The 115,343-nt window shown below is 43.2% G+C and carries 81 protein-coding genes and 3 tRNA genes (2 of these 84 running past the window's edge); 55 read left to right on the top strand and 29 right to left on the bottom strand.

All coding sequences use genetic code 11. The annotated features are described in order from the left end of the window. Both PNK_RS01815 and PNK_RS01810 read right to left on the bottom strand, forming a co-directional pair. Positions 1–812: the 5' portion of a rod shape-determining protein gene (locus tag PNK_RS01815; RefSeq protein WP_032124987.1), read on the bottom strand. Its footprint begins 280 nt before the window's first position; only the first 812 of its 1,092 coding nucleotides appear in the window; the start codon lies at positions 810–812; its stop codon lies beyond the left edge, outside the window. Positions 813–879: 67 nt separating this feature from the next. Further along, complete coding sequence (locus PNK_RS01810; RefSeq protein WP_059059925.1) at positions 880–4,371, bottom strand: DEAD/DEAH box helicase; 3,492 nt, start codon at positions 4,369–4,371, stop codon at positions 880–882. Positions 4,372–4,945: 574 nt separating this feature from the next. Here PNK_RS01810 and PNK_RS01805 point away from each other — a divergent pair. The 7 genes from PNK_RS01805 (at position 4,946) to PNK_RS01780 (ending at position 10,368) form a co-directional block, all read left to right on the top strand. Further along, positions 4,946–5,018: transfer RNA gene (locus tag PNK_RS01805), tRNA-Gly, on the top strand. 66 nt (positions 5,019–5,084) lie between these two features. Further along, positions 5,085–5,156: transfer RNA gene (locus PNK_RS01800), tRNA-Gly, on the top strand. An 89-nt stretch (positions 5,157–5,245) separates the two neighbouring features. After that, positions 5,246–5,317: transfer RNA gene (locus PNK_RS01795), tRNA-Gly, on the top strand. 32 nt (positions 5,318–5,349) lie between these two features. Continuing rightward, positions 5,350–6,666, top strand: coding sequence for a trigger factor (gene tig, locus PNK_RS12960; protein ID WP_158021665.1), 1,317 nt, complete (start codon positions 5,350–5,352; stop codon positions 6,664–6,666). Positions 6,667–6,989: 323 nt separating this feature from the next. Further along, positions 6,990–7,583 carry an ATP-dependent Clp protease proteolytic subunit gene (locus PNK_RS01790; protein ID WP_032124984.1) on the top strand — a complete coding sequence of 198 codons (594 nt, stop codon included), beginning with the start codon at positions 6,990–6,992 and terminating at the stop codon, positions 7,581–7,583. Between the two features lie 422 nt (positions 7,584–8,005). Continuing rightward, positions 8,006–9,250: an ATP-dependent Clp protease ATP-binding subunit ClpX gene (clpX, locus tag PNK_RS01785; RefSeq protein ID WP_032124983.1), complete on the top strand. Its 1,245-nt coding sequence runs from the start codon at positions 8,006–8,008 to the stop codon at positions 9,248–9,250. Between the two features lie 200 nt (positions 9,251–9,450). After that, a complete protein-coding gene (locus tag PNK_RS01780; RefSeq protein ID WP_059059923.1) occupies positions 9,451–10,368 on the top strand; it encodes a GNAT family N-acetyltransferase in 918 nt (305 codons plus the stop codon). Between the two features lie 14 nt (positions 10,369–10,382). Here PNK_RS01780 and PNK_RS01775 read toward each other — a convergent pair whose 3' ends face one another. Then, on the bottom strand, positions 10,383–11,333 hold the full coding sequence (locus PNK_RS01775; protein ID WP_059059921.1) for a GNAT family N-acetyltransferase: 951 nt from the start codon (positions 11,331–11,333) through the stop codon (positions 10,383–10,385). A gap of 361 nt (positions 11,334–11,694) precedes the next feature. On the opposite strand from PNK_RS01775, the gene PNK_RS01770 reads away from it, so the two are divergent. The 26 genes from PNK_RS01770 to yidD all read left to right on the top strand — a co-directional run bounded on the left by PNK_RS01770 (position 11,695) and on the right by yidD (position 46,779). Next, a complete protein-coding gene (locus PNK_RS01770) occupies positions 11,695–14,637 on the top strand; it encodes a hypothetical protein (protein WP_059059919.1) in 2,943 nt (980 codons plus the stop codon). 98 nt (positions 14,638–14,735) lie between these two features. After that, on the top strand, positions 14,736–15,983 hold the full coding sequence (locus PNK_RS01765; RefSeq protein ID WP_032124979.1) for a hypothetical protein: 1,248 nt from the start codon (positions 14,736–14,738) through the stop codon (positions 15,981–15,983). A gap of 179 nt (positions 15,984–16,162) precedes the next feature. Beyond that, the gene (locus tag PNK_RS01760; RefSeq protein WP_059059918.1) at positions 16,163–17,611 is read left to right on the top strand and encodes a hypothetical protein; all 1,449 of its coding nucleotides are present in this window, start codon (positions 16,163–16,165) and stop codon (positions 17,609–17,611) included. A gap of 111 nt (positions 17,612–17,722) precedes the next feature. Then, on the top strand, positions 17,723–19,018 hold the full coding sequence (locus tag PNK_RS01755) for a hypothetical protein (protein ID WP_059059916.1): 1,296 nt from the start codon (positions 17,723–17,725) through the stop codon (positions 19,016–19,018). A 148-nt stretch (positions 19,019–19,166) separates the two neighbouring features. After that, on the top strand, positions 19,167–19,739 hold the full coding sequence (locus tag PNK_RS01750) for a SycD/LcrH family type III secretion system chaperone (RefSeq protein ID WP_032124976.1): 573 nt from the start codon (positions 19,167–19,169) through the stop codon (positions 19,737–19,739). Positions 19,740–19,845: 106 nt separating this feature from the next. Next, positions 19,846–22,227: a type III secretion system translocon subunit SseC family protein gene (gene sctE / locus PNK_RS01745; protein ID WP_059059914.1), complete on the top strand. Its 2,382-nt coding sequence runs from the start codon at positions 19,846–19,848 to the stop codon at positions 22,225–22,227. Positions 22,228–22,372: 145 nt separating this feature from the next. Then, positions 22,373–24,631, top strand: a complete 2,259-nt coding sequence (gene sctE, locus PNK_RS01740; RefSeq protein ID WP_059059912.1) for a type III secretion system translocon subunit SseC family protein — start codon at positions 22,373–22,375, stop codon at positions 24,629–24,631. Between the two features lie 9 nt (positions 24,632–24,640). Next, entirely contained in the window at positions 24,641–25,237 is a 597-nt protein-coding gene (locus tag PNK_RS01735) for a SycD/LcrH family type III secretion system chaperone (protein ID WP_032124973.1), read from the top strand. After that, the gene (locus tag PNK_RS01730; RefSeq protein WP_032124972.1) at positions 25,234–25,911 is read left to right on the top strand and encodes a hypothetical protein; all 678 of its coding nucleotides are present in this window, start codon (positions 25,234–25,236) and stop codon (positions 25,909–25,911) included. Before PNK_RS01735 ends, PNK_RS01730 begins: the two co-directional genes overlap by 4 nt. Before the next feature lie 27 nt (positions 25,912–25,938). Further along, positions 25,939–26,901: a hypothetical protein gene (locus PNK_RS01725; RefSeq protein ID WP_032124971.1), complete on the top strand. Its 963-nt coding sequence runs from the start codon at positions 25,939–25,941 to the stop codon at positions 26,899–26,901. A 45-nt stretch (positions 26,902–26,946) separates the two neighbouring features. After that, positions 26,947–28,242 (top strand): hypothetical protein, encoded by a 1,296-nt coding sequence (locus tag PNK_RS01720; RefSeq protein ID WP_059059910.1) that lies wholly within the window; start codon positions 26,947–26,949, stop codon positions 28,240–28,242. 117 nt (positions 28,243–28,359) lie between these two features. Then, the gene (locus tag PNK_RS01715; protein WP_032124969.1) at positions 28,360–28,746 is read left to right on the top strand and encodes a type III secretion system chaperone; all 387 of its coding nucleotides are present in this window, start codon (positions 28,360–28,362) and stop codon (positions 28,744–28,746) included. 199 nt (positions 28,747–28,945) lie between these two features. After that, complete coding sequence (gene sctD, locus PNK_RS01710) at positions 28,946–30,826, top strand: type III secretion system inner membrane ring subunit SctD (protein ID WP_059059908.1); 1,881 nt, start codon at positions 28,946–28,948, stop codon at positions 30,824–30,826. 111 nt (positions 30,827–30,937) lie between these two features. Beyond that, positions 30,938–31,180, top strand: coding sequence for a DUF5398 domain-containing protein (locus tag PNK_RS01705; protein WP_032124967.1), 243 nt, complete (start codon positions 30,938–30,940; stop codon positions 31,178–31,180). Between the two features lie 162 nt (positions 31,181–31,342). Beyond that, on the top strand, positions 31,343–31,813 hold the full coding sequence (locus tag PNK_RS01700; RefSeq protein WP_032124966.1) for a CdsG family type III secretion system protein: 471 nt from the start codon (positions 31,343–31,345) through the stop codon (positions 31,811–31,813). A 198-nt stretch (positions 31,814–32,011) separates the two neighbouring features. Continuing rightward, on the top strand, positions 32,012–32,707 hold the full coding sequence (locus PNK_RS01695) for a galactosyltransferase-related protein (RefSeq protein ID WP_059059906.1): 696 nt from the start codon (positions 32,012–32,014) through the stop codon (positions 32,705–32,707). A gap of 523 nt (positions 32,708–33,230) precedes the next feature. Further along, positions 33,231–33,527: a DUF5407 domain-containing protein gene (locus PNK_RS01690; protein ID WP_032124964.1), complete on the top strand. Its 297-nt coding sequence runs from the start codon at positions 33,231–33,233 to the stop codon at positions 33,525–33,527. Positions 33,528–33,676: 149 nt separating this feature from the next. Next, positions 33,677–34,528: a hypothetical protein gene (locus tag PNK_RS01685; RefSeq protein WP_059059904.1), complete on the top strand. Its 852-nt coding sequence runs from the start codon at positions 33,677–33,679 to the stop codon at positions 34,526–34,528. Between the two features lie 108 nt (positions 34,529–34,636). Further along, complete coding sequence (gene fliI / locus PNK_RS01680; protein WP_032124962.1) at positions 34,637–35,950, top strand: flagellar protein export ATPase FliI; 1,314 nt, start codon at positions 34,637–34,639, stop codon at positions 35,948–35,950. A gap of 13 nt (positions 35,951–35,963) precedes the next feature. Then, positions 35,964–36,467: a type III secretion T3S chaperone gene (locus PNK_RS01675; RefSeq protein WP_231909271.1), complete on the top strand. Its 504-nt coding sequence runs from the start codon at positions 35,964–35,966 to the stop codon at positions 36,465–36,467. A 30-nt stretch (positions 36,468–36,497) separates the two neighbouring features. Further along, positions 36,498–37,847, top strand: coding sequence for a hypothetical protein (locus PNK_RS01670; protein ID WP_059059902.1), 1,350 nt, complete (start codon positions 36,498–36,500; stop codon positions 37,845–37,847). A gap of 215 nt (positions 37,848–38,062) precedes the next feature. Then, the gene (gene sctQ / locus PNK_RS01665) at positions 38,063–39,379 is read left to right on the top strand and encodes a type III secretion system cytoplasmic ring protein SctQ (RefSeq protein WP_059059900.1); all 1,317 of its coding nucleotides are present in this window, start codon (positions 38,063–38,065) and stop codon (positions 39,377–39,379) included. A 290-nt stretch (positions 39,380–39,669) separates the two neighbouring features. Next, positions 39,670–41,259, top strand: coding sequence for a protein kinase domain-containing protein (locus PNK_RS01660; protein ID WP_059059898.1), 1,590 nt, complete (start codon positions 39,670–39,672; stop codon positions 41,257–41,259). 310 nt (positions 41,260–41,569) lie between these two features. Beyond that, positions 41,570–45,388, top strand: coding sequence for a hypothetical protein (locus tag PNK_RS13850; protein WP_059059897.1), 3,819 nt, complete (start codon positions 41,570–41,572; stop codon positions 45,386–45,388). Beyond that, positions 45,385–46,362 carry a tetratricopeptide repeat protein gene (locus tag PNK_RS01650; RefSeq protein WP_059059896.1) on the top strand — a complete coding sequence of 326 codons (978 nt, stop codon included), beginning with the start codon at positions 45,385–45,387 and terminating at the stop codon, positions 46,360–46,362. Before PNK_RS13850 ends, PNK_RS01650 begins: the two co-directional genes overlap by 4 nt. 24 nt (positions 46,363–46,386) lie before the next feature. Then, positions 46,387–46,779, top strand: a complete 393-nt coding sequence (yidD, locus tag PNK_RS01645) for a membrane protein insertion efficiency factor YidD (RefSeq protein WP_032124958.1) — start codon at positions 46,387–46,389, stop codon at positions 46,777–46,779. Between the two features lie 85 nt (positions 46,780–46,864). On the opposite strand, the gene PNK_RS01640 is transcribed toward yidD, so the two are convergent. Beyond that, on the bottom strand, positions 46,865–48,790 hold the full coding sequence (locus tag PNK_RS01640) for a SulP family inorganic anion transporter (RefSeq protein WP_079992755.1): 1,926 nt from the start codon (positions 48,788–48,790) through the stop codon (positions 46,865–46,867). Positions 48,791–49,068: 278 nt separating this feature from the next. Between PNK_RS01640 and der the strand changes: the two genes are divergently transcribed. The 4 genes from der to PNK_RS01620 all read left to right on the top strand — a co-directional run bounded on the left by der (position 49,069) and on the right by PNK_RS01620 (position 53,071). Continuing rightward, positions 49,069–50,541, top strand: coding sequence for a ribosome biogenesis GTPase Der (der, locus tag PNK_RS01635; protein WP_032124957.1), 1,473 nt, complete (start codon positions 49,069–49,071; stop codon positions 50,539–50,541). A gap of 19 nt (positions 50,542–50,560) precedes the next feature. Next, entirely contained in the window at positions 50,561–50,968 is a 408-nt protein-coding gene (locus PNK_RS01630; RefSeq protein WP_032124956.1) for a hypothetical protein, read from the top strand. A 74-nt stretch (positions 50,969–51,042) separates the two neighbouring features. Then, entirely contained in the window at positions 51,043–52,083 is a 1,041-nt protein-coding gene (locus PNK_RS01625) for a hemolysin family protein (RefSeq protein WP_032124955.1), read from the top strand. 397 nt (positions 52,084–52,480) lie between these two features. After that, the gene (locus PNK_RS01620; RefSeq protein ID WP_059059895.1) at positions 52,481–53,071 is read left to right on the top strand and encodes a hypothetical protein; all 591 of its coding nucleotides are present in this window, start codon (positions 52,481–52,483) and stop codon (positions 53,069–53,071) included. A 50-nt stretch (positions 53,072–53,121) separates the two neighbouring features. Here PNK_RS01620 and PNK_RS01615 read toward each other — a convergent pair whose 3' ends face one another. The 11 genes from PNK_RS01615 to smc form a co-directional block, all read right to left on the bottom strand. Continuing rightward, positions 53,122–54,120: an aminoglycoside phosphotransferase family protein gene (locus tag PNK_RS01615; RefSeq protein WP_059059894.1), complete on the bottom strand. Its 999-nt coding sequence runs from the start codon at positions 54,118–54,120 to the stop codon at positions 53,122–53,124. 28 nt (positions 54,121–54,148) lie between these two features. Beyond that, positions 54,149–55,213 (bottom strand): hypothetical protein, encoded by a 1,065-nt coding sequence (locus tag PNK_RS01610; RefSeq protein ID WP_158021664.1) that lies wholly within the window; start codon positions 55,211–55,213, stop codon positions 54,149–54,151. Positions 55,214–55,244: 31 nt separating this feature from the next. Further along, positions 55,245–56,240 (bottom strand): leucine-rich repeat domain-containing protein, encoded by a 996-nt coding sequence (locus PNK_RS01605; protein WP_059059892.1) that lies wholly within the window; start codon positions 56,238–56,240, stop codon positions 55,245–55,247. Between the two features lie 614 nt (positions 56,241–56,854). Then, positions 56,855–57,376 (bottom strand): hypothetical protein, encoded by a 522-nt coding sequence (locus PNK_RS01600; RefSeq protein ID WP_059059891.1) that lies wholly within the window; start codon positions 57,374–57,376, stop codon positions 56,855–56,857. Between the two features lie 16 nt (positions 57,377–57,392). Continuing rightward, positions 57,393–58,133 (bottom strand): hypothetical protein, encoded by a 741-nt coding sequence (locus PNK_RS01595; RefSeq protein ID WP_059059890.1) that lies wholly within the window; start codon positions 58,131–58,133, stop codon positions 57,393–57,395. 551 nt (positions 58,134–58,684) lie between these two features. Beyond that, the gene (locus tag PNK_RS01590) at positions 58,685–62,464 is read right to left on the bottom strand and encodes a DEAD/DEAH box helicase (protein ID WP_079992932.1); all 3,780 of its coding nucleotides are present in this window, start codon (positions 62,462–62,464) and stop codon (positions 58,685–58,687) included. Positions 62,465–62,704: 240 nt separating this feature from the next. Further along, positions 62,705–65,467, bottom strand: coding sequence for a hsp70 family protein (locus tag PNK_RS01585; protein ID WP_059059888.1), 2,763 nt, complete (start codon positions 65,465–65,467; stop codon positions 62,705–62,707). 281 nt (positions 65,468–65,748) lie between these two features. After that, the gene (ald, locus tag PNK_RS01580) at positions 65,749–66,861 is read right to left on the bottom strand and encodes an alanine dehydrogenase (RefSeq protein WP_059059887.1); all 1,113 of its coding nucleotides are present in this window, start codon (positions 66,859–66,861) and stop codon (positions 65,749–65,751) included. A 255-nt stretch (positions 66,862–67,116) separates the two neighbouring features. After that, a complete protein-coding gene (locus PNK_RS01575; RefSeq protein WP_059059886.1) occupies positions 67,117–67,806 on the bottom strand; it encodes a hypothetical protein in 690 nt (229 codons plus the stop codon). Positions 67,807–67,831: 25 nt separating this feature from the next. Further along, on the bottom strand, positions 67,832–68,518 hold the full coding sequence (locus PNK_RS01570) for a hypothetical protein (protein WP_059059885.1): 687 nt from the start codon (positions 68,516–68,518) through the stop codon (positions 67,832–67,834). A gap of 197 nt (positions 68,519–68,715) precedes the next feature. After that, positions 68,716–72,252 carry a chromosome segregation protein SMC gene (gene smc, locus PNK_RS01565; RefSeq protein WP_158021663.1) on the bottom strand — a complete coding sequence of 1,179 codons (3,537 nt, stop codon included), beginning with the start codon at positions 72,250–72,252 and terminating at the stop codon, positions 68,716–68,718. 480 nt (positions 72,253–72,732) lie between these two features. On the opposite strand from smc, the gene serS reads away from it, so the two are divergent. The 4 genes from serS to PNK_RS01540 all read left to right on the top strand — a co-directional run bounded on the left by serS (position 72,733) and on the right by PNK_RS01540 (position 78,142). After that, on the top strand, positions 72,733–74,010 hold the full coding sequence (serS, locus tag PNK_RS01555) for a serine--tRNA ligase (RefSeq protein WP_059059881.1): 1,278 nt from the start codon (positions 72,733–72,735) through the stop codon (positions 74,008–74,010). A 652-nt stretch (positions 74,011–74,662) separates the two neighbouring features. After that, positions 74,663–75,640 (top strand): autotransporter outer membrane beta-barrel domain-containing protein, encoded by a 978-nt coding sequence (locus PNK_RS01550; RefSeq protein WP_032124942.1) that lies wholly within the window; start codon positions 74,663–74,665, stop codon positions 75,638–75,640. Between the two features lie 139 nt (positions 75,641–75,779). Beyond that, a complete protein-coding gene (mnmH, locus tag PNK_RS01545) occupies positions 75,780–76,859 on the top strand; it encodes a tRNA 2-selenouridine(34) synthase MnmH (protein WP_059059879.1) in 1,080 nt (359 codons plus the stop codon). After that, positions 76,811–78,142, top strand: a complete 1,332-nt coding sequence (locus PNK_RS01540; RefSeq protein WP_231909270.1) for a M18 family aminopeptidase — start codon at positions 76,811–76,813, stop codon at positions 78,140–78,142. Before mnmH ends, PNK_RS01540 begins: the two co-directional genes overlap by 49 nt. Positions 78,143–78,263: 121 nt before the next feature. Here PNK_RS01540 and PNK_RS01535 read toward each other — a convergent pair whose 3' ends face one another. Together PNK_RS01535 and PNK_RS01530 are read right to left on the bottom strand one after the other, a co-directional pair. Beyond that, positions 78,264–79,649, bottom strand: coding sequence for a hypothetical protein (locus tag PNK_RS01535; protein WP_059059877.1), 1,386 nt, complete (start codon positions 79,647–79,649; stop codon positions 78,264–78,266). Between the two features lie 348 nt (positions 79,650–79,997). Further along, positions 79,998–80,525, bottom strand: coding sequence for a hypothetical protein (locus PNK_RS01530; RefSeq protein WP_059059875.1), 528 nt, complete (start codon positions 80,523–80,525; stop codon positions 79,998–80,000). Positions 80,526–80,935: 410 nt separating this feature from the next. Between PNK_RS01530 and PNK_RS01525 the strand changes: the two genes are divergently transcribed. The 6 genes from PNK_RS01525 (at position 80,936) to PNK_RS01500 (ending at position 91,987) form a co-directional block, all read left to right on the top strand. Further along, positions 80,936–84,016, top strand: a complete 3,081-nt coding sequence (locus PNK_RS01525) for an NAD-glutamate dehydrogenase domain-containing protein (protein WP_231909269.1) — start codon at positions 80,936–80,938, stop codon at positions 84,014–84,016. A 126-nt stretch (positions 84,017–84,142) separates the two neighbouring features. Then, entirely contained in the window at positions 84,143–85,309 is a 1,167-nt protein-coding gene (gene hrcA / locus PNK_RS01520) for a heat-inducible transcriptional repressor HrcA (RefSeq protein WP_032125885.1), read from the top strand. A 279-nt stretch (positions 85,310–85,588) separates the two neighbouring features. Beyond that, the gene (grpE, locus tag PNK_RS01515; RefSeq protein ID WP_079992753.1) at positions 85,589–86,215 is read left to right on the top strand and encodes a nucleotide exchange factor GrpE; all 627 of its coding nucleotides are present in this window, start codon (positions 85,589–85,591) and stop codon (positions 86,213–86,215) included. Between the two features lie 20 nt (positions 86,216–86,235). Next, positions 86,236–88,212 (top strand): molecular chaperone DnaK, encoded by a 1,977-nt coding sequence (gene dnaK / locus PNK_RS01510; protein WP_032124937.1) that lies wholly within the window; start codon positions 86,236–86,238, stop codon positions 88,210–88,212. A gap of 356 nt (positions 88,213–88,568) precedes the next feature. Next, positions 88,569–90,227, top strand: coding sequence for a hypothetical protein (locus PNK_RS01505; protein WP_158021662.1), 1,659 nt, complete (start codon positions 88,569–88,571; stop codon positions 90,225–90,227). Between the two features lie 92 nt (positions 90,228–90,319). Beyond that, positions 90,320–91,987, top strand: a complete 1,668-nt coding sequence (locus PNK_RS01500; RefSeq protein ID WP_059059871.1) for an alpha-keto acid decarboxylase family protein — start codon at positions 90,320–90,322, stop codon at positions 91,985–91,987. Between the two features lie 84 nt (positions 91,988–92,071). On the opposite strand, the gene PNK_RS01495 is transcribed toward PNK_RS01500, so the two are convergent. Both PNK_RS01495 and PNK_RS01490 read right to left on the bottom strand, forming a co-directional pair. Continuing rightward, positions 92,072–92,503: a cytidine deaminase gene (locus PNK_RS01495; RefSeq protein WP_032124934.1), complete on the bottom strand. Its 432-nt coding sequence runs from the start codon at positions 92,501–92,503 to the stop codon at positions 92,072–92,074. 9 nt (positions 92,504–92,512) lie between these two features. After that, entirely contained in the window at positions 92,513–93,325 is an 813-nt protein-coding gene (locus PNK_RS01490; protein ID WP_059059869.1) for a C40 family peptidase, read from the bottom strand. A 155-nt stretch (positions 93,326–93,480) separates the two neighbouring features. On the opposite strand from PNK_RS01490, the gene PNK_RS01485 reads away from it, so the two are divergent. Genes PNK_RS01485 through PNK_RS01465 form a run of 5 tightly spaced genes read left to right on the top strand, consistent with a single transcriptional unit; the run spans position 93,481 to position 98,845 of the window. Then, positions 93,481–95,073: a peptide ABC transporter substrate-binding protein gene (locus PNK_RS01485; RefSeq protein ID WP_059059867.1), complete on the top strand. Its 1,593-nt coding sequence runs from the start codon at positions 93,481–93,483 to the stop codon at positions 95,071–95,073. Between the two features lie 14 nt (positions 95,074–95,087). Beyond that, positions 95,088–96,020 carry an ABC transporter permease gene (locus tag PNK_RS01480; RefSeq protein WP_059059865.1) on the top strand — a complete coding sequence of 311 codons (933 nt, stop codon included), beginning with the start codon at positions 95,088–95,090 and terminating at the stop codon, positions 96,018–96,020. Position 96,021: 1 nt separating this feature from the next. After that, positions 96,022–96,933, top strand: coding sequence for an ABC transporter permease (locus tag PNK_RS01475; RefSeq protein WP_059059863.1), 912 nt, complete (start codon positions 96,022–96,024; stop codon positions 96,931–96,933). Next, entirely contained in the window at positions 96,930–97,907 is a 978-nt protein-coding gene (locus tag PNK_RS01470) for an ABC transporter ATP-binding protein (protein ID WP_059059861.1), read from the top strand. Before PNK_RS01475 ends, PNK_RS01470 begins: the two co-directional genes overlap by 4 nt. Further along, positions 97,904–98,845 carry an ABC transporter ATP-binding protein gene (locus tag PNK_RS01465; RefSeq protein WP_059059860.1) on the top strand — a complete coding sequence of 314 codons (942 nt, stop codon included), beginning with the start codon at positions 97,904–97,906 and terminating at the stop codon, positions 98,843–98,845. Before PNK_RS01470 ends, PNK_RS01465 begins: the two co-directional genes overlap by 4 nt. 31 nt (positions 98,846–98,876) lie before the next feature. Here PNK_RS01465 and PNK_RS01460 read toward each other — a convergent pair whose 3' ends face one another. The 7 genes from PNK_RS01460 to PNK_RS01425 all read right to left on the bottom strand — a co-directional run bounded on the left by PNK_RS01460 (position 98,877) and on the right by PNK_RS01425 (position 107,775). Continuing rightward, positions 98,877–99,347 (bottom strand): hypothetical protein, encoded by a 471-nt coding sequence (locus PNK_RS01460; RefSeq protein WP_059059859.1) that lies wholly within the window; start codon positions 99,345–99,347, stop codon positions 98,877–98,879. A 204-nt stretch (positions 99,348–99,551) separates the two neighbouring features. Next, entirely contained in the window at positions 99,552–99,806 is a 255-nt protein-coding gene (locus PNK_RS01455) for a hypothetical protein (RefSeq protein ID WP_059059858.1), read from the bottom strand. 266 nt (positions 99,807–100,072) lie between these two features. Next, positions 100,073–100,423 carry a hypothetical protein gene (locus PNK_RS01445; protein WP_059059855.1) on the bottom strand — a complete coding sequence of 117 codons (351 nt, stop codon included), beginning with the start codon at positions 100,421–100,423 and terminating at the stop codon, positions 100,073–100,075. Positions 100,424–100,433: 10 nt separating this feature from the next. Continuing rightward, positions 100,434–102,008 (bottom strand): protein kinase family protein, encoded by a 1,575-nt coding sequence (locus PNK_RS01440; RefSeq protein ID WP_059059853.1) that lies wholly within the window; start codon positions 102,006–102,008, stop codon positions 100,434–100,436. A gap of 249 nt (positions 102,009–102,257) precedes the next feature. Further along, the gene (locus tag PNK_RS01435; protein WP_059059850.1) at positions 102,258–104,069 is read right to left on the bottom strand and encodes a universal stress protein; all 1,812 of its coding nucleotides are present in this window, start codon (positions 104,067–104,069) and stop codon (positions 102,258–102,260) included. Positions 104,070–104,179: 110 nt separating this feature from the next. Further along, positions 104,180–105,985: an ABC transporter ATP-binding protein gene (locus tag PNK_RS01430; protein ID WP_059059848.1), complete on the bottom strand. Its 1,806-nt coding sequence runs from the start codon at positions 105,983–105,985 to the stop codon at positions 104,180–104,182. After that, positions 105,982–107,775 carry an ABC transporter ATP-binding protein gene (locus PNK_RS01425; protein WP_059059846.1) on the bottom strand — a complete coding sequence of 598 codons (1,794 nt, stop codon included), beginning with the start codon at positions 107,773–107,775 and terminating at the stop codon, positions 105,982–105,984. Before PNK_RS01425 ends, PNK_RS01430 begins: the two co-directional genes overlap by 4 nt. A gap of 347 nt (positions 107,776–108,122) precedes the next feature. On the opposite strand from PNK_RS01425, the gene PNK_RS01420 reads away from it, so the two are divergent. Next, the gene (locus tag PNK_RS01420) at positions 108,123–108,515 is read left to right on the top strand and encodes a hypothetical protein (protein ID WP_059059844.1); all 393 of its coding nucleotides are present in this window, start codon (positions 108,123–108,125) and stop codon (positions 108,513–108,515) included. A 74-nt stretch (positions 108,516–108,589) separates the two neighbouring features. Beyond that, positions 108,590–108,937 carry a hypothetical protein gene (locus tag PNK_RS01415; RefSeq protein ID WP_059059843.1) on the top strand — a complete coding sequence of 116 codons (348 nt, stop codon included), beginning with the start codon at positions 108,590–108,592 and terminating at the stop codon, positions 108,935–108,937. A 129-nt stretch (positions 108,938–109,066) separates the two neighbouring features. Here the strand turns inward: PNK_RS01415 and PNK_RS01410 are convergent, their stop codons facing one another. Together PNK_RS01410 and PNK_RS01405 are read right to left on the bottom strand one after the other, a co-directional pair. Continuing rightward, the gene (locus tag PNK_RS01410) at positions 109,067–111,028 is read right to left on the bottom strand and encodes a site-2 protease family protein (protein ID WP_059059841.1); all 1,962 of its coding nucleotides are present in this window, start codon (positions 111,026–111,028) and stop codon (positions 109,067–109,069) included. A gap of 18 nt (positions 111,029–111,046) precedes the next feature. Then, complete coding sequence (locus PNK_RS01405; RefSeq protein ID WP_059059839.1) at positions 111,047–112,198, bottom strand: 1-deoxy-D-xylulose-5-phosphate reductoisomerase; 1,152 nt, start codon at positions 112,196–112,198, stop codon at positions 111,047–111,049. 303 nt (positions 112,199–112,501) lie between these two features. On the opposite strand from PNK_RS01405, the gene PNK_RS01400 reads away from it, so the two are divergent. Further along, a complete protein-coding gene (locus PNK_RS01400; protein ID WP_059059838.1) occupies positions 112,502–114,241 on the top strand; it encodes a hypothetical protein in 1,740 nt (579 codons plus the stop codon). 76 nt (positions 114,242–114,317) lie between these two features. On the opposite strand, the gene PNK_RS01395 is transcribed toward PNK_RS01400, so the two are convergent. Further along, positions 114,318–115,343, bottom strand: the 3' portion of a protein-coding gene (locus PNK_RS01395; protein ID WP_059059837.1) for an F-box/LRR-repeat protein. The gene runs 12 nt beyond the window's last position; only the last 1,026 of its 1,038 coding nucleotides appear in the window; its start codon lies beyond the right edge, outside the window — the gene reads right to left on this strand; it ends in the stop codon at positions 114,318–114,320.

Here is a 115,343-nt window from a genome sequence, read left to right as displayed (position 1 = left end):
GAATTGATACGTTTCGTCACAGGAAGACCTGCCACCTGATCCCGGCCGCGCACCTCCATTTCAAGCTCGCTGCCGCCAAGAGGATAGGCAGATCCAATCGTAATCTTAATTTCTTCAGCTGTTCGCGGCCCAATCATCAAATTATAGGTGCGTCGCATGTAGTTGATGATGCATTCGTCGAATTCATCCCCTGCAATACGAAGAGAGCGAGACTCAACAATGCCACCTAAAGAGAGGATGGCAATTTCTGTTGTACCGCCGCCGATATCGATAATCATGCTCGCACAAGCTTCATGCACCGGCAAGTCAACTCCAATAGCCGCAGCCATGGGCTCTTCAATCAAAAAGACCTCTTGGGCTCCAGCATGCAGAGCCGAATCTTCGACGGCTCTTTTCTCCACCCCTGTAATGCCTGATGGAACGGCGATGAGGATCTTCGGTCTAAATAAGCTCCTTGAAGGTGTCACTCTTTTAATCAGAGCTTTGAGCATCCCTTCGGCAATTTCAAAATCCGCAATAACACCATCTTTCATCGGGCGGACAGCATGAATTTTGCGAGGAGTTTTACCAAGCATGGCTTTAGCCTTATGTCCAACCGCCAAGACCTCATTAGTCATGGAGTCGACGGCAACAACCGAAGGCTCAGCCAGAACGATTCCCTTGCCTCTCACAAAAACCAAGGTGTTGGCCGTTCCCAAGTCGATTCCAATATCGTTTGAAAAGACCCCCCTAAATTTATTGAGTTGCCCAAATGCCGAGCGATAAAGTTGATTGGCCATACCTTTAAAGCTGGCTTGATTTTTTTTACTCATCCTTCTCTCAAACGGGAATCCTCCCGCTCCTTTACATTAATTAGCCATTAAACTTATAGCGAATTGACTATGTTTGAAGCAGCTCTAACACCTCTTCCCACGTCAATTTTGCAATCATATCCTCATCTCGGCTAACCACTTCTTTTACTAAACTTTTCTTGCGGTTATGTAGATCCAATATTTTTTCCTCGATCGTATTTAAGGTAATGAGCTTATACGAGGAAACTGAATTTTTTTGCCCTAAACGATGGACGCGATCCGTTGCTTGATTTTCTACAGCTGGATTCCACCACATGTCATAATGAATGACAGTATCGGCTCCAACTAAGTTAAGTCCTGAGCCTCCAGCCTTTAAAGAAACCAAGAAAATAGGGATATTGTGATCTTCGTTGAATTTTTTAACAATACTAAGACGATTTTTACTTGAACCATCTAAATATTCGAAGCGAATCCCCTGCTTCTGTAAATCTTCCCGCATGATGTTCAACATGCGTGTATACTGGCTGAAAATGACCGTCTTATGCTTACTTTCCATTAAAGTCTGTAAGAGCTCTAATAACATCTCATACTTGGAAGAATCCCCGCTCTCAGGCTTATCTTTGGCAAAAATCGCTGGATGGCAGCAAATTTGTTTAAGCCGTGTCAAGGTAGCCAGCACGTGGATTTGCACGCGGTCAAACCCTTCTTTCTTAACCAGCTGAGACAATTCTTCACGAGCAGAGGCGGCATAAGAACGATAGAGCTCTTGCTGTACATCTGAGAGATGGCAGTGATAGACAATCTCGGAAACAGGCGGCAAATCATCTAAAACGTCGCGCTTCATGCGGCGTAAAATAAATGGAGCCACCTTTCGGCGAAGATTGTCGAGATTTTTGCCAGACTGCAGCGTTGCAGATTGCCTAATGTACTTTTCAACAAAGCGGTCATATGAACTTAAAAGTCCTGGCATGAGGAAGTCAAAAAGACTCCACAGCTCTTCCAGCGAATTCTCAATAGGCGTACCCGTCAAAATCAAGCGGTGGGCCGCTTGAATCATTTTAACCGATTGCGCATTGCGAGTCCCCCGGTTTTTGATGTGCTGAGCTTCGTCCAAAATGATATAGCCAAAAGGAACGGTCTTATAGAATTCGATATCTTTTTGCAAAAGCGTATAAGAGGTAATGATGATGTCATATTGATCAATATCACTCAAAAGCTTTTTGCGCTGACTTGGATTGCCGTCGACAGGCAAGACTCTGAGCTCTGGATTAAATTTGGCAAACTCTTCTTTCCAGTTGTAAACAAGAGATGTTGGACAAACCACGATTGAGGGCTGCTCCGGGTGATCCAGCTTATATTGCGTTAAAGTAATAATCGCCTGGAGAGTTTTACCAAGGCCCATGTCATCTGCCAAAATACCATTGAGATGCATGCCTCGTAAACGATCAAGCCATTTGATCCCCTCAACTTGATAGTTGCGCAATGAGGCTTGAATAACGGATGGAATATCTCTTGCCTTACAAGGAACATGTCCGAGCATTTGCTGCTGAATTTCTTGGAGTTTTTCTGTCATGGAAAACTCAACGGGAAGTCCGGAAAACTGCTCGACGTCTAAACTTGCCAAACTCCATAAAGGACGCTGTTCACTGTGAGCATCAAGGCGATTGATTCCCATTTCATCAAAAATTTGAACAACAGGTGCAAGTTTTTCCAAATCCAGGACTAAGATCTTATAAGGAGCCTTATTTTCTTCTACCTTAGTTTTGCGCTTACTCGTTTTTTTAGCTGATAGTTCTATGAAAGCGCGCTTAGAAGAAAGGCAGTCCCAAAGTAAATCAACCGTCACTCCATTTAAGTAACCATCGACTTTCACTTCTACTTCATACATATCAATTCGACTAGATTCTTTCAGACTCAAATAAAACGTCGAATCATCATAAATGAATTGATCAAGCAAATTTTCAGGACAATTGAATTTTACGCGGTGCTGATTAGCAGGAATGACCTCGGTCATAAATTCAACAATTTTCTTGTCATTCTTAGCACTGTAGATGCCTTGAGAAGGATCAAAAACAAAATCTTGGAAAAGATGGTCCGTGATCTTCTGTTCTTCAGTCAGATTGCGTGCCAAAATTCCCTCTGGAGTCACAAATGTCGATATATGCTCAACTGTTAACTGGGAAGTTGCAGCTGGTACCTTGACGCTGCCATAAACGAAGTTGAGAGACGCTTCTAATTCCCCATTCAAATAATGAATATCACATTCTGCACCAACCTTCTCAACAAAGGGAAGTGTTACAAAACGCTCAATGATGTCTTTATGTGCGATTTCTGCAAAACGCATTAATTCAGAGAGCGCATTCTCTACAAACGTTCCAAATAATGGCTCTGGAATGGTCATATCGCGAATAGCTGGCAAACTACGCAAATGCTTGCGCTTGATCAATGATTTGAATCGGTAATAAGTATTTTGATAAATCATTCCCGGCTTGGCGCACTCGAACAGTAGCGCTTCCTCGCAATCAATAATGTGCCGGTTCTGCAACACAATTTTTGGCTTAAGTAAAATCTTGGGGGCATTAACCTCTAAATAATCCAGCTCGAACCGTAGCATTGCCGTATTGATGGCCAATTTAAGCGGCTCCTCAATCGTGCTGCAATAAATACAAGGCATAGGATATAGCTCAGGGCCGTGGTCATTAAGAGGAGCTGACGAAGCGAATCGAGTCTCTGCAATGGCATAAGAAACGGCAAGCAGTGTTCCAAAAGCTTCGATATCAATATAGGCCGAACGCTGCTGCTTATCACCTTTATTATCGGTAAATCTTGCAAAGTCGATGATCAGCTTAAGAATTTCAGCACTCGCTTCGTCGAAAGAACTAATCGAGAAGAAATAACGCTTGCTGCCGATATAAAGCGCTTCATTATAGCGAATCGCATCAATGAAGGTCTTAATTTGCGAAATATTCAAGGACTTCGATCGAAAAGGCAAGCGAAGCGATAATTGGATTTCAATTTGATCGCACCCCTTTTGAGGCGGTGTAAAGACAACCGCCAACTCAGCCTTGTCTTGAGCAATTTCCTCTTCAGGATGAAAGAAAGAGGCTTGGCCAAGCAATTGAGAGGCATTAATATACTCTTCAAGCAATTCTTTTTGAAATTTTTTGTCTTGCCGAGCATGCTCTTTTGTTTCTGCTTCTTTAAACGTTTCCCTTAGGCGTTCTTTTTCTTGGTCATCAACGTGAGTAGCTTTTTCCAAATCGGTCTCTTTGGAATAGGCGACAAGAATTTGATTGTAGTGGGCTTCTAAGTAAAATAAGACAGCAGCCAAATGCTGGCAGTCGTATTTATACGTGCAGTCGCAATCTGAATCGATGATAACAGATTCATGCCGGTCTATTTCAAGCTCAGACTCGTAACAATTATCAAAACTTCCCATCACACGGCAGCTAAAGCGCACCATATCGGGTTTTAAGTTAATAATTTTGGAAGAAACGACCATCCCCTTATCATAGAGGGATTTACCCTCTTTAATGATTGTAGGTGAGAAATCGTGCTTAAGTTTTCGAAAATTTAACATTGTCTTATCTCAATCTCTTGGCGTTGATGGTAAAACAAACAGGCTTGGTTTGGTTGAAGACCGTTATTAGCGAAACCGCATTAATTATGCGAACAAAAATTTACTTTCTGAAAAATTCCTAATAATGAACTCTTTTTATTGAGCCGGCCGATCAATCTAAAAACCTTACACTCCTTGTTTGATCTGAATTTCAGCATTCATAGACACAAATCGCGGTTTCACAAATCTTTATAAAGACTCTTCCATCATTTAAGGCAAATCACCCACTGCTTTTGGCAAGATTTTCGCGCATGGCCCACCTTTTTTAACGCTTTTGGAAGAATAACTCAACAGAAACGACGCGTTGAATGAACCGGCAGACTGTTAAAGCAACTTAAACATTCCGAAATAGTGACTGCACAAAGGAAATGCAGGATGAAAAAACAATAACAAACAAAGTGTCAATCTTTTACCTCATTGAAAAGGCTGCTCAAAAAAGGAAATTTTCATCTCATTTTATTTAATGACGATTTTATACTTGCCGAAAAAACTACGTGCACTTTATATTATGCGTTCCACAAGACCAAAAAGTCTTGCGGGTGTAGCTCAGTTGGTAGAGCGTCACCTTCCCAAGGTGAATGTCGTGAGTTCGAATCTCATCACCCGCTAAAAAGTGGTATTAGGCTTTTCGCTTGATTGGCATTTTTTTGAGCGAAAAGTCTTGATAATTTTTTGCGGGTGTAGCTCAGCGGTAGAGCATCACGTTGCCAACGTGAGGGTCGTGAGTTCGAATCTCATCACCCGCTATAAGTCCAACGATACTTATCATTGAAACTGACTTCATTTTTTTGAAGCAAAGCCTGCTTAGACTTTGTTCACATCTATTCTGACCGATGCGGGTGTAGCTCAGCGGTAGAGCATCACGTTGCCAACGTGAGGGTCGTGAGTTCGAATCTCATCACCCGCTATTATAAGATCTATTTAGCAGAGAGGTTCTCCGTGTCAAATCATGAGACAGAAGTCGGTTCAAATACCGTTAGCAATGATAATCTTACCGTTCATGTAACAAAAAAGCCCCATTGTCAAATTAAGTTTGACATCACAGTCAAGCCTGAGGCGGTTGAAGCTGCCTACCAAAAAGCGCTTAAAGCCTTCAACAAACAAGTGAACGTTCCAGGCTTCCGCAAAGGAAAAGCTCCGGTGCAGTTCATTGCTGAAAAATATGCTTCCAGTATTCAAACAGAATGTGTCGATATTGTCCTGCAAACTGGTTTTAACGAAGCTCTCCAATTGACACATATCCATCCTTTGAAAGACGGACAAATTAAACGCCCTATCGTGCACGAATGCAGCCGTGAAAAAGGTGCTCACTTCATTTTAGAATTTGAAGCGCGCCCGACAATTCCTGCTATCCAGCCTGAAGAGTTGCATTTGAGCAAAATCGAATCAGCTCAAATAACAGACGACGAGCGTCAAAACGCCCTGCAGCAAGTTCTCTTGCAGTTCACGACATATGAGCCTATCGAAGACCGGGCAACTCAAGAAGGCGACTTTGTCGACTTAGATGTAACAATCTTAGAAGAGACGCCTCGCCAAATCATCAGCAACCAGCGCACCCAAGTAAATCAAAGCGGTCTTCCCGTTTGGATGAAAGCAAAAGTGATTGGATTGAAGGCTGGCGAAAGTGCAGAAGGGGAAACAGAGCAAAATCCGCAAGCACCAAACCCAGACTTCCAGCCTGTCCCTTTCCGCGTCACTGTCAATGCAATTTGGCAAGGAAAATCTCCGGCTGTTGATGATGAGCTGGCAAAGAAAGTTGGCTTGCAAACGGTTGATGAACTGCACAAGAAGATCGACGAACGTTTAGAGCAAGAAATTCAAGACGATGTTTACAAGCAGCAAATTCATCAATTGGAGAACCAGCTGGTAGAAAAATATCCGATCGATCTGCCGCACTCTTACATCGATGCTAACAAGCAAGCGCGTTTAGATGACTACCTCAAGCAGCTCGAAGAGCGGCAGCAAGGCGACCAAGCGCATGAAAACTATGGTGAAATCGAGAAAATGATTGAAGAGAGCACGATCCGCAGCCTCCAACTATTTTTCTTGCTACGTCGCGTAGCAGCCGATAGCCAATTAGAACCGACCGATGAAGAGATTTCTCAAGAGTTAGCGAAACAAATCGCGCTGATTCCAAGCGGACGTAGCCAAATCGACATCTACAGCGACAAACAAAAATTGCGCGAACAGCTTTACAATTTAGCCTTAGATCGCAAGATTAAGCAATTTCTGCTCGATCGCGCAACATGGGCCTAATCTAAAGTCATTAAAGCTTGCCAAAGGCAGATTTTCTTAACAGGAAATCTGCCTTTTTACTTTCAGACTCTTGGCTTAAATTAACGCAAGAGACAAGAAAGTCGAGATAGCGCAGAGCGAATTACAAGTCACCGACTCCCCTGCTCCACCCAATCCATTTATCTAATTCTTGATTCTAAGAAACGATCAGGAAATCTTTTTAAACGTCTGTCGGTTTTTCGGTTCTATCTTGATAAATTCGGAAGAATCATTTATCGTGAGACCAAAAATAATGATTTTAAGCGAGGATTGCTATGTCACACCCATCTCACTCAAGACCACAAATGTCTTTAACGCCTTATGTCATCGAAGATACGGGACGTGGAGAGCGCTCCATGGATATTTATTCCCGCCTGTTAAAAGATCGCATTATTTTTATCGGCACTGAAATCACAGATCAGGTGGCAAACGTCGTCGTCGCTCAGCTGCTGTTTTTGAAAATGGAAGATCCTAAAAAAGATGTGCACATTTACATTAACTCTTTAGGCGGCTATATTACATCGGGCCTAGCCATTTATGACACGATGCAGTATTTAGGCTGCGATATTAACACCTATTGTATTGGCCAAGCAGCTTCTATGGGAGCCTTGCTCTTAACTGCCGGAACAAAAGGCAAGCGCTTTGCGCTGCCTAATAGCCGTATTATGATCCACCAGCCATACGGTGGAGTAGGCGGAACTTCTGCCGATGTCGCTTTACAAGCCAAAGAAATCCTTGAATTGAAAAAGCGACTGAATGCAATCATGTCTGACAGCACGGGCCAGCCGATTGAAAAAATCGCAAGCGACTCAGAGAGAGATTTTTATATGAGCCCTGTCGAAGCTAAAGATTATGGCTTAATTGATGAAGTTGTCGTCCCCAAAAAAAAGACAACATGATACAATCATAAAAGCCCAAGTATTGAATTTGTCTCTAGACATTTACAACTTAGGTAATGAATAGTGCCATTTGAAAGCATTAACAAGCCATTTTAGAGACTGAAACTCTCTAAAATGGCTTAATCGGCTGAGCATGACACAACATTTCTGTTACTAAATCTCTTGTCTTATTGAGTCATTAAGGGATTATTTAAATCGCTTAATTTTCTTGGATGGCTTGTCATTGCGAATGGCAAGCTGAAAAGAGACGCTCAAGGCGAGGGCAGTTACATGGCCTCTGACAAGATCACCCCTTTAATAACACTAGAAGAAGCGGGTTATCAACTTTACTCTGCATTGGGCATCACCTGAATATCGATTCTTGGCAGAAACTGAGAGTAAAGTTTTTTATTTTTAAACCTTTTTGGAATAAGTAATGACTCATGAGTAAAAAGTCTTTAACAACAAAAGATCTTGCTAGTTGTTCTTTTTGTGGACGAACCGAAGAAGCGGTCGAAAAGCTCATTTCTGGTCCAAATGTTTATATTTGCGATAAATGCGTACGCTTATGCACTGGGATTTTAGACAAAAAAGCGCCCACAAACTATGAATTCAAAATTCTCAAGCCCAAAGAAATCAAGCAAAAGCTGGATGAATACATCATTGGTCAAGAAAATGCAAAAAAAACGATTTCTGTAGCGGTTTACAACCACTATAAGCGCATCCGCTCCAAAAGCAAAGAGACGGATGGAATCGAATTCAGCAAATCGAACGTCTTGCTATTTGGTCCTACAGGATCTGGCAAAACGCTCATCGCCAAGACTCTCGCTTCCATTCTCGACGTTCCCTTTACGATTGCCGATGCGACGACATTAACGGAAGCAGGTTATGTCGGAGAGGATGTCGAAAACATCATCTTGCGCCTGCTCCAAGCGGCCGATTACGATGTTGCCAAAGCAGAACAAGGCATCATTTACATCGACGAAATCGATAAGATCAACCGCACGACGGCTAACGTCTCTATTACACGCGATGTATCTGGCGAAGGCGTTCAGCAAGCCCTCCTCAAAATTGTAGAAGGAACAGTTGCCAATGTCCCTCCTAAAGGCGGACGCAAACACCCTAATCAGGAATATATCAAGGTCAATACAGAAAATATCCTGTTCATTGTGGGCGGGGCATTCGTCAACCTGGAAAAAATTATCGCTAAACGCCTAGGACGCAATACAATTGGATTTGACGGCAGCAACCGCGAAGTCATTGACCCCACTCAAAAGAGCCTGCTGCTCTCAAAAGTTGAGCCGGAAGATCTGATCCAATTCGGCATGATTCCAGAGTTTGTTGGCCGCTTTAACAGCATCGCCAACTGTAATGAATTAACCATGCCTGATTTGATTAACATCTTGACAGAGCCCAAAAATGCCTTCATTAAGCAGTTCATTGCCATGTTCGAAGCTGAAGGGGTAAAACTCCAGTTCACGGATGAAGCCTTGGCTGCCATTGCACAACAAGCCATCGAAGCAGGTACTGGAGCACGGGCCTTGCGTCTAATATTAGAGAATCTCATGCGCGAACACATGTTTGAAGTTCCATCGGATGATACAATCTCTGAAATTCTCATCGAGAAAGAAACAGTCTTAGACAAAAAGCCTCCCGTTATCAAACGCGACGATCAAAAAATCGCTTAATTGAGAGTTAGGCGTGCCATCAAAAGGCACGCCTAATTTTTCCCCCTCATCCACATTTGTATTACACTCCATTTCCCAAAACGAAAGTCAAAAAATTCGCGATAGGTTATACACTTTTAGTCTGAGTGGTGAATCGAATCACGCGCAACCTCAAGCCTAAGCCGCAATCCTAGGAAACAAGTGGAGTTAAAAGGATTCTCATGAATGACAAAATGCTCATCCTCAATCGTTTTTCCCTTCCAGATTATGATACTCAAGAGTTCAAAGCCTATGAACGTCTGATTCTCCCACAAGCTTTGGAACGTCTAAAAGAGCTGACTGCAGAAGAGGGATATTGGGTTGCAACCGAAGCCCGTTTAGACGGCGAACTCGTAGGGTGTGCAATGGCACAATACTTTTCTATCAATCAAACCGCCCAACTCTATTCACTGGTTGTTAAAGAAAACTATCGACAGCGGGGAATTGGACAGGCCCTTTTTCAATGCTTAGAAACCACTCTAAAGGAACAAGACCACATCTTCGCCTTAGGCTTCGAATATGAAAAAAACGATGCCTACGCACCAGCCATTGAAAAAATTTTAGCGCATCGGCAATGGAACCCTCCTAAGCTCTACCTCGTGCGGTGCCATTTCGATGCCTATGCCTTTAATCCTCGCTGGATTCATTTAGCGAACCGATTTCCTCCAGAAATGGAATTATTTAAGTGGAAAGATTTGACTGCAGAGGAAAGAAAGAGAATTGCCTTCATGAGGGATCAGGGAATGTTCCTCCCCTATTTATCGCCTTTTCGCGAAGAAAAGCAAATCGATCTTCCAACAAGCGTTGGGCTTCGCTACAAAAACCAAGTCATTGGCTGGAGCATTACCCACCGCCTGGATCCAGATACCCTCCGCTATTCGGCCCTGTATATCGATAAGGACTTCCAATTTTCAGGATATGGCATTCTGCTGTTGTCAGAATCGATTCGACTCCACAAACAATTGCCGATTCCACGTGCCATCTTTGAAATCAATCTGCAAGAAATTGATCTCTCATGGCGCCGATTTGTGAAAAAACGGTTAATTCCCATTTCAGATAGAGTAGAACGCATGAAATGGGCCATCCAGATCTACATTTGAATCCAGCGAGCAGCCTATAGAGGGATATTTTCATTAAAGAACTTTAACGCCCATTTCATTCTGTCTACTTTCGTCGAGTAAGGAACTAAGCGTCTTTCAACAAATCTTGTCCATGTTGCATTAATTTGGGACAAAACAATTTCAAATAAAGCTCTTGGAGCTGGATTATCGCCATGCATGAGGCGATCATGCTGACGGATAGATTCAATGAGAAGCTGAATGCCATAGCCCAATGCTTGAAGCTCTTTTTCAACGTAAAGAATCGAGTAGCGGATAGTATCTCCTAAACGATTGGTAATGCTCCAGCCAACAAGTTGATTGTCTCTGCGCAACCCGACACTAGTCAGAAGATCGATTGTGCTCTCTTCTCGAAACGGCCACAGGAGAGGATTCAACCCTTTTCCCTCTTTTATTTTCTGAAGATCCTCTCTATCTTGTGCCGTCAAATCCTGCCACTGAAAGAATTCCATATTGGCAGGCAAGTTAAAAGGCAGATAAAGCCACTTGGGATCAAAATGATAAGAGTCAAAATGACAGCGCAAAAGATAAACAGAAGGAATTGTCCAGTGATGATGAGCTAATATCTTCTCCATCGCCTGCGTATGAGGAGTCCCCTCTTCGTACTCAAGGCCAATGGCAAAAACCTTTTCTTCCTTAACCAAAAAATTTTGCATGCAAGTAAACAAGGCTTGCCCAATTCCCTGACCACGATACCCCTCTTCTACAAAGAGAAGATAAAATTGACCAGTCCGATTACTCGCAAATACCTCAGCCAAAACAAGTCCCACCAAATGCCCCTCAATTCTTGCTTCAAAGGCAACATAATGCTTGTTTTCTGTCTCCAAACTTTGTAAAACAGAGCGAACCGAGGAACTCCTCAGACTTTGAAAAAAGGCGTTTTGAAAAAATTTAATCTGGTCAACACTAGCAAAAGGAAAAGCGATTTTATTGAGCACGAAAGGCATTTAATCTAGACCCTGAATGGCGTTTAAAGGTAGACCCATTTCTTTCAAGCAATCCCTCCTTTGAATGATTGTCAAGAGAAATTGATTCCATCAAATGTCAATGTTTAAATCCGAGAGCCATAAAGTGTCAATGGTAAAATAAATTTAATTAATCCAATTTAAATGCCAATTGATACTGTAATTAAATAAAATCTATGCTAAAATAAGAATAAGGGCCTAGAGAAATTATTAATTTAACAATTAACGATTAATGATTTTTTCTGACACGTAAATGAGTGATTTATCTCGTTTGCAGATTTGATTGGCTTTTTTCCTGCTAGAAGCGAGATAAGTCTTAGACAATAGCACAAGGAGAATGGCCATGTCAGATATTACCAGCGTGGGTGGATCATCGAATCTTCAATCTTTCTCTTATATTCAAAGCCCTGTTTTTCAAAGTCTTCCACCAGCGATTCAAGATTCCCTAATACGTTCGTTCACAACAGACGAATTGAATGAGCGTTTTTCAGGGCCAACAGTAGGTGTGCCCACCTTACTGAGCCCTTCTATCACTTCTGGATCGATCAATGAATTTTTTAAAATTCTCAACGATGCCAAGGTAGAGCTCAACCAACAATTTCGCACCTCCGATTTTATTGACCAGGTCACGCGAAAAAAGGACAGCCGCGCTGCGGGTTTGCAAGCATTGGGATTAGTCGATCAATTTAGTATCCGTGCAGCAGCCATCATCGAATCGCAAAAAGAAGCCATGCAAAAAACTACGCAGCTGCAAACGCAGACAACAACGATGAAAAACCTAGTCGATGCGCAGAATAATCGCATTAACGACATGAACAATCAAAATAGCCAAGACCGGTCCAACTTCCAAAGTTTTAGGAATGCGTATAATGCCTATGTCCAAGCTTTGCAAGACAACGGAATTACAAAGAATGGCGATAATTTTACCGTTCCTAAGGGGAAAGAAGGCATTTATAATGCTTTGACAGAAGGATATCGAAACTCGGTCAATTGGATAAATGACTATTGGGCTGCAAGAGGGACGGCCATTAACAATTACAACAATGCAACAAATTCTTATAATCAAACTGTACAGCCAAACAATAATTGGGTGACCAACTTCATTAAAGACAACGATCTTCAAAGTTATTTAGACAAATATAGCATTACCGTTTCGAAGCAACAAAATGCTAATCAAGTCAATAACTCCGGCCTAAGTTCACGCCAAAGCGCTCCTGGGTATGTAAGTGGAGAAGGCCCTGTTACAGTTAATGTTCCTCCCCCTAACAGCTTCGCTGTGGATATGGCAAATGGCGCATATAATCGCAGCGTAAGCAATATTGCTACCATAACAGTTTTTGAAACCCAGTCAGTCGGCACTGTCATCGATGATAAAATGTATGAGAAGAACGTTTCCCCAATCGATTCAGTCATCTCTTTCAACGTCGAATATTGGGGTTTTTTGAGAATTCTGAGCATTTTTAATCCGAATGTTGATTACACTCCCGATCCTCTTTTAAACTTTAAACCGTTGAGTCGTAAAGTCATTCCAAACACGATCATCGACATTGCACAACCCATTGCGTCTAACAATACGCAAGGAGCGGGTACATTAGCCATTCAATCGATTGGCCTGGACAATCCCCATATCACAGCTATTTTAGGGCAAGCCGCTTTAGCCCAATCCATTCGCAATCTTAACTTAAACTTGACCGAGGATCAAATCGCAGAGGTGGCTAATCAAGTCCTCGTTTTATCGCTTGGACTCATCGGAAGAAATAGCTTAGACGCCTTATTGCCAAGCCTGGCTCCTGTTTTATCCGTACTCTCTTCATTGCCCCCCGATAGTCCCGCTTTAAGCTTACTGTTCGCGCTTTCATTTGCCAATCGCGTTCAAGAATTGGCTGGCCAAGGGCTTACGACTGATGCATTGCAAACCTTCCTGAATGGTATTCCTGCCTTGCAGAATTTAAGTCCAGCCGACTTAGAAGCCTTAACAGCAACTATTAATTTGGGATTATTACTTGTTTCCACAAAATTACTGGAATCCTCCTTGGGATTACCTGGGCTATCGGCCCAGTTATTGCTACCTCTATTGCCACCAGAATTAGCCGCTGCCATCTTAGGCCAAGCGTCCGCTACCTCTCAACTAAACAACACCGATTTGCAAGCTCAGCTGCAAGCCAACTTTATTGCACAGGGCTTTTCACAGGATGAGGCAGCCTTCTTGGCTGATCTTGGAGTCTCTCTTGTCAATCAAAACCTTTTGACACCTTCTTCTACATCAATTGCTCAAGATAGCATCAACCAGCAACTCTTAGTCGACTCGATCAAGGCGAGCTTAATTTTATCTGACTCAAGAGCCTTTGACCTAGCCCGTGCCGACGCCATTGCAAGAGAAGTCGTCTCTCGCACATTTGAAGATCTGGGAAATCAATCGACATCAGTTACCCAATTCAGAGCCGACCTACAATCCAATTTACAAGACCTAAATGTGCGTTCAGTGGTTGCCGATGAGGTTTTGCGCGATATCATCCTAACCTCTGCTCAAAATAGCTCCTTGCAACCCCCAGAGTTAACCAATAACGCCAATGTTGTACCACCTCCAAGTAACGTCAATGTTGCACCATCCCCAAATCCGACCATTCCTCAACAACCCTCTCAATCCATTCCTCAACAACCTTCTCAATCCAATGTCAATCGTCCATCGCAACCAGTCAATACAGACACACGGTCAGCAGATCCAGTCAATACAGATACACGGTCAGCAGATAACGTAACCATCCCTACCAGCACCACTTCAACCACCCGAACTAACACTTCCACCCCACAAACTAACAATAACGGACAGCCAGTTGATGATACCACGCCAAGTGTACCGCCAGCACCATTTACCCCATTGACTCAAGCACAACTAGTTGCCATTTTAGAACGAAGGGCTGCCGAACTATTGGTTCCTCAACTTGGAACTCAGCTCGCAAAACAAATCACCGAAGAAATTGCTCAAACTCTTTTTGGTACACCTAATCCGGATCCTCGTGATGAAGCGCAATTAAAATCGCCTTTATCATTAGTCAACACTGTCAGCAACCAAATTTATCATTTGAAGCTCGATCAAAATGAAGAATATGCCGAAGCGACAACAGAAGCGTTTAAAGAAACGATTGTGACAAGCAAAGACTTTTACGCCTTTTCCCTTAAGGTCATGGATCCCGCCTATTCGCTCATTTACTCGGCGGGTACCGGTATTATGTATGCAGGACATGAACCTTCGAATTGGAAAAAGTCGATCGATATTATTGTTTAGTAAAGATGCCTATTAATTTTATGCATGAAGGATTTTTATCAGATCGCCCCATTGAATGATCATCGATCGGATAAGAGTCAATCAAAAGGAGTGAATGTATGGAAGTGGCCATTATAGGAATAGGAGCCGCCTCTGTCAGCCTCACGGAATATTACAGTCTCAATGTATTGCAAAAATACACGGATCTGATTATTCCTCTGAAAAACATTTTTACAAAAGATCCCTCTACCCTGACAGCGACCGATTACGATATCATTTTAAACCAAATCGCAAGTCTTAAAGATTTGGCTAAAAATGGTGCGACCGATACCAATGGTGTCGAGACATTTAAGAGCTTCATGAATCAGGACATGGTCACTCATTTAAATGACATCATGCGGACTCTAGCGATCGTCAACATTCCTCCTGATCCGAATGCTCCCCCTCTTTCGACTGCCGATAAGGTTGCGACTCTTCAAAATTGGCAGTATCTGACCAATTTTCAAATTGATGTACTGGGCCCTTTAAATGCAGCCTTAGGTCTTCAATTAACGGCTTCACAATATACAGTCAAAATTACAAATCCAGGGACAGGTATCGTCTCGGATCTCACTGTCGCCGCCTCGCCCGGGCGAACGTTGCAAAGCATGCTGCAGCTCGAATACATTGGAGTCGCCAACGAGCAAATGGCTGGAAAACTCGGCTACTTGCAAGACGCATTAAGTTTGTCCCAACAAATTTTGCAGTCTCTGACAGCTATCCAAAATATCTCCAACCAGATCCAAGTATCCAATAAGTTTCCCGAATTCTCTCTGCCCAACCCAACTAACGACCTGGATGCCTATAAAAAAGCTTATAAGCAAGCTGCGAGCGCTTACTTCAACCAAATTTTTCCTTCCGCCGTTCCCGTTGCCAATGCCGCAGAGCAACTGCTCAACGCGAAACAAAAACTATGGAATCAGCTCCTAGCTCTCGAAGGGACTAGCCCTACAAACAATCGCAATGCCAGCGGCACGCTTGCCAATGCAGTCTTTCAAGTCATCAAAGATATTAGCGCCGCCTTTTCCGGCATTGCAATGACCGGCAATCCCAATTTGCAAAATCAGCTGTTTTCCGCTGTCAAGAAGTGGATCATGGATAGCCAAGATCAAAGAATCGATGAAACGGGAGGACAAGGAACTGCCGGGCAAATTCAAGATCGCATCTCCACCGCCCTCAAAACCGGACAAAACTTGGAGGAGGGGCAACGCGAAGATGTACGCAGATACCTATTTATTTTCCAAGAATTTTATAAATCAGCAGCCAGCATGCTTCAAGTATTAGGAAATATTTTTGATAAAATTAATCGTGGAATAACTAAACAATAATTTTAAAAAGCAATAACAGAGGGTTGATATTTAAAATTTAATTAATATAATATTATTAAGAGGATTTTAATCATTTTCAACGACTTTAACTCTTCGAAAGGTAGCTACTGGCTTGATATTTTGCCTCTCCTTCCGAACGCTTTCAGGTCGAAGCCGTTAAGAATTTTAAGGAGTATGGTATGGATTTAACTATTGATGGAATTGGAACGGTCCCCTCGAACCGAGCAGAGTACACGAGCGGATCCGTTTTAAAAAAGTATCTGGATAATATTGCCATTTTGAATGAGATCTTTAATCGGCGCAGTAGCAATTCAGATGCGAGTTCTACCCCCCTTTCAGCTGCCGATTTTGACAAATTGATCAATGCACTCAATCAATTGCGCGATTTGGCTAAAAACGGGGTAACGGATGGCAATCCTCCTTTGACGTTTTACATGACATCCGAAATGGCGACCAACTTGGAGTTTGTTCTCAAGTCTTTGAAGGCTGGCGGTATCATGTTGGATACCTCTTATCAAGCTGCCGATAAGGTCCCCCTATTAGAGAGCTGGCAAAGCCTGGCGGGATTCGGCGTTCAGCAAATCATGAATGCAGCCGGAAGCGTGTCGACAAGTTCAACTCGGACCTTACAGAGCATGGTGGAGCTCGAATACGTCAAACAGGGTAACGATTTGCTCGCCATTAAGTTCAAAAATCTCGAACAGAGTTTGAAAACGACGCAAGGGATCCTGGATTCGTTGACAATCATTCAAGGAATTTCCAACCAGATTACCGTGACCAACAGAGGCGACTTTGCTTTTCCTCCCGGCAACGATAACCAAATTCCTTCGGCAGCGGTTGCTCAAATCCAAAACGTATTCAACCAAATTACGAGTGGAAAAGCTGATTCTGATATGAATGGACTCGTCGGTCAGATGAGAAATTTCACCAATTCCTATAATACCAGCCGGAACGCAGCACTGAATACTGCTGCTAATAATCCGAATACGACCTTTAGCGCCGAAATGGCCAAGTTCGTCGGTGCTTCTAACATCATGAACAGCGTTTTGACAGCCGATTGGAGCTCATCATCAGGGAGCGGAAAAAGTAGCAGTACTCAAAACTTAACACTCGAGTACTACACGAGAGTTTACAAAGTTGTAGCCAGCGCCCAGTTCCGCCAAGTCTTTCCAACAGCGACCCCCACAAGCACGGCAGCAACTGAATTATTGGCCGCCAAACAAAAACTCTATCAACGCTTGCTCGATTTGGAACTCATTTCTCCAGAGAACTCGCGCTCTGTAGAAGGAACGCTTGCCAATTTTATTTATAAGGTGTGTAACGACATCAGCAACGCCTTTAAAAACCTGACGGCAACATCTAGTCCAGCCCAACTTAAGGCGGCTGTTTCTAAGTGGATCATAGATAATCAGGATCAAAAGGCAGGGGCCGGCTCATCAAATGACGCAGGAGCAATTCAAGACCGCATCACGCAAGCGATCAAAGCAGCGCAATCGTTGAATGATACAGAGAAGGAAAATGTGCGCAATTACCAATTCGTTTTCCAGCAGTTCTACCAATCAGCCGCAACTGTTTTGCAAAAAGTGACCCAAATCGTGGAAAAATTGGCGCAAGGAATTGCCCGTTAAGCACACTGGCATGTTTTTTGCAAAAGAACAAAAAATTATGGTTTAAGCCTTGGGGGCTGTTATAGATAATTAAGTGCTATTTCACCTCTCAAGTATTTCACGGAGAAAACTATGACTGACAATATAACCTTCGATGATGGTTTTCATCAGACGAGTTTTTTAAATGGTTTGCAGTACATACCGAATGCTATTCTGGGGAATGAAATTCCCCTGCCTTACTATCCTGCAAGTTTTTATAGCGATAACAATTTAAGTGCATTGCCAGATAGTGCGATTCCTTTTTATCTCTATGCTGCGAATACCTCATTGTCTGCCAGAACACAGGCAGAGCGCTTTAATCAATTTTTATCAGGCTATAGCATACCTAATATTCCAGGACCTACTGGACCATCTAAAAGCTTTACTAATTTTGCAAGCTTCCAGTCCGGTCTTTATACCGCACTGGGAATAGGGCAAAACGATGGGCTTTACCAGGGCTTAGTGCAAGAGTTTGCAGCGGCACTGAATATTCAAATTGACAGTAGCGGCAATGTCACTGGAGGCGATTGGCAGATTTTAACAACCCAACCTGCAGCTTCACCTCCTGTCAACTTTTTCAGTACGAACTCTAATAATCCCTTCATGAAGGCTTTTGCAGACTTCTTGAGCAAGTACCAGTATCCAGCCTCTACGCTTTCTGGCGATTTGGGCTTTTTAAAAAGCTTCCTCACGCAATGGCATCAATACTTATCCAATATTAGTTTATTGGTTGATCCATCGCCCTCTGCGCTTCCCGTCTTCCAAAATCTGACAACCTATCAAGCCATCTACAACGCCTATGCCAAAGACACTTCTATTAGTGCCTTTAAGGCCAGATTAAATCAGTTTTATCAAGAGCAGATGAACTCAAAAGGCTATTTTATGCCCAGCCAAATGTTAGCTGACTGGGTCGCAGCCATCCGCAATGAAAATGGCATTAACATGAATCTGGAGCTTGTCGGCTCTTCACTTGCCGGGAATAGTTCAGAAAAAGCGCTGGTTCTCAACCGCATCATCCTCCTTCTCATCTCGATTATTAAAACCTTGCAAGACGTGGGTATTGCACAGGCCAACCGCCTAACGTATCTGACCAAGTATCAAAACGTTTACACTGCCTTGCAAACCCAAATTCCCGTCTTTTTAAAAGACGGAAGTAATCCTTTGGGAAAAAGTAGTACTGAAGCTGGACAAACCCGTAACGACTTAAACTCCTCTTTCAATGGTATTTTAACCGACAACATGAGATCTCTCAGAGGTATTCAAGAGGATAATGCTAAAAAATTACAATCAAACGTTAATGCTACAAACGATGCTGTTAACCAACAAACCGACATGGCATCTACTTTTATTCAGCAGATGACCACGCTTTTGAGCACCATATTGCGTTAACAGGAATAAAAAAGGAGCAAGCAGACTTCAAACACCTAACCCAAGACAGCTTCTATGAATGGATGTTTATGCTAGCTTTACAGACGTTTAAAGGACTTTTTCATTTGAATAAAGAAATAATGATGACAAGAATTAGAAGGAGGCAGCTATGAAAGGTTCTCGGGGAACAAAAGGTCAAATGAAAAAAGAAGCCTTAGATTCATCCTTTCAAGAAGATGAAAAATTTCAAAAAGCCTACAGCGACATCATGAACCGCATGTTCAAAGATGGAATGACTCCAAAAGATGCGATGGGAGTCAATAGCAATGTATTGGAAAGCATTTATGCGCAAGCGTACCGGCTTTACAATACAGGCAAATACATCGAAGCCACTCATCTATTCCGCATCTTGATTATGATGAACGTGACGGAGCCTAAGTATACTCTAGGCCTTGCCGCTTGCTTTCACATGTTAAAAGAGTATAAAAATGCCATTCAGACTTATACGATGTGCAGCACAATAGATCCCAATACTCCCATTCCCTATTACCATTCATCTGATTGTTTCATTCAAATGAAGGACTATCTCTCAGCGATGCTGTGCTTGCAACTAGCCATTGACAAATCAGAGAACAGACCTGAATTTGCCAAAATTAAAGAGCGCGCGACGATGAGTTTAGAAAGCTTAAAACAGCAAAATCTGCCTTCCACTCCTGTGACAATGGAGGAAGAAGAGATTTAAACTTAACGCCTCGCTCATTGCTAAACGTCATTAGCACACAAGGTAAGTCTAATGATGAATTATTAAAACTCTCGGCTGTTCAGTCAGCCGAGTATTTGAGGTAAATATGCCAATTAATAGCGACTTTAGCAGCACAGCAACGACTGGCGATTTTGCCTTTAACTTTACCCTTACAAGCGACAAAACCGATAAAGCGTCAACCCCACAAGGAATAGGCACTATAGGCACACAAGCCTACGAAGATGTGCAAGATACAATCGGCGATTTTACATTTACTCCCCTGCATTTTGTTACTTTGCCGGCCTATCCATCACCCGCTCAATCGCCAACCTTGCCGCAACCAAATGCCGATACCCAAGATTTTACTCAACAGCAGCCCTATGGGGAAGTTGAGCAAAAGATGGTCACAGATTTTTTTGCACAAAATGTGACAAAACAGCTACAAGAGCTACCTTTATCCCCTCCACTCTCCACAGAACAAAAAAAAGCCGTCTTTGAAGCCATCATGAACGGAACAATGCCGGCCGATCCAGCGCTTGCATTCCTTGCCAAAACAATCGGGGACAAGGCAACTGCAACAACGCAAGAAGAAGGCAATCTGCCTAAAACTTGGACCATTACCTCTAAGCTAGCCAATGACTGGACTCCTGCCCCCATCCAGCCTTACAGCGCAGAGAAACAAGGCCAAATCAATGAATATTACGACCAAACGCTTCTGGACAAAGCCACGAATTATATCGAATCCAATCTTATTACGGGGAACGCCGAAGAAACGGCCATGCTCATAGAGGCCATTAAGACAGGCAAGGTGGCTCCTGAAATAGCCGATCTCTACCTCGAATTAACAGCCGAAGCCCGAGCCGAAACCCAGCAGGCTTTTGGCTTGTCAAGCACATGGTTTAAGGGATCGGAAAGCGTTGACGACTGGAAACCGATCAACGTAGGAATTATCACTCCGGCAAAGGTCTCTGAAGCCAAAATGAATGCAATGTTGAGCAACTCAGAGCAGCTATTTACCGAAACGCAAGACACCGCTAAAACATTCATGGATAGTCTACCGCCAAACGACCCCAACCGGGTTGCCTTGACAGAATTCCTTAAAGTAATCGGACAAGCCATTCGAGATCTTAAAGCCACTTTAAGGGAAATTCAAATCAAGGATGCCGAAAAAACAAAAGAGAATTCGAATGCCAAACTGGACCAATTGGCCGACAGGCGTTTGCGGGCAGACGAACAGTCAAAAAAAATGGATGACCTGCAAAAAAAGCAACGGTCGATGGGCGACATGGGTAAAGTCATGAAGGTCCTCGTGCCTGTCATTTCAGCGATTGCTATGGTGATTTCGACTATTGTATCGCTAATTGTCGGAATTGGTATCGCAGTTGGTACTTTTGGTATTGGTACAGCTGCCGGTATAGCCGTCATTATAGCTGGTGTATCAATTTCAGCGGCCATTGGAGCAGCCCTTTTGACTTATTCTGTTATGGACAGCACCATGGATGTCACCCAGAAGGCAGTCAAGCTGTTCGATAAAACCGTGCGCTCTATGCTACCCCCCGATGCTCCTGATTGGGCAGTCAATCTGGTCAAAGCAACGATTGTTATCGCTGCTGTCGCTGCATTGGCAGCCATCGCTATTTTGCTCATTGTAGCAAGCTTCGTTACGGGTTCAGGACCCGCTGCCGTAGCCAGTTCCACTGTACAAGCGGCTTTAATGGCCATCATGAAATCTCTCATGCAAGGAGCCTTGCAAATTACTCTCATGCTGGCAGCCCAACTTTTGATGGCAACCAAAGTAGTTCCAGACCTTATAAGCTCCATCTTAAAGGCTTCTGGAGTCGATAAAGAGACCATTAAAAATGTTGAAATTGCAGTCACGGTCATTCAGATGGTTGTCGTCATGGCTGCTGTGGTTGTCGCAGGAGCCGCTTCCGGAGCCGGCGCCAAGGCTGCCGCCAGCACAGCTACAGACACGGCTGGCAATATAGCACAAGCTGCTAAGACGCAAGCTCAGTCGGCAGCTAAGGGATTGATGGATTTGATTTTGGAACCTATCAAAAATCTGATCAATTCCATCAAGGAAATGGGAAATATTTTTAGCGAACTAAAAGGTGTTGCAAAAACGCTTGTTGAAGATGGGCTTAAAGCGGCAATGAAAGAATTTCTGATGATGGTTAAGGATCGGGCTCCAGACCTAGTCAATGCAATGGCCAAGAGTTTGCCTTTAGGGACTCAAATGGTTGGAGGATTCGTCACAGGGGCCTACCAGGTCCAAGCAAGCAAATTAACAAAAGATGTTGGTGAATTAAAATCACTGGAAGAGTCTATTGAAGGAATGATTCAAGCCTTAGAGAAATTATTGAAAAATATTCAATCGGGAATGGCCGGACGAGACGACTTTATAGCGCAACTGCAACAACTCTATTTGCAAATTTACAATTCAGCGACTAAAAGCCAAGCGAACCTATTCAATGCAGTGCAAGGATAAAAAAACTATTATTAATCGGATAAATTAATGGAAGCACATTCTAAAGCTCAACAGAGTGAATGGCTGATAAACCAATCTAATTTATCTCTTGACTCCAGCTGGCTAACCCTTGGATAGCCAGCTTAATCACACAATGAGGTTACTTATGGGAGAGAATATATCGGGCAATAGTTTCCAAGATCCAACCGTTAATTATTCATTTAACGCAGAGACCACCAACTCAGATGCGACTTATGTAACAGCAAAAAAAGAAGTCACTTATAGCTTTACAATAACAGCAGATACCATCGGAACGGACTTCAAACCTTTGCATTTTACTGAGAAAGGCGCTTACACATCCGAATCGCAAACCCCCACATTATTTCACCCTCAGACTGACGAGCAAAACAATCAGACCCAGCCATACGGCGAAACCGAGCAAAAAATGGTTAAACAGTTTTTTTCGGATAACGTGGTTACTGCACTAAAACAAAAGAATTTAACTCCGGAGGACGGTAAAAAAGTCTATGATGCCATCATGAACGGCACCACTCTTTCAGATCCCGAACTGCAAGAGATCGCAGTAACAATTGGAGCGGAGGCCACAGCTAAAACAATCGAAGAAGGCAATTTGCCCAGCACATGGACAGTGACTTCAACTAAGGCTCAAGATTGGACTCCAAAGCCCATCATCCCTTACAGCTCGGAACAGCAAGCGAACATCAATGAATACTACGATCAAGCCGTTTTGGATAAAGCGACGACTTACTTGCAAGATCATGCGCTCGAACTGGATCCAGATCAAGCCATTAAATTAATAAATGCCGTTAAAACAGGTGTCGTCTCTTCAGATATCGCCGACATCTATCTTCAGCTTACAAGCGAGGCACGAGTAGAAACGCAAGCAGCCTTCGGCCTACCAAACACCTGGTTTAAAGGTACACAATCTGTAGACGATTGGAAACCCATTAACGTTGGAATCATTACTCCGACAAAAGTAGCTGCTGCTCGTTTAGAAGGAATGCTTGGCAACGTCGAAACAATCTTTAACGATGTAAGCGCAGCAGCACAAAAACTGCTCGACGGACCTCCTCCACTCGCAGCAGATGATCCTAACAGAATTGCTTTGACTGAATTCTTAAAAATCATTGGTACGGCGATCAAAGATTTGAAAGCAACTTTACGTGAAATTCAAATCAGGGACGCTGAAAAATCCAAAGAAAATACCAAGTCCAAATTCAGCCAATTAGCCGACCGACGCCTTCGTGCCGAGGAACAGTCTAAAAAGCTCGAAGAGTCGTTGAAGAAACAAAGGCAAATGAAATCCATGGGGCTTTCCATGAAAATCATTGGGCCGATCATTGCAGCCTTAGCCACCATACTCGGGGCCTTAATTGCAATTGCAACTTTAGGTACGGCGACAGTCGCAGGTGTGGCTTTGATTGCAGCAGGTGTTGCGATCGGAATAGCCATGACTGCTTACTCCATAGCCGACAGTATAACCGGAGTCACACAAAAGATTGTCGAAGCCTTTAAAAATGCGCTTGAAAAAATGATGCCCAATGCCCCTGACTGGGCAAAAGCCTTGGTCAAAGCCTTAATTGTCGCTGTGATCGTAGCTATTTTAGCTGTCGTCATTGTGGCTGCAATGGCAACAGGAAGCGGAGCTGGCGCTGCTACCAATATTGCCAGTCAAGCCGTAGCACAAACTGTAAGAGCCGCTGTAGTGGAAACTGTTAAGCAGATTGCATTGCAAGCGATGATCATGGTCATTATGAGCAGTAACGCCTTACCAGAGCTTGTTGGCGGCATCCTTAAGGCTGCAGGTGTAGACAAGAAAACTCAACAAGCCATTGAAATGGTCGTCATGGCCATCACTTTAATTGTATGTATGGTTGTCATGGCGAAAGTTGGCGGTGCGGGTACAAAAGGAGCAGATGCTGCCAAAGATGCTGCCGAAAAATCAACCACTGAAGTAGCAAAAACTGTACAGGAAAGAGCAAGAGAGCTTCTAACAAGGCTCGGCGAACAAATGGATAAGTTAAAAGACAATGTGAAAAACCTTCCCGCTAATATCAAAGAAGAGTTTAAAGGCACGGTCGATGCATTTAGGAAACTTGATAAGTGGGATGTCTTAAATGCCGCAGCCCAAAGTGCTCCAGCTGCCGTCCAAGTGGTTGGAGGCGCAGTAACTGGGGCTATGACTATAAAAGCTGCTCGCTTACAAAAAGAAGTCGGAGAGATCAAATCTGCCGAAGAATTATTGGAAGGGATGATTCAAGCCCTCGAGCAATTGTTGAAAAACATACAAAGTGGTATGAGTAGTCGCGACGATTTCATCGCACAACTTCAACAGATTTACACCGATCTATACAAGGCCGCAGACAAGAGCTATGGTCAGCTTTTCAATTCAATACAAGGTTAAGGAGGAGCTATGACGAGTGCAAGAGAACAAGTTAAAACTGCCATTGATAAAGTTGATGCGGATATGCCAGCTAAAACTAGGCAAAGGGCGGAAGATGCCATTGTCAAAATCATGGAAGGCGCCCCTCCTGCAGATGCTCTTGGATTTACACCTGAAATGATGGAAACCATCTACAAGTATGGATATACTCAGTTCCAAGCTGGAAAATTCCAGGATGCTTTGAATGTATTCAGCTTCCTGCGCAAACTGGATGTTAGCAATTACCGCTACTCATTCGCCATAGCCGCCTGCCATCAATATCGTCATGAATATGAAGAGGCAGGAGCTAACTATATTATTTGTACTTATTTGGACCGGCTCAATCCCATTCCCAATTTCCATCTCTATGATTGCTTTGTCAAACTGAATAAACCCATGTCTGCTTTACAAGCCATAAAGGAAACGATTGCACTCGCTGAGCTAAACCCTCATTACGATGAACTCAAAGAAAAAGCCTTGCTCGAATACAAAAGCTTTAAGAAGGAGTTGAAAAAGTACATCAAAGAAAACTTTGATAAAGATCATCTTGATCAGGAGTTCATAGAAAAAGAAGGAGAAGAGTTATGAATGCTCCTCCAACAGGATATGGTTTTTCATCGAGCCCCACTTCACCCGACTATGTCGACTTAAATTCGACAGAAAAGTCGGAACAGCTCTCTAACACCCAAATGAAGCAAGGGGCTCCAACTAATCCTGGCGTTATCTTAACAACCGACAGCTTAGAGGTTCCTATCGAAGTCGCTTTTGGAATAAACTCCGACAAAGCGAGCTCAAGCAAGCCCTCTTTATTACCGCTCTTCCGCACGCGCTATGTTGAAGATCGGCAGACAGAAGATTTAAGCCTAAGCTACTATCAAGAGCGTCTCAACAGTCTAACCCTAGAGATGCAGCAAAGGCTAAATCTCGATAAATCGAAGCCTTTTGAAGAGCGCGATCCCGATCTGATCGCATTGGATAATAGCTTAAAATTTGAGGCCCATTTAATGGCTTTGGCAGGCAGTTCCTCCGTTCCAGGTTCTGCACCAGATGAATCGACGCTCATAGGCGCGCAGCAGTATCTGGGACTGCCTGACTTGGTCAAACAAGAATTATTAAATTATGGATTAATCGTTACCAACTTTTTAGACGATCATTTGACCACGATTGGACCCAATGACCCAAGTTACGACCTTCTATTGAATGTATCTAACCAGCTAAAGGAGGCCATGCAACTATTTCGTTCAAAAGTATCGCATGAGTAAAAAGATATAAAAAGGAGCCCGTTTGCAATGCCATCCAATTATCAGGCCAAACTCAAACGCTTAGAGCATCAGCTTTCGCTCACCGAAAACCTTCTCCAAACGCATCCATTGGTCAGCGAGCGCCTAACAATTTTGCAAACGATCTTGCACTACTTTACAAAGCAGGCTGAATGGTCGGCAGCAGGTCCCTTATCAAGACTTTCCATGACCTTCCATACGGCTTTGTGTGCACAAGAGACGAGGCAGTCCCAATCGGGCTTTATGGGACCTGCATTAATGCGGCTGCAAAAAGGATTAGCCAGCCTCATGCAGACTCTATTAAGTCCAACTGACAAAAAATTAACGGACTTACTCGTCTCCTTTACGCAAACGATGGCTATAGCTGTTATTTATTTACTTACACAGACGCTTGGGAACTGGAAAAAAGTCTTTCCTCCTGATGATCCAGGAGCCGCTAAGGCTGCAGGACTACTCTTAAGAGAATTAGGCATTGCTTTTGCTCTTGGATCAAGATTGCTCGAGACCCCTTTTTTGGCCCTCGGGCAGCAATTGAATTTGGATGAAAAACGACAAAAAAGGTTGAGCCATATAGGTTTGGGCTACTTGCTGATACTCGTTCTACTGGTCAACGAAGAAGATCAGCCCAACAACGAAGAGTTATTTGAACTCATCCAACGTTTTATGGACCCAACGCTTGGAGACATTGAGGAGATCATTCAAGAGGCTCAGAACCAGGGTGTGATTGAAAGAGAATATGCCTCAACAGCTTTGAGCCAATTGCAACTCATCCGAAGAGCTATTGACTCTTCCGATGCGGCGTCACTCAAATTAGCCTTATTAAGTAGCTTTGATGCTTTAGAATTACCTTACGGAGAGGTGAAAAAAGATTTAAGTACACTCATTGCGCTATGTAGACAAGTGAACGAGAGCTTTAAAAATATATTTTATCAATCAGAACTGTCGATGACAAGTATGACTCAATCCGCTTAACAGCTAGATCGATTGTCATCGTATCATTTAAAAAGGAGACACACTATGGGTGGTAATATTCCTAGTGGTGGAACAAACGATCCAACATTCAACCTTAATCTTCAATATGATCGTCCAGGCGTGGATAATGATGTTGATGTCAGCATACAAGGTAGTAGTGGACGAGTTTCTATTGATATTGTAAAAGGCGATCCGAATAAAGCCGATACGATCGAAACCTTCAATATATTAGAAGGGCAAAATTTCCGCATTACGGGTTCCTTTAGTACTTCTGCTTCAGCACCGGTTCTTGATCCTCCCCTTGCAGAAGCTATTAAACAAGCGGTGATGATCGCCCTTACTTTTTCGCTGCCAAAAGATGACAAAACTTCACAAGCCGTTTATGATGCCATCATCGACTATCAAACTAAAGTGGCGATGGCCAATTTGGGCATGAAAGATCCAAACGGCAAGACAGAAGGAACTTCTACCACGTCATCCACTCCCCCTCCAGGTGGGGGCGACCCTATCAAGCAATTGGCTTCCAACCCATTCTTTAACCCATCCTTTTTGGCTAACTTTTCAGCCATTATGGATGAACTGCTTAACCTCAAAAGAGACACAAGCTACTTGGAAGCCCAAGTCGAGCTTAAGGCACGCGAATTGACTATAGCCATTACGACCACTCAATCCGAATTAACCTTGATGATTGCCCAAGCCCAAGCGGCCGAAAAAATGGTTGAAGCCATCACCTCCTTCATTCAGGCTGGTGTCGCTGCCATTTCGCTTGCACAGACCTGGGGTAATGCAGCCACAGCACGCAAAGACGCTGAAAAAACCCTTGCCGCCGATAAAAAGATCGAACAGCAAAATCTCGATAAAGTAAAAGCCCAGAGAGATGAAATTGAGCAAAGATCGCCTGTCGTCAGCACCGATCCCAATGGAGTTCAAACTAGAAATCCTCCTCTTACACCAGCAGATGAAAAAAAATTAGCTCAGTACGATAAAGAAATTGCAGGGCATGAAAAATCGCTTCAAAACATGGATAGACCCGAGTACTTGAGACAGCTCATCAATACACGTACTCAGGAATTAAACCTTCAATCTGACCTCAAGCAACAAATAGTCAAGAACGTTGTTGCAGGTGCCGGTTCTGCAATCCAATCTGGAATCATTGCAGAAAGAGGCAGCCTCGAAGCCCTCAAGGTCATGAACGATGGTTACTTGGATCTGCTTAGAAAATATGGAGATTCAACAGCCAGATCTAAAGATCAGGAAAAAGCAGACTTCAAAGACTTAGTAGACTTCGTCAACAAAATCACTGACAGCGTATTCAAAGCACACTCTTTGAGTCCTGCATAAACGGAAGGGGTAATTTTTTAAAATTATTACTAGCTAAATAATTAATAAAGGATGTTAAAGTACATAGGTTCTTGATCCCTTGACTTTTTCATCCTTTTTTTATGAAGGAACCTATTTATGCTGGATAATTTCATTCGTCAACTAGGCCGAGAGCTCGAAATGGAAGATTTGATCATCGCTCCAGAACCTGGCCATTATACCGTTCCATTTGAAGATGAGATCCAAATAGATTTAATTCAAAGTCCTCATAGTTATCTATTCAAAGGGGTCATTGGAGCATGCCCTCAAGACAATCTCGATGCATTTTTATTTAAGGCAATGGAAGCCAATCTATTCGGACGAGGCACTCGAGGAGCTGCAATTGGGTTAAATGGAGAAGGGAATGTGTTGACGCTTTCGCTAGAGCTAGACTACAATAGTACCTATAAGGACTTCCGGGAAAAACTTGAAGATTTTGTGAGCATTTTAGATTTTTGGCGAAAAGAGACATTAAAACACCACTAATTATACCAATGCCATTCAAATGAGGTATAAGAGGTGTATTTTGCCTTAATCTAATCGACATAAGGCTGCTTGGCTAGAGTACCTCAATGTCTTGACAAGCAAACCAATCGAAGCGTTACAAAAGAAACCGCATGGATTTGCAATTTTTTTTCTGATAAATGATAATAGAATGTTTTTTCTTTAACTCAGTGGGTAAAATATGGTTGCGAGACTAGTAGCAGAAGAAGGAGACCTTAAGGGATTAATTCTTTCCCTAGAAAATGGCGATACATGGGTAATCGGAAGAGATCCCGATGAATGCCAGCTTGTCATCCAAGATCCACTTACTTCTCGCAAACACCTGGTTGCAAGACGCACACCCGAAGGGATTTCTGTTGAAAATTTGAGCTCGACTAATCCCATTCAAATCAATGAAGAAGAAATTGGCGAGCAGCCCCGCATTTTACAACAGGGTGATACAGTCAAAATTGGAAATGAGGTTTTCCGCTATTATACCGATACATCGGCCCATGTTCTAGACGAAGGCTCTCCCTCAGAAGTTAAAGAACCATCTGAGCAAACTCCCATAGAAATTGATGACCATCCCAATCCAGCCTCTGCCTATCCGCTTCATTCTCAAGACCGATCAGAATCGGAAGAGGAAAAAGAGAATGACACTATCTTTGACGAAGACGAAGAGTCTTTTTCTCCTTTAGCCGAGATTAATTTTGGCATCGCAGAAACTGGACGCTGGCTGCTAAAAGTCATCGGGGGCCCGAATAATGGGGCTGAATTTTACATGCAGGCCGGACATAGCTATATCCTGGGAACCGACCCGCACAGTTGCGACATCGTCTTTCAAGACACGAGCGTTTCGCGCCAACACGCCAAAATTATCGTCTCTCCAGAAGACAGTTTGGCCATTGAAGATTTAAAAAGCCGCAATGGCGTGCTGGTCAGCGGAGCTCCAGTCGAAGGCAAGCAAGCACTCATACCAAGCATGATTGTGACAATCGGAACGACCTCGTTTGTCGTTTATGATCGCGAAGGCGAAATGCAAACAATTATTTCCCCTCTTCTTCCATCCATCGTCAAAGTTTTACAACACGAAGAGGAAGCGCCTAAAATAGAAGAAGTTCCTCCTCCTGCGCCTGTGGAAGTGGAAGCAGCAGCGGCTACACCTCCTCCAGAGCCTGCCCACCATTTTGGTCCCTACATTCTACTCGCCATCATCATTGGCTTATTTGTATTAGCAGGCATTGGGACGACCGCCCTCTTTAAAAGCGAACCTGTCGTCACGCTGACTCAAGAAAATGCTCCCGAGCTCGTTCAACAAGCACTCGACTCTTTTCCTGCAGTGCGTCATTCGTATAACAAGACCAGCGGCAATTTACTCTTGCTCGGACACGTACGCAGCCAGGCAGAAAAAAATCAGCTCATGTATAACCTGCAAGGTTTGAAATTTATTAAAAACATCGACGATAGCGGTATCATTATCGATGAATTTGTTTGGCGTGAAATTAATTCGGTTCTCTCCAAAGATCCCGCCTGGAAAGGAATCACCATCCACTCTCCAGAAGCTGGCCAGTTTATCTTATCGGGCTACTTGGAGACCCGCAAGCAAGCTGAACAATTATCAGATTACATCAGCGTGAACTTCCCTTATTTAGATCTTTTAAAAAAACAGGTGGTTGTTGAAGAAGATGTCATCACTCAAATTAATGTCTGGCTCCAGACCTTCAATTTAAGAGGTGTCTCAGCAAAGATAGCCAATGGAGGCGAGGTCACACTCTCGGGCAATGCTCCGTCCGATAAGGCGGGAGAAATCACGCAGCTCATTGCAAAGATTAAAGGCATTTCAGGAGTGCGTCTTGTCAATAACTACATCAAATCTGAAGCACCAGAGATGGGCATTGTCAATCTATCCGACCGCTACGAAATTACGGGACAGTCTCGCCTAGGCACTCGCTACACGGTTGTCATCAATGGCCGTATTTTATCAGAAGGCGACAGCTTAGATAGCATGGTCATTACAAGTATTAAGCCCCATGCCGTCTTTTTGGAAAAAGATGGGACAAAATATCGCATTGATTATAAGTAATCATCATGCTTTAAGCTTTTATTTAACTACCCATCCGAGTCTGGGCTAACGCAAAGGTTTAGCTTTCGTTAACCCCCTCTCAGTTGGGTTATAAACTCAATGAGGTTTGAAATGTTTGGTTTAGAAAGTCAAAAAAAGAAAAAACCGGTTGAAGAGTTTGTCTTTGAATTGGAAACAGAACTAAAAAATTCTAAAAAGAATAAAGAGCTCCGTCAAAAAGTAGAAGAAAGGATCCAAAAAATCAAAGAAGCTCTACGCTCGGGAGAAAACCAGGAAGAATTTGACCGCTTCGGCCTGCTTCTTCATGGTTATACCTCCTTACTCAAAGTCATCTCGCGCTTCAATCCCAAATAAATTAACGTGTCATTGCGCGCAATTTGACTTTTTTCTACGATAAAAAATGAATTGATTTTGATACACAGACTACCTAAAAAAAGCTTCTTACACTTACAAGAGCTTGTTTTAAGATGTTTTGTGTACATCACACTATAATGATGGAAACAAAGGACTTGTGTTATGAATCAAGAAAAAATAGATGAATTTAAAGAAGACTTCGCCTTACTGATCGAGGCAGGCTTTGTAGCAGTTAAGCAGCTTGATGAAACAAGCTCTACTCGTATCTTTCATGCGGCTCAAGCTTTAAGCCCTCATAGCACAGCTCCTCAAATTGGGCTCGGCTATATTGCGCTTAATAAACTTGAACTCAAAGAAGCCACCCGCATTTTTGAATCTGTTTTACAAGTAGAACCTGAAAATTATCTAGCCCAAACCTTTTTGGGAATGTGTTTATTGCTGAATAAAGCTAAACGCAAGAAAGGTGAAAAACTCATCCAAGAAGCAATAGAAAAAACAACCGATCCAACGATTAAGAATCTGGGGACTATCTCTTTAGAATGGGCTGATAAAGATCTTTCCAAAACAGCCAAAGCACCATTTTTTGCTCAACAAGCCGGCCAAGCGGCTGATGAGGAAAAAGAAGAAAAATAATGCCTTGTGAGCGTACTAGGCAGTGAGAAACAAAATAACTTACCTAGCACGCTCACCCGATCCAAGCACGTTCGTAGGTTTCATCAAAACGGCCGAAAACACAATCAAGGACCGCAAATCGGCTCAAAAAACAATCCAAAAGCACACCACAGCAAGCAAAATAAAAATTTAAAACGACCCTTTAAGCGCTTTTAAACTATGATTGAATCTTGCACCACCTCCACAGCCATGCATAAAATGGCCCTCATCATCCCCTACCGCAATCGCGAAGAACACTTAGCAGAATTCCTGCATTCTTTTCCCCCTAAAATGAAAGAATTATGCCCCGCAGTCGATTATCACATTTTCATCATCGAACAAACACCTGGTAAATCGTTTAACAGAGGCAAACTGCTAAATGTAGGCTTTATCTTGACCCAAGGGGAATTCGACTACTTCTGCTTTCACGATGTCGATATGCTTCCAACATCTGCAGACTACTCTTTCCCAAACGTTCCCACACATCTGGCTGCCGATGTCAGTCAATTTAGAGAATGGATAGGTAAAGGGCTCGCTTACAAAAACTACTTTGGAGGAGTCGTCTTATTCAATAAAGCCGACTTTGAGAGGATTAATGGCTATTCGAACCAATACTGGGGCTATGGCATCGAAGATGATGATTTAATTGTCCGGGTTGTTGAAAGCGGGCTCTCCTGGATCAGACGCCCCGGCATCTATGAAAGTCTCTCTCATGACTATTCAGGGGGCACTCCCGAACACCACGCTAACAAGGCACGCTTTATCAACATTCTCAAAGAACTGGAAAGCGATCCATCAGGTCTATCCGACTTGGATTTTAAAGTCATCAAAAAAGAAACTTTTAGTAATTACTCCCATTACCTGATTGACATTTAATTAAAAAAGGCAAACAAAAACAGTGAAAAAGACCCGACATTGATTTTGTTAAGCAATTTACCAGATTAGTATCATTAATAATGTGACCATCAAAAATCAAACCATTAGTAAAAAACCTTAAAAACAAAGATTTTACAAATAATAATTTTAATAAAATTGAGACTATATTGATTTAATTAATCTGGTCTGCTATAATTAAAAATGAGAGGGAAGAGGATTTAAACAATCTTGTTAGGTCCTATGGTGATCATAGGAGAGCCCCTCAAATAAATTGAGCTGAAGGAGAAGTTAAGAAGTTACAAGAAGGAATCGAGTAGGTACAATAGAGTGAGTTCTTCTTAACTTGAGCAAAAAGAGTTTGGTTGAAGTGAAAAAAGTTTAAGTGTTGTAGCGTTTCAGAATCGAAGTCGTGAAAGAGACTCTAACTCTCTTGAAGGACTTCAGGAAGTGTAATTTCCCAAATCTGAATTCCCTACTGAGCTTATTATCTAACATTAATAAGATGAAGTAGTAGGAGGAGAATATGGCAAACGGTGCCGGATATACGACAGGTGGTGGAAGCGGTGCTGACTTTCAGGGTAACTATGTAGAACAAGGTTTTAAGGTTGACTTTTTGATTAGCATCGTCAACGACGCAACGGTGAGTGCTAAAAGAAAGCTGGAAATCTTAAAGGCAAGACGTAGTTCTATCAGTATTGCCGATATGTTCGACATGCAAATGTTGATGAACCACCTTTCTCAATTATCAGAGATGTCAACAGCTGTTGTGAGTGCATCGAACTCAGCGATCTCATCAATGGCTCGTAACGTTAAAGGATAATCGTCGGCTGGCTAAACCTTGGTTTAGCCCCGATTATGACCTCGGGTTGAGTTTGATCTTTACGATTTTGAATAAGAGTTGGAAGACTCGAATTCTTCCCGGGTCATTGGTTATTCTCTAAACACCTTAAAGGCAAAGGAAAGCTTGTCATGGCATTAGAACAAAAAGTCGAAGCAGTGAAAAAGGTTAGTGAAGCGCTTAGCAAGCAGCAGCCTGCCGCGGCTCATGAAGAGCTCGAACGTATGGCGCCTAATAAAGAGCACTTTCAAACTCTTTTAGACACTTCGCATACAGCCCAGCCAACTTTTCAAAGACTAGATGGAACAATGGTTGCTCCCGAGGGGATTCATCCTGTGGATAATCCAATTTTTGGAGACAACAACGTCACGGTCCAAAGTAATGGAACGGCAACGGATCAAGAGAACAAAAAGCGCCAGCATCGCGGTTCTGATGAGGTGGAGGGAATTTCGAGTGTTGATAAGAAGGCGACCCCATCTTCTTTAATGGAAGAGGTCAAGAAGCTCAACACAAAGGTCTCTAAAATCGCTCATTTGACTCCTGAGGAGCTCAAGAATCAGGCTCAAACGGTCATTGCACAAATCGATCAGGTCAAGACTCAATTAAATCAAGCACATACCGATATTAAGCCTTCGTATCAAACGCTTTTGCGCAATCGTTTGACACACATAGACGACAACTTAAAAATCGCTCTTTCCAAAGCAGGTGTTGAATACACGCCTCCTGTTGGACAAGCAACAGACATCAACAGTCCCAATCCCATTAAACGCTTCCTTGGTTATCTAACAAGCAGCCAATATCAACTCGAGCATTTAAGCCAAACGATTGAATATATGAACCTCACAAAGGTTCAAATGACTCCTGCAAGCATGCTGACTATTCAAATCAAAATGGGTTATGTACAGCAGCAGATTGAATTGTTCACTAGTTTGTTAAACAAGGCTTTAGAATCGACAAAAACGATCATGAACGTTCAAGTCTAAAGCAAAAAGCATCGTTAGTTTTTCATCTTTAATAAGGATACACTTGACACAAGATGTCAGTTGTCCTTATTTTCGCTATCTTCTATTCCAACTAAAGGTAAAACTCCCATGTTTAACGATCAAATTGACAAACTACTGGGCGATCTGGATGAACTGCAGCTCACTACGGTAAACGGACGCATTACAGAGATCGTCGGCATGCTGATCAAGGCTGTCGTTCCACAAGTTAAAATCGGTGAAGTATGTTTAATCAAGCGGGCTGGCGAACCTCTAAGAGCCGAAGTCGTGGGATTTACAAAAGATGAAGTTCTTTTGTCTCCTCTTGGAGAAATGACGGGGATTGGCCCCTCCTCTGAAGTTATTCCAACTCATTTACCCTTACACATCAAAGTTGGCCCTCAACTGTTAGGACGCATTCTCAATGGTTTAGGAGAGCCTTTAGACGAGGAAACTAAGGGTCCTCTGATTCTCGAAGAAACCTATCCAGTTATTCAAGCTCCACCAGATCCTGTCAAGAGAATGCCCATCCACAACCCCATTTCGGTCGGTGTAAGAGCCATCGATGGCGTTCTCACAACCGGACTTGGTCAGCGTGTTGGCATTTTTGCGGCAGCGGGCGGTGGTAAGTCGACATTGTTAGGCATGATTGCTCGCAATGCTGTCGCAGACGTCAATGTCATCAGCCTAATCGGTGAGCGGGGAAGAGAGCTTCGTGAATTTATTGAAAAAGATTTAGGCCCCGAAGGACTCAAACGTTCGGTGCTCATCGTTTCAACATCCGATCAAGCATCTCAACTGCGACTCAATGCTGCATACGTTGGAACAGCCATAGCGGAATACTTTAGGGATCAGGGAAAATCTGTCATTCTCATGATGGATTCTGTTACCCGTTTTGCCAGAGCCTTAAGGGAAGTTGGGCTCGCAGCTGGAGAACCTCCTGCTCGTGCAGGTTACACTCCTTCTGTCTTTTCAACCCTCCCCAAGCTTCTTGAACGCGCGGGCAACTCAGACAAAGGACATATTACAGCTTTTTACACCATCTTGGTAGCCGGGGACGACATGAACGAGCCGGTGGCAGACGAAGTACGCTCTATCTTGGATGGCCACATTATCTTATCCAGCGAATTAGCCCGTCAGTATCACTATCCAGCGATCGATGTTCTTTCTTCTGCAAGCCGTGTAATGAACGCAATTGTCCCTAAGGAACATTTACAGTTAGTTGGTAAGCTGAAAGAAGTGTTGGCAAACTATAAGAAAAACGAACTTTTAATTAAAATCGGTGAATATAAAAGAGGAGCAGATAAGGCGGGCGACTTTGCCATTGACTACATTGAAAAAGTTTTAAAGTTTTTAAAGCAGGGAGTCGATGAAAAGTGTTCTTTTCAAGAAACCGTGCAACTGTTGAAATCTCTTTTTAGATAAAATCGATTGAGGCATGATGAGCAAAATTGTTTATCCTTTAAAGCAAGTGATAGATGTAAAGCAAAAGAGGGTTGATGAGGCTGAAAAGGTCGTTAGAGAAAGACAGCTCGCCTTAGAAAAAGAAAAGGAAAAACTGGCTCAACGCGAAGCAGAAAGAGATAAGGTTAAAAAACACCATCGGGACAAACTTAACCAATTACGTGAAACCATAGACGAAGGAACCACAAGCCCTAAAATCATACAAATGAAGGCTTATATTAAGGTCGTCGATGAAAAATTGGTCATAGAAGAAAAAAAAGTTAAAGATCAGCAAGAACAAGTTAATCTTGCTCAAAAAAATTTAGATCAGGCTAAAGAAGAGTTGCGCATTAAGCGGCAAGAAGTAGACAAGCTCCTCAGTCATAAAAAAGACTGGGAAAAGGAGATGCGCAAGGAATTGGAGATTATTGAAGGACGCGAACAGGATGAACTCGGCTCTATTATTTACGTCTCGAACCAGCGTCGCAATTCGTCATAGCCTGTAACACTTAAGGTAAGGAGTCATCGTATGCCATCTACAGAGGAAACCAACCCCATTAATCCCAATCCTGCAAGTCAAGCAGCGCAAGGGACCCGCACGAGACCCGATGGGCTGCCGCGCACAGATAAAAACTTTAAAAAACTCATTAGAGATAATAAGCCCAAAGATGAAGAGGATGAAGATGTCGCCTTAGATGAAGATTTCGAGGCCCCCTCTCCACCTTCCCTCTTTGATTTATCAGCTAAAAGTAAAGCACGCTCTAAGTCTGCCAACTCCTCTTTAAATCAAAGCCCATTTTTTGCTGATGCAGAAAAATCTCCTGTCGAAAGATCTTTCTTAAAACAGCCTCCCCCACTCATTGTTCACGACGATGATGAAACGGGAATGGCAACTTCTGATGTAACCCATCCCTATGGAACCGACAAGCTGGCCAAATTGCCAAAGAAACAGGGATTAGGCAAAAATGAAATACTGCCTGAAAATCTGCCTGTCGATGAAGAAGGATTAGCTTTAGCTGATAAACCCATCACCGCGAAAGATCTGCGTACCAAGGGATTAGTCAAGAATGAAAAAATCTCTGGCGAAAACCTGCCTGTCGATGAGGAAGGATTAGCTTTAGCTGATAAACCCATCACCGCGAAAGATCTGCGTACCAAGGGATTAGAAGAAGAGCCTCTCAGATCGACTCCTACTGTGAAAGAGGCGTCTGAAAAACCTGTTTCAGATAATTTCCTGCATGGGGAAATCGTGCGCGAGGAGGCGATTAAAGGGAAAAAAGGACGCCCCGATGTCATATCTCTTGACACCGACGCCACTGTTTTAGGGTCTAAAAAAGAGAAGAGCAAACTCAATACAAGAGCTCAATCAACCTTTACTCAGGAAAATGCCGATTTATCAACCATCAATCCTCATCTTCAGCACCAATCTCCCATTGCCTTCCTAGCAGACAAAGCCGAAAACATGAATGAACCGCGATTGACTCGTTCAACTGTTAAAGACATTATCGAACAAATTGTTGCAAACATGCAAACGGTTCAAACCGAAGGCAAAACAGATACGATCATCACCTTGCGTTACCCTCCCATTTTGGAAGGAGCAACGGTTACGCTAACCGCTTTTGAAGGAACCAAGCGAGAATTCAATCTATCTTTTGCCAATTTAACAGACGATGCAAAGCGCTTTTTAGACCGCAAGATCACCGAAGACTCTTTAGTCGAAAGCCTGGCGCGTCATGACATCATCATTAATACTTTGACGACTAAGACAACTTTAGAAACGCATGCCGATAATGAGGCTTATAAATATCTTACGAGGGAAGAGCGCGAACAGCAAAGAGAGCGGCAATCACAGCAAGAAGCTGATGATGAACAAGCTTAAAAGTTAATAAAGGCCTCTTTCTTCGTGTAAAAGAGACTAGGCAAATCGGGCATATAACCCCATAAACTCTTCAAATTCAGGCGAGTCAACCTGAAGATGAAGAGTTTAACTTTTTCATGCTTCCCTTTCCCACCCCACATAATTAACTTTTTCCAAAAGTCTTTTTATTGTACATATTTAATCAACAAGATTCAAACTCAGGTTTATGCACTAAGATGACAACACCTCCTACTTCCTACGACTGGATTCGTACCATTGACCCGGAATTAAAAGCCTTAGATACCATTCCCTTGACTGGTGCGGCGCCTTCCTTTCCATGGGCAGATTTGTCAAGCAGGCTTGCACGCTCCTTCGATCGAGAAGGATTTTCGATACAGCCCAAAGACATCATGTGGCGTACTACAGATCAACTCTATGACGGCTTAGGAGACTCCCCTTTTCCACTCATTTTTGCCGTTCCAATCTTAAAAGGAGATGTGTGCTGGGTCATGCCTGAGCAAGAAATGGTGCTCTTAGAAACATGGCTATTGACGAAGGAATCCCATCCCATTAGTTTCCAAGATCGCGCCCTTAGCGAAAGTTTTTATCGCTTTTTTGCCTTAGAGGTGCTTTACCACCTCAGCCAAACGTCCTTTGATAAATCGATCGCTCCCATTCTGACCAATAAGACAGTCCTGCCTCAAGAAGACGCGCTTTGCTTAGACATTTCGTTAAGCATGCACGATCAAACCCTTTGGGGACGCTTGATTATCTCTCCAGACTTAAGGCACTCCTGGGTCGAGCATTATGCTTCCCATGGCCCCTCGCCGCTTACTCAACAAATGGCCCAAGCAGTCGAGGTTCAAGTCCATTTGGAAGCTGGTAAAACGCAACTGTCGTTAGCAGAATGGTCGGCCGTGTCGCTTGGCGATTTCATTGTATTAGATAGCTGTTCTTTAGATGCGGATGGTTCAGCGGGCCGCGTCATGTTGACGGTTAACGGAAAAGCGGCCCATCGAGGAAAAATTAAAGATGGCAATCTCAAGATCTTAGAGCTCCCTCTCATACAAGAGGTGAATCCTCCCCCTTTACAAGCATTAAATACTCCACAAGAGGTACCCCCACCTATGGCCAAGCATGAAGATGAAGACGAAGATGATTTGAGCGATTTAGATTTCACAGAAGATGAAGAGTTAGAAGACGAGGAGTCATTTGACGAGTCTTTGTTGAATGACGAAGAAGAAGAGAAACTCTCACCTCCGCCTGCAAAACCAGTCAAGCCAGAGCCTTCCAAAGTAGAGACATCAGCCAAACCCGTTTCCGAAACGCCTTATACACCAGAACACATTCCTGTTGCCCTAACAGTAGAAGTCGGCCGCATTCAAATGACAATGGAAAATTTACTCAGGCTCGAGCCTGGTAATATGCTTGAGTTGAATGTGCATCCAGAAGATGGAGTAGATTTGACGATTAATGGAAAACTAGTGGGAAGAGGCGAGCTTCTTCGAATCGGTGAAAATTTAGGAGTGAGAGTGCTCGAATTGGGTCGATGAGAATTCCAAGCCTCTTTAGATTTTATTGAACGATTTTCTGAATTTTACCATCCTCTTAAAATCGTTCCTATAAATCGGGAGGCTTTAACATAAAACCCGGGTTTTGCATTTTCTCGAAAACCCCAAGAGTCCTTATTTGTTGCATGAGAAAAAAATTCAAAACTCAAAAAAAGAGTGTTAAAAAACACCTTTCCTCTAGAAATCTTATCTTCCATTCCTTCAAAGCCGATGATTAGACCTGGTGGGCTTTTAAAGGTCTTAAATTCGCTTCAAAATAGTGGCATATCGATATGACTGAATCAGATTTTAGTAAACAAGAAACTCTCCCAAGCGCTATTGGACCCGTTCCTGCAGCGGATAAAATCCCAGAGAAAATTGGCCCTTACAAAGTAGAAGCGCTCCTTGAAAAAGGAGGAATGAGCATTCTCTATCTTGCCACACATCCAGAGACGAAAGACCCTATTACCATTAAGGTCCTTTTTCCAGAGTTTGTCTCTAACCCCGAAATGGTGCAGCGTTTTTTAAGAGAGGCTGAAATCATCGGGCTTGCCGACCACTCCAATATTGTTAAACTCTACGGACAAGGAGAATGGGAAGGGGGGCTTTACATCGCCATGGAATTTATCCAAGGCATCTCTCTTAGGCAATATCTCTTGCGCAACTTGATTTCACTCAAACATGCACTTGAACTCGTCATGGAAATTTCAATGGCGCTATGCCATTTACATGCACACGGCGTCATTCACAGAGATCTCAAACCCGAAAATATTTTAGTCACAGAATCTGGTGGAGTTAAAGTTATTGATTTTGGAATCGCACAACTTTTAACAGAAGGAGACGCCGATCCCAATGCTAAAAGGCGGTTGATTGGCACCCCCATCTATATGAGCCCCGAGCAGAAAAATGATCCAGAATCAACCTCCTACCCCTCCGATATTTACTCCTTAGGGATCATTACTTATGAGTTGGTTCTTGGCAAATTAAGCCACGGCCAAATCCACCTTTCCATTATGCCGAAGGGACTTCAAAAAATTTTAGCCAAGTCATTACAGCTAGATCCTGCCGATCGCTATCAAGATATCGTAGATTTCATGACCGATGTATCTGCTTATCTGCACTCGCCAGCGCTCTTAAAAGAAAATAAAGAATTAGACCCGCTCAGCGATCTTTCAGAAAGCCTGCGTCATGCCCAGCACGCGCTAGTCCCCCAGGATCCTCCCCGTTGGACAAAAGTCGATGCCGGCTTGGCCACCTACAAAAGTCTGGGAACTTCAAGCTTATATTACGACTTTTTCAATCTCCCTCAGCAAGGCTATGGAATCATCATTGGAGAGCCCTCAGTCAAAGGATCGCCAGGCATTGTTTATACTTCGGTACTAAGAGGCATGGTTCGCGCTTTATGCCAGCTAACGCAAAAACCGGAAGAAATGGCAACTGTTCTCAATGCCTTGCTGATGAACGATCCCATGAAGCAAAATTTTTCTTTCAGTTATCTAATCTTATTGCCCAAAGAGAACTGCTTCCGTTTCATTTCTTGCGGATGCGGCCATCTTTGGTACATTCCACATGGAGATTCGACGCTTCAATCTATCGTTTCTAAAAATCCTCCTTTAGGAGTCGAAGGGCTGATTAATTTCTCTGAAATCGAACACCCTTGGCATATCGGCGATACAATCTTATTCTACGCCTCTTTGAGCTCCGAACATTCGGTGAAAGATGCCCTCTTTTCTCAAGAACAGCTGCAAGCAAGCCTTGCAGAAGCTATGCATACGGCTCCTCAAAAGCAAGTGGATGCCATTCTTCGCAAGGCAAAGATTCAATTGAGTCGCACATCAGATGAGCGATCAATCGTCTTATTAAGTCTTTTAAGGAAAGACTAGGGCGTGTCAAATTCATAAGGCTTACATTCAAGATTATAAGTCAGGCTGAAGCAACTGGCTTTGATTGGAGAATAAAACTTCCCAAGTCGGTTTAGCTGCATCTACAGCAGGGTAGACGACCTGAGAGGCAATCAAAATCTTAATTTTATCGGGCTGTCCAACCGATTCACTGTCCTATTTTTCCTTTTTTGTTTTGAAGAAAGTAGCATTTTGCTGGAAATAAATGCCGAGGTTTGGAATAAAACAAGACTCAATCCTTACAAAAGGAAATAGTCTTTCTAATAAAAACGTGTAAGTCACCTAAAGATTCATGAAAAAATTCACAGCACACCGTCGTTATTTTCTCCTTAAATGCTGGTTATTAGCCATTGCTTGCCAATCAGGAACTCCATTTTTACCAGCTTCTTACGAAAGTTATGCTCCTTCTCGATTGGATGAAGAATCTTGGTTTCCAGTTAGCTCTGAACAAGATTTCGACTTAAATTCCAATCAAGCTGTTAATCAATCTGATTGGTCTTTCTACGATGAAACAGGCAACCCCTATAGCCAGCCTGCCAGCTACTCATCAGATCAGGACAATAGCGCTTCCACCTACTCATACGATCCCTACAGTGACTCTTATGGTACTTATGATTCCTACAACCAGCCTTTCCAAACCAGCACTTTGACCGATTCTATTGAACAGGCTCCCTATTCCTATGCGCCGGAAGGAACATATTCCAGCGAGCGGACTGAACATGTCGATTTAAACCAATACTATTATGATAATTGGACGCAAAACAAACAGAACCTTCCGCGAAAAGGCCCCCACATAGAAACGGTATTCGACCAGCAACAGGCCAATGAAGGCTATTTTCCTTCTTCATTTTGCGAAAGTCCAGCACCTTCCAGCCAAGCCATGTCCTATCCGTTTGAAACTGTTCAGCCAATTGAACCGATCCAACCACGATATAATACCGTCCTTCCAGAAGATGCTTATCGAGGCATGATTGAAACAGACTTTATGCAAAGGCATGAGCAGCCTTCACAACAGGCCCCGGCTGAGTTATTACCAGCTGAGCCATTGCCAGAAGAACAGCCTCTTTCAGACTTAACGCAAGGTATAGGCAACGTTAAAGCTCTCAAAAAGCCAAGCGCTACTCAGGCCTATCAAAGAAGCCAGCTCGATCCTGGAGCCTACAATTCGCTCGGCAAACAATCGATTGCGGCTCCTTCAGTTGGCGCCATCCAGAATGTACAAATTTCTTCTAGTGATGAGGTTATTGTCGAGCATGAACATGGCTTACAGCAATCGAGAGCCCACTCATTAGCCTCTCCCAGCATATCGACTAAGCAAAAAGCAGCGTCAATGATGGCTAAGAAAAAAAATGAGGAAGAGGCCAGTCTGATCGCTCAAACATCTCCCACAGACAGCCCAGCGCCATTTAATCAATCGAGAGTGCCCATTCCAGTACTGACCCCGCAGCAACCAGCTCCGGCAGCACAGCAGCCGCAACCGGCTCCTGTACAAGCTCCTCTGACACAGCCTTTAAGAACGGTATCTCCTTCAGTTCCTGCAGCGAATGAACCTGTTCGCAGGGCTCCCAATGCAACCAATGCACGAACAACGATAACCCCGGATATTCCTGCTCATCAAGGGCAATCTTTAAAAGAGATTTCGATTAATTTTAACAATGTCTCGATGATTGAGTACATTCGCTTCGTCAGCCGCATTTCGAACAAAAACTTTATTTTTGATGACGAAGACTTGCAATTCAACGTAACAATTGTTTCAGAAGAACCCATTACGGTTGAAAACCTGATGGCAGCATTGCTTCAGGAACTGAGAATACGTGATCTACTTTTGATCGAACAAGGTAACAGCCTCATCATCCACCGCAATCCTCGCGTCAGAGCCCCTTCTCGCGTCGTTGCTGACGGAACAGCGCCCACTTCATTTGAAACAGAGATTGTGACAAGAGTCTTTCGCCTGAATACCCTAGACCCTGTAAAGGCCAGTGAGATTATTAGACCTCTCCTTTCCGAAGACGCCCTAGTTGAAGTCTTGCGCGACTCCAATAATTTGATTATCACCGATCTTGTCACTAACATCAATAAAATTGCGCAGTTAATTGCCAACTTAGATGCACCCAACAGCGGCGTGACGGTCGGACAATATGTGGTGCGTAATGCTTTTGTGGCCTCTTTAGCAGATTTGGCGACTAAGATTCTTCAGCCCATTGCTCAAGGCAACCCATTTGTATTGGTACCGCACTCATCGACTAACAGCATCTTCGTGGTTTCCAATCCTTTCATTGTCGAAAAAGCGATTGCCATTTTAGAAAATCTCGACATTAATGAAGGAAGAACCAAAATTCTAAGCTTAGAAAAACTGAGAGCTCCAGAAGAAAGCCTAGGCAGAGGTGTAACACAAGGGGCTTTAGGACAGCAAGGAACAGGCTTCGGTGGCACAGGCCAAGCCGAAACAGGTTTCCCAGGCCAAGGCGGGCAAGCTGGAACAAGCTTCCCAATCCAAGGTGGAGCAGCTGGCGGTTTCCAATCAGGTCCAGCAGGATTTGGCCCTGGCATTCCTGGAGCCGGCGGTTATGGCAGCGGCGGTGCAGGATTCGGCCCTGGCGGGACAGTCCCAGGAGGGATTGGAACTGGCGGAACAGTTGGAACTGGCGGCGTGGCTCCCGGTATATTTGGCGGAGGATTTGACCAGTATGGAACACCTCTGCGCCCAGGAGATGTAACCGGTGCTCTCAATATTCCAGGCACACCCACCTATAATCCGAACCTGCCCCCGAACTTCCCAACAGGAGCTATTGGCGTAGAAGGCCGTCAAGGCATTATCTTTGATGAAAATAGAGAGTTTATGCCAGGCGGAATCACGACGAGTCCTCGCTGGGTTCAAGATCTTCCAGCTGGGCATATCGAACGCACGCTATTTTTCATCTATAAATTGAAGTACCGCAAAGGGGATCAAATTGAAATCGCTTTAAGACGAATAGCTGACAGCTTGCAAATTACTGGAATGGCCAACTTAGACCTGATTGCAGCCATTAATAGTAGCCAGTGGATTGAAGCCTCAAACTCGCTAATCTTTACCGGTACTGTTCCGGCATTGGAAAGGATCAAAGAACTTATTTTAGAAATCGACGTACCTTTGCGCCAAGTTTTCATCGAGATGTTAATTCTCGATACAACTATAACCGACTCGCTTAGCTACGGCGTCGACTGGGGAACTCGCTTTGGTGGGGGCAACGTCGCCGGGGGCCAATCCTTCCTAGGGCTTGGATCTACCATTACTAGCGCTTTGGCAACGGGTGAAGTAGCGGCCAATGGAGTTGCCGGCATACCGGTTGCAGACTCGCTTCTAAATGCAGACGGTTACAGCGCAGGCATTATTGGTCGGCACTTAACGCATGGTGGATTGCACTTTAACACGATTGGAGCGCTCGTACGCGCCCTCCATACCGATTCTAAAGTCAATATCATCATGAACCCCAAAATTGTCACGGAAGACAATAATACAGCCGAAATTTTCGTGGGTTCTACAGACCGCTACAAGACGCAGTCTATTGCAAACGACCTGGGTTCGGTCATTACCAATAACTTCCAGTTTATCGATGTGGGAACAACGCTTCGCGTCACTCCCCTCATTGGAAATAACGGCATTATCACGCTAGATATCATTCAAGAAGTAACCAATGATAGCGGTAATGCGAACCCGGTTGGAACGAACAGCTCAGTCGTCGACGTCAACTTGGTACCCGTTTTATCAAAAAGCCGTACAGTCACAAGAATTCACGTTCCGGATGGCTTCTTCGTCATTTTGAGCGGAATGGTGCAAGATACTCAGGCGCGCACGCTCAACCAAATTCCATGCTTAGGCTGCATTCCTCTCATTGGAGGAGTTTCTAAGCAGAAAGGAAACCGCGACAGTAAGCGCAATCTGATGACTTTCATCCGCCCTCTCATTGTGGATACAGAAGAAGAATTAGAAAATGTGACAAAGCGTCAGCAAGATGTCTTCATCGAAAAGAGTAAGTTTAGAAGATCTTGGAACTACGAAGTAGATGAAGCTCTCGACTTCTTCAATATTAAACCGACTGATCCAGATAGCATCGGCTGTACAATCAGATGACCTTAGTACAAAAAATCTGTAAATCCTCGATTCATCTTTGCTTGATGATAGGGCTGGCTTTAACCACTGTGGGGTGCCAGCCTTCTCATTGCAAGATTGATCCTGTAATCATCTACACCCCTCCTCCTCACCGCATAAGCAACCTACCCTCGGCATTCGACCCTCTATCAGCTGAAGAAAGACAGGAAGAGTGGGCAAAAGAACTCCTCATAGGAGATGTTTTTGCAGAGGAATGGGATCTGTATCGTGCGATTACCTCTTACAAGCGGGCCCTGATTCTTCTTCCAGAAGATGCCATTGAAAGGCGCTTGCAAATCGAATACGACCTCATTTTTTGCTATTATTTAGGCTTGAAATATCAAGAAGCGGTCAATATTTTTGAGGAGAGCGACCTCATCCAGGCCAATCCCCTTTTTCCGGCGTTCAATAATCTGCTTATCATTCTATACGAATGCTACAAGCAACTCGGTCAAGAAGACAAAGCAGCCTGTTTACAAGAAGCCATCCAAAAATGCTCTCCTGAAACGGCCGAAGATTTGTCTCTTTTTTGGCTGTTAAAAAAAAAACAGTTAGAAGAGGCTCAAGCTCTTATTTGTGAACATCGCGATTTCGAAACGATCCAGCCTCAGCTCAATCTCTACTATCAATATGCCAAATCCCCTAAACGCGCAAGAATGCTCAATGCCGTCTTGCCAGGTGCTGGCTACTACTACGTCGGGCAGCGCAAATCGGCCCTAACCTCTTTTTTGATCAACGCGCTGTTCACCTATGCAGCCTATCAGTTCTTCCAAAGAGGCTATCCTGCGGCGGGACTCATCACTGCAAGCATGGAAATGGGTTGGTATTACGGGGGAATTAACGGCGCTGGAATCGAAGCCGAAGAATTCAATAATCGCCTCTATGAAGGCGTCAGCAAACAGATTCTCGTCGATCACAAGTTTTTTCCTGTCTTGATGTTCGAAACAAGTTTTTAATTCATATAAGCCGCGGAATCACTCATGGATTACTTTAGACGCACTCTTCTTCTTGCTGTGTGCGCAAGTATGGCTATCACTGCTGCTTTGTTTAGCAACCCATGGGGAAAGGACGCCGATCTAGCCGTGCGCACCGTCCAAACGTACCAACCTCCTGAGCCCCCATCGCTTTTAGCGCGCCTTGGAGTAATGGCCATTCGTTTTCATCAAGAGGTCATTTCTCCAGCAGATGGGCCAAGAAGCCATTTCATACCAAGCAGCTCTCAATACACGCTTGAAGCCATGAAAAAATATGGCTTTTTTAAAGGCTATACGATGGGTTGCGATCGCCTCATGCGTGAAGACTCTGAAGAATGGGTGTACCGGACAATTTACGATGCTGGTGGGAGAAAAATGAAATGGGATCCCGTCCCTTAGAAATGAACTATCGAAATCTAGGGAACAAGTTAGATTTGAAGCTTTCAATCTTACAAAAGCTTCAGAGATTAAATCCGTCCCACTATTAATTTGTAGAAATAAGCGGTGCAGTCTTTCCTTCTTGTACTACAGGCACTACAGGAGCAGGCTGTAATTCTGGGGTTACCGTAATCGGTGGAACGATTTCAGCCGCCTTAGCCGCTGCTTGAGCCAGAAGTTCATGTGCCCTTGTAAAAGCCTTCTGTACAGACAGCTGTGGATGTCTTTCATCAAAAATGAATAAATTATTCTTCCCTATGATGTCAATCATTCCTGAATCACTTAAGACATCCCAAATCTGATGCGTCAATCCGCACCCAATCAAATGCCTGCCCGAGCTCTTAAGGTAATAATCTAATTGCTGCAAAGCCAGACAAGCCGTTGCATCAATATCTCGCGCATTCTTCAATTGTAGAATAATCACACGCGTGGTCGTATCATCTTCGGTTATGGATTTCAGTGCCGATTGAAACAGATCTGCCGCACCAAAAAAGAGCTCCCCTTCGACCTTGATAAAGCGAATCTTTCTTGATTCATGCAGATGGGCGTGCTCGATTGTATGCAAGACTCCCGACTCGTCGATAGTGAACTCGACAAGCTGGGGAATAGCTGCTTTTTTTAGATACAGGGAAATTGACATGACAACCCCAATATAAAAAGCGATGTCAAGTCTGAAAAAGATGCAGGACAGTAGAGTCACAAGCAAGACAAAGGAGTCAGAGCGGGTTGCCTTAAGGCATAAAAATAGCTGCTTGAAATTGACAATATTGCTAGAGGAAACGATCAAAAGAGCAGCAAAAGCTGCAACGGGAATATGCTGTATCAAGAATCCGAATGCAAATAGTATAAGCGCCGCAAAAAGAGAATTAAAAACAGCAGCAAGCCTTGTCTTGGCTCCATTTTCATAGTTGAGCGAACTCCTCGAAGGACTCCCAGAAACTGGCATGGCGCCTATGAATGCCGAGAAAAAGTTCCCCAATCCCATCCCAAAAATTTCCTGGTTAATGGATAGATGCTGTCCGGAGCTCACGGCAATCGATTTCGAAGCAGATGTGGCTTCCATGACACTCAAAAGAGCGATAGCAAAGGCAACGGGCAGCAAATTGTTCATGATTCCCGTATTGAAATAAGGCCAGTCCCAATGAGGAAATAATCCCTCACCTTTCGTATCGCCAACCAATGCAATGGGCTGCGCAAGCGATTCTAACTGCTCCCAGTTCATGAATTGATAATCGTTGGCAACAAAATAGTTATAAAAATAGCCCAGGAAATAAGCGATGATGGCAACACCTGCAAGCATGATCGCACCAATCGGCATTTTCCGGTCAATTCGCCTTAATATCAGCAATACGCCCAAACAACTCAAACCTATCAACGCCGTCGGCCAATACCCCGTTTCCACATGGGTGATAATATAAACGCTCCGCTCATAAAGAGAAGAGAGATTGCTTGGTACAGTCATGCCGAGTAATGGAAAAATTTGGTTAATCACAAGCGCAAGCGCAACCCCAGCCACATAACCAACAATCACCGTATGGCTGACGAAATGAGTCAGCCTCCCAAATCTAAAAAATGCAGCCAGAATTTGAATCGTTCCAATGAGCAACATGAGCTGCGTCAAAATCTGCAAGACGAGCTGCTCCCTCTCAGGACCAGTCACATCGCGGTAATAGGTAAATAAAATTTCAGAAATTCCGGCTTGAATTAAAATGGCAATCGCATTGCTCGGCCCCACAATCAAATGGCGCGAAGAACAAAAGAGAGCCACCACAATCGCTGAAAAAATAGAGGCGAAAATCCCACACGAAACCGGTAGCCCAGCCACCAAGGCATACGCCATGACCTGCGGAACCGTCAACATCGAAACAGATAAACCCGATAATAAATCGGCGCGGAAAGCAGCCCAAGAATATCTTTCAAAATCTTTCTTAAAACATGTAAGAGAAATATCGTCGTGATGGGCGTGTGACATAACCTACAATTTTTTTGATTACATAGACAGAAACAACAAAAATCTAAACAATTAATTTCTCTACCAACGATTGCCGTTTTAAATTGCAATCAGAACCAAAAAATTATTAAAGAGAAGTTTGCCGTAAGTCACTTTTTTGAAATAAACATTTTGGCTTGATTATAATTCTTTTGAGAATTATTTCTAAACAATTATTTAAAAAAACATATATTTTTAATCCTTTTTTATTTAAAATCTCTCTCTTTAGGAAAAGATGATAGATCAGAGAGAAGGACATTATGACTCATTTACCCAAGCTCGCCATTGTTGGGCGGCCAAATGTGGGAAAATCGGCTTTATTTAACCGCATCTGTAAACAAAAAATTGCCATTGTCGATGAGGCCGAAGGAATTACGCGCGATCGTTTATATGCAGAAGGCGAGTTATTCGGTTTCCATTTCGAAGTCATCGATACGGGCGGGATCAATGCGCGATCCAAAGAAATGTTTAACGAGGAAATTAAAAGGCAGGCTGAGATAGCCATTGAAGAAGCCGACACCATTATTCAAGTCGTCGACGCACACGTTGGTTTGACAGAGTTGGACAAAGAAGTTGCAAGAGTCTTATTGAAGACGAAAAAACCTGTTTGCTTGGCAGTCAATAAGATTGACAATATGTCTCAAGTGTCGCTTATGCACCAGTTTCACTCGCTTGGCATCCGGCACATGGTGCCTGTTTCCGCCGCACAAGGGTGGCAAATCGCAGAGCTTTTAGAAACGGCTTTTGCAAAAGTTTCGCGCGAGAATGAGGTTCAGGAAAGACTGCACTCCATCAAGGTTGCCGTAGTAGGAAGAGCCAATGTGGGAAAATCATCCTTGGTCAACTACCTACTCGATGAGAATCGCTGCATCGTCAGCCCGATTCCAGGCACAACGCGCGATAGCGTTGACATCTCCTTTAAACATGAAGAGCAACTCTATACCTTTATCGATACAGCAGGGATTAGGCGCAAGCGGGCCGAGCATGAGGTTGTCGATAAATTTGCTGCCATTCGAACCGAGCGAGCCATTGAACGGGCCGACCTTTGCGTCTTGATGTTAGATGTCCAAGACGGGATGACTGCTCAAGACAAAAGGATTGCCAATACGATTGAGGAAGCAGGCAAAGGATGTATTATTTTGCTGAACAAATGGGACTTGGTGAAGGGATTCCGCATGGAGCACTGCCTCCAGAGCATTGAAGAAGAAGTTCCCTTTCTCAAACACTGTCCGAAGATTTTTACTTCAGCCGTAACGGGACGCAATATTGACAAGCTCTTTCCTTTGATTTTGGAAGTGTATGCCAATTCTCAGAAGCGCATTACGACACACCAACTCAATAAGTTCATCGGCACGGCTCTTCAAAAGAACCATCCTCCGATGATCCAAGGTAAAAGATTGCGCATCTATTACATGGCGCAAGTGGCCGTGGAACCGCCTAAATTTATTTTCTTTGTCAACTATCCTAACTTGATGACAGATACTTATAAAAAGTATCTTTACAACCAATTTAGGGACGTTTATGCCTTCACGGGAGTTCCCATCCTTATGCACTTAAAAGGCAAAACAAAACGGGATAGGCCCGAGCCATCCTCACAGCGCCGTGAAGAGCGCTCAGAGTCAAGTCATGAAGAGGATGAAGAGTTTTCTCATGAAAGGGAAGATTCGCATGACGAATGGGAAGGGGATGAGGATTACCACTTCGAGAATGAAGAGGATTTAAGCGAAGATTAACCCTTTGGAATGAGCCGCTATGACACGAGTGCACGATAAATTGGCCAAGATCGAAGCTTTGATCGAGAGGGCAACATCTGCAGGCGAGCGTCAAGCGGCTTTATTAGCCAAGCAGCGTCTTTTGGAAAAAGAATGCGATCTTCCGGTGGAGTTCAAAATCCTGCACCACAATCTTTGGAAAAAGAAGCTGTTCCTAGCCCTTTGCGAAAAATATGAACTTGCTCCCTATAGACGCAAAAGGCAAAAGAAGACTACGACTCTCGTTCAGGTGAGTCCATCTCTCATGAATAGCCATCTATGGCCCGAATATCAAACGTATGTAGCCATGTTCGAAGAGCTTGTACAAGACGTTTTCGACGAGCTTATTTTAAAAATGCAGCCCCTTCAGCCACCCCTGTCTCCCCCGCTCATCACTTCCACAATTTAGCTTAAAAGAGTTATTGAATTCATTCAAAATGATTCATTAGAATGCAAAGTTCTAAAAATTACTTGCAGCGATAGATGTTTGAACTCCTCTTAATTCTAGTATGTTTAATCCTAAATGCCTTTTTAGCAGGTGCGGAAACAGCTTTCATAGCAGTCAGTCGACCGACTTTGCGCGAATATGTAAGGCAGGGCAATGAAAAAGCCAAACTGCTCCTCACGCTTCGAGAAAATCCGGAGCGCACGTTATCTATCATTCAAGTAGGGATTACCTTTCTAGGAGCTTTAGCCGCAGCACTGGGCGGCGCAGGTGCAGAAGAGAGCATTACACCCTGGATCGTCAAGACCTTTTCTTTAAAGGAGCCTTTGGCTGAAATCCTTGCATTAATGATCGTTGTCCTTCCACTCACCTATGTAAGCGTCGTGATTGGAGAATTAGTCCCCAAGTCTTTAGCCTTGAGACGCCCTTTGTTTTTTGCCTCAGAAACAGCTCCTTGGCTCTACCAGGTCAGCCGATTCATCAATCCGATTGTTACACTCTTCGAATGGTCGACTAAGCTTATTTTATCCTCCTTTCCCAAAAAACACGTGATCAGCGAAGAGGCTCAAAATGAAGAAACATCCCTTCCCCTTCACACCCTGTCTTCATTCGACAGGCAATATATCTTAAATATTGTCAAAGTCGAAAGAACGACCGTCAAAGAAATTTTAGTCGAATGGCCAGAGGTCGTCTACGTAAACAGCACTCAAACGCTGCAAGAAGTAGAAAGCGCAGTCATTTCATCAGGGCACACGCGCCTGCCTGCGATAAAGGGAGATGAGGTCATAGGCATCCTCAATGCCAAAGAGTTTCTAGCCTTTCAAAAGACCGATCAGACGAACTGGCTTTCGCTTTTAAGGCCTGCCGTAATCATTCAAGATCAGCTGCCCATCCTTTCGGCCTTGCGCCTCATGCAAGATAAGCGCATTCACATGGCTGTCGTCTACCACGGCGCAAGCAAAGTGGGCATTGTCACGATGGAGGCTATCTTTGAAGAAATAGTCGGCGATATCTATGATGAAGAAGATGACGGCACGCTAAAACGCATTCTCAGCTCGGCGCGCCTTAATCGCTCGTAAAAATCTTGATCAGTCGCTCTCCAAGCTTCCATTATTTTCTATCCCATTTACCCACATTTACTTACTCTTCGCTGCAGGCTCTAAGATCCGATCTAAAGATCTCTAACGCGTATTCTCTTTACTTTAGAGATATTAACAAAAGAGCCATGAGGCTGAGGATAGGAAGAATCAGAAATGCGATCGATTTTCACCGGCAGCCCTGTGCTTAGATGCAGATGTTGTGAGCGATTAGCGAACTGTTGGTAACGGAATAAAAAACAATAAGAACTCGGATAGTGACTGACTTCAGAAAAATGGAAACTATAATTTTTAGATTGTAAATAACTCATACAATAAATAAAATTACATATAATTCATTTTGCTAAAAGCAAAAAAACTAATTACAATTGGAATGAAAATGAACCGTTTTATTATCTATTTTTTTTGTTTATTAGCATGTTTTATTGGATTGACCGGAACTCTTAAAGGCCAGGGAATCCATTTAAAATCCTCGAATCAGAAGCATGATAAGAGCAGTGAAAAATCAGTTCAACCCAATACAAAAAAACATTCTACTCCGATAACATCCCAGAAGAAAAAACAGACCGGCGGAATAGCCTTTACCTGCCCTGCTGCGAAATGGTCAGGATTACAAGCTGACTTTTATTATCACTTCACCTTGACCCATATTACAACCCAAAATCCAACAGTCGTTAAACATGCAAGAAAGACCATTCAAGCCTACATTGCTAGCAACGTTCCTTTAAAAAATGGGCATCGCTCGCTTTCCTGGATTCAACCGGGAACTCGCGGAGTGAACTCTCTCTTTTTTAAAGGAGAAGCTGCCAATTTTAAATTGAATTTGCACAATCACCTCATGCAAGACCCTATCATTTCTCCTTATATTTCTCCGTATATAAGCGCTCACGTCGATGTGAGAGGAGATTTCTCTAAACACCTCTACAGTTCATTTACGGTGGATCAAATGATTGAAAGAAAGACGCCTTGATCACGTAAAGAGTCTTCTTTTAGTTTGCGTTCACAATCGACAGAGCGTTTTTACAATCCCTCATCCGTTTGAAAGGCTATGTCTACCACACCATTAGGTTCAAACATGTCCATAAACTGTTTGTACATCTCCAGCCTGTCTTCACCTCCATCGGATGTCAAAAGCAATGCTTGACAGTACTCTACAATATCTTCCACGATTCGCTCATGTCGGTAATAGGCTAGTATTGCCCGATTGACCTTAGTTTTTCCGTAGCCTTTATAAAAAAATTCTTCTTCACGCGGATTATTCCAAACATTAGCGACACCACCACCAATAAACATGAGATCACGCTCTTTGGGTGCCATGATAGGCCCGTCCCAATCCACTATGTAGATAGCGCCACTTCCATCTATCAATACATTGCCACCATGAATATCTGAATGGCAGAGCACGGATTCGGCTAATTGCTTCTGAATAATTTGGCTTAAAGATTCGGCCCGATTGAGGAGACGGTGAATGATTGCCTTATGCGCATTCATAAAGGCCTGTAGCTTCAAGGCCGTTTCATTACCGGCCGGGTCTCCATCAATATGAGCGTCGAGCGATCGAAGAGTTTCCCGCCACTTGGACGAATAGGCTTCCTTTCTAATCAAATCTTTGATTGATGTTGGCACATCCAATTCATGAACTTGCTTCAACGCTTTACCTAATGCAACCCATTGATCATCCGTCAGTTGATAGGAAAATCCGTTTTGTCTATCGACAAACGGATAAACAGTCAGCGTATAATCGTTAATGGACTGACTTAGCGAGCCATCCACTGTTTGGATAGGAGGTATAATCTGCTGAATTCCAGATGCCTGTAACCATGCTAGTAGCCTCACACTAATATCTGAATGATGGCTGCGCTTGAGCTTTACGAAGTAAGACTGCCCATGAGCCTCGATCTTATAAACAGACGCATCCATATCTGCACCTAGAGGAAGGTATGTAAGACTGGTAGTTCCAATGGCGTACTTGGTCTTTAAGCAATCAATTAGGTAGGTTTCATCAGCTTTTCTCTTCATACAATTCGTTCCATCTAGAGCATCTCTTTCATTGATTGTTTATTTTTCTTGGCAGATTAATTTGAATAACACCCTTTCCAGCCAAAGCCAGCATATTTCCTAGCTCTATAGCTTGTTTAGCTTCTTCATAAGTCAATCCCAAAGCCCCCCATTCCACGCCAAACAAATAGTCTTTTGTTTTAAGAACATGTTGAGAATCGATGCAGGTAAATTGACTAGATGAATGATTCAAGGATTTTATGCGTACTTCCAATTGATCATGACTTGAGAACTCAGGATCATTAATAGATAAGTCGATCATTTGCTGAACGTTTGCAAAAAGACAAAAAAAGTTTTTATCAATAATCACCTGCAAATCTTGTAAACAAACACAAGGCAGGTCTAAAACGATATCTATACTATTTTCATGAATGAATACATCCGCATCTGGAATCTGATAGCGATAACAGACTTTTTGCTCTTCATCTATATAACTTTGAGGCAATGGCAAGTGATCTACATGACTATTTCGGCAAATGACACCCTTAGGGTTAATTGAATAAAATAGAGGATTCTTAAGATTTCTGTACCAATAACAACGATCAATTGGACTAAATAAATCTGGAACATACAAGCTCACTTGCTCACTTCTTTTTTTACAGTAAGCAAATGTTTCTTCAAAGTTCCCTGTTGTAAGGGGATTTTGCTTGATTTTTAGCTCCAATATATGATGTGTTGAATCTTTTTCATAACCCACTCTGATAAGATTATCCTCTTTTTTCCCTTCAAATAAAGACCCTGGAAGATATCCTTCTTCAAAAATATAATTTTCAGGATCAGATAAATACACATAAACAAAACATTCTTCAGAATCACACGAGAACTCATCTCCGTTTACCTGCCTAAAGTAAGGAAAATGAAGAGAGAAATTAGAAATGGGTCCGCTTTCATCCGGCCTTGCAATCATACAAAAAGATTCTTGCCTCTCATACGCTTTTTCTACTGCCACCGGATCAATTACGATTGGGCTCGTTCCTTCGAAGACCTCTTCCACACTATCAAGATGATCTATTTCCTCAGACTGTCGATTTATTCCGATCAGCCATTTAGCCAAGCTTGCATATCATTTAGGCTCTGAGAGTTAGCTATATTAACCTATCATTAATACAAAAATAAAATTGCGGTCCTCGATAAGTGGAGTTCTGAACTCTTAGTATCAACTGTTCAACAGTCTGTGAAGAAAAACGATTTTCTACTAAATCGATCACACAATCGGAACGGAGTCTAAAAAGAGACTCAGGAACACTCTCTAAGTAGTTATTTCGAAGATCTAATCTACGAAGATTGGATAAATAGCCAATAGAAGCAGGCAGGGACTGGATCCTATTAAAGCAAAGATTTAACTCTTCGAGCTTTGATAATTCTCCTATCTTTTCTGAAAGAGATTCGAGTCGATTGTAACCTAAATTTAATGTTTTGAGTTCTAACAATTCACAAACACTATTGGGAAATGATAGAAAATGATTATTAAAAAGATCCAATACTTCGAGTTTTGACAAATTACCAAAATTTTGGGGAAGAGAGTGGAGGCGATTATAACCTAAATGTAAATTTTTAAGTTCTGATAACTCGCAGATGCTATTGGGAAGGAATCGGAAACGATTAGAAGTAAGATCTAATTTCTTAAGTTTTGATACATTCCCAAAATCCTCTGGGAGAGCTTCCAAACGATTACCCAATAAGTTTAAATCTGTAAGATTGATTAATTCGCAAAAGGCATCTGGAAGCTCTCTGATTCCAAACTCAGTAACGGAAAAATTCTCCATCTCAAGCAAGGGAGGATTTTTTTCAGAAATTGCCAGCTGAATGAAGCCAGTGAATTCTCGAAGTTCAGAAGAGATCTCTTCCTCATAGGCGACTACTCTTGTTCTTGAAAAAGACTTTTCCCATTGCGATTTAACCTCAGCTGAACAAAACAAGATAAATCTAGTAAGGCTAAATTTCTTAATCTTTTCAATTCTCGAATGCTTTTCTAAACAATTACTATTGTTATGACTTAAATGCGGCTTTCCATAGCTATCATTAATCCAAGAAAAATGATCCATACTCAAAGGATATGAATGATTAAATCCATTAATCATATGAAACCTTTTTATTAATTTAAAAAACAGTTTATTAAACAGTAAAAAGCTAAATCTATTACAATCGAATTTATATAAGAAATCTCAGAAAAAACAAAATAAGCGCATCGAAGGATTAAATGAATTAACAATCATTTATTAGCTAATTTTTAGTGCTTATCATGTCCTTTTTTATTGGAGGGAAAAAAGGATTATATAATGAATGCAGTCAAATCACAATAAATAATTTGTAAAATTTCAAAAGATCTATTTTTAGGCAAAAGATGTGAAATCTCTATCTAAGATAGGCTTAAAAAATAGAATTTGATTGCCTAGAAATATTGTCAAATGCTTTTTGCAAACAGGCTTCATTTTGCTAAAGCGCAGGTTGCATTTCAACATAATAAAAAAACGCATGCGTTTCATAGAGCAGGTTACAAAGGTAGTTGCTTAAAGAAAGTTATTGCTTACAAAGAAAATGGAAAAGATTAGTACGGGCATCCATTTATTGGATAATGTGTAACAGTTATATACGCTCTAATAGGCCCAAAAGCATACTGCAAAACAAATGATGTATGAGCATTAAAATTTCTCTGTGGTGGATAAAAAGGCAGATATCAAAGAACTTTCCCTTCCTAAAAAATAATTTCTTCTGAACGAGCACTATTCCACCTCTCAAATGTCATGCGGTCGCACGTCGGTATGGAAAATGATCGCCTTCTTTGCTGAAAATCATGTTGCTGTGGGTAGTGATGATAGACGTGGTGTTCGTGATGATGGTGAACTGTCCGTATTTCAGCCTGAGGTTGAATTTGAGGCTGCTGAATCTGCTGCGTGGCAATATTCACTTGGTCGATTTGAAGTTTGATGAGAGAACCGAACAATTTAAAAGTTCCTGATGCTATAAAACCTACTGCCAGACATACAAATGGGCCAATGTTAGCAAAGAATTCAAACGCATATTTTTTGATTGTTTCGAATATCTCTGATAAATCTTTTCTGGCAAATGCCTCACCTTGATTAGAAACTGAATGATCTTCTGTCTTTCCTGGCAGATCCCCAGCCATGAGACGTAGGGATGAATCCTTATTTTCAAATGGAAATCGATCATGTGGATTTTCATATGGATAGGCTGTAGAATTAGCTGGGGTAACCATAAGCTCCTTACTTCATTCAAGTATGAATACGTTTTAATTTATATTGCACAACCATCCTATTCCATATTTCTTTCATTTTATGATCAAGAAAATGAAATAATTCGTCGCCAATATATTGATTTAAAGGCTCTTGTAAAGGCAACTTTGCGCGAATCTCCAATGGCATTTCCTCACGAGCCTTACGATATATGTTTGACATAGTCGTATATTTTGGCATGTTGCTATCCCCTACTTTGTCTAAAAGATGCTCCAGACAATTACCCGATTTTTTTATTTCTTCCTGATTGCCAAAGCAAATAGGGTCTCTATTCCCAATGGATTTTATAAAAAATAGTGGCATCCCATTTGCATGCAAATAACCAATAGCGATTCGATCAAAACAGCTATAAATCTCTTCAAAAGTGCTTTCAATAATTCCTTCGATTTTATTCAAGCAGATTTGCCACTTCTCTTTATTTACCTTTAGATCTGAATCTTTGTAAATTTCCGCTGCAAAAAAAATTTTAGAAAATATATGCCCCGTGTCAATCGTAACGAAATAAATTTCCTCACACACATTGGAAGATTGCTCAATAGTTTTATCCTGCATTGCTTTCACAAATCCGGCAAACCAATTAATTATTCGAATCGAAAGAGGGTTATTTGGTACCTGGACGCTAACTGGTTGCTGTGGGCCTAGTTCTACGGTAACAGTAGTAGTTGAGGACGAAGAATTCGTAGTAGTATAACCTAAATAACTTCCTATATATGACAACATAGATTGCTAAAACCTTAGTAATTGTAGTGTTAAAAATTATTTTCCACGAATATTTACACTGGTTTTTTATATATGTCAATTAATTGTTTAATAGGCTCTCTTTTTCAGAGTGGAAATAAAAAAATAAATGCTTATTTTTTACAAGCTAGAAAGCTCTTTTAAAATCTGTAAAAACTGGTGATTAGAATCAAACCTTTCCACGACCAACTGCCAACATTTTTTTAAAAAATTATTTACTCACAATCAAGCCAACATCCATTTCTCAATCCATATTAGCAGCTTGACGTGTTTTGGGTAATTCTAAGATAAACTCTTCGCAAGACGGTGTTTCAATGGGCTTTGATCATCAATACCAATCAACTGGCGTGTCAATCATAGCATCGATTTTCATCAAATTTCATATCTAAATACAAAATAAAATGTAATCTTCAGACTATTAAGATTGATTAAACACTTGATCAAAACCGTCCGCAATTAGAACGGCTAAAAATTTTCTTTAAGATGGCAATCTAAAGTAAGCTCTGATCGCAATCAGAGCTTACAAGCGATCCTCAATCGATATCAGACAGTGTGACGTGTTCTTCTTCGGGCTCTTCAAAGGTCAAAAGATCGATGAGCTCTTCGCGGGAGAACTTTTTCAAGGTATTTTGATCGTCGACGCCGACAACCTCTTCCATGAGCTGGCCCTTGCGCTCAATCATGGCATCGATTTTTTCTTCAAAGGTTCCTTTCGTCACAAGCTTAAACACCTGTACACCGCGCGTTTGACCAATTCGGTGCACCCTGTCGGTCGCTTGATTCTCTCTAGCGGCATTCCACCAGCGATCGTAGTGAATAACCACGGAACCGGCCGTCAAATCGACGCCCAAGCCTGCGGCCTGAAGAGAGCCTACGAAGACTTCACATGCAGGATCGTGATTGAAAAGCTGCAACTGCTCTTTGCGATTTTGCGTCGCTCCTCGAATAGAGGCAAAGCCCACTCCCTGATCCTTCAGATACTGTTCGATAATGTCGAGCATGCCAAGGTATTGAGAAAAGATAACCACCTTTTGCTGGCTCTCGCGCGCTTCTCTAAGCAATTCGACAAATAAATCCCATTTTCCCGAGGTATACTTATTGTAGTCTTCCGGTGTCTTTAAATAGACAGCTGGATGGTTACAAATCTGCTTCAGATTGGAGAGGAGAGCAAAAATGTGCAAGTAAGGAATGGGGTTCTGATCGTTTTGAAGCTCTTCTAAAAGATGCCGCTTTCTCTGCTCAAGCACCTCGGTATAAAGCTGCTGCTGATAGGGCGATAAATCGCAGTGCGCAATTTCCTCGATTTTTTCAGGCAGATCGGTCAACACATCTTCTTTCTTGCGGCGCAATGTAAAAGGTTTGATCAGACGGTTGAGGAGGTCTTTACGGTGCTGATTGTGCTCTTTTTCAATAGGCTTAATAAACAAATCACGGTAATCACTTTCATTGGGCATATACGTTGGCAAGACGATATCAAAAAGCGATTTAAGCTCCCTTAAATGGTTTTCAATGGGAGTACCCGTCAAGCCAAGCTTCATCTGGGCCTTAACCCCTTTCAAGGCGGCATAAACCATGCTGAATTGATTCTTGGCAACTTGTATTTCGTCAAAAATGGCCACTTCGAAAGACACCTTAGACAGCAATTCCTTCTCATTGCGCAAGATCCCATAAGAGGTCAGAAGAACGTCGTACTGCTGGTGAAACTCTTCTAAGCTCCGCTTTGTACCAAAGAAAGTACACACGCGCAATTTCGGCAAAAATTGCTGCAGCTTATCCTGCCAATGATAGATGACCGATGTGGGACAGACGACGAGAAAATGGCGCTGCGTTCCTTCGGCAAAATCTTGATAAAAATTGACGACGCTTGCCAAAAGAGCCATCGCCTGGTGAGTCTTACCAAGCCCCATATCGTCACACAAAAGGCCTGCAAGTTGTTGGCGATAAAGAAACCACAGCCAATGAACGCCAATTTCTTGATATGGACGCAAATGGCTATTGAGCCCTTCAATATTTGGCTCGTCAGGTGTCTGCAGCTGATTGAGCGCATTGAGCTGCTGGCGGCTTCTTTCAAGATCGATCCCCTCTTGCTCTAAGAGATTAATCGGATCGAATGCATTCAAGCGCATGAACTCTAAAGAAGTCAGATAAACGCTCTCTTCGCCCTTTTCAAAGCGATCCTTATCTAAGCGGCGGATCCAATCCAGTTGTTTATCCTGCAAAGTTACGAGGCCTGCATCGAAAAAGGCAAACTGCTGCTTCTTCTTGCTTAAGGCCTGCCGCAAGGCAGCAATAGAGATCAATCCCATTTCCGTTTCATAAAATAAATTAAAACGGTACCAGCCTCTTCCTTTTTCGGGCGCTGACTCCACTAAATTTGTAACTAAGTGGCGCTGGTTCGGTTTCGTCAAACGGGGATCGATTTCACTGATGTATTTGCGCAGCTCCTCTATCTCATAGGTCAAGAAAAGATTCAGCTCTTCGCCTTCCAATTCGACTGAATGGCGAAATTTATCGGGCAGGCGCAGCTCCAGGGGCAGCTCATAGAATCCCTCTCCGTCGACATAAACAAAATCATCGAATAACTGTACTTTTTTTCCTCTGTAAGCAGGTAATAGCACATACTCGGGATCGACCTTAATTGTCTTCTTATCGGCAAGTTTGACCTTTAAACCCACCTTTTCAATCGGACATTTTTCACTGAAAAAATTCGGAATCAGCATCAACTCATCGATATTCATTCGAATAAAGAGAGGAATTTGCTCGGCGCTTAAAGAAACGCCCGGCTTCAATAGATAGTTAAAAGAGCCTGCTGTTTTGGAATAGAATCCATAGCCTTCCAAATACACCCATGCGCCAAAATCTTGCATTTTTGTTTTGTCTTTAGCTTTGGCCAGCGAACGTGTAAAGGTAAGCCTATTTGTAGAGCTAACTTGATAACTCAGTTGATATTCGATACTTCTAACATGCGTGTGAAACCCCTCATGCGTATTCAACCACGCTCGATTTTGAGTGACAAAATCGGCCACTTCGTAAATCGGGATAATCGTTGTCGCTTCATCGAAGCGCTTGTTTTCTAACGGATAAAAACCATCTTCATCCAAATAAGCCCAATCCACCATGACTCTGGAATCACCGGAAACGAGATCTCCGACCTCGAATAAATAGGCCTCTACGTGCAAATTCCAGTACTTATCAAAAAATAAGTGGTAAGAAGGAACCTGCGGTGAGCGATGAATCACAGCATTGGTTAGCAGAGTCGAAAGAAAACGTTGATGCTCTGTTAAGGCGATAGATAAATCCTCCCCTTCAAGATCAGGCGTCTGCAACAAGATATGAGGCTCTTCAGAATAAAACCCGTCGCCTGGAATAAAAGTCCATCCATCTAGGGCAATCCCACCCTCTTGAACGAGACTGCTTTTCTCATTCGAAGACGATTCATCTTCCGCCTCAATAATATGCAGCACTCCCACTTCCTTATCGTACTCGGCTCGTTCTATGCCCTGATTATTGGCATTGCGTACGGCTAGGGGACTTTTAACAGTAGCCAAAGAGGGAATGATGAGCGGCAGATTCGCCTCTGATAAATAAAATCCAATCTCCACATCTTCAAAGCTAATTTGAATCCAATTGGGAATGCTTTTTTTTGAAAAGCGAAAAGAAATTTGATAAGGCTGCTCTTCCTCTTGCTTACGCATCAACCACTTGGCAAGATCGCTCCAAAGAGAGAGGTCATAGCGCAGCTGCGGATTCGGTCTTCCTTCACGCCAAAGGAGCAGTTCCTCATTCGAAAGATTGGAAAACTTAAGTGACGTCTCTTCTGTTTCTTGCGGCCGTTTATCGATTAAGTGATCAAGCATGGCAATCGAAACGTCGGAGCTTGCTTTGATAGAAAAAATAGTTTTATCAAGACTCGAGCGCACGACATAGCGCCCCGGCTGTAATTTTTGCAAGAGAGTCGGATCATCCCCAAGGCGCTCTTCGTAGAGAAAACAGAGATGGTTCCACAAAGAACGCTCAAAACGCTGATGAAGAGGGATAGAGGATGCAGAGTCGTTGAATAAACTCAAGTAAGCCACTGCCTGGTGTAAACATCCCGCTTCTTCATGGACATCTTCGCAAGAGCAAAAGGCATCTTTGATTTGTCCTTTGCCCTCTAACTGCAGAAATACCCAGAAATTTTGGTGTGTATGTAGATCCTCAACAAGAACTTGATAAGTTGATCCAGAAAACTCAATGTCTTTAACCAACTTTTGAACAAGCGATTTCTCGGCATCTTTTTGGTAATGATTTAAATAGGAAGGTAATGGCAGCATCAATTTCACTCAGCAACTTCATAAAATTAAAATTCGGGTTCATTAAGTATAAACATCTGCACAATTATATACAAAACATCTCAAAGGAATTGCCTAGACATTGCCTCGTGAGATCGCTTGCACCTTGGCCGTGCTTGCTAAACTTCATCTTTTTGGCATCTTGATCAGTTTATCGACCCTAGGCAGGTATATGCGCTCAAAAATTTGTGGCTTTTCCAAGAAAGCACGTTTGAAAGAAGCCTATTGCTCAAGAACAAGTCCTGGCGGTAACTGCTCTCCAAATAATTGATCTTGCTCTCCTTGGGTCAAAGCGCGCGTTTCCAAAAGGCGACCTTTTAAATCCTCCTCTGGATACTTTGCAATTAATTGATTGATAAGCGAATCTGAGAGATTCAATTCGCGATGGTCCGTATGGCGAGCAAGCTGCTCTAACACAAATAGATGTTGGACCGGATCCGTAACAGGTAATTTAAGCAATTGCTCTACCCATTTTCCGCAAACATCTTTGGGAACGACTTGACCCACAGAGCCATATACTAAATGCCGTGCACCAATGCGTGCAAGGGCCCAGTAATCGTAGGCTTCAGCCTCTCCTTGAGCCACGCGCGCAATCAAGGCATTGCCCATGCGAATTTTGAGCGGCAACTCAAGACGCTCGAAAGCGGCTAAAGCGCGAATTTTCTCAGAGTAGACATAGAGGTCGCTTTTTCTTTTTAAATTCAAAAGGCCGCTCCTCTTATCAAATAATGCCGTCATCAATTCGCTTGCCAACTGCATCTGCTGCCCTTTGTTCAAGCCTCCCGCTACGCGCCGAAAGCAAATCCAATTTTGAATTTGACAATCCAAGGACTTAGGACTTTTCAGATCGCTTAAAATGATCTTCCACAGCTCTTTTATGCGAAAATCGTCAAGGGGAAATCCAAAGCCCGGACGCAAGCAAAAACCGACCAAATTCCACCATCTCGATTCATGCTCCTGGGAAATCTTGCGTTGCGCCGAAGCTTTGAGCAGAGGATCCCACAGTCCCCTTAAAACGCTAAGAGACCACTCTTTTCTTGGCAATCCCAGCTGATCTTCCAGTTTTTCCATGATTTGATTAGGTTTAATCAGTGAAGAGCCTTGATAGAGCTCTTCTAATAGCTGCTTAGCCCCCTGTAAATAGCTTGCATCGAAGGTTTCATCTTGCCGCTTCCCCTCTGCCGTCATCAAGCTGTGATCCTGCCCCGTAGCAGAGCGCAGCTGGAACTCAAGATTCCAACGATGCTCTGTTTTTTGGGAATCCAGCCAAAGCTCCAGAGTCCCTATGGCTGTCAAACGCACGCTAAGGCGAACGGGAATTTGCCCTTCTTGCTCTCCTTGCTTGCGCCCAAAGCGCAAGACAGTTTGAATGGGAGGAAGCCGTTGCATCTCTTGCTCATCGATCTCGACCATCTCCCCTTTCTTGTCATTCAAACGCACGTGGGAGGTTAATAGATGAAAAGCGACAGGCGTATTTGAGCGCAAAGAGAATACCTGCTCCGGCTGAAAAAGGCATCCCTCCTCCGAACCTCTTGGCAAGATGGTCAAGGCCTTTCTCGCGAGCTGTCCAGATGAGTCTTTAATGTCTAGTTCAATATAATAAGTGCGCGGCAGGCCGCCGCCAATAGAGACTCCTTGACCCCTACGAACTCTTCCATAGTAAGCCGCACCCCTTGCAACGGCTAAATCCAAACTTGCCGATGTCAAAAGAGAAGGAGCTGCAGAAAACCAGCTGCCTAAAGCGTCAATGATCACTTGTTGAAAAAGGCTGGGCTTCATGGTTCCGCCGTTGAAGAGAAGATGATGAATTCTTTTGCCCGATTCGAGATAACCAGCCTGCTTTAGAAAATGAGCGAGGTGTTTAATGATCGATGGCTCATCTTCATAAGGAAGCCCAACCGTTCGAAAGCCTCGGCTCTTTTTGAGATTTAAAGCCTCTTGCAATTGATAGGAGCCAAAAAAACCATTCGAGAGAAGCTGCTCTAATTCTTGCTTCTGAATCGACGTCGTCATGCTTCCTTTAATGACAGAAGAACCGCTCCCTTGAAGAACAACCGTATAAGAATCGCCCGTCTTTGCATCCGGCCGCAGCAGCTCTTCTTTTGCTTGGCGCGCTTCTGCGAGCAATTGAAGCCATTGGGTTGATTCAAGAGGCGCTCCCCCTTCTTTTTGCAGCTTATGCTCCAAAAGGTGGGCAATCGCAGCATCCATATTGTCACCCCCCAGCAACAAATGGTCGCCCACAGCCATGCGTTGAAAAGAGAGCTGCCCTTCTTTTTCTTGAATTTCGATCAAGCTAAAATCTGTTGTTCCCCCTCCAATATCGCAAACTAAAATGCTCTCGCCAGTCTCAAAAATCTCTTTCCAGTTTTTTTCATGCTGGGAGATCCAACTATAAAAAGCCGCTTGAGGCTCTTCCAGAAGAGTCACATGCAACAAGCCTGCTTGACGAGCCGCCTCAACCGTCAACGTGCGAGCAACTTCATCAAAAGAGGCTGGTACAGTTAAAATGATTTCCTGTTCTTCAAATTCGGCAGAAGGGTTATCTTTAGCAATCGATGCATTCCAGGCCTCTTTCAGGTGGATAATGTACTTGGCAGACGCCTCAACAGGGCTCAATCGCTGGGACCAGTCGGCCGCATCAACGGGAAGAATCTTATCGCGGCGGTCGGCCGCCACATTGCAAAGCCAGCTTTTCGCTGACTGGACAAGGCGCGTCGGCACGCGGGCTCCTTGAACCTTAGCAAACTGTCCTACAACGGTTTGCTTTTCTTCCTTCCAAGGCAGGCGAAGAGCTCCCGGCTGCCATTCATGCGCAGCCAGCAAGTAGCAAAAAGAGGGAAGGGTTGCTAAAGATTCCACTTTACCCGGCACTGCTAGCTGGGGAATAGAAAAAAGTTGAATTGATGCATGCTTTTTCTCAGTATCAACATACGCAACGGCACTATTCGTTGTCCCCAAATCTATTCCAATAATATAACGCATATGCCTCTGTCATCTAATGGATGCTAGCAAGTTTGAATGATAACGCTCAGGAATTTTCCTCTTCCAATCGCAGCCAATCAATTATTGCTTCACAACCGCAATTCAGTTTGTAAAAAATTTAGAAGAACAAATGGATCCCAATCCTCGCATAATAGCAAAAAACTTCAATGCAAACCATCAAAGAAATAGACGGCCCAGCTGAAGAAAGATTTTTCTTCAATCTGGACCGTTAATACTGCCTTTAAACTTGGATCTTCTCTCACGTTTTGGGATGAACCAGTTTACGACAATAAACTCTCTGCAGGAATATAGGGATAGCTCAAATCATGAGCCACAGATTCGTTAGTGACCTGACCATAGCATACATTTAGCCCGTGGCGGAGGCCCACATGGTCTAATAAAGCCTTTTTCCACCCCTTATTGGCAATCATCAACGCATATTCACCAGTGGCATTCGTCAAAGCTTGAGTTGACGTTCTTGCGCATGCACCAGGCATGTTTGTCACACAGTAATGAACAATTCCATCGACCGTATAAGTTGGATCGGCATGAGTGGTTGGCCGGGACGTTTCCATGCATCCACCTTGATCAATAGCCACGTCCACAATGACGGCACCAGGAGACATTTTCTGGATCATTTTCCTGGTCACAAGCCTTGGAGCTGTCTTACCAGGAATCAATACGGCTCCAATGACAAGATCCGCACGCGTAACTGCTTCTTCAATGGCTAAAGGAGAAGAATAAAGTGTTTTTAAAGCCGGTCCATATAATGCATCTAAATGGCGCAGGCGGGCGAGATCCCTATCCAAGATTGTCACATTGGCGCCAAGCCCGAGAGCCATGCGAGCAGCCTCTGTTCCAACAACTCCCCCTCCAATGACAACAACGTGGGCAGGGGCAACACCTGGAACGCCGCCTAATAGCATCCCGCGCCCGCCATGATTCAATTGCAAACTCGTTGCACCCACTTGAATGGCAATGCGACCCGCAATTTCACTCATGGGAACTAAAAGCGGTAGGCGCCCATGAATATCGCTCACAGTCTCATAGGCAATGGCCACAACTTTACTATTTATGAGCTGCTGCGTTTGCTCCGGATCGGGTGCCAAATGCAAATAACAAAAGAGAATCTGTCCTTCTTTAAGAAAAGAATATTCACTCGGTTGCGGCTCTTTTACTTTGATAATCATTTCACAGTCATAGATGTCCTCTGCCGTCCCGGCAATTTTTGCTCCAGCTGCTGTAAACATAGCATCAGTATAGCCAATCTTATCACCTGCATGCGTTTGCACAAAAACTTGATGGCCCGCATCAACTAATAAACGCACCATGCTGGGAGTTGCCCCAACGCGATATTCATGGTTTTTAATCTCTTTGGGAATACCAATAATCATAATGGCCTCGAAGGGTTTGAACAGATAAAGGAGTCGAATTGATTAAATGTCACGCCAAGTCTAGCGTAGAAGAAAGATTTGTGACCACTATAAAAACAATCTTTTATTTGATACTTAAAACCGTAAAAGAAAGGATTTAAAAAACAAAAAAGAAGGAAGCGATGAGCTTGACGATCAAGAATCGATTGACAAATCTTGCTCTGTCAACCGACTCTAATTCATAAGAACGCCCAATCAGATTGCGCTCGCGCAACCTTATCGATGGCGGCTTTTTTGAATGCCTTTAGCAATCAAGGGCGCGATTCTCGTTGAAGCCAAAGTACGAGCTTCTGCAAAAAGAATTGAAGCTTGAGTAAAATCCGGATTATTGATGGCAGTTGGGACTAAATTATTGGCAGCCGAAGCTTGCAAAGAGGTATAGTCGCTTAAAAGCGCCTGAATTCTTTTTAGTTTTATCACTTTTGGATTGACCTGAGAAAAACCAATAGCCAATTGATTGGAAGCCCCAAGCCAGGCATTAAAATCAGCAATAACAACCGGATTAGTAGGGTCTAGCAATGCATTTAAATCATTTACATAGGTTTCTCCAGCATTGATATAATTGATCAAGAGCGCCTGCAGTTGGCCTGCAGCAAGGAAATCTTTGGGATAAACTGCTTGGGCAAGTAGAGCAGCATTCTGCCGCAAAAGAGCATCGTCACTTGCACTAAATGTGGGCGGAAGAGTCTCTAATACAGCAAATGTGTAGTCATGAAAATAAACTGTCTGATCGACAAACAAAATGGTGAGCTGCTCTTCAATCCGATTTTCATCGCGCGAACTAATATGATGATGTCTTTCTATTATTTCAGCATCAGCGACAGTGGCCTGTGAAAAAGATGGAATTGCTGCCGTAAACGCTAGCAGAAACCACTTTTGCAAGAACTGGCATTTATAAACATTCATAGCAATCTCCTAATCCATATTAAAATTATTTATGAAGAACATCGAATACAAGATCGGCTACTAAGAAAGTCAACGCTCTTGTTTGTTTATAGGCTTCATTGGAAGCCGCCGCATCGACCGGAGAAGTAGGGTCTGCGCACTGAGGAGCGGCAAAATCGATGTAGCTAATTTGCGAATTAGTCCATGCCAAGAATAAATCGCGAATTCTCTCAGACATACGCGGATTAGGGCTTCTAGAAATAAGGAAATCCGCTAACAACAGCCCCGCACTTTGCCACTGACTAATTAGCTCATTCCTATTATTGGGAGTAGTACAAAAACTTGTCGTTGAAGAAGCATAGCTAAAACCTGCAGCAGTAAAATTAACTAGTAATCCAGTAAACTCCACCCCATTCAAATTTTCAATCGCGCTAAGCAAGACTCCAATATCCAACGCATCGTTAATCAACAAATTTGAAGGAAAAGGGAAAGTAGTATTATAAAATGACAATAAAATGACGTCATGCAAATCGGCCTCTAACTTTTCGAAAGCGCCAATGACTTGATGTCTCCACTCGATTGTTTTACGCTTAGATAAAAAAGGATTCCTTTTAGCTTCGAATCCGCCTTCTAAATCTTCCTGGTGAATTAAAGGCTCATCTACAACAGCTTGCGTTGTAAATGGAACAAACATGAGGCCAACTAAGAGCCCTTTCGTGATATATTTCATCATCTTCAAACTCCTCCTTTGTGAGTTTTTTAAAAATAATTTTTAATAACTTATATAACAAGCGATTTCTCTATTTTCAAGGGTTGAAACTTGAATTTACATGGCTGTAACAGAGAGAGGTATAAAAGCTTTTTTATATAAAAGAAGGATAGCAAGATGAAGTTACCCGAAGCCATTAAATGACTTCGGGAAATTAATGCTTATACCAATGCAACTTCCGGATTCGCATCGTGAGCGAACTCCAAAGAGAGAAGCTTGGAAACGCCCTTCTCTTCCATCGACACGCCAAATAAAACGTCTCCAATTGCCATCGTACGCTTATTGTGGGTGATGATTAAGAATTGACAACGGTCTGCAAAGTATTTCACGACATTGACAAAGCGCTCAACGTTAGAGTCATCGAGAGGCGCATCAATTTCATCCAAAATGCAAAACGGTGCCGGCTTGACTTCAAAAATGGCAAACAGGAGGGCGACTGCCGTCAAGCACTTTTCCCCACCCGACAACAAACTAATAGAGCGCATTTGTTTACCTGGCGGCTTCGCGCTAATTTCTATGCCAGCCTCCAGGATATTATCTGTCTCAGTGAACTGCAGATCGGCCTCGCCGCCATTGAATAAAATTTGAAAATTCTTCTTAAAATTGCTGCGAATGGCTTCAAAGGTCTCTTTAAACAGTTTGCGGCTCTCTCCATCAAGCTGATCAATAATTTGGAGCAACTCTTCTTTGGACTGCTGCATGTCTTCAACTTGCTGATGAAGGAATCCAAAGCGAAGCTTATGCCTTTCCAAGTCTTCAATCGCGCTCAAATTGACATCTCCCGCTGCTTGCAGGACTTGCTTGACCAAGCGAATATTCTTATCTGTCTGCTCAAGCGTTTTATCTATTGGAAGATCCAACGCTACAAGAGCCGGAACTGTCAAATCGTAGCGTTCTCGTAACTCGCCAATTAAAGCTTGAGCCGCTGAATGCAGCTGGGCTTCTAGAATCTTAAACTGGGTTAATTCCGCCTCGACTTTTTTTACCTGGCTGTGCTGAGCCAGAGTTTTCTTCTCAAGCTCTTCTAAAGACTTTTTCAGCTGTTCATGCTCCAACTCTTGCTGGCTATAGCCTTCTCCGGACGATTCAAGCCGCTCTTCAATAGATTCTAAAAGATGGTGGTTTTGAACACCTTTTTGTTTCAAGCGTCCCTGTAGCTCGCCTGCATCAATAAGCTCATCTGTCAAACGCTGAACCTGGTTGTCATGATCTTGTTCTTTTGCCTCGAGCAAGCTATGCTGATGAAGCAGCTGCTGTTTGCTTTCCGAAAGCAGTCGGTATTGCTCCCCTTTCTCTTTATGGTCCTGAAGCTGAATACGGAGAGCCCCCTCCTGCTTGTCCAATTCAATTTGCAAGATGGCTAACTGTTCCTGTTGCTGAACAAGCTCCTGTCTAAGTACAAAGTGCTTGTCTTGAAGTTGTTTGAGAACACTTTTTTGCTGTTCAATGTGTTTTTCTAAGGCTCCAGCGTCCTGTTCGATTTGTCCCTGTTCTAATTTAAATTTTTCTTGATCGCCCAAAGCACGCTGCAAGCCAAAATTGACTTCGACGAGCTTCATTTCATCCCGCCTTAAAAGTTTATCCAATTCTGCTCGTTCTAGCTGCAGCTGCACCTTGCGTTGCTGCAGATGTACAAGCTTTTGCTCGAGGACTGCGACTTGTTCCTCTTTCTCGGCCACCTCTTCTTCCAAGGCCTTCAATTCAGACTCTCTTAAGAAAACCTGATTTTCGTTTGGCTTTACCTTAAAAAAGACGCTCTGATGATCGATAAATGCCTTATCCAAAGACCAGCCCTCATTTCCGGCTTGCAAATGGTTCAAAGCATCTTGATGGGATTTAAAGGTTTTAACATTCTTAAGAAAATGCGCAGTTAATGGATTGAAGGCAACCTTTGAGAGCACATCATCGGTCTTATCTTGAATGGCATGCCATTTTTGAATCGTTTCTAAACAAATTAAGGAATAATCCTGCAGCTGTTCCTTTTCGGCAAACTGAATGACCTCTACCAAAATAGCTTGTGTTTCAACGACCAAAGTTTGGGCATACGCTCTTAAAATCACTGCAATGGCTTCAGCAGCTTCCGGTTCGGGTGCTAAAAACTCATACAATGGGCGTAGTTTTTTGAAAAATGGACTATGTTCATTTTGAGTCTCCTGCAACAGTCTCTTACTTCCAGAAGAAAAGCCTTCATGATCCTCTCTCATGCGTATTAAGACTTTTTGCCTTGCCTTGCATTCAAGCAGCTTTCTTCGAAAACCTTCTAAATCTTTTTGCTTGGACTCCTGCTCTACAACCATGCGTTTGATCTCGTCCTCAAATTGGTCCAGGCGATCTTTATGCGCATCTACCAATCCGGAAACTTGTTGAAGCTGTTTCTTCTTTTCTTGAATCGTCAAAGAAATTTGCTTCATTTCCTCTAAGATCTGATCTTGCCGTACTTTAAGCTGCTTTTTCCTCTCTTCCTGATTTTCCAAGCGCACTTCAGCTTGCTTCATCTCGCTCACAAACTGACTTTCTTGCTGCAAGCATTTGACGTGGCTGCTGTGCTTGGCTTGCAAGTCTTGGCGTAAATGCACGACCTCTTTTTCTTTAAACTTAACTTTATCCTGTTGATGAGTAAGCTTAGATTCAATTTCCTGAAATTCTGCTTCGAGCTTTTTCTGCTGCGTCTGTATGTCTTGCAACGTTTTAACACGGCTTTGCTTAGCTAAAGCCAGCTCTTCTAACTCACGCTTAATCTTTCTCTCTTTTTGCTGGATTTCTTCCAAACGCTGCTGTGTCGATTGATTCTCCTGCACGAGTAATTCTTTTTCATTGCGAATCTTAAATAGCTCTTCTTGCTTAATCTTCAGCGTTTTTTCACTGGTTTGAATGACTTGCTTAATCTCTTGCGATTCGCCCTGCCTTAAAGACAGCATGTGCTGCTGAGTGTCTAGCAATTCCTGTTGCTGACGCTGCTTGAAATCTGTGTCTTGCTTTTTTTGTTCAAGGCCATTCCAACGCAAAAGATAACTCGTTTTTTCTAACAACTCGAGCTGCGCTTTATTCTCTTTGAATTGCAAGGCTTTTTCAGCTTGCACCTGCAGAGTTTGGATCTGCTTTTCAACTTCTTGGTAGATGTCTTTGACTCTCGATAAGTTTAAATCCGATTGTTCAAGACGCTTCAAGGCTTCGCGCTTGCGCTGCAAAAAACGCAAAATTCCAGCTGCTTCTTCAAAAATATGGCGCCTTTCAACGGGAGAATAGCTGATCACTTGATCTAGCTTGCCTTGCTCAAATATCGAAAAGGCGTTTCGCCCCACCCCAGAATCCAAAAACAGGCTTTGAACGTCCTTTAGACGAACCAAATTGCCATTGATGAAGTATTCTGACTCCCCGCTTCGATGCAAGCGGCGCGTTAGAGTAATTTCATCGTATTCGATTGGCAAGGCTCCTTGCACATCGGTCAGGGTCAAAGAAACCTCTGCAAAATTGAGCGGTTTGCGATGCGTCGTGCCAGCAAAAATCACGTCAGGCATCTTGTGTCCACGCATAGACTTGGCTGATTGCTCGCCCAATACCCAACGGAAAGCATCCGCAATATTGGACTTGCCGCAACCATTTGGTCCAACAATGCACGTGATCCCATCGTCAAAATGCAAAACAGTTTTGTCGGCAAATGATTTAAATCCTATCGCAATGAGCTTCTTTAAACGCACAACAACCTCCATCTATACAACTTGCGAAATAGCATACAGAAGGAAGAATTCAGGCGCCAGCATCTTATTTGCCCCTTGACCTTACCATTTACCAGCAACATCTGATAATTTTTTTGGCTAACAAATAAGGATAAGCTAAAAGACTAATTGCACTTCAAATCTGAGATTTCTTTTATAAGTTAAAACGTTCTTTCTTCCTCTTTTAGGAAGAGCCCGATTGTTCAAAGCTGCAAAAGAGACCTCTCGAGATATTTTCTTTGATTTCTTTACAGTTTGACGAGATCCTCTCAAGTTCTTAATTTGCTTTTCTTTAAGAAAGATCTTTTTTATACTCTTTTTATCACCGAATTTTAATGCGCAGAGCACTTCGCGTCTCATTTGGCCATGCTTAAGATCATAGCAGGTTCAGCCTGCCAAAAAGCCTGGCCCTTCTCAATGTTAGCGCCTATGGCAAAAAAGTAAATTTTAAAAGGACTTGTTATGATTGATATCCGTTTAATTCGCAAGGATCGTGCGACAGTCGAAGCCAAACTAAAAACCAAGGATCCGCAAATCGACCTCTCCAATATTTGTGATTTGGATCAACGCATTCGTGAAGGTAAGACTCAAGTTGAACAACTCAAAGCCAAACGCAATGACATTTCTCAGAAGATCGGAGAAATGAAACGGTCGGGACAAGACACGTCCGAACTCATGAATCAAGTCGCAAGCTTCGCAGACGAAATCCATTCCTTGGATCATCAAACCAAAGAATGGGAAGAACAATTCCTGCAGGAATTGTCCCGTTTGCCTAACCTTCCCATGGACGACATTAAAATTTCTGAAGATCCGAAAGAAAACGTTGTGATCAAAGAAGTTGGCCAAAAGCCCTCTTTTGATTTCCCCTTTAAAAACCACGTCGAATTAAACGAAAAGCTCAATCTCTTTGACTTCAAGCGCGGGGCAAAAATTTCGGGAACAGGCTGGCCAGTCTACCGAGGAATGGGTGCTCGCCTAGAATGGGCGCTGTTGCAGTACATGATTGAGACGCATATCAAGAATGGCTTCATGCAATGGATGCCTCCTCTCTTGGTTCGCCGCGACATCATGTTTGGCTCAGGCCAATTGCCAAAATTTGATAATCAGCAGTTTAAGATTCAAGACGAAGACTACCATCTCTATCTAATCCCAACGGCTGAAGTCCCCCTAAACGGATTGCATATCGATGAAATTATTCCTCAAGAAGAGCTGACCTTGAAATATATGGCCTATACTCCTTGTTTCCGTCGCGAAGCAGGAGCGGCTGGTTCTCAAGAAAGAGGCTTGATCCGCATGCACCAGTTTAATAAAGTCGAAATGTTCTGCTTCTCTAAGCCGGAGGAGAGCAATCAGGTATTCGATCAGATGATGGAGAGTGCAGAAGAAATCCTGCAAGGATTAGAGCTTCACTATCGCAATGCTCTTCTTGTAACTGGAGACATGTCTTTTGCCGCTGCGCGTACTGTCGATATCGAGGTCTGGCTGCCGGGACAAAACCGCTACTATGAAGTCTCCTCTGTATCCAATTGCACAGACTACCAAGCTCGCCGCTCTAATATCCGCTTCAGACGCGAAGATGGAAAACTGGATTTTGTTCACACCCTAAACGGTTCAGGATTGGCAACTTCTCGCCTCATGGTGGCATTACTGGAGAACAATCAACAACCAGACGGATCGGTACGCATTCCTTCTGTCCTTCAACGCTATTTGAATGGCCAAACGACTTTAATACCATCCTGACCTGGCTCAAGTGTGCCCAGGGCTTTTTTGATTATCAAAAAAGCCCTTTCTCCTTCTCTCTCACTAAGAAAACTTCTCTTAAGATCATTACCTTAAAACACTTAAACAATCCTCCTCCAATTGCTTGCAAAAAAGGCAGTCGATTATTTATAAGCAGTGCAGCTTTAAGAAACGCACCCGTGATCCCCTCTCAACAGAGTTATTGCAAAGCAAGCTTCTCTTCTACTTTACCTCGATTCTACTTTACATCGTTTTTCAAGGCTTCTTCCAATAAAAATAAGATCCACACTGTATCTTCAGCGGGATATCTAATCGGCCATGTATTTATAAACAGCTCACTATCAACAACCTGAAATAATATAAATTCCTCAAAAAAAAACCTTTGACAGATAATTAAAAGATAAATGATAGTGACGTCGAATTACGCAGAGTTTTGTTTACAGGTTTGCAGTGATACATTTGTTGGCGCCTTCAATTGACTTCCAGGCACATATTGGGCCGGGGAGCAAAAAGAAAAGCCAACAGTGATTAGATCGAAAAATAGTAATTTAGGGCTAATCACAATAAGCTGTCGCTTGTCTGACAAGCGTCTGGCAAAACAAAGCCAAAGTGTGGAAATTAAGGTAAACTTAAACGTTAACAAGGAAAAAATATGCGAAAGTGGATAACCTTCTTAATGACGTTATTGGTGGGATCTTCTATATCTTACGCCAACGCCGACTCAGCACAAGTAACACTAGAAGCTGGCTACCGTCATGACAACATCAACTGGAAACACAAAGTTCCAAGTTGCGATCCTATCTTCAAGAGAACAACAAAGTTTGAAGACATTGATATCTTCCAAGTCGGTTTGAAAGGCAGATCAATGCTCGGCTGCAACTTCTACGTACGTGGAGCAGCTAGCTTCGGTTGGATTTTAGACGGTGATTTCAAGCAGAGCGTCTCTACATTCTTCAGACCTTCTTTCTCTGATTTCGGTAGCCTTTCTCAAGACTTTGAGTTTTCTGCACATCATAGAGAAGTTATTGATGACAAATATGTTTACGATCTAAACATTGCTGTTGGCTATCCTTTCTATTTCTGCGATTGCACTTTAGCTGTATCGCCTGTAATTGGTTATGCGGTTGATGCTCAGCATCTATGCGTTGAACATGAAGGCTTCAATTTTGGTTCTTTCTCTGATGGTTTCTTCCCAGAGTCTGGAAGCGATTGCTGCTGCCATAAGTTTACAAACCGTTGGTATGGTCCTTTCATCGGCGTTGATTTCACATACCGTCCATGTGGCGAATGCTGGAACCTCTATGCTGAATTAGAGTACCACTATGCTCGCTTCAAAGCTAGATTTGATCATGATGATTTCAGCTTATTCGGCGACAACCACAGCCATCGTTCACGCCATGCACATGGCTGGGTATTTGGCTTAGGTGCTGACTACGATTTATCTTGCGACTGGACACTTGGTCTTTCTGTGAAATTCCAAGACTGGAAAGCTCACAGAAATCACCGCAACCACTGTGGCGACAGCCTCAGCAGCAGCGGCTTCTTTGGTTCTAGCAACTTTGGAAGAGAGAAAAACGAGCACAAGTGGCATTCATATGCTATCAACTTGACACTCGGCAAACATTTCTAGTCTACCATCGTCAAGACTGACGAGTTGATAATCGTCTAGGAAAGCTCTCGAGCCTTCCTAGGCGCTTTGTCGTTTCTGCGTTTTATCCGACATTTCATTACTACCCTTTTTCTATCCAACCGCTCTTCTAGATAAATGCATGACTACACCTGTTCAACTAACGCTAAAGCAGTTTCTTCTCGAATCTTCTCCTATTTTAGATGTCCGCAGTCCGCTAGAATATGAACAGGGTCATATTCCTGGATCACATTCTTTCCCCTTATTTTCTGATGAAGAACGGGCGCGTGTTGGCACGATCTATAAAAAACAGAGTAGGCAAGAAGCCATTGAATGGGGTTTGAATTTAGCGCAAGCTAAGATCGATCACTGGATGGATCATGCAGATCAACTCCTAACAGAGCGCCAAGTTCGGGTGCTTTGCTGGAGAGGTGGCATGCGCAGCGGCTTTCTGGCTCATTTATTGGCTCAATGCAGATATCAGGCCGCCACTCTTCAAGGCGGTTACAAAACTTTCAGACGAAACATCTTGCACTCATTAAATCAATTGCCTGCTATCCCACTCATCGTTCTTGGAGGATTAACAGGCAGCGGCAAAACCGCCATCTTACAAGCCCTTAGAAAAATGGGCGAGCAAGTCATTGATTTAGAATCTCTTGCGAATCACAGAGGCAGCTCCTTTGGCGGTATTGGGCTATCCAAGCAACCTTCGCAAGAGCAATTTGAAAACAGACTCGCTATTGACTTGGAATGCTTAAATCATGCACGTCCCATTTGGATAGAAGACGAGGGACGCTTAATCGGCCACTGCCATATCCCCACTCGGCTTTATCAATACATGCAACAAGCTCCCCTTTTCTTTCTTGAATGCTCAGAAGAAGAGCGCTTAAGGCAATTAATGCAGCTCTATGGCCGCGCAACTGAAGAAGAGCTCAAGCTTGCAACCGAACGCATTACCAAACGATTAGGAAGCCAGCTCACCAAAGAGATTTTAGCTGCCTTTTCAGCTGGAGAGCGACATTACGCTTTCAAAAAACTTTTAAGCTATTATGACAGAGCATACCGCCATCAGATACTTAAGCGCCCGCATGTCTATTCTTTAGAAAAAAGTGGGCAATCAGCTATAGAACAAGCCATAACATTAAGCGCCATTGCAACCAAAAAGGTAAATGAATGGAAGTCCAATCAATGCAACTTCTTCAAGATCTCTCCTCATTTTTAGATAAGAATCCGACAGCCTGGCATGCTGTAGATGATTGCGCCAGAAGGCTCAAGGATCAAGGATTTATAGCACTCAAAGAAGCAGAAAGCTGGTCTCTTAAAGCTGGTCAGCGCTACTACATTAAGCATCACCAATCTTCTATCTGTGCCTTCATTCTTCCAGCAAAGTCAACAAAACGCGTGCGCTTGCTAGCTTCTCACACTGATAGCCCAAGCTTTAAGCTTAAGCCTCAACCGGAAATACGGCGCCATCAAGCCATCTTATTCGGGATTGAAGTCTATGGGGCTCCCCTCTTAAGCTCATGGCTCAACCGCGATTTAGGTTTAGCAGGAAGGGTGGTCTATGCAACTAAAGATAAGCAACTGCAAGAAAGGCTCGTACGCCTGGAAAAATTTCCGCTTGTCATTCCGCAACTAGCCATTCATCTCGATCGAGAAGTCAATGAGAAGGGGTTATTATTAAATAAACAAGAGCATTTAAATGCTTTGCTAGCGCTTGAACAAGAGATTCCCGCTAAAAGCTCCTATTTGGAGATGCTCCTAAGAGATGAACTCGATTTCGAGCAGCTGCTCTCATTTGACCTATTGCTGTTTCCTATCGAAAAGGCCCGTTTCATCGGCTATAAACAACAACTTCTGTCTTCTTATAGAATTGACAGTTTAGCAAGCGTTCACGCTGCTCTCTCAGCCTTATTAGACGATCCTTCACCATTGGAAGAAGATATTAAAATGGTTATATTTTGGGATAATGAAGAAGTAGGCTCTCATACTGCCCAAGGGGCGGAATCCCCATTCTTTAATCAAACTCTTGAAAGGCTCCTGCTAGCCCTTGGGAAGTCAAGAGAAGATTACTTTAGAGTTCTCAGCCAGTCTCATTGCACATCGATCGACCTGGCACATGCTCTCCATCCAAATTATGCTGATAAACACGACGCACAACATCATCCCATACTGGGTAAAGGGGTTGTTGTCAAAACTAACGCTCAGCAACGCTATGCCTCAGATGCCTACTCAAGCCTACCCATTTACGTATTGGCATCCAAGCACCACATCCCTTTGCAAAAATTTGTCAGCCGCAATGATATGCCCTGCGGATCCACTATTGGACCCCTTCAAGCCTGTATTTCAGGCATTCCGACAGTTGACATTGGCTGCGGACAACTGTCGATGCATTCATGCCGCGAACTCATGGCCTGCCAAGATCACCTGCACCTATTTAATCTCTTAAAAGCTGTGTTACAAACGAATGAGTGGCCGCAAATCAATCGCAACCAAATCGAATGAATGCCCTCATAAAAAATCGTATGCTCTACGGGTTTTTTATCCGGCAAAATGACAAGAAAACAGGCGGTGCAATCTCAAAAAGATGGCTGAGCCGCCTGCCACTACCAGCTCGTATTTACACTTACGCTGGTTGAATATCTAACTGCTTAGTTGGATCAACGGGAGTAAAAACATCGGCAAAAATTTTAGCCGGATCAAGCATTGTTTTAAGGTTATGGCTCTCTCCAACATAGCTTAGAATCGTTTCCACTGCTTCAGCACGCTGCTCGGCTGGTAAAGCATCGAGCTGGGCATTAACCTGCTTGATCAAAGTCGCCACTAGCTGATCATGCGTCGATTGTTTTTGATCTGAGTTGGGGGCCGCAATCTTTCCAGTCAGGACATCGCGAAATTCTTGAGCCTCCATCCCCCAGTATTTGTCGGATTTAACTTTTCCAACTTCAACCGAATAAAGCAAACTCAAAGCAACACTTGCCAAAATCAGCTTGAGCATGGCTGCCATGCGCTCCTTCAATTCAGGGCTCATCTGATCAGCACCTGGCATCTTATTCACATACGTCACCATGACAAACGCAGGGTCCGCCACCATTTTGACGACATCTTTCGCAAAATTTTGCGCTGTTTCAACGTGATTGTCCCTTTCCCGCTCTTTAATGTTGCTGACTGCCTCTTCTAAGGCATTAAAGTAGATAGGAGCCGCCACCATTAAATTAATCATCGGAATAATATCTTGCACAATGAGCTGAGGAAAAACCGGCTGCAGCCGCTCCATTAACTCAACAGGCGCAACAAAAGGTGTACTAGTCATTCCCGTTGTAGATGTCGTTAACTCTGTTGCCCCGAGCGCCATTCCACCTCCAATGATCATGGCAGCTATAATGGGAATCGACACGACACGTGCCGCATCATCGGCATTTGAATTGGAAACGGTTGCGGAATCGCTTGAAGGGGCACTCGCATGCACACGCTCAAATGCCTGCAATCGCTCTAAGGCCGTCAAAAAATTATAAGGCGCCTCATTCGCAGTCGTCGGATTAGCGGCTGCAGCATTGGCAGAGGTTGGATCCTGCACCCCAGACACATTGCCCTGCTTTTGATCTCCATGCAAACGAATCTCTTGCAAATATTGGTAGTTGGGAGAATTAATCAGCGACTGAACCCATTCCTGAATCTCTCTGATATTCTTCAGCCAACCATTCAACATTTGATCGGCAATTTCTGACATCTTAATGTCGATGCTTCTCATAAAATCGGCAATCGGTTTGCTGCTGTTTTCCAGTGAAGCGATGATCAAAGCCAATGGAACTTCATTTTGTGCCGGTGATATTAATATGGGAAAATTTGGGGGAGGCGTCATCAAGGCGGCAACGGCTTTGCTTTTTTCGATCGAAGAAATACCTGCATCTACTTTCTTCTCTTCAACAACCTCTACGCTCGGAATGTAAGCCGCTCCTTGAATTGCTGCCTCTTGAGAATAACCGTGAATATTAGCATCTAAATCGGACATATAACTCCCCTTTTCTAGGTAGCTTGCTTATTAGAAGATTTGTAAACTTCAAATCAATCTCTCTAGACCATCCAATTTTTTAAGATCCTCTTAAACTTCAACTAAAAGTCATAAAGCTTAGAGCATTAATGAAACTGAACAAAAATTACCCCCAGAAATAATTAATTCAAGATTCTATTCTATAGTTTCAGTATAGCATAAATAAATTTATAAAACCACGTTGAATGATCAAAAAAACCTTAAGATTTTTCCATAAGAGGCTGGCTGTAAAGGAAGGATGACAAAGCGAATGAAAGGAGAGCGAAATATCTCAGCAGGCCGATTAAACCCGCTGAGAAAAAACAACAATTAAAAAGCGTACATGACCTGATTAAGCCCTGTAACAACAATGGCATTATCATAGGTATGTTCGTAAATTACTCCGGCTGGGACCAATTGCATCTTGTAGTGAGCATTAACAAATAAAACATGCCCATAGTAATCTACTGTCAATTGACACCCTTGATTGATTCCCTCAAAAACGGTAATCATGGAAAATTCGGCATAATTTGCCACATGGCAACGGGCACCATCGATATATGACCACCCTTCAGAGATCGGCACCACTACGAGATAAGAAGGATAGCTGTAAGACCAATAAGCAAGAGAAGCCGGCAAATCGGTTGGGCTAGTCGATCGATTGGCAATTTCTGTCGACAAGGCTTGAACAAGCCCATCCTTGACATCCAAACCCTGCGACTCCAATTTCTCATTAGACAGATTCAAATTCTCAAGCACGCTCATCTGAAGCAAAGATAATTCAATCGCCTGTACACGCGTCTGTACTAAAAAAAGACTCAATAAACAAAATAACCAAATCATTGCGCGCTTTTTCATAAAGACTCCTTAGTTATATGGCTTTATTAGAATAGCATCCATCACAAAACATAATAAATATAGACCTTAACAATCAAGTTTAATTACTAACACTAAATATAAAAAAATATAATTAAAGATAAACTATTCCCCAAAAATTTAAAAAGATTGAGATGCGATTTCTACGTTTACGGGCGCTTGGGCTAGCATTCAATTGGGCTAGCATTCAATATGTTAGGACATGACCACCAGCCAATCCACTAAAATCTGTTGACAAGAGGGTCTAGCGGTATGAGGATTGCAAAGATTGTATTTTTTATAGCCTTTTGCCATAGTCAAAACTTTAAGATATTATTTAAATAGTCCCCCTTTTTAAAACCTTGATTTTCTGAACATTCAACTAGCGTGCAAAGCTCACATGTAAGGCAGATATGAACACATCGATGGAAACGCCCGATCAAATGCTTCCCGCTCCAAGCGACCTCATGCAGGCCGTTCAACAAGAAAGCCAAAAATTTCAAGACTATTATCTTTGGTTAGAAGCAGCCATGCCTTCTCTGTTTTTTGAAGAGGTAAGCCGCGACAATCTCATGCTGATTACCCATAGTTTGATGGGATTCGATCTGCAGGATTACTTTTCAACGATCAATTTGAAGAGTGCTGCTATTGCCCTTTGCCTAGACAGCCCCGATGCAGATTTGCGCATCCTGCACAACTACACGCTGTACGGCATAAAAAACTACCAAGCCTATGTGTCGCGCATACCTTTTCCAGGCATGGACATTCCTCTTCGCATTGCCACGATCGATTTTATGAGTGCCATCGAACCGATAGAAAGCCCTTTCCCTGAGCATTCCAAAGAGCTTCTTCACGTACTCGTCAAACAGGAAAACTCTGAAATTACTGATGAAGATTTAGATTCGCTGCTTCTCAAAATGAGCACTCCCTTTTTGCATGCTCTTCCGATTGAGAGGCTAGCCGTTGCCTTAGACATGCTATTTCGAGCTCAATCGCGCGACAATTGCCAATATGAGGTTCGTTACGAAGATGATTGGCATGAAAAGGATACGGGATCGATGCATGTCGTTTTGGCTTGGCGCAATACTCCTAAGCACAATTTTCTCTATCGACTAGCCCAGGTAGTCTATCGGCATGGATTGAGCATGAAACGGGTCAATGCGACCTACATGGATCCCTATGGCAAGCAAAGCATTCTCGTCATGGCCTTAAGCTTGCATGGAAGTAATGGGCACCCTGTTTGGGATGTTGCCGACATACCCGACTTTTTAAGGGAAATTGCAACGGTCAAGTATTTTGACACAGCGGACCGGATTGACGAGCGTTTAGTTGCACCGCGCATCATCTCTGGCAACATGGGAAATTTGCTACGGGCAATGATCAATTTCATCCACCAGGCACTGGTTCATCTCGATACAAATCTTTATACAGTGGAGAATATTGAAGAAGCCATTTGTCGTCACCCAGAGCTCACCATGCAGCTCTGCAATGCATTCAGGCTAAAATTCGATCCCAATCACCACAATCTTGACCAATTCATCGATGCACGAAGGCAATTTTTAAGCGATGTCGCGCAACTCGATACCGGGCAAGAAGGCAACGACGTTCGGCGCAAAAATGTGCTGCGCCAAGGCATGAATTTCATCAGCCATACTTTGAAAACCAATTTTTACCGTTTAAATTATACAGCTTTAAGTTTCCGGCTCGATCCCAAATATTTGGATGAGATCCCCTTTGAACGCTCTAAAAAATTTCAAGAGCTTCCTTACGCCATTTTCTATATGCGAGGCATGCATTTTTTTGGCTTTCACATCCGCTTCAAAGATTTAGCGCGTGGAGGCTTGCGAACCGTTTATCCAGAGCAAGTTGAGCAGATGATTGCTGAGCGCAACAATGTCTTTACGGAATGTTACAATTTAGCTTGGACTCAGCATAAAAAGAATAAGGATATTCCAGAAGGAGGAGCCAAGGGAATACTCTTTCTTAAACCCTTCGACCAAATCGACTCCGAATCGCAAATTTTAAAAAGGGAGTTAGAATGGTCCCGCCTCGATCCCCAGGAAACCGAAAAACGGGTCCGCACCTTCAGACAGGAGCAAAAAATTGAGTATCTTTATCAATCACAGCGCGCCTTCATTGAAAGCCTGATTACCATTGTCAATTGCGAGCCCGATGGAAAAATCCGCGCCAAGAACATTGTCGATTACTGGAAACGCCCCGAGTATATCTACCTCGGCCCCGATGAAAACATGCACGATTTCATGATCGAATGGATCGCCAACTTCAGCAAAAAATACAATTACAAGCCAGGCGGAGCTTTCATCTCGAGTAAACCCAACATAGGCATCAACCATAAAGAATATGGAGTGACTTCGTTAGGGGTCAATGTCTATGTGCATCAAGTCCTCGAATACATGGGCATTCATCCTGAAAAAGATGTGTTTACAATCAAGATGTCTGGAGGGCCCGACGGCGATGTAGCAGGCAATCAATTGCTCAACCTTTACCACTACTATCCCAATACGGCCAAAGTCATTGCCTTAACCGACGGAACGGGTACGATTCGCGATGATCAGGGACTTGATTTAGCTTTGATTAAAGATCTTTTTCACCAAGGCAAAGGGATCTGTTTTTATCCGCCAGAAAAGCTCTCTGCAGGCAGCTTTTTAGTTAATAAAGGAAGAAAGCGGTACCCATCCGCCTACATTCAAGAAACGCTCTGCTGGAGAAAGGTAGGCGACATCGTCACTGAAGACTGGTTATCGGGAAGCGACACCAACCACTTATTGCGCCACAATCTTCACCAAGCCAAGACCGATCTTTTTATTCCGGCCGGCGGAAGACCCCGAACCCTAAATGAGTCCAATATCACAGAATTCTTGGACGAAAACGGCAAGCCAACCTCCCGCGCCATCGTCGAAGGGGCTAATCTCTATCTCACACCAGCCGCCAGACGTTTCTTGGAAGAAAAAGGGGTATTGATTATCAAAGACAGCTCTGCCAACAAAGCCGGCGTCATCTGCTCTTCTTTCGAGGTTTTAGCTGGCCTGACCTTATCCGACGACCTCTTTCTCCAAAACAAGGCAGCGCTTATCACCGAAATTTTAGAAAGGCTCAAGATCTGTGCCTTAAATGAAGCCGACCTCCTCTTGCACACGCATCAAAAAACAGGCCAATTCTTAACCGCTATTTCGGATCAGATTTCTACTCGCATAAATCAATACACTTACCAGCTTCTCGATTACCTGGACCTCCTCCCCTTGCCGACCAGCGTGCAAGACCCCATGATCCGCAGCTTCTTAAATTACTGCCTTCCCACCCTCCGCGAAAAATTCACCCTGGAACTTCTCAGCCAGATTCCCGAACACCATAAAAAAGCAATTATTGCTTGCCATCTCGCCTCCTATATGGTGTATAAGAAAGGATTAGACTGGTCCCCTTCAATTGTCGACATCCTCCCCCTCATTTTATCGGGAACTTCTCTCACAAATTAAGACTCCGCACTCCGCCATAAAGAAACCCCTCCTCGCAACTCAGCACTCGATCGATTCGAGTGCTAAATTCATTGACGAATATTGCGCATCGTGCATATAATGAAGAAGAATATGGAGGGTGAGCTCTTGAAAACATGGAAGCCTGTTTCGATTAAACGCATGGGGAAACACGACCGAGAGCGAAGGGTTTTACTAGGCCTAGTCGATTATTACATTCAAACGGGAAAGCCAGTAGGATCCAACACGTTGAAAGAAGCTGGGTTTGGAGATTTAAGTTCGGCTACGATTCGCAATTATTTTGCCCATTTAGAAGAGGAAGGATACTTGCTGCAGTCCCATTCTTCGGGTGGCCGGATTCCTACCCACCTAGCCTATCGCGCCTACGCGCATGCGTATGCACAAGAGAGCGAACCGTATGAGTTAGGAGAGAAGGCTTTTGATACACTCAAGCGCTTCGATTCGCGAGAGATTGCGGCTTTTTTACAAGAAGCGGCTGAAGAGTTAAGCCGGATGAGCAATTGCGCTGTTTTTTTAGCGGCGCCGCGTTTTGATCATGACTTCATAGCCGATCTCAAGCTCGTTCCGCTGGATGCGTCTCGCTGTCTTTGCGTGATTATTACCGATTTTGGCGTGATTCAAACAGAAGTGCTTCACTTGCCTGTTAAGCTCTCTTCTTTTGCTCTTAAACGTATAGAGAGTTATTTTCATTGGCGCCTGACCAATTTGGGGGCACCGGAGAATTTAGAGCCAGAGGAAGAGGCCATTGCGCAGACATTTTATAATGAATTAATGCTTCGCTATATTGTTGGCTACTCTAATTTTATTGATGAGGATTTATATCGGACTGGATTTTCGCGTTTATTGACTTATCCAGACTTTCAAGAGACCAATTTGCTTGCGAGCAGTTTATCCCTGTTTGAAAATGCTCATAGCATGCGCCTTCTCCTCAAAGAGTGTAAAGCCTTGAATCAGCTTAAGTTTTGGATAGGCGATGATTTGGCGACTTATGCCAATTCAAGCCCTCACTGCAGTGTGATTGCCGTTCCTTACTACATCAACTATAAAGTAGTAGGGGCAGTTGGACTGTTGGGCCCAACACGTTTGCCCTATCGCAGCTTATTTAGCTTATTAAGACTATTTTCTAATTGTATCAGCGAGACGATAACGAGGAATGTTTATAAATTTAAAATCAATTTTAGACAACCCGAAGAAGGACACCTCTATTTACAAAAAGAGGAGCATCACTTGATCGGTCAATCTCGCTTAATACTACTGGAAGATAAGAGAAACTAGATTCATTTAGAGAGATCAAATCACATTTGCATTTAGACATTGCTTGTAGGAGGCCTGTCAAGCCGCAATTGGAATTTGAAATAGAGAACATTATCCTCTCTTAGAGCAGGTCAAATGTCGCGGAAATCGACCTCCAATCGATCATGAATCGATGCAAGATTGTCGATCTAGACCCTCTCTGAGGAGCCTAAAATAAATCCCTTCGACTCATTGCATTGTCTCTGATTATCTAGAGCAATCAATTTTTGTCGGTTAAGAATTTTTAAGAGGAGAATAGCTATGGTTGATCAAGAAGAGACGAAAGATGATACTGAAATGTCCGCTAACAAACAAACTGCTCAGTCTGCTAATGGCAATTCATCCGAATTTCAATCGGCTTCCATTAATCCCAAACAGGTCTTTGTTACGGATGAAGAATTAAAAGCCATGCAAAAAGAAGCGATCGAATACAAGGACAAGTACTTGCGCCTCTTAGCCGATGCCGAAAATGCCCGTAAAAGGCTGCAAAAAGAGCGTCAAGAAATCACCCGCTATGCCGTTGAAAGTTTGGTCGTTGATTTCTTACACCCTCTTGACAACTTAGAAAATGCCCTAAAATTTGCCCAAGACATGTCGGATGAAGTCAAAAATTGGGCATTTGGTTTCCAGATGATTCTCGCTCAATTCAAAGACGTTTTAGCTAACAATGGAGTGGTTGCTGTCGAGTCTCAAGGCATGCAATTCGATCCCCATTTGCATGAAGCTGTCGAAATGATTGAGACGACGAGCTACATCCCTGGAACAATCGTAGAAGAAAGTGTTCGTGGCTATAAAATGGGAGATCGCACAATTCGTCCCGCACGCGTTAAGGTTGCCAAAACCGCGACCCCTAAAGAGTCACAAGAAAAAATTGATGAAAACAATTAATTAGGAAAGGAGTTTTGACTATGAGTCAGAGTCAAACAAAAAAAGGGCGCATCATTGGAATTGACTTAGGAACGACTAATTCTTGCGTTTCTGTCATGGAAGGTGGAACCCCTAAAGTTATCGCATCGGCAGAAGGAACACGTACAACACCCTCTGTTGCTGCCTATAAAGGTAGTGAGCGTTTAGTCGGCATCCCCGCCAAACGTCAAGCCGTCACCAATCCAGAAAATACAATCACCTCCTCTAAGCGCTTTATTGGACGCAAACACCAAGAAGTCTTAAGTGAAATCAAAACAGTTCCTTACAAGGTCACGAGCAACAGTAATGGCGATGCAGTTTTTGAGATTCAGGGAAAAATTGTCACTCCAGAAGAAATTGCAGCGCAAATTCTGATTAAAATGAAAGAAACGGCCGAAGCTTACCTCGGTGAAAAAATCACTGAAGCCGTTATAACCGTTCCTGCTTACTTTAACGATTCTCAACGTCAATCCACAAAAGACGCAGGACGGATTGCCGGCTTAGATGTCAAACGAATCATTCCAGAGCCTACAGCTGCAGCTTTAGCATATGGTCTCGACAAAGAGCATACCGATAAAAAAATTGCCGTATTCGACCTCGGCGGCGGTACATTTGATATCTCTATCCTGGAAATCGGCGACGGAGTTTTTGAAGTTTTAGCCACAAACGGTGATACACATCTGGGTGGTGATGACTTTGACAATGCGATCTTGAACTGGATGCTCGACACCTTTAAACAGGAACAAGGGATTGACTTAAGAAATGACAAAATGGCGCTTCAGCGTCTTCGCGATGCGGCCGAAAAAGCCAAAATCGAATTGTCAGGCGTTCAACAAACTGAAATCAATCAGCCATTCATTACAATGGATGCTTCAGGTCCAAAACACTTGACTATGACATTGACACGCTCAAAATTGGAAAGTCTGACCCACGATTTAATCGAACGCACACGCGGTCCTTGCTTGAAAGCCCTGAAAGATTCAGGCCTCAGCAAAGATGATATTGGCGAAGTCATCCTAGTTGGCGGTATGACTCGTATGCCAGCCGTTCAAGAAATTGTCAAAACAATCTTTGGAAAAGAGGGTCATAAAGGGGTTAACCCGGACGAAGTCGTCGCCGTGGGTGCTGCCATCCAAGGTGGTGTCTTATCTGGCGTTGTAAAAGACGTTCTCCTACTAGATGTCACGCCTCTTACGCTTGGAATTGAAACTCTAGGTGGTGTGATGACGCCTCTCGTTGAGCGCAATACAACGATTCCAACACAGAAGAAACAAATCTTCTCAACAGCGGCCGATAATCAGCCAGCCGTAACCATTCGCGTCCTACAAGGCGAGCGCAAAATGGCTAACGACAATAAAGAAGTCGGACGCTTTGACTTGGCAGACATTCCTCCCTCTCCTCGTGGAATGCCCCAAATTGAAGTCGCTTTTGACATCGATGCCGACGGAATTCTACACGTTTCCGCTAAAGATCTTTCTAGCGGTAAAGAACAAAAAATTCGCATCGAAGCCCAGTCTGGACTTAATGAAGAAGAAATCAAACGCATGGTTAGAGATGCCGAAGATCACGCCGAAGAAGATAAGAAACGCAAAGAAGAAGTTGAAATTCGCAATGAAGCAGATTCCTTAGCGTTCCGTGCTCAAAAAGCACTCGATGAATACAAAGACAAAGTGCCTAAAAATGTGGCCGATGAAGTCGCAAGCAAAATCGAGGCTGTCAAAAAGGCTATCGAAAGCAACGATGCCAACCGCATTCGCTCTGCCAAAGATGAACTGGAACGCCATATGCAGCACATAGGCGAAGCCATGGCCAAAGCTGGACAGGGAGATGCCCAGGCAAGCCCAGGCTCCTCTTCTTTCACAGGCGAAGGAAATCAGGAAAGTCATCAACAACATCAACAGCATCAACAAGGAAGCGGCAAAAATCCCGACGACATTGAAGAAGCTGAAGTTGAAATTATCGACGACAAAAAACCTTAGTCATCAAGCGATCGGAAGCCCTCAAAGCTTCCGATCTCTATTTGAATCTAATTAAATTGTTTAATGAAAAATTAAATACATTAGTATTTATAAAAAAACCAATTTAAAAAGAACCCTATCTACCCTCTTATTTTTCCAAACTAATTTTACATTTTCTTAACAAAAAAATTATATAAGCCAAATACTTTCTTCTTACAATTAACATCGATTATTTGAGTTAAAGCATTTAAAGCGTTAAGATCTTTATTTTCGATATTGTATTGGTAATTTTAAGAAAGTAACAGGGGCAAAATCTCGTTATGGTTTCCATAAACAGTCATTTTACCACACTTGAGACCTTACTCCGAAGAGAGTGTGTGTCTGATTTCAACGGTCGATACAACTACAACGAAGTATTTGGCTGTCGTTTCATGCAATGGAATAGAAAATATCTATCGTTTGATCAGTCACGGGGTTGGAGTATTGTTCAATTAAATCTTATTGATCGCATCTTCAGATATTTATTTGGATCTCATCCCACGACGCATTTAGCCTTTATTGCCAATCACATCACAAGCATTAGAACGCGCATCACGAATGAAAATCAGATGGAGGCGCAATTTCTGGATCGGATGCATAGTTGTTGGACTCGAGCCAATCCGACAGCCAATATGACCCGCAGTCCATTCATGTATCACGTCATTCTTCCAGCGCTGCCTCCAAGAGAAGTGGTGCATCCAAGAGAAACACTGCTCCCAAGAGAAGCGACTCGAGCTCCTTCAGACGAGTCAGATGAATCGGATCAATCTGATCAGATTGCTTCCTCTATTAAAACACTGTCAAGCCAGGAAGACACCCCGGAACTAACAACTGAAGACGAGATTCGCCAATTGATTGCGTTCGGTTTAACTGACGATGACATTCACGAATTCTTGCAAAGTCCTTCTCGTCCAAGGATTGAGATTCAGCAACTGATTAATCGAACCCGAACTCTCAGCCCAACTATTGATAAAGAACTCTATGATTTGATCGATGAATTAGTTCAAGATAGCATGAGCGATGAGGAAATCATCCTTCTCATGCAAGGCTCTAATCATTCTAATGCTGACATTCTCAATTACATTGAAAGAGCCAAAGCCTCCCACGCAAATAACCAATCCCCTATCCCTGAAGTTCCTCCCATACCGCGAGCTGGGGATCTGATAGACATTTCTCCAAGTTTAGTTAGGGTATCAGAGCCGCAGATTCCCATGGCTACTGAAAATGAGATTCTTGCAACGATTATAGAGTGCGTGAAGTCTGAAATTCCTGACGAAGATATTCAAGAATGCTTGTTCGCCTCTGGTTACTCCCGAGAATTCGTTCAAAGATTGATTGTTCGTGCCAAAAATCAGATCACATCCACTAGAGTTTTGCCTACGGCCCAAGTGCAGCGAGCGAATGTACAGCTTGCGAACGTGCAAGCGACCAACGATTCTTCTCTAATTCTCGCCGCAAATGGAGTGAATCAATATCAACTAGGCAACATTGCGGCCTGTACAAGGCTAGCCTGTGCTTTTTTAAGCTCGGACAAATCGGCGTCTCCACAATTGATTCAAGAACTCATCCAGCGCAATTCGCATGTTGATGCTAATTTTGAAGACACTGAAATTGTCATACAAGCTTTTCCTAATCTGAGACTTGCTCGCAATCCATTGACTAGCCAGGCCTTCTCCATGACACTGCAAGTTGCTTACGATCGCGAGCGGCTACAGTCTGCGCTTGAGGCGCTGGTTCATTCCCAAGAGGTGAGCGGGTCTATCATTACAGCCAATTCCCTGACCATTGCCATGCGAAAAAAGCCTGGAAAGATTGAATTCTTCGATTCCCATGGAGATGACAGTGTGACAAAAGCTGGCAACACCGCTTACATTAAAACGTTCAAGACTCATGAACTGGATCGAGCAGCCCAATTCCTATTTACCAAATTTCCAGATTTTGGTTACATGGGCAATCTCTCTATCATTGAAATGTGGCCGATTGGTTTGCAGCAATAACTTTCAAAAGTTTTTTTGCAATTTTATTTAGAGTATAATTTTTTTCCTGATAACTTAAGGCATGTCGTAAAATACTAGCCAGGAAAATCATTATGAATCATCCCGCTCAGTCAACCATTGGACAATATTTGCTCAACCGTTTGCAGGAACTTGGAATAGAACATATTTTCGGTGTTCCTGGAGATTATGTCTTGCGCTTTGATAAGCTCATTGAACAGCATCCTACCATTCAATTCATCAATACAACTCGGGAAAATACAGCCGGTTATGCTGCCGATGCCTATGCAAGACTGCGTGGACTGGGCGTTGCTTGCATTACCTATGGAGTTGGTATTAACATTACTAATGCGCTGGCACAAGCCTATGTTGAAAATTCCCCCCTAGTCGTTATTTCAGGAACGGTAGGAACAGATGAATTCAAACGTCATTCGACGCTGCATCACTTGATTAATAAATCGATTGCAGCTCATGGAGATCGCACTCAATTAGAGGTCTTCAAGCATGTCACCGTCGATCAAGGCGTCTTGGATCAGCCAGAAACGGCAGCAGCCATCATCGACCGCGTCCTTCAAGCATGCTTAGACTATAAAAAGCCGGTTTACTTTGAGATTCCTCGCAATCTAGTCGATCAACCTATTGCCCCAAAAGCAGAGCCTGAGCCTTTTCATTATCAATCAAGCAATCCTCAAGCTCTGCAAGAAGCCCTAGAAGAGACTCAACAGGTTTTATCAACCTGTAAGCGCCCTCTGATATGGGCTGGGCATGAACTCCTGCGCTTCGGATTGAGCCAGGAATTATTACAGTTTGCAGAACAGCATAAAATCCCCATTGTCTCTTCCCTGCTCGGCAAAACGGTGGTTGATGAACACCACCCGCTTTTTGCAGGCGTCTATCAAGGAGGAATGAGCCGTCAAACAGTCATAGACCTTGTCGAAAGCTGCGATTGCGTCTTAATTGCAGGTGTCATCATGCACGATCTCGACACAGGTATTTTTACGGCAAAAGTCGATCAAGAACACCGCCTCGTAGCCAACAGTCATTCCCTTTCGATCGGCCATCACCACTATCACGTCAACCTCACTGATTATATCAAAGGCCTCAATACACTCTCTCTCAAACGCTCTCACTCTTCTTTTCATACACCGCGACATGCTCAGCTTCCGCCCTCCTTCTCTCCAGTTCCCGAAGCAAAGACGACGACCAAGCGTGTGTTTGAATGCTTGCAGACGCATTTAAAACCCGACCATATCATTGTTTCCGATGTCGGAGACTGCCTATTTGCAAGCTCAGACCTGATTCTTTCCCACGACTCATTTTTGGCATGCGCTTATTTTGCAAGCTTGGGATTTGGAACGCCAGGCGCCATCGGAGCTCAACTTGCCGATCCGAAACGGCGCGTTGTGGGAATCATTGGAGATGGGGGCTTTCAAATGACCGCCATGGAACTATCAGCAGCCGTGCGCTATCAGCTAGATCCAGTCATTATCATCTTAAACAATCACGGATATGGCACTGAAAGGCCTCTTCTGGAAGGAAGCTATAATGACATTTTAAATTGGAACTACACCCAAATTCCAGCTGTCCTAGGTGGTGGCGTAGGAATCAAAGTAGAAACCGAACAGGAGCTCGATGAAGCTCTTAGGCAAGCCTTTGCTAAGCGCGGCACTTTTTATCTCATTGAAATCGAACTGGATAAATTAGACTTTTCCCCAGGACTGCGGCGCTTAGGAGAACTTCTTGGCAAAGTCGTTAAAGCTTAAAAGCCGCGAAAGTTAGAGGGTGGGTTGCCCCACCCTTTTTAACCTAGTGAGGATCTTCCAACCCCTTAGATAATTGCAAAAGCCTCACGTGGTTGCGTTCAAACCGTGGGTTAAATTAAGATTATAAGGCCCGAAAGCATCCGGTAAAAGCTGTTTCAGCGTCATTTCCCTTAACAAATTCCCCTTTTCATCCCCAAGCAATACGAGCAGATCGGAATTGAACTCATTCATGACTTGGCGGCAGGCCCCGCAAGGCGCCCCACCATCTTTAGTCACTATAGCCATGGCTAACCACTCTAAAGCTTTTTCTGAAACAGCTTTAAAAATGGCCACTCTTTCTGCACAACACGTCAATCCATAAGAGGCATTTTCAACATTGCACCCAGAAAAAATAGCCCCCTCTTTTGTTAAAAGCGCGGCTCCAACGAGATAATTTGAATAAGGAGCGTAGGCATGCTTCCGTACCTCGCAAGCCAGCCTTATTAAACGATGCTTTGCATCAAGACTCACATTCATACTTTCCTCTTACTGCTCTTTTTCATGCACAGGCAGGCGGCAAGCCGTTCGAAAAGCGAAGCGATCCATTAAGCTTTTTTCTTCAATCGACGATACCTGCAGCAAAGGAATGGGCTTGACCGAGGCATGAATCAACTGCCCCTCTCCCAAATACAGCCCCACATGCTTGATGGCCTCTGGATGCATACCAAAAAATAAAAGATCGCCAGCCTTGATCTCTTGCCAATCCACCGGACTGCAAAAGGGAGATCTAATTTGCTGAGAAGCATCGCGTGGCAAAAGAATTCCCATTTGTTTAAAAAGCATCTGTATAAAGCCTGAACAATCATAGCCAAAGCTTGAGCGACCGCCCCACGTATAGGGAAGCCCCAGAAACTGTAGGCTCAATTGCAGCATATCCTTCAACCCGATGTGTGATAGATTCATCCAAAGATGCCCTCTTTGAATCCAGCCTAACTGACCCAGCAATTGAACCTGAACCCACCGCCCATCCTCTTCTGCGGGTTCAAAGACAACTGGCAGCTCAACTTCAAACGGAAGGGTCAATAAAGGCTTTTCCCGATTCACGTGGGGAGTAGAATACAGATGAGCCGCATTGTGCCTGATCTTAGCGCGTCTAAGCCCTACACCAACTTCCCCTGCTTGCAGTAAGGACGTTTCAATCCAGCCTTGATAACCATCTTCGGTTTCCGCTAAGCTAAATAGGCCCTCTTCTTCTAAGACCTGCACCTGCCACCCATATAGCGCTTGCGAAATCACTTCGCTTCTCTCATTCGGCAAATGAAACAAATTACCAACCGGACAACAAATTGCTTTTTTCATGATTATTTCGATCAATTATTTTTTAAAGAATTCATATTACTAATCTATAGAATTTGTCTAAATCATTTTCCTTTTAACTTTTATATTAATCTCGTATAACTACTATTGTTGAGAGCTATGCACAGTTTGAGATCTTCTTAAATAGGTAAAATGGCATGTTGAAACAGTTTTTTTATATTTTCCTTACATTACTTATTTTGACCATCACAGGTTGTGATCGAAAAATAGAGCCCTTGGAAGGCCAACAATCGATCTTACATATCAGTTGCGAAGTAGATCCACAAACTTTAGATCCAAGGCAGGCAAGAGACCTTGCGTCAACAACGGTGCTGCAAGCCTTATATGAGGGGTTGACGCGCAGTCAACCAGACGGAAATCCATCTTTAGCACTTGCTGAAACTGTCTCCTTATCTCCGGATCAAAAAACATATACATTTAAGCTCCGTCCAAGTGCCTGGTCCAATGGGGAGCCGGTCACAGCTCATGACTTTGAAAAGAGTTGGAAAAGCGTATTATCCCCTCAGCTTCCTGCGCCTAATGCCTATCAATTGTACGTAATAAAGGGAGCCCAAGCGACCAAGGAAGGCAAAGGCAGCCTGGATGAAGTTGGCATTTACGCCCTCGACAAGCAAACACTCGTCGTTGAACTAGAACAACCGACCCCCTATTTTCTTAATCTTACAGCTACCCATTTCTTTTTTCCAGTTCATGCAAGCACAAGACAGAAAAAAATGGGTGATCAAAATCCATCCTTGCCTGTCACAAACGGCCCGTTTCAGCTTCAGGAGTGGTCACGGCACAATCAACTAGTCTTGATACCGAACGCTCATTATTGGGATCATTCAGCAGTCAGTCTCAACAAGCTGGTCTTCATTGTTTTAGACAATCCCACCGCACTGCAACTATTCCAAAATAAGGAGCTCGAATGGACAGGATCGCCGCTTTCCACGATCCCTACCGATGCACTACCGACCCTAAAGGAGACGAACTATTTGCAAATCAGCCCCGCCGCAGGCGTCCATCTTTTTCGGATCAATACTGCCAAAGCACCTCTGAATAATCCGAAGATGCGCCATGCCTTTGCATTAGCTTTAAATCGGAATGACTTGATTGAACACGTTTTACAAGGCAACCAGCAGCCTGCCTTGGGCCTGATTCCTCCTTTATGGCTGCAAACCGCGCCTTTTTTTCAAGATGGCAATAGGCAACTTGCACGCCAACTTTTCCAGGAGGCTTTAGCCGAAAATCAGCTCAACTCTCAGACTATTCCTCCAATCACACTCTGCTATGCAACAGGAGAGCGTTCCCATAAAATTGCTCAGGTTGCTCAACAGCAGTGGAAAGAAGTCCTTGGGGTCAAGGTGCAGCTGCAAGCCTGTGAAAGCAAGGTCTACTTTGATCGTTTAAAAAAACAGGATTATCAAATTGGCATTGGATCTTGGTATGCAGATTTCCGCGATCCCATCTCTTTTCTAACCGTCTTCCAATACAAAGATAATGGGACTAATAACACTCAATGGGAAAATGGACGCTACATTGATTTGCTGAACCAATCCTTTGTGAGTACGAATCCAAATCAAAGAGAGCTCTATTTAAAAAAAGCAGAAGGAGTGCTCATCCAAGAGATGCCAATTATCCCTCTCTTTTTTGGTTCATACAACTACTTGAAACATCCCCAAGTCAAAGGTGTTTACTTTTCAGAACTTGGCTATTTAGACTTTAAACAGGCGTATTTGGACTCCCCATAACAATTGCAATAGACATGTCGTTTGCCTACATCATCAAAAAATTCGCTTATTTGCTGTGCTCGCTTTGGATCATTGCCAGTTTGACCTTTATCCTAATGAAGGCCATTCCAGGCGATCCTTTTAGCGAAGAGCAAACGTTACGAGCCGACATGCATCATGCCCTGCTTGAAAGCCACGGTCTCAATGCCCCATGGTATCAGCAATATGGCAGCTATTTATTTTCCCTCCTACAGGGCGATTTAGGCTATTCACTCAAATATAGCGGCCGCTCGATCAATCAGATAATTCAAGATAGCTTCCCCGTATCAGCTTTATTAGGGCTTGAGGCCTTATGCATCGCTTTGCCAATGGGTATTTTGCTCGGTTCCCTGGCAGCTCTTAAAAAAGGCGCATGGCAAGATCATTTGATTCTATTTTGGACCACAATGGGCCTGTCAGTCCCAAGCTTTATCTTGGCAGCGCTGTTGCAATATGTTTTAGCCATTAAACTCGGATTATTCCCATTAGCCCGTTGGGGAAGTTTTGCCCAAAGCATGCTCCCATCTCTTGCATTAGCTTCCCTGCCAGCCGCTTTTATTGCACGCCTCATGCGCGCAAGCTTAAGCGAAGTCCTGCAAACGGACTATATTAAGGCCGCCCGTGCAAAAGGGTTACCCGCCTATAAAATCGTAACCTCACACGCATTGCCCAATGCAATGCTGCCCGTATTGAGTTACTTAGGGCAACTCATGGCCAATGTCCTAGTCGGAAGTTTTGTGATCGAAAAAATATTCAGCATTCCAGGCCTTGGTGGCTGGTTTGTCAATAGCGTCATGAACCGCGATTATCCGCTCATCATGGGGTTAACCCTGTTTTACAGCAGTTTATTGATGCTCTCCATTTTTTTGATCGACTTAGCTTATGCCTGGATTGATCCGCGCATTCGCTTGCACTTTAAGGAGGGCTAGCATGCAAACAATCGATGACTCTCTCTTCACCCCTATCAACGCTTGGGATTCCTCCGATGCTCCCCACTGTCAACTGCGCAAGAATGCATGGCAAAGATTTCAATCGAGCTCGCTTGGAATCAGCGGGCTTATGCTTCTCACTCTCATTTTATTAGGCGCGCTTATTGGGCCGTTTTTCTCTAATTATGCCTATGAAGCAACGCACCTAACCTTAAAAAATCAGCCTCCATCCCTGCAATTTTGGTTTGGAACGGATGACCTTGGACGCGATCTATTTACAAGAGTCTGGTACGGAGCGCGAATTTCTTTATGCGTCGGCCTCTTGGCCGCTTTGATAGATCTGATCGTTGGGCTTCTTTGGGGCGGTATAGCGGGATTCTGCGGAGGAAAAATCGATGAAGCCATGATGCGCTTTGCAGATATCGTATACTCTCTTCCCTACTTATTAATCGTCATTTTATTTACGGTCGTGCTAGGTTCCGGCCTTTTTTCCGTCATCTTGGCCATCACGTTATTTGGCTGGATCACTATGGCCCGCATTGTGCGCGGACAAATTCTTTTACTCAAAGAAATGGAGTATGTTCTAGCCGCACAAGCCTTAGGGGCTGGATTTGGAAGAATTTTGAGCAAACACCTTCTGCCAAATGCCGTTGGACCAATCCTCGTTACGCTCACGTTGACCATTCCTTCTGCTATTTTTGCCGAAGCTTTTTTAAGTTTTTTAGGCCTTGGTGTGCAAGCCCCCATGGCAAGCTGGGGAACAATGGCGAATGAAGGCTTACCGGCGCTCCAATTTTATCCCTGGCGTTTGCTTTTCCCTGCCGCTTTTATTAGCGTGACCATGCTAGCCTTTCATTTGATCGGTGAGGGATTAAAAGCCACGTTTGATAAGTCGCTCCAGGAATCTTTATGAAAATACCACTACTCGACGTTCGCTCTCTTTGCTTATCCTTTGCCACTTCACAAGGCTCGATCGACGCCCTAAGAGGGGTTAATTTCTGCCTTTACCCTGGAGAAATCGTAGGTTTGATCGGTGAATCGGGATGCGGCAAAAGCCTGACTGCTTTTTCATTGTTGAAGCTTTTCCCCACTAATTCTCATCGCCTGTCCGGCAAAGTGCTTTTTGAAGAAAAAGATCTCTTAAATGCGTCGGAAAAAGAGATGCAAACCATTCGAGGTCAAAAGATCGGTTTGATTTTCCAAGATCCCTCTTTAAGCCTTAATCCTACCAAGCGAATAGGCGATCAATTGATTGAGGGATTAGTTCATCATCAACACATGAGCAAGCAAGCAGCTTTGCAAATGGGAATTGAGTGGCTGCAAAAGGTTGGGATAAGCGACGCATCGCATCGCATGAGGCAGTATCCTCATGAAATGAGTGGCGGTATGAAACAGCGCATCGTCATTGCCATGACGCTGGCCTGCCGTCCCTCACTCGTCATTGCCGATGAGCCTACGACCGCACTCGACGTTACCATTCAGGCACAAATACTAGAGCTTCTTAAATCGCTGCAAAAAGAACAAAAAATGACAATCTTACTCATTACGCATGATTTAGGAGTTGCTGCAAGCTGCTGCGACCGCCTGATGGTTATGTATGCGGGACAAATTATCGAGTCAAATTCTTTAAGCGGGCTCATTCAAACCCCGCAACACCCCTATACACAAGCCTTACTCAAAGCCAAGCAAAGCCTGGCTGAATCACAAGGACACCCCTTGTTCACACTGCCAGGCTCTCCTCCCCTTGCAACCTCTCTTAAGGGCTGCGCTTTTGGTCCAAGATGCTCTCACGCCATGCGCATCTGCCAAGAAATGGCTCCTCCACTTGATGATAACGCTCATCCAGCTGTTGCTTGTTGGTTAAAATTCCGAAAGGAGCAGCCATGAGCGGTAATTTATTGACAGTCGAAAATCTATCCAAGCATTTTCGTTTGGGACAGAAAATCATCCCTGCAGTCCAATCTATTTGCTTTACTCTAAAGCAAGGCGAAATTTTGGGACTCGGAGGAGAAAGCGGATGCGGCAAATCCACCCTCGGCAAACTATTGCTGCGCTTAACCGAACCAACGGGCGGGTCTGTCAAATTTGAAAGCCAAGACATTTTTAACATGCATGGCAAAGACTTAAAACACTTACGACGCCACGTGCAGATGATTTTTCAACATCCTGCAAGCTCTCTCAATCCTTGCATGACCATCGAAGAGATTTTATGGGAGCCTTTTCAAATTCATGGCCTTGCGAAAGGCAAAGAGAAGGCACATGTCATCGAAAAGCTGCTGGGCGAGGTAGGGCTTCCAGCCCATTTTTCAAAAAGGCTGCCTCAAGAATTGAGCGGCGGGCAAAAACAGCGCGTTGCCATCGCCCGCGCCTTGGCATTAGAGCCGAAGTTAATTGTCTGTGATGAACCGTTTTCCGCCTTGGATGTCTCAGTTCAAGGACAGCTCATCAATTTGATGCAAGCCATCCAACAAACATTAGGCTTGAGCTACATTTTAATTTCACATGACCTTGGAGTCATGCGCCATTTTACTCATCGATTGGCAATCATGTATCTGGGCACATTTGTAGAACTAGCTCCGAGCTCATCGCTCTTTGCCAAACCTCTTCACCCTTATACGCAAGCCCTATTGGATGCGATTCCAACTTTAGACCTAAAGAAACAGCCGATTGGATTAAAAGGCGAGATTCCAACACTTTTGCAACCAATTAGTGGCTGCCCCTTTCAAACACGCTGTCCCTTTGCGTCGGACGTATGCAAACGCGTTAAACCTGCTTGGAAAGAGGTCAAGCCGGGCCATTTCACAGCCTGTCACCTCTACGCTTAATCCTGTGGGAATAACGAGAGGCAGCAATAACCTATGCTTTCTTCCAAGCTGTGCATGTAGCTTGAGCAATTCCGATAATCTGTTGGTAGTATGAGCCTCTTATAATTCCTTGGGCCAAAGTTTGAGTGAGTATCAAACTAAGATGCAGTTCTGAGGCATCAAACTCTGAGGAGGGTATAGCTAAAAGCCTTTCTGCCTTTTCTGTTACAACATCCGAAATGCCTTGGCTATTCATAGCGGCAGATGCCGAATTTATAACTTCTGTATATAAAGATGAAAAAACACGATTGAATTGTCTTTCATCCAAGGCTTTATTTTCTAATTTCACCCCAATCATTTGGGCGATGACCTGTTGAGTTTTTTCAGCAATCTCCAAAACTCTTTGATTCTCTTCAGTTCTGCTCGGTAAAAGAGATTGTAAGGTGTTTTGAACCGTGCTCTCTATGACTTCTCTACCTGGAAATTGAAATACTGGTACGTGAAGGGGAAAAGATAAACCCATATTGCTTCCTTTAAAAAATTTAATAAATTCCAACGATTTTATTAATATAATTTAAAAATGTCCACTAAACAATTTACTGATACCAACAAATATTTATTTAAAGATAAGATCAATAATAGAAATCTATCAAAATTGACAAGCGATGATTGGCAAAGGTCTCTTCCAAGGATGGACAATCAAGCACTTTCACAAGGTCTAACTGTTTTAATAAGATCTGGCACGGGCTAAAAAAGCACTAAACTGTGCTTCATTAAGATCTATTCCTTCGATGAATCGTAAATCGATCTGCGCTTTTCCCTTATCATGCTCTTCCCACAACCCATGGATATACCCAGACTGTTGTTGAAGAGATTGAAAGGCTGCGGCATTCATCTCGATTGTTGCATCATGCTTCTCATCTTTTTTGAAGACAATACAAGCCGCGGGATTCACATCATACTCTTCCAGCAATTGAGCCATTAACTCTCTTTGAATCGAGGATTTAGAAGCTTTAAGCTTTCGCAATAAAGAGGCCGCTTTCTGGATTTTTTCCTTAAGTGCGCCCCCAAAGCAGAAGATTGATTCAAGAAAAGCTGATTGACAACTCGCTCCCTTAAAGCCCTCTTCTTTTCTCGGCCGAAATAAAACAGATTTGATACATCAGTTAAAAAGCCCGATTCGAGATTAGTCATAAAGTCGCTTTATTTAAGTGATGTAGCATAAACAAGCCTATCGCATGGCAGAACTTATAAAAGAGGCATATGCGTGTCTTTTCCGTTTTTATGCCACTCTAAGATCTTATTTGCTAATGTTTCTATAGGAAGACCATCGAACTCGTTTTTTTCTCTCCATTTATATCCCATTTGCTGCAATCCGTGAATGAACGCACATTCTCTAAAAGCCTGAACAAAAAATTCGCTGGTAGGATATATGACCCAGCCGCATTTATGCTGGCTTCTAAAGCTGCTGGTCACTGTAATGCCAGATTCCATTTTCGATTTTAACCAATTATCATGGATAATTAGTTTGTGTGTATTTTCATTATACTCTGCAGCAATTTCATTGCTTTTATTGATTAAAAATTGAGTTGGTAACATAGTTTACTCCTTAGAAATCAAATCGTTTTTCCCATTCTTCTTTAAGAATGCCGACTATGTCTTTAATTGGAAGCCCTTTTTCCATCTGCTCGTTTAAGATGAAAGCGGCATCTTGTAACCATATGACTGCATCTTTAGGCATCTTATTTTCCCTCATTATTTGCTGATATTGTTCAATATTTCCTGAAGAAAATAATACACGCACTTCTTGACTGAATTGTTTATCATCTGAAATTAATTCCAAATAATCCATTTTTAAATATTCTTTTGCCAGCCCCTGAAAGCAGGAATCATGATCGATACCGAAAGGGCGGCTGCCTTGAAATAAAATATTGGCCTGGTGACGATCTGTATTACCAAAAAGCAGATCGAAAATAACAAGAGCTTGTATTTGATTCATGTCGATGACTTGGGAGTAAGCCTCTTCTAATGTAAGAGAGTCGCCAATCTCATCTTCTTTTGAATCCTTCTTCTCTGAATTTTTTTTTACTAACTCTCCCGCTTTCATGGTTATATCGTCTAACGATTTAGCATCGCGTATGAATATCTGGGCAGATCCCTCGACGTTTTTGAAATGAATTAAAATGGTCAATGGAATGGGAAATTGGCCATGGCCATTGACTTTGGAAGCCAAAAATTCGTTGATGGGCAAGTTTTGATTATTGAAGGTCGGGGGTTTGAAAATCCATTGACACCCATTCGTTTTACCATTCAAAACATAGGCTTCATTACAATTATTCGACTTCAAAAACTCTTTTGTATCGACTATGGGAAATTGACTGAGCCCTAATTGCCAATTTTTCACATCCTCTTTGTACTTCGTATATTCCTTTATGGCATCAGCATACGCTTCCTTCTCATTAGTAGGGGTCTCGGGATTATCCATTAGTCTTTGGAAAACTGGAAGAACATTATTTATTTCGATACTTTCCACCACCGACGGATATTTTTTTATATCTGGCTTAGTTTCAATATAATCCGTGACACGGCTTATTTCCTCTTCAAAAGAGAGTTTTCCATCCATATGCTGTATACAATCAAACAGGCTTGCTATTACACCGACTGGATGAGGATTAACTAAATCGTTTATCTCAGAATACTGCGCACAAATCACAACCAATTCAGTATTAAACAGTAAGTCATTCAATTGAATGACTTCTTGCGCGCTAATCGATTGACCGCTACGCAGTTTTTGATCAATTAGTCCAGAACAAAGGTCTGCTAAATTTTCTAGGTTGAGTTCTTTGCCATTCAATCTTTTATTTAATTCAATCGGACTGAAATTGAAACACTGGCAGATCTTTTCAGTGATGATGTCTAAAGATGAAGGTTTCTGCTCGTCTACAGCAACTTTACCCACCACCTGCGACTGTAAATTTTTTGAAAGCATTTTTTCTTGAAGCAAAATAGTTGAGTGTTTTTCTAAATGGTGGCTATCCTCCACACCTTCGCACTCAACTTCAGGTTCTACTTTAACTTCTTTTAACTTTTGCCTCTTGCTTTTCGGCTCTTCGTTAGAAACTGAGACATTCGAGACTACGCCTTGAACTGGGTTATTAGATGAAAATCCTGGTAAACCATTCATACCCCCTCCCCCGTCATTCAAAAATAAATGTTATTTATCTCTGTTAAAGACACAGCTTTCATTATATCACCAACAAACAATTATTTTTATTTTCAGATAAAATATAAAGCCGGTTATGTAATGAATAAGCCTTTGTCATTAAACATTATAAAAAATTTGAACTTTAAGATCTTGGAAGATGCCAATGCAGCAACATTGGTTTAACATTGAACCGTCATTAGACAAGAGCTCTGACGGTCAGCATAAGCCTCATGAAATGACAAGCAAGTCGATATCTGGAGGCAGGACTTCTGAGACTTCCTGCACGACATTTCCTCTCAGCATTTGCAGCATGGCGCTATGGCGAGGCCTGCCCAAAATGATGCTTGAAACCTTCAATTCTTCGGCCATGCTGACGATGGTTGTCACGGGAGAGGCGCTCACTGAGTAGAAGAACTTGATTGTCATTTCATGTGAGCTCTCTTTAGCATAGTCGAAAATTTTGCATGCCTCATCATCATCTAGCCAGGTGCGATTTTTATCTTCATCTGTGACCACTTTTTGTTCGCGAATGAATAAAATGTACAAAGGCTGTTCATGCTTTTTGGCTTCATGCAGTGCGAAATTCAGCGTTTTGCCAATTGTTCTCACGGCGCACAAAATGGCCCCATAGTGGAGTGGTGTGCGCGTATCGTCAGTATAGAGTGAAGCATGCCGAAGCGTGACCTTTTTAGAGGCCCATTGCCTTTGACGATGCTCGATGACGAGAGCGCGCAAGATCAATCCTGCCGTCAGTAAATAGATGGCAAAGCGGCGTGCATTCGGCTTATCGATAAAGAGTGTCACTTCGATCACAATCATGATGGCAAAAGTAAACCACATAAAGCGCCGCTGCCACTTCGTCATGGGGATCGTCATATCATAGGCATTAACCCCTAAATTGGTCGCAATGGCCCCTACAAACCCGACAGCGTAAAGGTCGGCCAAGGCCGCGATGTCATGGACGAAAAGGAGGACAAATGCAGCCGTTCCGGTGGCAAGCATGAGCGGAAAAATGGGAACTCCGAATGAGTTCAGTTTTTGGAAAAGTCCAGGCATTTCCCCATCACGCGACATCACAAACATTAATGAAGTCAATGCATTGATGGCGGTATTGACGGCAGAAAGAAGCAAGATAGCAAAAACGATGCTGATGATAACTCCTGCCGTATGTCCCATCGCTTCTGTTCCCCAATGATGGGTCACAAAGTAATTTCCCATGTAGCGCAACATGGCATCTCTAATGCTTGAGCCGTCTGATGCAACAATGCGCCCATCCACCACTTCCATTTGGGGAATAGCATGCATGGCAAGCCCAAATAATCCCGTAAAAATGCATACTTCGATCATGACCATCAAGATGGCCTTTCTAGAGGTTTGATGCACCGATGGATGCTCATCCGTGCTCCCCGGATCCAATTTCATAACACCAGTCGTATTGGCTATTGCCTCAACCCCAGACAAAGCGACAATGATGCCCACAAAACTATTCCAATTCTTCAAGAACCCACCCTCAGGCGGTCGGATGGCGTGCACGGCATCTTTTAAATAAGGAATGGCTAAAACAGCTAAAAATACGACCGTGCTGGCAGTCAAAATCGCTATGACCAAAGCGAGATTACCCGTATGGCGCGGGCCGAAAAAATTAAAGCCGCCTATGACTACAATTGAACCGATGGCCCAATAAGCTGGATGAGCCACCCCCATGTATTCAAAGCAAGAGAGCGAGCTTAGCGCAGCCGTGATTAAATAGTCGGCGATTAAGAAAAAGGCACCGATTAAGGCAAGAATCTCAGATTTCTTGCGCGCGGAAGCATAAACACCACCTCCACTCGGGCTGAATTGGCAAATGGTGATGTAATTAGTTCCAACCAAGGCAATCAAGACGCAAACTGCCAGGATGAGCCAAAATGAGCTGTAATTTGCAATGGCAAAGGCTAAGCCGATGACATAAGCCTTACTTGTCCCCCAATCTCCGTATAAAATGGCGGCTGCTTGATAGGCATTGACGTCTCGGGGTCTTTTTGTGATCGATGTTAACATTGCCAAAGAGTCGCTCTAGGTTGAAGAATTAGAAGTTTAGAAAATCCTATAATAAGAAAAGAAAAGCATAGATTTGAAGTAATTTCTTTAATATTTAGCAAATGCATTCCTCAGTAGTTTGAAAACTGCAGCCGATACAAATTTTCATACACTCCTTCCCTAGCCATAAGCTCGACATGCGTTCCATCTTCTGCCACCTTTCCATCAGCCAACACATAAATGCGGTTAACATCGCGCACGGTTGAAAGACGGTGAGCAATGATCAAAGCCGTTTGACTCACAAAGATTTTCTCCAAGGAGTCTTGAATGAGCCTTTCGGTATGCGTATCGATATTGGAGGTGGCTTCGTCGAAGATGACGACGCTGCGATGATGAGCTACTGCGCGGGCAAGAGAAATAAGCTGCATTTCGCCAGCTGACAAGCTGATTCCCCTTTCTCTCAAATGGGACTGATAGCGAGAGGGCAGCTTTTCGATTAAAGGCTCGAGATTGACAAATGCAGCGCTTGTTTTCACTTGATTCAATGAAATTGTTGGATCGTACAAAGCAATATTGTCTTCAACGGTTCCAGAAAAAATGACGGGATCCTGCAAAATGACGCTAAAATGACGCCGCAAAGCGGCAACTGAGTAACAGCGAATATCTTGTCCGTTAATTTTAATGCTTCCTTTCTGAAATTCATACAGACGCAGCAACAGGTTTAAGACGCTCGTCTTCCCAGAGCCTGTCATTCCAACTAAAGCTACCGACTCCCCTTTTTGAATGCATAGGGAAAGGCCCTGCAAAACCCATTCCTCTTTTTCGTAGGCAAACCATACCTGATCGAATTCAATCGAATGAATCGCATCTAAGGGCAAACCAGGCTGCGCGCCTGCCGTTTCAAGAGGGGTATCCAATATATCAAAAATCTTTTCAGCAGATGCGATTGCCGATTGCAAAACATTATAACGTTCTGCTAAATCGGCCAAGGGGCGAAAAACCATGAGCCCATATAAGCTGATTGTAAAATACGTTCCCGCCTGAAAGCCCTCGGGTCCGGAAAATTGCACCAAAATGACAAACACAAGTGCAAGAGTCACATTTTGGATCCATTCAATGCCCGCAAAAAAAAGGGCAAAGTGATGAATGGTTTCAATGCTCGCATCAAAATAGTCTTGATTGAGTTCATCAAAAGTTTTTTTCTCTTGCTTGTACAAATTAAAGCTTCGAATAATGCCAATGCCCATGAGATGCTCTTGCATGAAGGCATTCATCGAAGAGAGAATCGCCCTAACCAATTGATAGCTAATGCGCTGGTAATGGCGAAAATGGCGAGTAAACCACCAGACAAAAGGCATGATCGCTAAAATTCCCAAGCCAATTTTCCAATTGATGAAAAAGATCCCGGTTAAGATGCTGGTAAAGAGGAATAAACTGCCAATAATTGGGATGACACTCTCTGAAAATAGCTGATTAATTTGATCAACATCATGTATGGTGCGCGTCATCAAGCGCCCAATCGCCTGGCGATCATAATAAGCAACTGGAAGTTTTTGAATGTGCCCATATACTTGCGTGCGTAGAGTCAAGAGCGCTTGCTGTCCCACCCGATTTTTTATGAAAATATTGATCGTATCCAATAAATAGCTGCTCATGATCCAAAGTAAAATCCAAAGGCCCTGGCTCATCACCTGGTCAAAAAAGACTTTCGAGGAGCTTGACTGGGGCTGATAAGTTAAAATGAATTGCGTCAAATGGCCGATTTGAATCGGCACCCACGCTTCGAGTGCTTTGGATAGTAATAGGATCGTGATGGCCGCCAAGACCCAGTAGCGATAGGGCTGTAAGTATGTGAGCAATCTTTTGATGAGAGCATAGTCAACCGATTGGCTCTTTGGATCTTCATGGTGATAGCGTTGGTGAAAATCCTCATTCATATGCGCCGCATTTTTTGCAGGTTAACAAGGGCTTCATAGCACCCTTTTTGCTTTAAAAGCGATTGAGGCATTCCATCTTCTATGATGCGCCCCTCTTTCATAAAAATGACCCGGTCTAGCCGCTCTAAGATAGACACTCGGTGGGTGATTAATAAAACTGTTTTATCAGCAAAATGCGTTTTCATAGATTCAAAGATGTGTTTTTCTGTTTCTGCATCCAGCGCCGAAAAAATATCATCTAACAAGAGAATGGGCCGATCAGCCAAAAAGGCGCGTGCAATGGCAACCCTTTGCTTTTGTCCGCCGGATAAAGAAGCACCCCTTTCTCCAACAACCGTTTCATATTGTTTGGGAAAAGAGAGAACAGCATCGTGCAAGTCGGCTTGTCTTGCAACTTTATCAATCGTACTCTGTTCAACCCCTTGCAATCCGAATCCAATGTTATCCTTAATTGTTTTGGAAAACAAAAAAGGCATCTGCTCAACTACCACAAATGCATCGTGAAAAGCTTGCAAGCTATAATGATGAATTTCATGATCAGCAATAAAAATCTTGCCCTCAGGCACTTCGTACTCGCGATTCAGCAAGCGGAAGAGGGTTGTTTTACCGGATCCCACAGGCCCAGTTAAGCCGACGAATGATCCCCCGGCAATGGATACATTCAAATCCACGAGCGCCGGTTTGGTTTGCTTGGGATAATGAAAAGTGAGGTCTTTGATGACAATATCAACCTGCGGCGGGATGCTATCGATATAAGGTTCTTTGGCATAGATTTCGATCGGCTCTTCATAAATTTCAGTGAGCCTTGCATAAGCCGCCTTCCCCTTTTGATACATGGGCAAAATCCATCCAAGCATTAATAAAGGGCTAAAAAGATAGGATTGAATCCACATGAACGAAAGGAAATCCGCCATCGTTAACTCCATCCAGCCAAATGAAATAATGGCTCCAGCCAGTAAAACAATCAAGACAGTGACTGCCTTGGTAATCAGGGTTAAAACAGGAAATACCATGCCTTGAAAGCAGACTAGGCGCATGTTCAGATCTTTGAATTGAAGGCATAGCTTTTTAAATAAACGAGACAGAGTCGATTCAATCCCATAACTCTTGACAATGCGGATGCCCGAATAGTGTTCATGAGCCATCACGCTCAAATCTCCAAGCGATTGCTGCACCTCTTTAGAAATTTGATAAAGAGGCTGGCGGATGGCCATATTCAGAGCATAAATGCTGATAATTGGAATTAAGCTGATTGCAGCCATGAGAGGCGACAGATTGAAAAGCGCGATGAGAGCTGGAATCAAGAGCGTGATAAAAAATAAAGGGTACATCATTCCAGGGCCGAGCAAATCTCTGTAAGCCGTAATATCGTTTGTTAAACGGCTTAAAAGATCTCCGATGCCGTGCTGATCAAAAAAACCTTTCGACTGAGACTGAATCCTTTCAAATAGCTCCCTGCGGACTTTGAGCTCGACTTCCCGTCCAATCGAAATAAAAATCATCCGCATAAAGTATTTTAGGACGGCTGATAAAGTTGCAATTGCAATGATAAGATAAGCCCAGCTATAAGCACAGTAAAAAAGAGGCCCTAAAAACCATTCCAAGAGATGAGTCAGCCGGTTAGCTTCCTCTTCGGGCTGCGGAATGATTGCCATGATCGCTTGGCGAAGAATGAGAGGATTTAATATCAAAAGTAAATTGGAGGCTAATACTAAGAGGAAGGCTAAAAAAACTCTGAGGCGATAATGGCGTACCATATCGATTAAACTGCCCGCCAAGCTTTTATTCATTATCTATCTCATTTCTATCGTGATTTTAGCAATTTGACGATACGCCTTAAAGCGTCAGATATTATTTTAAAACTCTACATTTGACAAGCACAAGCTTGATCCCGCTCAATAACCCCCTTCCAGCGATTTTATCCAATTGGATGACGGTACTTCTCTTATAGGCTTCCAGCTTCTTCTCTTTATATAAACTATGGCTACATGGCATTTCTAGACTCGGGGTAGTATTTTGGAAGGATCATGAGGGCGGTATGGATAGTAAAAAAACAGGTTAAATATTTTTTGACAATAAACTCTGCAACATTTAGTAGGATTGAGTTGATGTTTACAGTTTTTTAAAGGAGGATGCAATGAAAGGTTCAATTTTATGGCTGGGCCCTTGGCTTTGTCTTTTTACTATTTGTCATGCAGAACAAGAGAGCCCTTATTATCCAGAACAGCCGCAGGAAGAGTGGAATGAATTAGCCGATCGGGGGCAGCGATCGGGGCGGATCAATCGCCAATATGAGAATGCCAATACGCCGCGCTTTAGCGATCGAGGCAGCGACGATCGAAGCCGCTATTTGCAAGGAAATAAACCGTATGACAACAGTCAAGCGCTGCAAACGGCAAGGCGTTATGACCGCGTGCAAGATTACAATCAATCGGCTTCCACTTCCACCTACTATTATTATAATGGGCAGCCCTATCCCTACCCAGCGACGAGCTATCCCCCAACCTATTCCTATCCCCCTCAACAATAAGGTATACTTTTAAACAGAAAGAGAGGCTTGCTCTCTTTCTGCAAGTTCTTTAAACCTTACAAAAAGGACGATCGATGACAAGTAAACGTTTATGGATGCTTGCCTTTCTTTGTCTTTGTGCTTTCTGTCAAGCAGATCAAGAGACCTCCTATCCCAAACAGCCGCAAGATGATTGGAGTGAAATAGCCGAAGAAAGCAGGCCCGATAGAACAGGCCAGGAGCGTCCCATACGGCGCTATGAAAGCACTAGCATGCCTCGAGCTACACAAAGAGGCACCCCAAAAAGAAATCTAGAAGAGAATTGGAACAATCGCCGCTATGAGAGCTCTAGCATGCCGCGAGGAGGGGGGAGATACATTCCGAACCGCCGCGCCCAGCCAGCCACAGATTCGGACTCGGATTCAGGCAATGGGAATGAATGATTTTCGTTTAACCATCAGAAGGCGCATCTAATTAAATTCTGCAGTAAGCTTCCAGATGCGCAAAGTCTCAAGCAAAAAAAAAGCCAAGCTCATAAGAGCTTGGCTTTTTTTGCTTAATGCTTTTTCAGATCAATGAAAGAGCGTGTGCAATAAACGAGACAAGTCGTGGTAAGTTAAAAAGATGAAAAATCCGATTAATAAGATCGCAAACGGAATGATCAACTTTTCAATGGTTTGAGATTTGAGCCGCTTTCCTGTGAGGATTTCATAAAGGGCAAAGCAAATGGCTCCTCCATCTAGAACAGGCAATGGCAACAGATTCAAGAATCCTAGGTTCAAACTGATTGCACCGAGCCAGAAAATGGCTTCTTTCCAGCTTGTCATCGAATTATCGTGAACGACTTGTACGATACCGATCGGACCACTCATCCACTTAGGGTTCAATGAACCCGTAAATAAGGCTTTTAAAGTATGCCAAATTTCCTCGAAGACCTTATTAAACAAAGTCAACGGATTGGGATTATAATTGACCTTTTGGTCGGCCACGGCTGGCAATCCTAAAAGGAGCTGCTTATCTCTGTTTTCCAAAAGCGTGCGAGCATGGGCGCGCTTTTCTGGGTCATCGATTCCTTCGATTTCCTGGCGCTGTGTCTCTAGATCTGCAGCTAAAGCAGCTTGACTTTCTGGGCTCAATTCAAAATCTTTACGCATTTTAGGAACAATCGGATCTAACAAAAAGAGATTTCCAACCGATCTTGGCTCATTAGTCAATCCAATCTTAGAAACGAGCTTATCTAAATCTTGCGGACTAAACTGCTCATCGAATAGCTGGTCTTCAACTTTCCAGGAAGGAACTTGAGCAAGCGCTGGTGTGCGTTCGATGATAATGTTGACACGGCGCTGCTGCAACCTGGACAAAATTTCAAATGAATAGGTTACCTGAATGCCATCGATAGCTAAAATGACATCTCCCTCTTCTAAAGGTGTTTCTAAGAGAGAATAAGGGTGCTTTGGAAAGGCTTCCTCTTCTTTCTCCTTATCGATAAACTTGACTCGTCCTTCAACGACGCATTCATTGTTGAGATTATAGGGAAGAGTGTAAAGCTTTTGAATCTTTGTTCCATTCAATTGCGCTTCAAATTGCCAATCGATCAGCTCTTCTCTCACTTCAGCATCGAGCTTAAGCTCTTCAGTCCTAACTCTTGGAATGCGGCGCAAAAAGGTCTCTTGTCCGCGCTGAACTGTAACCAAAGCTTTCTCATCATTTAAAACATGCGTCATCTGCTGTAGAGAGTAAATCGGTAAGCCATCCATCCATACAATGCGGTCACCATATTCGATCCCGCTATATTGCATGGGAGATCCTTCTGGTAAAGGATTTTCTTTTCCACCTGGAAGACGGTCATAGATGACGTAGCTCGCCGAATTCAAAATACCGGCAGTTACAATATCTTTTTCGATCGCACCAGGATGCGAATAGGTTTTAACAGTGTAAGAAAAAGGCGTTTTCTCTTTCGTATGGAAATTGACAAGATTGCCCTGCACTTCGATCTCTTCAGGAGATGTCATCGGAGCAGATAAATGGTCTTTCGAACCTTGAAAATCCTGGCCATTATAGGCAGTGATTTCATCGCCTGGACGCAATCCTTTGACATAGAGCTCGGATTTAGGATCGATCCAGCCAATTCGCTTGGTATATTCGCTAAAATTCTTTTCTCGCCCACCCGCAAACCAGAGGAGAGCAAACATCAAGAGTGCAAACACAATGTTTACGAAGGGTCCCATGAAAGCGACCTTAATGCGGTCAAAAGGACCTTTTCCAAAAAAACCGTCCTGAACTTCATAAAGGTCTTTCTGATCAGAAGCATCCATTCCGGCAATCTTGACGTAGCCACCAAAAAGTAGCCAGCCGATTTGCCATTTAACTCCGTCTCTTTCCCAAGAATAGATGGGATTTCCGAACCCTATTGAAAATGTTTCGACACGCATGCCCAAACGACGAGCCATATAATAGTGGCCAAGCTCATGAATAAAAATCAAAAAGCTAAGGCCTAAGATGGCGAGGATGACATAAAGAATACTGACAACCATAATGATACAAACCTTATATTAACAACTGGTTACTTCACACCTTGCAGCCTCTTCTCGTGCAAGAGCATCTACGGCCAAAATAATATCTAAAGAATCAATCGCAACAACGGCGTGCCGATTCATTAACACTTCTAATTGAATGCCAATCTCTTTCCAGCTAATCTCCCCTTTCAAAAAGCGTTCAACTAAGACTTCATTAGCAGCATTCATATAGCACGGGAGACTGCCGCCCTGTCGAAGCGCCTCATAGGCTAAAGCTAAGCAGCGGAAAGTGTGTTTGTTTGGCACTGAAAATTCTAACTTGCTGTTTTTGACAAAGTCAAAGGGTTTGAGTAAGCCTGGCTGGCGATCGGGGTAAGTCATCGCATACTGGATGGGAACGATCATGCTTGGCTCTCCCATTTGAGCCAACATAGAATAGTCACTAAACTCAACCAAACTATGAATGATACTCTGCGGATGAACCACAACGTCAATCTGATCAAGATCGACACCAAAAAGCCAATAGGCTTCGATCACCTCTAATCCCTTATTCATCAAAGTCGAAGAGTCGATCGTCACTTTTGGACCCATTTTCCAGGTGGGATGATTGAGGGCCTGCTCGATAGTCACGTTTTCTAGCTGCTGATCTGTCCACGTTCTAAAGGGCCCGCCAGAAGAGGTCAAAATAATGCGGCGCACAGACCTGGCCGGTTCATTTTTTAAGCATTGAAAAATGGCACTATGCTCGCTATCAATGGGAAGAAGCTTGACTCCCTTTTCTGCGACAAGCTGCATGATCAGAGCACCGCCAGAAACGAGCGCCTCTTTGTTGGCTAGACCAACGTCTTTACCCGCTCGTATCGCTTCAATCGTTGGCTGCAATCCGACTGTGCCGGCCATGGCCGAAATGACCATGTCCGCCTCAGGATGCGAGGCCACCGCTAAGAGCCCCTCCATGCCAGAAAGAATCGTCTGTCCAGGCAAGCGCCTTTGCAATTCCAACGCCTTATCCGCATTGTAAACAGCAATCAGCCGTGGAGCAAAGTCACGTGCCTGCTCCTCTAATAAATCAATATTCTCACGCGCTGCAATCGCTACAACTTGAATGTCCGACCCTAAATGACGCGCAACCTTCAAGGCATTTTGCCCGATTGAACCCGTACTTCCTAAAATGGCAATTCTTTTCATCGTTAAATTCTTTTTGAAATATTTCGCCTAGTATAGCACGTTAAGGGAAAAAGTCAATACGAAGAAACGGCTTCTTCTCTCGGCAAGTATCGGTTAAAACAACTTTAATTTATACTGAATTGATTGCAAAACTGCAAACAATCAATCACAATTATCAATCCCTCTTTTTCCAATCCTTCTAATTAATAAATTAAATTCATATTCTAAACAAAAATGACTTTTATTCGAAAAATGATTTATAATGATTTTAGATATAATGAATACAAGTCTTATAAAAATAAATAATTTTAATAGGATTTAATTATGAATTCAAATTACAACTACATTCCAAATCAAAATCAAACCTTTATCATGCAACAATGGGAAGAGCAGAGTCAGCATGATGCTCTAAATCTATCCCTCTCTTCCTTAGCGCAAAGCACCTCTCTTTATCAGAGCTGCATCGATCAAGAAGCCATTTCTTTAAATCAATCGACGGAGACAACGCAAAGCCACAGTAGCGCCTTAATCGATCAATTTGAAAACCTAGTAACAGTTGCGAGGGCGTTGGACCAGATTGTCACGATTGCGCGCCATGAAAATACGAATTTGATCACAACGGGATTTACCTTGACCGGTGGATTAATGGCATTGCTCAATGGACAAATTCCATGGGGGCTTACCCTGACTGGAGCCGCGCTCAATCAGGTGAAAAATATTATCATGAATCATTATCAATCCGTTGGTAACACGAATGATCTTGCCCATGAAATCCAAACAGGGCTTCGCATGATTAAGCAGCTGGAGGAATTTCAAAAGACCAGTTTAGAAACGATTGATCAGCAAATAGGATTCGCAGAAGAGCAGTTGCAAGACGCTCAAAAACAGCTTGACGAGATTTCCTCGCTTGCAACAGAAGGAAGCAAGGATGGCGAGATCAAAAAAATGGAGGCTCAAAAGCTGTGCGAGCAATCGGTCAGATCCTATCAACAAGCACTTTATAACTTAAATCAAAGCCAGGCTACAATCCAGACCATAACCGGCGATTTCCAATCGATTATCGAGCAATTTGAAAACCTCATCAAGCAAGCCAAGTCGAATGAATTAACTCCAAATGATATTCCCACTTTCATTAAGCAAACAGAAGAGATTCTCAGCAAAATGAAAGAGATACATGCACTCCTGGGTAAAAACCAAATAATTTTCAATGACGGGCTTAAAGAACTTCATCAAGCCTCATCCTTTAATAAGGATGCCTTAGTCAAATATACAGAGACGATTAATGTCATGAGGCAAACTTTTGATGCAATTCGCCTGAAAGCAGAGACGGAGAAATTACAGGACGCCCAAGGCAAATTGAGTAAAGCCAAAGAAGAAGTTAAAATCGCACAAGGACGGGCCAACAATATTCAAGATTTGGCCGAATATGAAAGGCAGAAGGCTGAAAAGCTTCAAGGAGTCCTTGATGATCAATGGGGAACAACCTCGATCATGGTTGGGACGACTGCCGCAACTTTAGCCATCCCTTTAGGAGGAGGCATCCTAAGCGTTCCTACCGGATTTGCTGCTACTGCCATCACCCATTATATCCGCAGAATCTGCAAATTTGCTCAAACGCGTTTTACAAATCTCCCTCAAATTGGCGTTGTCGAAAAGACAGCCACGACCTTAAAAGACTTGAAAGTCACTTATGATCCCACCTCAACCGGATGGGGCGGCTATACCGTTGGAATCTTCTCCCAAGCCATGGGCTATGGTGGACGTCCTTCTAAAACAGCCGGAACCATCACCATTCCCTTAACTGAGCAGCTGTCAATCACCTGTAAATTCAATAAAAATTCAACTAGCACCCAAGGAAAAATGGACGAAGGCAATATGTACACACTTCAAACCACACTTCGAGAGCAAGTGGAGCTTGGCCATATCAAGCCTGAAGAATGCTTAAGCTTACTTGAATCGCTAAATAGCGTGGAAACAGAGCATGGAACCATTTGCCTGGTTGCTTCCGATTCCCTTTTCTTTACAGACTTGAAAGATTACTGCTATCGCTTAATCGAAGGCTAAGGTCGATTGCACTCAATACAGTGCTGCTGAAGCCTGCTATGGGAGGACTTTAACAGCATTTCATTGGCATTAAGGCTTATTTGCAGATTCGAATCTTAGGCCACTGCTTTTTTAATTGCTCCACGTCGATTGGAGAATGATTTTTACACACTTCGAAGTGCTGCAATAAACCCCAATGGAGGCCAAAATTACCTGGCAACTTATCTAAAAGGTTATTGGAAAGCTTGATTCCTTGCACTTCCACCCAGGCAACGCCAAAGCCAGATTCAAGACTTGTTATTTTATTCATCTGCAAAAAGACTTGGCGCACTTTTTTCCACTGAGATCCAAAATTTTGAGGTAACGAAGGCACTTTATTATCGAATAAATAGAGTGATTTAAGCTCAGGCCAAGTATCTCCAAATCCTTCAGGAAGCCTTTCGATCTGGCTGTTGTTCAAGTGCAGCTCATTAAGCTTGGTCCAGGCCGAGCCGAAATGGGAAGAAATCGTTCGAAGCGAGTTAAAAGCAAGTTTTACACTCTTCACCTCTCTCAACAAGCTGAGCTCTTCCGGCACAACAGTTAATCCAAGGCTATTCAAGTCAATTTCAGTGATCGTTTGCAAAACAGCTTGGTTTTCCTTCAAGTTCAAGATCCGTCGAATGCTAGGAGCTTGTTTAGCAACCGTCAGCTCTCCTATCTCTAAATCTTGAGGCGTTTTTAATTGAGAACCTACCTGTTTTTGAATGGCGTGAAAACATTTCACTACATTCCAGTCTTGCCCCAAGCTGTGCAAGTATAAAAGCGTGGTGATAGTAGGAGGCCGAGTCTTAAAAAATGAGATCTCTTCATTTAAAACAAATGGGGTCAATCTACCAATAAAGATCGCCTGAATCTCTTCGATCTTCTTCCCAACCTCTACTTGTTTTTCATCAATGATGCCCTCTATTCCAAACTGGATCTTTCTCTCTTTTAAAAGTGCAAAAGTCGTTTTGGGATTCCTGACAATTTCCAGCCAATCCTTGCAAACCAATTCAATCGCCGGCGGATAACCTGCGTAAGCAAAAACGGACTCTAAGATTTCAACTGGTAGCAGCGAACCTGGATTAGGAATTGTTACATC

It is taken from the genome of Candidatus Protochlamydia naegleriophila, from assembly GCF_001499655.1.
Lineage (GTDB): Bacteria > Chlamydiota > Chlamydiia > Chlamydiales > Parachlamydiaceae > Protochlamydia > Protochlamydia naegleriophila.
The sequence above is the reverse complement of the archived record's forward strand: the minus strand, read 5'-3'. Positions and strand labels throughout refer to the sequence as shown.

What these genes read in the sequence shown, in the direction of transcription:
- PNK_RS01810 (WP_059059925.1), bottom strand. Translation starts at nt 4,371, where the DNA reads ATGTTAAATTTTCGAAAACTTAAGCACGATTTCTCACCTACAATCATT.
- PNK_RS01790 (WP_032124984.1), top strand. Translation starts at nt 6,990, where the DNA reads ATGTCTTTAACGCCTTATGTCATCGAAGATACGGGACGTGGAGAGCGC.
- clpX (WP_032124983.1), top strand. Translation starts at nt 8,006, where the DNA reads ATGAGTAAAAAGTCTTTAACAACAAAAGATCTTGCTAGTTGTTCTTTT.
- PNK_RS01780 (WP_059059923.1), top strand. Translation starts at nt 9,451, where the DNA reads ATGAATGACAAAATGCTCATCCTCAATCGTTTTTCCCTTCCAGATTAT.
- PNK_RS01775 (WP_059059921.1), bottom strand. Translation starts at nt 11,333, where the DNA reads ATGCCTTTCGTGCTCAATAAAATCGCTTTTCCTTTTGCTAGTGTTGAC.
- PNK_RS01770 (WP_059059919.1), top strand. Translation starts at nt 11,695, where the DNA reads ATGTCAGATATTACCAGCGTGGGTGGATCATCGAATCTTCAATCTTTC.
- PNK_RS01765 (WP_032124979.1), top strand. Translation starts at nt 14,736, where the DNA reads ATGGAAGTGGCCATTATAGGAATAGGAGCCGCCTCTGTCAGCCTCACG.
- PNK_RS01760 (WP_059059918.1), top strand. Translation starts at nt 16,163, where the DNA reads ATGGATTTAACTATTGATGGAATTGGAACGGTCCCCTCGAACCGAGCA.
- PNK_RS01755 (WP_059059916.1), top strand. Translation starts at nt 17,723, where the DNA reads ATGACTGACAATATAACCTTCGATGATGGTTTTCATCAGACGAGTTTT.
- PNK_RS01750 (WP_032124976.1), top strand. Translation starts at nt 19,167, where the DNA reads ATGAAAGGTTCTCGGGGAACAAAAGGTCAAATGAAAAAAGAAGCCTTA.
- sctE (WP_059059914.1), top strand. Translation starts at nt 19,846, where the DNA reads ATGCCAATTAATAGCGACTTTAGCAGCACAGCAACGACTGGCGATTTT.
- sctE (WP_059059912.1), top strand. Translation starts at nt 22,373, where the DNA reads ATGGGAGAGAATATATCGGGCAATAGTTTCCAAGATCCAACCGTTAAT.
- PNK_RS01735 (WP_032124973.1), top strand. Translation starts at nt 24,641, where the DNA reads ATGACGAGTGCAAGAGAACAAGTTAAAACTGCCATTGATAAAGTTGAT.
- PNK_RS01730 (WP_032124972.1), top strand. Translation starts at nt 25,234, where the DNA reads ATGAATGCTCCTCCAACAGGATATGGTTTTTCATCGAGCCCCACTTCA.
- PNK_RS01725 (WP_032124971.1), top strand. Translation starts at nt 25,939, where the DNA reads ATGCCATCCAATTATCAGGCCAAACTCAAACGCTTAGAGCATCAGCTT.
- PNK_RS01720 (WP_059059910.1), top strand. Translation starts at nt 26,947, where the DNA reads ATGGGTGGTAATATTCCTAGTGGTGGAACAAACGATCCAACATTCAAC.
- PNK_RS01715 (WP_032124969.1), top strand. Translation starts at nt 28,360, where the DNA reads ATGCTGGATAATTTCATTCGTCAACTAGGCCGAGAGCTCGAAATGGAA.
- sctD (WP_059059908.1), top strand. Translation starts at nt 28,946, where the DNA reads ATGGTTGCGAGACTAGTAGCAGAAGAAGGAGACCTTAAGGGATTAATT.
- PNK_RS01705 (WP_032124967.1), top strand. Translation starts at nt 30,938, where the DNA reads ATGTTTGGTTTAGAAAGTCAAAAAAAGAAAAAACCGGTTGAAGAGTTT.
- PNK_RS01700 (WP_032124966.1), top strand. Translation starts at nt 31,343, where the DNA reads ATGAATCAAGAAAAAATAGATGAATTTAAAGAAGACTTCGCCTTACTG.
- PNK_RS01695 (WP_059059906.1), top strand. Translation starts at nt 32,012, where the DNA reads ATGATTGAATCTTGCACCACCTCCACAGCCATGCATAAAATGGCCCTC.
- PNK_RS01690 (WP_032124964.1), top strand. Translation starts at nt 33,231, where the DNA reads ATGGCAAACGGTGCCGGATATACGACAGGTGGTGGAAGCGGTGCTGAC.
- PNK_RS01685 (WP_059059904.1), top strand. Translation starts at nt 33,677, where the DNA reads ATGGCATTAGAACAAAAAGTCGAAGCAGTGAAAAAGGTTAGTGAAGCG.
- fliI (WP_032124962.1), top strand. Translation starts at nt 34,637, where the DNA reads ATGTTTAACGATCAAATTGACAAACTACTGGGCGATCTGGATGAACTG.
- PNK_RS01675 (WP_231909271.1), top strand. Translation starts at nt 35,964, where the DNA reads ATGATGAGCAAAATTGTTTATCCTTTAAAGCAAGTGATAGATGTAAAG.
- PNK_RS01670 (WP_059059902.1), top strand. Translation starts at nt 36,498, where the DNA reads ATGCCATCTACAGAGGAAACCAACCCCATTAATCCCAATCCTGCAAGT.
- sctQ (WP_059059900.1), top strand. Translation starts at nt 38,063, where the DNA reads ATGACAACACCTCCTACTTCCTACGACTGGATTCGTACCATTGACCCG.
- PNK_RS01660 (WP_059059898.1), top strand. Translation starts at nt 39,670, where the DNA reads ATGACTGAATCAGATTTTAGTAAACAAGAAACTCTCCCAAGCGCTATT.
- PNK_RS13850 (WP_059059897.1), top strand. Translation starts at nt 41,570, where the DNA reads ATGAAAAAATTCACAGCACACCGTCGTTATTTTCTCCTTAAATGCTGG.
- PNK_RS01650 (WP_059059896.1), top strand. Translation starts at nt 45,385, where the DNA reads ATGACCTTAGTACAAAAAATCTGTAAATCCTCGATTCATCTTTGCTTG.
- yidD (WP_032124958.1), top strand. Translation starts at nt 46,387, where the DNA reads ATGGATTACTTTAGACGCACTCTTCTTCTTGCTGTGTGCGCAAGTATG.
- PNK_RS01640 (WP_079992755.1), bottom strand. Translation starts at nt 48,790, where the DNA reads ATGTCACACGCCCATCACGACGATATTTCTCTTACATGTTTTAAGAAA.
- der (WP_032124957.1), top strand. Translation starts at nt 49,069, where the DNA reads ATGACTCATTTACCCAAGCTCGCCATTGTTGGGCGGCCAAATGTGGGA.
- PNK_RS01630 (WP_032124956.1), top strand. Translation starts at nt 50,561, where the DNA reads ATGACACGAGTGCACGATAAATTGGCCAAGATCGAAGCTTTGATCGAG.
- PNK_RS01625 (WP_032124955.1), top strand. Translation starts at nt 51,043, where the DNA reads ATGTTTGAACTCCTCTTAATTCTAGTATGTTTAATCCTAAATGCCTTT.
- PNK_RS01620 (WP_059059895.1), top strand. Translation starts at nt 52,481, where the DNA reads ATGAACCGTTTTATTATCTATTTTTTTTGTTTATTAGCATGTTTTATT.
- PNK_RS01615 (WP_059059894.1), bottom strand. Translation starts at nt 54,120, where the DNA reads ATGAAGAGAAAAGCTGATGAAACCTACCTAATTGATTGCTTAAAGACC.
- PNK_RS01605 (WP_059059892.1), bottom strand. Translation starts at nt 56,240, where the DNA reads ATGATTAATGGATTTAATCATTCATATCCTTTGAGTATGGATCATTTT.
- PNK_RS01600 (WP_059059891.1), bottom strand. Translation starts at nt 57,376, where the DNA reads ATGGTTACCCCAGCTAATTCTACAGCCTATCCATATGAAAATCCACAT.
- PNK_RS01595 (WP_059059890.1), bottom strand. Translation starts at nt 58,133, where the DNA reads ATGTTGTCATATATAGGAAGTTATTTAGGTTATACTACTACGAATTCT.
- PNK_RS01590 (WP_079992932.1), bottom strand. Translation starts at nt 62,464, where the DNA reads ATGCTGCCATTACCTTCCTATTTAAATCATTACCAAAAAGATGCCGAG.
- PNK_RS01585 (WP_059059888.1), bottom strand. Translation starts at nt 65,467, where the DNA reads ATGCGTTATATTATTGGAATAGATTTGGGGACAACGAATAGTGCCGTT.
- ald (WP_059059887.1), bottom strand. Translation starts at nt 66,861, where the DNA reads ATGATTATTGGTATTCCCAAAGAGATTAAAAACCATGAATATCGCGTT.
- PNK_RS01575 (WP_059059886.1), bottom strand. Translation starts at nt 67,806, where the DNA reads ATGAATGTTTATAAATGCCAGTTCTTGCAAAAGTGGTTTCTGCTAGCG.
- PNK_RS01570 (WP_059059885.1), bottom strand. Translation starts at nt 68,518, where the DNA reads ATGATGAAATATATCACGAAAGGGCTCTTAGTTGGCCTCATGTTTGTT.
- serS (WP_059059881.1), top strand. Translation starts at nt 72,733, where the DNA reads ATGATTGATATCCGTTTAATTCGCAAGGATCGTGCGACAGTCGAAGCC.
- PNK_RS01550 (WP_032124942.1), top strand. Translation starts at nt 74,663, where the DNA reads ATGCGAAAGTGGATAACCTTCTTAATGACGTTATTGGTGGGATCTTCT.
- mnmH (WP_059059879.1), top strand. Translation starts at nt 75,780, where the DNA reads ATGACTACACCTGTTCAACTAACGCTAAAGCAGTTTCTTCTCGAATCT.
- PNK_RS01540 (WP_231909270.1), top strand. Translation starts at nt 76,811, where the DNA reads ATGGAAGTCCAATCAATGCAACTTCTTCAAGATCTCTCCTCATTTTTA.
- PNK_RS01535 (WP_059059877.1), bottom strand. Translation starts at nt 79,649, where the DNA reads ATGTCCGATTTAGATGCTAATATTCACGGTTATTCTCAAGAGGCAGCA.
- PNK_RS01530 (WP_059059875.1), bottom strand. Translation starts at nt 80,525, where the DNA reads ATGAAAAAGCGCGCAATGATTTGGTTATTTTGTTTATTGAGTCTTTTT.
- PNK_RS01525 (WP_231909269.1), top strand. Translation starts at nt 80,936, where the DNA reads ATGAACACATCGATGGAAACGCCCGATCAAATGCTTCCCGCTCCAAGC.
- grpE (WP_079992753.1), top strand. Translation starts at nt 85,589, where the DNA reads ATGGTTGATCAAGAAGAGACGAAAGATGATACTGAAATGTCCGCTAAC.
- dnaK (WP_032124937.1), top strand. Translation starts at nt 86,236, where the DNA reads ATGAGTCAGAGTCAAACAAAAAAAGGGCGCATCATTGGAATTGACTTA.
- PNK_RS01500 (WP_059059871.1), top strand. Translation starts at nt 90,320, where the DNA reads ATGAATCATCCCGCTCAGTCAACCATTGGACAATATTTGCTCAACCGT.
- PNK_RS01495 (WP_032124934.1), bottom strand. Translation starts at nt 92,503, where the DNA reads ATGAATGTGAGTCTTGATGCAAAGCATCGTTTAATAAGGCTGGCTTGC.
- PNK_RS01490 (WP_059059869.1), bottom strand. Translation starts at nt 93,325, where the DNA reads ATGAAAAAAGCAATTTGTTGTCCGGTTGGTAATTTGTTTCATTTGCCG.
- PNK_RS01485 (WP_059059867.1), top strand. Translation starts at nt 93,481, where the DNA reads ATGTTGAAACAGTTTTTTTATATTTTCCTTACATTACTTATTTTGACC.
- PNK_RS01480 (WP_059059865.1), top strand. Translation starts at nt 95,088, where the DNA reads ATGTCGTTTGCCTACATCATCAAAAAATTCGCTTATTTGCTGTGCTCG.
- PNK_RS01475 (WP_059059863.1), top strand. Translation starts at nt 96,022, where the DNA reads ATGCAAACAATCGATGACTCTCTCTTCACCCCTATCAACGCTTGGGAT.
- PNK_RS01470 (WP_059059861.1), top strand. Translation starts at nt 96,930, where the DNA reads ATGAAAATACCACTACTCGACGTTCGCTCTCTTTGCTTATCCTTTGCC.
- PNK_RS01465 (WP_059059860.1), top strand. Translation starts at nt 97,904, where the DNA reads ATGAGCGGTAATTTATTGACAGTCGAAAATCTATCCAAGCATTTTCGT.
- PNK_RS01460 (WP_059059859.1), bottom strand. Translation starts at nt 99,347, where the DNA reads ATGGGTTTATCTTTTCCCCTTCACGTACCAGTATTTCAATTTCCAGGT.
- PNK_RS01455 (WP_059059858.1), bottom strand. Translation starts at nt 99,806, where the DNA reads ATGGCTCAATTGCTGGAAGAGTATGATGTGAATCCCGCGGCTTGTATT.
- PNK_RS01445 (WP_059059855.1), bottom strand. Translation starts at nt 100,423, where the DNA reads ATGTTACCAACTCAATTTTTAATCAATAAAAGCAATGAAATTGCTGCA.
- PNK_RS01440 (WP_059059853.1), bottom strand. Translation starts at nt 102,008, where the DNA reads ATGAATGGTTTACCAGGATTTTCATCTAATAACCCAGTTCAAGGCGTA.
- PNK_RS01435 (WP_059059850.1), bottom strand. Translation starts at nt 104,069, where the DNA reads ATGTTAACATCGATCACAAAAAGACCCCGAGACGTCAATGCCTATCAA.
- PNK_RS01430 (WP_059059848.1), bottom strand. Translation starts at nt 105,985, where the DNA reads ATGAATGAGGATTTTCACCAACGCTATCACCATGAAGATCCAAAGAGC.
- PNK_RS01425 (WP_059059846.1), bottom strand. Translation starts at nt 107,775, where the DNA reads ATGAATAAAAGCTTGGCGGGCAGTTTAATCGATATGGTACGCCATTAT.
- PNK_RS01420 (WP_059059844.1), top strand. Translation starts at nt 108,123, where the DNA reads ATGAAAGGTTCAATTTTATGGCTGGGCCCTTGGCTTTGTCTTTTTACT.
- PNK_RS01415 (WP_059059843.1), top strand. Translation starts at nt 108,590, where the DNA reads ATGACAAGTAAACGTTTATGGATGCTTGCCTTTCTTTGTCTTTGTGCT.
- PNK_RS01410 (WP_059059841.1), bottom strand. Translation starts at nt 111,028, where the DNA reads ATGGTTGTCAGTATTCTTTATGTCATCCTCGCCATCTTAGGCCTTAGC.
- PNK_RS01405 (WP_059059839.1), bottom strand. Translation starts at nt 112,198, where the DNA reads ATGAAAAGAATTGCCATTTTAGGAAGTACGGGTTCAATCGGGCAAAAT.
- PNK_RS01400 (WP_059059838.1), top strand. Translation starts at nt 112,502, where the DNA reads ATGAATTCAAATTACAACTACATTCCAAATCAAAATCAAACCTTTATC.